General features: G+C 39.7%; 66 protein-coding genes and 1 tRNA gene. 50 read left to right on the plus strand and 17 right to left on the minus strand.

Translation table 11 applies throughout. The annotated features are described in order from the left end of the window. Positions 1–411: 411 nt before the first annotated feature. Entirely contained in the window at positions 412–1,119 is a 708-nt protein-coding gene (locus EZ444_RS22485) for an alpha/beta fold hydrolase (RefSeq protein ID WP_131611583.1), read from the minus strand. Between the two features lie 276 nt (positions 1,120–1,395). Between EZ444_RS22485 and EZ444_RS22490 the strand changes: the two genes are divergently transcribed. Then, the gene (locus EZ444_RS22490; protein ID WP_131611584.1) at positions 1,396–1,953 is read left to right on the plus strand and encodes a rhomboid family intramembrane serine protease; all 558 of its coding nucleotides are present in this window, start codon (positions 1,396–1,398) and stop codon (positions 1,951–1,953) included. 13 nt (positions 1,954–1,966) lie between these two features. Here EZ444_RS22490 and EZ444_RS22495 read toward each other — a convergent pair whose 3' ends face one another. Beyond that, entirely contained in the window at positions 1,967–2,476 is a 510-nt protein-coding gene (locus tag EZ444_RS22495; protein ID WP_131611586.1) for a MepB family protein, read from the minus strand. Positions 2,477–2,696: 220 nt separating this feature from the next. On the opposite strand from EZ444_RS22495, the gene EZ444_RS22500 reads away from it, so the two are divergent. Together EZ444_RS22500 and EZ444_RS22505 are read left to right on the plus strand one after the other, a co-directional pair. Continuing rightward, a complete protein-coding gene (locus tag EZ444_RS22500; RefSeq protein WP_131611588.1) occupies positions 2,697–3,503 on the plus strand; it encodes an RpnC/YadD family protein in 807 nt (268 codons plus the stop codon). A gap of 234 nt (positions 3,504–3,737) precedes the next feature. Beyond that, complete coding sequence (locus EZ444_RS22505; protein WP_131611590.1) at positions 3,738–4,592, plus strand: HEPN domain-containing protein; 855 nt, start codon at positions 3,738–3,740, stop codon at positions 4,590–4,592. Here the strand turns inward: EZ444_RS22505 and EZ444_RS22510 are convergent. Then, the gene (locus EZ444_RS22510) at positions 4,585–5,916 is read right to left on the minus strand and encodes a MutS-related protein (RefSeq protein ID WP_131611592.1); all 1,332 of its coding nucleotides are present in this window, start codon (positions 5,914–5,916) and stop codon (positions 4,585–4,587) included. The genes EZ444_RS22505 and EZ444_RS22510 overlap by 8 nt on opposite strands. Positions 5,917–6,047: 131 nt before the next feature. On the opposite strand from EZ444_RS22510, the gene EZ444_RS22515 reads away from it, so the two are divergent. After that, a complete protein-coding gene (locus EZ444_RS22515) occupies positions 6,048–6,887 on the plus strand; it encodes a DUF6515 family protein (RefSeq protein WP_225874817.1) in 840 nt (279 codons plus the stop codon). Between the two features lie 38 nt (positions 6,888–6,925). On the opposite strand, the gene EZ444_RS22520 is transcribed toward EZ444_RS22515, so the two are convergent. Further along, on the minus strand, positions 6,926–7,285 hold the full coding sequence (locus tag EZ444_RS22520; RefSeq protein ID WP_131611594.1) for a hypothetical protein: 360 nt from the start codon (positions 7,283–7,285) through the stop codon (positions 6,926–6,928). 318 nt (positions 7,286–7,603) lie between these two features. After that, positions 7,604–8,647 (minus strand): hypothetical protein, encoded by a 1,044-nt coding sequence (locus tag EZ444_RS22525; protein ID WP_131611596.1) that lies wholly within the window; start codon positions 8,645–8,647, stop codon positions 7,604–7,606. Between the two features lie 122 nt (positions 8,648–8,769). On the opposite strand from EZ444_RS22525, the gene EZ444_RS22530 reads away from it, so the two are divergent. From EZ444_RS22530 to EZ444_RS22570, 9 genes are all read left to right on the plus strand, one after another. Then, complete coding sequence (locus tag EZ444_RS22530; protein WP_131611598.1) at positions 8,770–9,777, plus strand: LLM class flavin-dependent oxidoreductase; 1,008 nt, start codon at positions 8,770–8,772, stop codon at positions 9,775–9,777. A gap of 203 nt (positions 9,778–9,980) precedes the next feature. Beyond that, on the plus strand, positions 9,981–10,547 hold the full coding sequence (locus tag EZ444_RS22535; protein WP_131611600.1) for an RNA polymerase sigma factor: 567 nt from the start codon (positions 9,981–9,983) through the stop codon (positions 10,545–10,547). A gap of 63 nt (positions 10,548–10,610) precedes the next feature. Then, positions 10,611–11,780, plus strand: a complete 1,170-nt coding sequence (locus EZ444_RS22540; RefSeq protein WP_131611602.1) for a FecR family protein — start codon at positions 10,611–10,613, stop codon at positions 11,778–11,780. A 345-nt stretch (positions 11,781–12,125) separates the two neighbouring features. Then, positions 12,126–15,563: a TonB-dependent receptor gene (locus EZ444_RS22545; RefSeq protein WP_165503699.1), complete on the plus strand. Its 3,438-nt coding sequence runs from the start codon at positions 12,126–12,128 to the stop codon at positions 15,561–15,563. Between the two features lie 8 nt (positions 15,564–15,571). Further along, positions 15,572–17,275: a RagB/SusD family nutrient uptake outer membrane protein gene (locus tag EZ444_RS22550; protein ID WP_131611606.1), complete on the plus strand. Its 1,704-nt coding sequence runs from the start codon at positions 15,572–15,574 to the stop codon at positions 17,273–17,275. A 25-nt stretch (positions 17,276–17,300) separates the two neighbouring features. Further along, positions 17,301–18,983: a DUF5018 domain-containing protein gene (locus EZ444_RS22555; RefSeq protein ID WP_165503700.1), complete on the plus strand. Its 1,683-nt coding sequence runs from the start codon at positions 17,301–17,303 to the stop codon at positions 18,981–18,983. An 82-nt stretch (positions 18,984–19,065) separates the two neighbouring features. After that, the gene (locus EZ444_RS22560) at positions 19,066–20,469 is read left to right on the plus strand and encodes a family 10 glycosylhydrolase (RefSeq protein WP_131611610.1); all 1,404 of its coding nucleotides are present in this window, start codon (positions 19,066–19,068) and stop codon (positions 20,467–20,469) included. 106 nt (positions 20,470–20,575) lie between these two features. Next, complete coding sequence (locus EZ444_RS22565; protein WP_131611612.1) at positions 20,576–21,181, plus strand: phosphatase PAP2 family protein; 606 nt, start codon at positions 20,576–20,578, stop codon at positions 21,179–21,181. A gap of 64 nt (positions 21,182–21,245) precedes the next feature. Then, on the plus strand, positions 21,246–22,292 hold the full coding sequence (locus EZ444_RS22570; RefSeq protein WP_131611614.1) for an NAD(P)-dependent alcohol dehydrogenase: 1,047 nt from the start codon (positions 21,246–21,248) through the stop codon (positions 22,290–22,292). Here EZ444_RS22570 and EZ444_RS22575 read toward each other — a convergent pair. Beyond that, a complete protein-coding gene (locus EZ444_RS22575; RefSeq protein ID WP_131611616.1) occupies positions 22,289–22,882 on the minus strand; it encodes a 2OG-Fe(II) oxygenase in 594 nt (197 codons plus the stop codon). The two genes, EZ444_RS22570 and EZ444_RS22575, sit on opposite strands and share 4 nt — an antisense overlap. Before the next feature lie 84 nt (positions 22,883–22,966). Here EZ444_RS22575 and EZ444_RS22580 point away from each other — a divergent pair, with 84 nt between their 5' ends. The 9 genes from EZ444_RS22580 (at position 22,967) to EZ444_RS22620 (ending at position 32,674) form a co-directional block, all read left to right on the plus strand. Further along, on the plus strand, positions 22,967–24,310 hold the full coding sequence (locus EZ444_RS22580; protein WP_131611618.1) for a deoxyguanosinetriphosphate triphosphohydrolase: 1,344 nt from the start codon (positions 22,967–22,969) through the stop codon (positions 24,308–24,310). 103 nt (positions 24,311–24,413) lie between these two features. Then, on the plus strand, positions 24,414–25,868 hold the full coding sequence (locus EZ444_RS22585) for an aminoacyl-histidine dipeptidase (RefSeq protein ID WP_131611620.1): 1,455 nt from the start codon (positions 24,414–24,416) through the stop codon (positions 25,866–25,868). Positions 25,869–25,924: 56 nt separating this feature from the next. Next, positions 25,925–26,737 (plus strand): serine O-acetyltransferase EpsC, encoded by an 813-nt coding sequence (epsC, locus tag EZ444_RS22590; protein WP_131611622.1) that lies wholly within the window; start codon positions 25,925–25,927, stop codon positions 26,735–26,737. Positions 26,738–26,739: 2 nt separating this feature from the next. Further along, on the plus strand, positions 26,740–27,612 hold the full coding sequence (cysM, locus tag EZ444_RS22595; RefSeq protein WP_131611624.1) for a cysteine synthase CysM: 873 nt from the start codon (positions 26,740–26,742) through the stop codon (positions 27,610–27,612). A gap of 27 nt (positions 27,613–27,639) precedes the next feature. Next, on the plus strand, positions 27,640–28,893 hold the full coding sequence (locus EZ444_RS22600) for a murein hydrolase activator EnvC family protein (protein WP_131611626.1): 1,254 nt from the start codon (positions 27,640–27,642) through the stop codon (positions 28,891–28,893). 34 nt (positions 28,894–28,927) lie between these two features. Beyond that, positions 28,928–29,605, plus strand: coding sequence for a pseudouridine synthase (locus tag EZ444_RS22605; RefSeq protein WP_131611628.1), 678 nt, complete (start codon positions 28,928–28,930; stop codon positions 29,603–29,605). Positions 29,606–29,801: 196 nt separating this feature from the next. Further along, the gene (gene dnaA / locus EZ444_RS22610; protein WP_131611630.1) at positions 29,802–31,235 is read left to right on the plus strand and encodes a chromosomal replication initiator protein DnaA; all 1,434 of its coding nucleotides are present in this window, start codon (positions 29,802–29,804) and stop codon (positions 31,233–31,235) included. Positions 31,236–31,369: 134 nt separating this feature from the next. Beyond that, a tRNA-Glu gene (locus EZ444_RS22615) sits at positions 31,370–31,441 on the plus strand. Between the two features lie 198 nt (positions 31,442–31,639). Further along, entirely contained in the window at positions 31,640–32,674 is a 1,035-nt protein-coding gene (locus EZ444_RS22620; protein WP_131611632.1) for a chemotaxis protein CheB, read from the plus strand. Between the two features lie 182 nt (positions 32,675–32,856). Here the strand turns inward: EZ444_RS22620 and EZ444_RS22625 are convergent, their stop codons facing one another. After that, positions 32,857–33,153 carry a winged helix-turn-helix transcriptional regulator gene (locus EZ444_RS22625; RefSeq protein WP_225874818.1) on the minus strand — a complete coding sequence of 99 codons (297 nt, stop codon included), beginning with the start codon at positions 33,151–33,153 and terminating at the stop codon, positions 32,857–32,859. A gap of 111 nt (positions 33,154–33,264) precedes the next feature. Here EZ444_RS22625 and EZ444_RS27780 point away from each other — a divergent pair, with 111 nt between their 5' ends. After that, positions 33,265–33,468, plus strand: coding sequence for an NAD(P)H-dependent oxidoreductase (locus EZ444_RS27780; protein ID WP_262711273.1), 204 nt, complete (start codon positions 33,265–33,267; stop codon positions 33,466–33,468). Further along, positions 33,434–33,868, plus strand: coding sequence for an FMN-dependent NADH-azoreductase (locus EZ444_RS22630; protein ID WP_262711274.1), 435 nt, complete (start codon positions 33,434–33,436; stop codon positions 33,866–33,868). The genes EZ444_RS27780 and EZ444_RS22630 overlap by 35 nt, the downstream gene beginning before the upstream one ends. A 42-nt stretch (positions 33,869–33,910) precedes the next feature. Here the strand turns inward: EZ444_RS22630 and EZ444_RS22635 are convergent, their stop codons facing one another. Both EZ444_RS22635 and EZ444_RS22640 read right to left on the minus strand, forming a co-directional pair. Continuing rightward, positions 33,911–34,141, minus strand: coding sequence for a hypothetical protein (locus tag EZ444_RS22635; protein WP_131611634.1), 231 nt, complete (start codon positions 34,139–34,141; stop codon positions 33,911–33,913). A gap of 221 nt (positions 34,142–34,362) precedes the next feature. After that, positions 34,363–34,725, minus strand: coding sequence for a nuclear transport factor 2 family protein (locus EZ444_RS22640; RefSeq protein WP_131611637.1), 363 nt, complete (start codon positions 34,723–34,725; stop codon positions 34,363–34,365). 276 nt (positions 34,726–35,001) lie between these two features. Here EZ444_RS22640 and EZ444_RS22645 point away from each other — a divergent pair, with 276 nt between their 5' ends. Then, a complete protein-coding gene (locus tag EZ444_RS22645) occupies positions 35,002–35,898 on the plus strand; it encodes a hypothetical protein (protein WP_131611639.1) in 897 nt (298 codons plus the stop codon). A 167-nt stretch (positions 35,899–36,065) separates the two neighbouring features. On the opposite strand, the gene EZ444_RS22650 is transcribed toward EZ444_RS22645, so the two are convergent. From EZ444_RS22650 to EZ444_RS27690, 4 genes are all read right to left on the minus strand, one after another. Then, positions 36,066–36,935 carry a lysophospholipid acyltransferase family protein gene (locus tag EZ444_RS22650; protein ID WP_225874819.1) on the minus strand — a complete coding sequence of 290 codons (870 nt, stop codon included), beginning with the start codon at positions 36,933–36,935 and terminating at the stop codon, positions 36,066–36,068. Positions 36,936–36,944: 9 nt separating this feature from the next. Further along, positions 36,945–37,865 carry a DUF6268 family outer membrane beta-barrel protein gene (locus EZ444_RS22655; RefSeq protein ID WP_131611643.1) on the minus strand — a complete coding sequence of 307 codons (921 nt, stop codon included), beginning with the start codon at positions 37,863–37,865 and terminating at the stop codon, positions 36,945–36,947. A gap of 137 nt (positions 37,866–38,002) precedes the next feature. Beyond that, positions 38,003–38,761, minus strand: coding sequence for a LytR/AlgR family response regulator transcription factor (locus EZ444_RS22660; RefSeq protein WP_131611645.1), 759 nt, complete (start codon positions 38,759–38,761; stop codon positions 38,003–38,005). Further along, complete coding sequence (locus EZ444_RS27690; protein WP_225874820.1) at positions 38,758–39,411, minus strand: sensor histidine kinase; 654 nt, start codon at positions 39,409–39,411, stop codon at positions 38,758–38,760. Before EZ444_RS27690 ends, EZ444_RS22660 begins: the two co-directional genes overlap by 4 nt. Before the next feature lie 426 nt (positions 39,412–39,837). Here EZ444_RS27690 and EZ444_RS22670 point away from each other — a divergent pair, with 426 nt between their 5' ends. The 7 genes from EZ444_RS22670 to EZ444_RS22700 all read left to right on the plus strand — a co-directional run bounded on the left by EZ444_RS22670 (position 39,838) and on the right by EZ444_RS22700 (position 50,402). Continuing rightward, on the plus strand, positions 39,838–40,551 hold the full coding sequence (locus tag EZ444_RS22670) for an RNA polymerase sigma factor (RefSeq protein WP_131611647.1): 714 nt from the start codon (positions 39,838–39,840) through the stop codon (positions 40,549–40,551). Between the two features lie 102 nt (positions 40,552–40,653). Continuing rightward, positions 40,654–41,808: a FecR family protein gene (locus EZ444_RS22675; RefSeq protein WP_131611649.1), complete on the plus strand. Its 1,155-nt coding sequence runs from the start codon at positions 40,654–40,656 to the stop codon at positions 41,806–41,808. A gap of 173 nt (positions 41,809–41,981) precedes the next feature. Continuing rightward, entirely contained in the window at positions 41,982–45,323 is a 3,342-nt protein-coding gene (locus EZ444_RS22680) for a SusC/RagA family TonB-linked outer membrane protein (protein ID WP_225874821.1), read from the plus strand. Positions 45,324–45,341: 18 nt separating this feature from the next. Beyond that, positions 45,342–46,811, plus strand: a complete 1,470-nt coding sequence (locus EZ444_RS22685; protein WP_131611652.1) for a RagB/SusD family nutrient uptake outer membrane protein — start codon at positions 45,342–45,344, stop codon at positions 46,809–46,811. Between the two features lie 205 nt (positions 46,812–47,016). After that, entirely contained in the window at positions 47,017–47,670 is a 654-nt protein-coding gene (locus EZ444_RS22690) for a DUF4843 domain-containing protein (protein WP_165503702.1), read from the plus strand. A 21-nt stretch (positions 47,671–47,691) separates the two neighbouring features. After that, positions 47,692–49,260 (plus strand): PKD-like family lipoprotein, encoded by a 1,569-nt coding sequence (locus EZ444_RS22695; RefSeq protein ID WP_131611656.1) that lies wholly within the window; start codon positions 47,692–47,694, stop codon positions 49,258–49,260. Positions 49,261–49,286: 26 nt separating this feature from the next. Beyond that, on the plus strand, positions 49,287–50,402 hold the full coding sequence (locus tag EZ444_RS22700) for a TlpA disulfide reductase family protein (RefSeq protein ID WP_165503703.1): 1,116 nt from the start codon (positions 49,287–49,289) through the stop codon (positions 50,400–50,402). A gap of 56 nt (positions 50,403–50,458) precedes the next feature. Here EZ444_RS22700 and EZ444_RS22705 read toward each other — a convergent pair whose 3' ends face one another. After that, positions 50,459–51,064, minus strand: coding sequence for an RNA polymerase sigma-70 factor (locus EZ444_RS22705; RefSeq protein ID WP_131611660.1), 606 nt, complete (start codon positions 51,062–51,064; stop codon positions 50,459–50,461). A 106-nt stretch (positions 51,065–51,170) separates the two neighbouring features. Here EZ444_RS22705 and EZ444_RS22710 point away from each other — a divergent pair, with 106 nt between their 5' ends. The 8 genes from EZ444_RS22710 (at position 51,171) to EZ444_RS22745 (ending at position 65,419) form a co-directional block, all read left to right on the plus strand. Continuing rightward, entirely contained in the window at positions 51,171–52,322 is a 1,152-nt protein-coding gene (locus EZ444_RS22710; protein WP_131611662.1) for a FecR family protein, read from the plus strand. 217 nt (positions 52,323–52,539) lie between these two features. Next, positions 52,540–55,917: a TonB-dependent receptor gene (locus EZ444_RS22715; protein WP_131611664.1), complete on the plus strand. Its 3,378-nt coding sequence runs from the start codon at positions 52,540–52,542 to the stop codon at positions 55,915–55,917. 11 nt (positions 55,918–55,928) lie between these two features. Continuing rightward, a complete protein-coding gene (locus EZ444_RS22720; RefSeq protein WP_131611666.1) occupies positions 55,929–57,482 on the plus strand; it encodes a RagB/SusD family nutrient uptake outer membrane protein in 1,554 nt (517 codons plus the stop codon). 57 nt (positions 57,483–57,539) lie between these two features. After that, a complete protein-coding gene (locus EZ444_RS22725; protein WP_131611668.1) occupies positions 57,540–59,024 on the plus strand; it encodes a hypothetical protein in 1,485 nt (494 codons plus the stop codon). Beyond that, complete coding sequence (locus EZ444_RS22730) at positions 59,024–60,226, plus strand: glycoside hydrolase family 88 protein (protein WP_131611670.1); 1,203 nt, start codon at positions 59,024–59,026, stop codon at positions 60,224–60,226. The genes EZ444_RS22725 and EZ444_RS22730 overlap by 1 nt, the downstream gene beginning before the upstream one ends. 12 nt (positions 60,227–60,238) lie before the next feature. After that, positions 60,239–62,599: a polysaccharide lyase 8 family protein gene (locus EZ444_RS22735; protein ID WP_165503704.1), complete on the plus strand. Its 2,361-nt coding sequence runs from the start codon at positions 60,239–60,241 to the stop codon at positions 62,597–62,599. A 20-nt stretch (positions 62,600–62,619) separates the two neighbouring features. Further along, positions 62,620–63,531: an alpha/beta hydrolase gene (locus tag EZ444_RS22740; protein ID WP_131611675.1), complete on the plus strand. Its 912-nt coding sequence runs from the start codon at positions 62,620–62,622 to the stop codon at positions 63,529–63,531. A 19-nt stretch (positions 63,532–63,550) separates the two neighbouring features. Next, positions 63,551–65,419 carry an FAD-dependent oxidoreductase gene (locus EZ444_RS22745; protein ID WP_131611677.1) on the plus strand — a complete coding sequence of 623 codons (1,869 nt, stop codon included), beginning with the start codon at positions 63,551–63,553 and terminating at the stop codon, positions 65,417–65,419. A 12-nt stretch (positions 65,420–65,431) separates the two neighbouring features. On the opposite strand, the gene EZ444_RS22750 is transcribed toward EZ444_RS22745, so the two are convergent. Further along, positions 65,432–66,262: a helix-turn-helix domain-containing protein gene (locus tag EZ444_RS22750; RefSeq protein WP_131611679.1), complete on the minus strand. Its 831-nt coding sequence runs from the start codon at positions 66,260–66,262 to the stop codon at positions 65,432–65,434. A 78-nt stretch (positions 66,263–66,340) separates the two neighbouring features. On the opposite strand from EZ444_RS22750, the gene EZ444_RS22755 reads away from it, so the two are divergent. The 9 genes from EZ444_RS22755 to EZ444_RS22795 all read left to right on the plus strand — a co-directional run bounded on the left by EZ444_RS22755 (position 66,341) and on the right by EZ444_RS22795 (position 80,293). Continuing rightward, a complete protein-coding gene (locus tag EZ444_RS22755) occupies positions 66,341–67,687 on the plus strand; it encodes a TolC family protein (protein WP_225874822.1) in 1,347 nt (448 codons plus the stop codon). 1 nt (position 67,688) lies between these two features. Then, positions 67,689–68,756, plus strand: coding sequence for an HlyD family secretion protein (locus EZ444_RS22760; protein ID WP_131611681.1), 1,068 nt, complete (start codon positions 67,689–67,691; stop codon positions 68,754–68,756). After that, positions 68,749–70,344: an MFS transporter gene (locus tag EZ444_RS22765; RefSeq protein WP_131611684.1), complete on the plus strand. Its 1,596-nt coding sequence runs from the start codon at positions 68,749–68,751 to the stop codon at positions 70,342–70,344. The genes EZ444_RS22760 and EZ444_RS22765 overlap by 8 nt, the downstream gene beginning before the upstream one ends. An 82-nt stretch (positions 70,345–70,426) precedes the next feature. Next, the gene (locus tag EZ444_RS22770; protein WP_131611686.1) at positions 70,427–70,906 is read left to right on the plus strand and encodes a DinB family protein; all 480 of its coding nucleotides are present in this window, start codon (positions 70,427–70,429) and stop codon (positions 70,904–70,906) included. 94 nt (positions 70,907–71,000) lie between these two features. After that, entirely contained in the window at positions 71,001–72,083 is a 1,083-nt protein-coding gene (locus EZ444_RS22775) for an efflux RND transporter periplasmic adaptor subunit (protein ID WP_131611688.1), read from the plus strand. Positions 72,084–72,104: 21 nt separating this feature from the next. Beyond that, positions 72,105–75,281 (plus strand): efflux RND transporter permease subunit, encoded by a 3,177-nt coding sequence (locus tag EZ444_RS22780; RefSeq protein ID WP_131611690.1) that lies wholly within the window; start codon positions 72,105–72,107, stop codon positions 75,279–75,281. Beyond that, a complete protein-coding gene (locus tag EZ444_RS22785) occupies positions 75,268–76,701 on the plus strand; it encodes a TolC family protein (protein ID WP_131611692.1) in 1,434 nt (477 codons plus the stop codon). The genes EZ444_RS22780 and EZ444_RS22785 overlap by 14 nt, the downstream gene beginning before the upstream one ends. 441 nt (positions 76,702–77,142) lie before the next feature. Then, the gene (locus tag EZ444_RS22790) at positions 77,143–79,830 is read left to right on the plus strand and encodes a non-ribosomal peptide synthetase (protein WP_131611694.1); all 2,688 of its coding nucleotides are present in this window, start codon (positions 77,143–77,145) and stop codon (positions 79,828–79,830) included. A gap of 22 nt (positions 79,831–79,852) precedes the next feature. Then, positions 79,853–80,293, plus strand: coding sequence for a GNAT family N-acetyltransferase (locus EZ444_RS22795; protein WP_131611696.1), 441 nt, complete (start codon positions 79,853–79,855; stop codon positions 80,291–80,293). Here the strand turns inward: EZ444_RS22795 and EZ444_RS22800 are convergent. Both EZ444_RS22800 and EZ444_RS22805 read right to left on the minus strand, forming a co-directional pair. Next, positions 80,257–82,005, minus strand: a complete 1,749-nt coding sequence (locus EZ444_RS22800; protein ID WP_131611698.1) for an amidohydrolase — start codon at positions 82,003–82,005, stop codon at positions 80,257–80,259. The two genes, EZ444_RS22795 and EZ444_RS22800, sit on opposite strands and share 37 nt — an antisense overlap. A 137-nt stretch (positions 82,006–82,142) precedes the next feature. Beyond that, complete coding sequence (locus EZ444_RS22805) at positions 82,143–82,478, minus strand: hypothetical protein (protein WP_131611700.1); 336 nt, start codon at positions 82,476–82,478, stop codon at positions 82,143–82,145. A 357-nt stretch (positions 82,479–82,835) separates the two neighbouring features. Between EZ444_RS22805 and EZ444_RS22810 the strand changes: the two genes are divergently transcribed. Further along, the coding region (locus EZ444_RS22810) for an ISAon1 family transposase N-terminal region protein (RefSeq protein WP_455430285.1) at positions 82,836–83,056 on the plus strand (221 nt) is incomplete at its 3' end.

Raw genomic sequence — 83,056 nt, forward strand, 5'->3', positions numbered from 1 at the left:
TGGCGATCCCAAATTGAGTTGCTGCTTTGTGTGTGTTTTCAGTTTGCTTCTCCTTTGTCAACCTGGATTTGCCTGTAACCAATTGCATATTGCGATACTTCTTAAAAACAGCAGGTCCTATTACACCTGTCAGGAATTTTCCGTCAAATTTTGCCATGATCTATATGTTTTTTATAAATAAACAACTGATCTAAGATAAGGTTTGGATAGCATACTACAAAATTTCAAGTTAAAAAAAATCAAACAGTAATCAAACTCTATGTTTTTTATTGAAAAAGTTGGAGTATAGTTGGAGTATACTTGGACTATACTTGGAGTATTATACTGACCAGGCCGATCGCTGTCTTATCCGTATATGGCTAATATCCGTTAATATGTAGCGAATTAAATTTCCTTAGACTAGAGTCAGATCTAGTACTTATTAATCTCTCTTATAATACAATCCCTTACTTCCTTAGCATTGGAATAAACCATAAAGTGCCCGCCACCCTTAATGGTAATGTCAGGCTTATGGTACCTAATCGGTAAAATAATATCAGCGGTCCCATGTATATGGGTTAGATTTGACGGACGTTCCTTATTCCTCCACTTTAAGATACATGTTAATGCCCATTTTATGAAACTTGGGTCGCTGTCAATGATAAGTTGTTTTAATAATTCCCGTTCATCTTGAGTTTTGGCACCCATAAAATTCAGTCCTATATTATTAATGCGCTTGAATAAGGCAATAGGAATCATTTTTTGTAACCTTATATTCCCGGCTCTTTTATAATACCATGGTAATCCGGAAAAAACAGGTGTACTAGATATGAGGAAGGTATGAACTGGATTTAGCTTCTTTGCTATTTCAGTAGCTAACATACCGCCAAATGATAATCCAATTAAAAAGAATGGGGTAGAGGTATCGATTTTAAGGGCTAGCCGTGCTGCGTAGGCTTCCAAAGATTCACCAAGCTCAGGAGTAATCCAGTTAAGATATACCAGTTCGAAATCTGCAGGAAATACAAGCTTTTTAAAGGCGCGTCTATCCGCACCCAAACCGCTGATTAAATAAATTCGTTTAGCCATGATTTCATCTAAGTTAGCATTAAGATGCCTTGCTATTTTAGAAAACTTCATTATTTTTATAGAATATTAATAGCTTTCAAATTATGGCAATAGGCTTTACCCCCTAAGTACAATGATGCGTTTCCTTTAACTGATTTAACACAACAACAATATATTGCACTCGCTATCGAAGCTGCAAAGTCTCTTGGTTGGGATGTATTTTACGCAAGCAGTGTAGGGTTTAAAGCGTATACAAACAAAAATTCCTTCCTTTCTAAAAATCAGCTTATAAAATTTACAATTGTAGCCGATAATGTAGGCATTGAAAGTTTATCTCTAGGTACCGAAATGGTCGATTTTGGTAAAAATAAGAAGAATGTTAACAAACTAATTTCTGCCATAGAGGAATTAAAACCGGATTTCAATATTGAAGAATTGGAATTGAAATATGAAGCATTAACATTGGTTGCTGATGAAGAAGATGATCTTACATTAGAACCAGCAACAGCGACTGAAAATTTTAAAGGCTTTCTTTCAATTTTCGTCCCAAGAAATGGATACTTCATTACGCCCATTCTACTCAATTTAAATTTACTTATTTTCATCCTAATGGTATTGCTGGGGGTAAATCCTTTTAACCCTGATGGTGAAAGTTTGATTAGATGGGGGGCTAATTTTAAACCGGTAACAACTGCTGGTGAGCCTTGGCGGTTGCTTACCAATTGTTTTTTGCACATAGGAATTCTGCACCTGTTGATGAACATGTATGCTTTGGTCTTTATTGGAGTAATATTAGAGCCTTATTTAGGTAAGACTAGATTTGTTGCTGCATACCTTCTTGCTGGTGTTGGGGCCAGTGTAGCTAGTTTATGGTGGCACGATATGACCATTAGACTAAATAGATAAAAAGAGGTTGTTTTTATTTGAGTAGCATTTTTGCACGTTCTAGATCAATATTGGACTGGTCGATTGGTATAGCTAAAAAATAATCTAATTGCCATTGTTGTGTTTGCCTTGCTTGTTTACTGGTAGGTTCATCCCAGGGAGGATATACTCTTATAGCGCGTTTTCCTTCTCGTTCAGGAGTTGAAAGTACGCCCTTTTTTAGGAGAACCGTTTTAGGAAATATGAATTGTCCTAAAAGATCAGCCTTGCGAGTGCTGACAATTAGAAAGTCGATCTTATCGGAAATAGAATAAGGTTCGATTGGGCCATTATCACTTCTTTTCCATATCGTTACAAACTGCCCAATTTTTGTAGGTGTAATCTTAGCCACTCGAAACCTTATAGCGAGCCCATCAAGCTTAAATTCACAAGCATTATAGTCGGAGCTTTCAATTTCTATACTAGCCGCTGTAAAACTATAACCGCAGGGAATATATACAAGCTGCTGGGCCAAAATAAGGTCAGAGGATAGAGCTTCCACCATAATTCAATTTTAAATTCCCTCAAATATATCATTAAGAATAATACATAATATTTCAATTCTTTTAATGCTGCTGAATAGTCCATTACCCCCATATTCACTTATTTATATTAATTAATGAGAAATTTTATTGTTTATAATTTATTCATCAACTGTAAGATAAGTTAATAAAACTTTTGTAAAGTAAAATTAGATATGTAGGTTTGCTTAGATAATTTGATCTATGGCAAATAGAAATGATAACCATTTGCAGGGGAACATATACGATAAGCTCTTTAAAGAGAATATTCAGCAAAACCTTTCTGGAATTGTTAAGCATGTATTAAGCTTAGATGTAATCACAATAGAAGTATTAAATGAAGATGTACAATATACCAAGAAGAGAAAAACAGATCTATTAACCAAAGTAATTGACAAGAACGGTAATACATACCTACTTCATGTCGAGTACCAGACCAATAATTATCGCAACATGCACTATCGCATGGCCGATTATAGCATCATGTTGCAAAGGAAATATAAGTTGCCCGTTAAACAATTTGTAATTTATATTGGCCCTGGAAAGGCTAATATGCCAACGGTTATTGATACAAAAGATCATAAGTTTAGATATACGATGACAAGCTTATCTGCCGTTGATTATAGATTGTTTTTAAAATCAGATGCTATAGAGGAGAAAATGTTAGCTGTTCTTGGTAATATAGATCCTCAAGACTCGGTGTTTGTATTGGAAGAGATTGTCAAGGCTATTAAATATAATGTTGCCTCTGGCTTATCAACAGATCGTTATTTACAGCAATTACACGTATTAGTTAAATTAAGGAATTTAGGAGATAAATTAGAAGAAGTTATGATAAATGTTGCTGATTTTTTTAAAGAAGAGGAAGACCCATTATTTCGTAGAGGGCATAAAAAAGGAAAAATTGAAGAGCAAATCGAGATTGCTCGTAATTTTAAAAGCATAGGTGTAGCCACAACTGATATCGCTAAGGGGACAGGATTATCTGTAATGGAAGTGGAGGCTTTGTAGGAGGGTATAGTATATCCTTGACTGGCAACCCGTATCTGGAAGATGCCATTGATGAATATAATAAATAAAAACTACAGATTTTCTACAGAATTATTTATTACATTTGTGCTGAGAGCGTTAATTTAATAACTCGCTTCCCGGTATGGGGGCGGGTTATTTCTTTTATACGGTTTACTTCTTTCTTATTCGTTATATTTACGTATACGAACCTTAGAAAAATAAAACCTGATTCTGATGAAAACATCAATAGCTCATTTACCAGAAACTAAACAAAGGGAAATTGCCCATATACTAAAGATTATTAGAGAAGAAGCTAATCCTGAAAAAGTAATCCTATTCGGTAGCCATGCCAGAGGTAACTGGGTCGAAGATGAGTATATCGAAGATGGTGTTCGCTTTAGCTATATCAGTGATTACGATTTCCTGGTCATCATTAAAAAGAACGGGACAAAGGAACAGGAGATCATCAGCAGCATAGAAAATCGATGCAATAGTTTCAAAAATGTGATCAGCCCAATTATTCATGACATTGAGTACGTTAATGAAGGCTTGCGCGTAGGTCAGTATTTCTTTTCCGATATTATTTCCGAAGGCATATTGATACATGATACGGGAATTTTTCAGTTCGAAAAGGCAAAAGAACTGACTCCTAAAGAAGAGAAGGAGCGGGCCCAAAGCTATTTCAACATGTGGTATCCACAAGCTTCGCAATTTTTAATCGATGCTAAAAATGCTGCCGAGCGCGGAAAAGACGGCCGAAGAAATAGCGTATTTTACTTGCATCAGGCAACAGAATGTTTCTACAGCGCGGCCCTATTGGTATTTACTGGCTACAAGCCCAAAACCCATAATCTCGCAAAATTAAGGAACTATGTAAAACATGTATCGATAGATCTGTATATCCTGTTTCGTATGCCTATACTAAATGAGCACGAATTTCACCTCTTTGATCTGCTTAAACGTGGTTATGTAGATGCCCGCTATAAATTAGATTACGACATTACGGATGAAGAATTAAAAGGACTGATTGATAAGGTTACCAATATGCAGGAGATCGTTAAGACAATTTGTGAAGAGAAAATTAAATAGCTTTTGAAGCACTTTTTATCAATTCAATTATACCTTCATTCTGAACTATATACATACCCAGTCGCTCAGTGGATATCCCTTCTTTTAATAAGTAGGTAAATACAGGCTTTTTATCTTCAAAATAAACGTCTAAATATTTGAAAGCAATGTTTTCGAACTTCTTTAGCTCTTCGGCAAGTTCTACAATATGTGTAGATATAAAGAAGGCCGAATTGCGAATTGCGGTTAGTGCCGAAATGATCAGCAGTGATCCATCATAAGCATCTTTTACATTCGTTCCTCTAAACAGCTCGTCGAATATGATGAACATGTTGTTGTGGTTATTTAACAAGGACGCGGCCTGTTTAACGCGCTTTACTTCGCTATAATAATGACTTAAGCCTTGATTGATGTTGTCGGGCAAGTTTATAGTCGTCATCAATCCATTAAAAATGGTAGTCTTCATATATGCACAGGGTACTGGAAAGCCAATGTGTGCGAGATAAATCGATATGCCTATCGACTTTAACAGCGAGGATTTTCCTGCCATGTTCGATCCGGTAAGGAAAAACATGTTGTTTTGATTGTTTACTGTGACATCGTTGCTGATTGGATTTTCAAGAGAGGGATGAAACAGCCCTTTAAGTTCCAGCTTAACGTCGGCAGTAGCTACATAATCCGGAAAGCTGAACCCTCTTCTCCTTGCCACATAGGCTAGTGTCTCAAATGCATCCAATTCGTAAATACATTGTAGAATCTCACAGATGTGCTGTTTGCCGGGTCCTCTAAACACACTGTCGAGTTTACTGATCTGGTAAAAGCTTAATTTATTAGGATTAACTAAAACGGATTCTTTTAAAGGAGGTGATGCCAGCAAAGCCATTATCCTGGCCAACATATTTTGCAAATGTTTTGGAGCATCTGTAGGTATCGTTTCTAAAAAATCACAAACTTTCCTAATCACTTTAATAATGGAGGAAATGCCTACGGAGATGATATAATAATCATTGCTGGGGTTCAATTTATGACTTGCAAAATCATAAAATGAATCAATCATGTTCCGCTTTAAAAACCTTTTATTGTGGTTTAGGTAATGATCAGCTAAATCCAGTTGCTCCCGGCTAAGTTTTAGTGAAATTTCATGATCATAATAATATTTTATAGCCTCTTTTCTGGCGTTTAAAACATTGATGTCGGCTACAGGATTATACATCATTTCATGAATTTTTTCCCGCCCACCAATAGTACTGGTCAGCTTAAAGATATTAAATAATGCATCCGTATCTGAAGAGGATGAGAATACGTTCAGATCTGTATAGGTCTGACTGTCCATATTAAACTTCATAATAGCAAGCTAATGATATGAAGGTCTAATATAGCCTATTTATCATCCATTTGTAAGGTTTGGAAAGATAAATAAAACAGAAATAATCCTTTTTAGGTATTATAGGTCATAATACTAAAATTGAGAGCGTTATGAAAATGGCAAGATTAAAATGGTTATTTACAGTAGGATCTATCGTATTGGTGACTGGCTTTACTACCAATGATGCTTTGGCACAACGTGGTGGTAGTGGTACGCCAAGGCCTTCACGTCCTTCGGGCGGAACAAGACCTCCAAGTGTTGGTACGCGACCGCCTAGTGGGGGAAGACCGCCGAGCGTAAGTAGGCCGCCAAGTGGTGGAAGACCTCCAAGTGTAGGCGTTAGACCTCCTAGCTATAGACCAAATAGACCGCCACAGTATAGACCAAACTATCATTACCATAGACCTGGGGTTTCTTATCACAGACCTTATTATGGTTTTTATAGCTATTATAGACCTTTTTTAGGTATTAGTTTAAGCGTATTGCCTTTTGGATATTATCCATTCTATTACGGCCCTAACCAGTTTTATTATGCAGGCGGCTTTTTTTATCAGCAAGCTGATAATGGATACAAAGTGGTTGTACCTCCGGTAGGAGCACAGGTACCTAGCATACCATCAGAAGCGAAAGCTATCTCTATTAATGGTCAGAATTATTACGAATACAAAGGTGTTTATTACAACAGTACCGTTGATGCGAATGGAAAAACCGTTTATGTAGTTGCAGGTAAGGACGGCGTTTTAGAAACCGATGGTAAGACAGATGCTGGTCCATTAGATGATGTCGGTCCATTGCCTAAAATTGGTGATGTGGTAGATGAACTTCCTGCTGACACCAGAGACGTAGTGATAAAAGGGGTGTTGTACTATGTTTCTCAGGAGGGTGTTTATTACGAAAAGGTAATAGATGGTGACAAGGTTACTTATAAAGTAATTGGCATAGGTAACTAAAAAACGGTTAATTAAAATATAAAGAGCAGCTTGGTGAATTAAAGTTTATCAGGCTGCGCTTTGCTTAACAAAGTAATGATACGCTCTTTATCATTGATCTGATCCTTTAAAGTTGCAACCATTTCCTTACAGCTTTTAAGTGTTGATTTTAAATCCCCGTACTCAACAGCTGGTTCCGATACCATATTCTGGTCAGCGTCTAAACCTTCAGTATTGAAAAAGCAGCACGGTGATACTTCAAGTATTTCCGCCATCAGCAAGATATCTTTGTACTTAATAGATTCATTGATCAGGCCAAGTCTTAAACCATCAAAGGTTTTACCCATACTAATGGCCAGCCAGCTAAGTGATCTGTGTTTATCTCTTATGATTCCGTCAATTATTGCTTTTAAAGACATCAGCTTTCTTTTTTTTATTGCAAAATAAGAATATTGTGTTAAAGAGTGTATATTTTTTGATAAAATCGCATAAAAATATTGTGAAGATGGTTAAATAACTTGTTTGATTAACCATAAAAATTTTGGAGTTTTAACCAAAATTTTAGACAAAGCAGAGGGGCGTTTGAAAAAAAATATTCCTATTCTCTTGACAATCAATATTTTTTTTTTAATTTTACACTCGAGAGCGTTAATTTGCGGGGGCATCGTCTTTAAGACCTGCTTCCGCTTTTTTTTTGCCCCTGTGTCGGGAGGACCAAATCCAAACTCTTTTTCAGATTACAGTTTAACCTGGCGGATGATGTTTTTGAGATTTAATTCAATAATATCAGTCATGCTTCTACATTCCAGATACTGTGGATCTTCGAGGTAATTCGACATAGCTAATTTTAAAGTATTTATGTTTTCAACGGTGGTGAGTACTTCCGTATTGGATACATCCCGCAAATCTGTTAGCCGATGTCGTTCACTGCGGACCCGATGCAGCAAAGACGACTTTTCTTCCTGCTGGTATTGTAAATAGGTTTTTTCGGTCAAGTGATCCATACCCAATTTTACATAAGGGAAGTTCTCCTTAAAAAATTGTGGGAGGTATACTTTTATATTTCCTTCATAAAACTGCTGGTCAAAATCAATAGCCCTAATTCTAAACTGTATATCGTCAAAATCAGGAGTAATCTGAACCACGAAGTTGTAAGCCCTCATGTCACCCAAAAGCATCACCAAACAGCGCTCATTAAACTTCACAAATTCCTTTGCAATACGGGTTGGGTTGTATTCTGAGTTTTGCAGGTAGCTCTTTGCAAACACATCCCCCGGGATTCCGGCAATATGTTCTTCAATCAAGGTTTCACGATCTACCAGGTAATTGACTTGATTGGGAGATAAGATGTGTTCCAATTCTAAGCCATATATTCTTGAGGCATCAGCCTTTTTAACATAGAAGTAATCGTAAACATCATTTAACCTGTTCACAATTCGTACTCTAAAAGGATGTGTATTGCCAAAAGTGCAGTATTCAATCTTATCGATGTATTTATGCTGTACAATCCGCAAATTACCTGAAGCCTTTAAATTGGCATACACTATTTTTAAACCGTTGTGTAGCTCTTCAATCCTGTCGTTCGCATAGATAGGCGATTCCCAAAGTGAATCCTTTCCATTCTTATCCATGATGGGAAAAGCCTCTGTAAACATCCTCAGATCATCATAAGTGATAGGCAGTTTAGACTCCCGCTGATAGATTTTAAGGTATTTCTGCAAGGCCGGGGATACCGGGAATATGGGCTTCTTACGCGAAATTCTTACATCATTGGATTCCATGGCTTGGCAATTTATGCTCAATTTCGGGTATTTCATTTGAATTTCATAATGATGTAGGTTTAAAGTCATATCGGTTCAGACATAGGAAAAATAATATCCCTGGAATGTAGTTTTGCATTACGATGAAAACACTGCTCAAAAACATACCATATTCTGTGCTTGATCTTGCAACAGTTATAGAAGGAAAAACACCTGCCGATACTTTTAGAAACAGTTTAGACCTGGCACAACATGTGGAAGGTTGGGGCTATAACCGTTACTGGCTAGCCGAGCATCACAATATGATCAGTGTAGCCAGTTCTGCTACAGCTGTAGTGATCGGACACATTGCTGGCGGAACAAAATCCATCAGAGTAGGCTCTGGCGGGATCATGTTGCCAAATCACTCACCCTTAATCATTGCCGAGCAATTTGGAACATTGGCATCTTTGTATCCGGGACGTATTGATTTGGGATTAGGGAGGGCACCAGGTACCGATCAGGTTACTGCAGCAGCGATAAGAGGCGACTTGCGTTTTCAGGCCGCGCAGGATTTCCCAAGAGAAGTCATCAAGCTACAAACCTATTTATCTGCCGAGAACAGCACTAGTCACGTAAGGGCAATCCCTGGCGAAGGGCTGGATATTCCAATATGGATTTTAGGTTCGAGTACCGATAGCGCACGTTTGGCAGCTGCCATGGGCTTACCATATGCCTTTGCCAGCCACTTTGCCCCGGCACAATTTATGGCCGCCATAAATATATACAGACAAAATTTTAAACCATCAGCGCACCTTAGTGAGCCCTATGTGTTGGCTTGTGTAAACGTAGTTGCAGCAGATACTGATGCAGAAGCGAACCGACTGGTTACTTCGCTTTATCAGCTATTTCTGGGAATAGTTACCGGAAAGCGCAAACTATTACAACCACCCGTAGATGATATGAATGACGTGTGGGATGTGTATGAAGAAGAGCAGGCCAATCAAATGCTAGCCTGTACATTTGTTGGAAGTAAGGAAACACTTAAGACAGATCTTCAACAGTTTTTAGACCAAACGGGCGTTGATGAGTTGATGGTTACCTCACATATTTTTGATCATCAGGCAAGGTTAAAGTCATACGAGCTTTTAGCAGAAGTGTTTAAAGGCTAGTTATTTCGTTTAAGATTTCTATATACAGGAGTAAAAATACCGCTTAAATAAAGAAACCCTTAGAATCATTGGTTCAATGTAATAGTTATTTGAAAATAATTATTTAATATTGGCTTAATCTTAATAAAATATATTTAAAACTTGGTTTTAAGTTTAGATTAAGAGAGAAATTTTAACCAAATGACATCTGGGTTGCTTAGTTTATGGTGCTGTATATAGAACTTTCTGATACCGAATTAGTAGACTTATTGAAGTCTGGAAACAGAGCTGCGTTTACTGAAATCTTTAATCGATATCAGTCCTTACTTTATATTTTTGCCTATAAGAAGATCGGTGATAGGGAAGAGGCCAAGGATCTGATTCATGAACTTTTCTTAACCTTTTGGGAGAAACGCGAACTATTAAACATTTCTTGTAGCTTGCCTGCTTATCTGTTTACCGTCCTTAAAAACCGGGTATTTGATTTGTATAAACACAAAAAAGTATCCCAACGCTATCTTGAAACCTTTCAAACGTATCTGGATACAGAACAGAATGCGACCGATTATTTGGTACGTCATAATGAATTGTCCTGCCTTATTGAAAAAGAAATAGCCAGCTTACCGTATAAAATGCGTGAAGTATTCGAGCTGAGTCGAAAAACCAACCTTTCTCGTAAGGAAATTGCCACCGAGCTTAACCTATCTGAACAAACCGTTAAAAGTCATATGCACCATGCGCTTAAAATATTAAAAACTAAGTTGGGACCAATGGTGATACTGGTTTTATAGTTTTTTCATTTTTTATTTAACCCCTGTGTTTAGGTAAATCGTTATGTATTAAAATAGCATGAAATGATGCAGCATAAGGACGCAGAAAGTTTAATTAAAAAATATCAATCTGGATTGTGTAGTCCGGAAGAGCAAGCGATTGTAGAGAACTGGCTTACCTTTGGTGAGGCGAGGAAATTTGATTTAACAGAAAGGGAACTCGAAGCTGATTTACAAGACTTGCAAGGCAGGCTAGCTCATGTCCACACAGTAAAGCGGATCAGCTTATGGCCGCGTATTGCTGTGGCTGCTACCATACTATTGGCTTTAAGTATTGGCTTTTACTTTTATCCTAAGCTTAAAAAGAACAATGATACACCCCTAATTGCTGCGGATAAAGATATTGCCGGCGGAAAGAATAAAGCCATTTTAACACTGGCTAATGGTGCTAAGATCTCAATTACTGATGCCCTGAATGGTGAATTGGCAAAAGAATCTGGAATTGTCATCTCTAAAACTTCGAACGGACAGCTGGTTTATAAGGTGACCGACAAAACGGCTGCTTCGGGAGGCAATGCGAAGCGGTACAATACCATCGAAACACCAAGAGGTGGACATTATGAGGTTGTATTGCCTGATGGAACCAAAGTTTGGTTAAATGCATTATCCTCGATTAAATTCTCAGAAAGATTTACAAATGTTCCAGAACGTCGGGTTGAACTTGAAGGTGAAGCTTATTTTGAGGTGGCTAAAGATAAAAAACACCCATTTATTGTAAGGACGGATAAGCAGGAGATTGAAGTACTGGGTACACATTTTAACATCAATAGCTATGCTGATGAACACAAATCGGTAACCACCCTATTGGAAGGCTCTGTTAAAGTTGCACCTGTGGGGATTGAAAAAGGGAAAGCAGACCTGGTGCTCCACAGCCTTTCAAGAGTCATTAGCCCTGGTCAACAGGCAAGCTCGGTACACCATGATATCAAGGTGGAAGTTGCTGATTTGGACTTGGTGATGGACTGGAAAAATGGTGATTTTATATTTAAGAAAGAAAGCCTTGCAGGGATCATGAGAAGGGTATCTCGTTGGTATGATGTAACGGTTGAATACGATAAAGAAATAGATCTGAATCAGACTTTTAGTGGTTCGGTTTCCAGATCTAAGAATATTTCTGAAGTACTAAAGATTATGCAATCAGCCGGTCAGCTCAAGTTCGATATACTGGGAAAAAAGGTTGTGGTAACCAAATAAACAAGATTAAAACTTAACCAAACAAGATGAAAAAAAACTACAAAAACAGTACTTAAACCGTCATCATGGTCAAATTAAAATTACCGGAAGTGCTGAAACACCCCCGGTAATTTTTAATGCTGATCCATTAAACCCCAAAGATTTGGGCATTGTGTAACCAATTATTTAATGAATGATATGAAGTGTTTCCCCTTGTAAAGTAAGCACTGCATATACTTAAACAGAACCAAATGTATGAAATTTTACATTAAAAGCCTATGTCGGCCGCCGGCATGTGCAGCCACCTTTTTGTGGATGATGAAGCCGCTACAGCGGATCGATCCAACAATTAAAAGACAGATTATTATGAGGGTTAAACTAATTGTAGTCCTGCTAACCACCACAATTTTACACCTGAGTGCCAGCACTTATAGTCAAAGTGTAACGTTGAGGTATAGCAATGCTACCTTGGTAAATGTATTTAAAGAGATCAGGATGCAAACTGGCTATGATTTCTTTTATAGCGACAAGCTAATGAGCGATGCAAAGCCGGTTAATTTAAACCTGAGCAATGTAAGTCTGGACAAAGCATTAATGATTTGCTTTAAGGATCAGCCCTTGAGTTACAGGATAGAAAATAAAACCGTTATTGTAAAAGAGAAAGAGATCTCCATCGTGGACAAGGTGCTGGGCTACTTTTCAGTCGCTGATGTACGTGGGCGGGTATTGGATGAGCAAGGATTGCCATTGATCGGTGTCAGCGTAAAAGTGAAAGGAAGTGCTTTAGGGGTGAGTACCAATGCCAATGGCGAATTTAGTCTTAAACTTCCCAAAGGCGATGAAACGTTGGTGTTTAGCTATATCGGTTATCAAAGCAAAGAAGTCGCTGTAAATAACAGTCCGGTCATCAATGTTACGCTATTAGAGGCCAAGAAAGGCTTAGATGAGGTGATTGTAGTAGGATTTGGTACGCAAAAAAAGAGAAATGTGATTGGCGCTGTAGCGCAGATCAACAGTGAAGATTTGAAGCAGATGCCGACCATGAACATTACCAATATGCTATCGGGTAGGTTGCCAGGGATTACTACCTTACAACAATCTGGACGTCCGGGTGCAGATGATGCTACGCTTAGGATCAGGGGAACTTCATCTTATCAGGGCAGTCAGGGACCAATTGCCATCGTTGATGGGGTTGAACGTCCGTTTGCCCAGTTAGATCCAAATGAAATTGAAAGTATCTCGATACTTAAAGATGCGGTAGCACTATCTGTTTACGGTTTACAGGCCGCAAACGGGATTATATTGGTGACTACCAAAAGAGGTAAGGCACAACAGCCAAGCATCAGCTATGATGGTGCGGTGATGGTAAACTCGAACACACGTTTCCCTAAGTTTTTAGATGGCCCGGATTATATGGAATGGTTTTCTAAAGCGGAAGAAATGGACAATGAGTACCGGATCAGTACAGATCAGGACCCTAACCCTTTAACCTATAATAAAACACAAATTAATGCCCTCAGGAATGGGACAAATACCAATCCATTGCTAGGGAATACAGATTGGATAGGTGAATTTTTGGGCAAATCCAGTACTTCTCAAAGCCATGGGGTAACGGTTAGGGGTGGAACAGACAGAATCAAATACTTCTCTAATATAGGTTACCTGGATCAAGATGGAGTAGTGGCAAATACGGGTTTTAAGCGCTTTAACCTGCGGACCAATTTAGATGCCAAGTTGAATGAGATCCTATCTGTTTCATTTGATATCAATGCCAGGATGCAAAAGACAAATACACCTGGAATATCTCCAGACAATGCATCTTACATGAATCCATTTTATCAGGCCGTAAGGACATTGCCAAATATGCCAATGTTTGCGCCTAATGGATTGCCAACCGCTTACAACAGTAATGCTGGTTATGTAAATCCGATAGCATCGGTATTGCAGTCGGGTTATCAACGTGCGGAAACGAACGTATTTCAAAGTACTTTAATTTTTAATGTAAAGGTTCCCTGGGTAAATGGCCTGACGGGTAAAGTGCAAACCTCATTTGATAAGAGTGCAACGGAGAACAAAGGTTGGACTACACCATACAAGTTAATGGGCAAGGGTAGAACGCAAACTACCGGCGATTATACACTGATTGCCAATCCTCCTGGAATCACCGTTAATACACTTCGTCAGAGCTATGTTCAAAATAACAGACTGACTTTTCAACCCAGCTTAAATTACGCTAAAACATTTGGCGATCACACCATTAATGTTTTGGCGCTTTATGAATGGTCTAAGTATAACAACAACCTGTTTTCTGCTGCCGCCAGAAACTTTGCATTAAGCGAGTTACAAGATATTGATTTTGGGAGTACGGCAGCTGCTGATGTGATTAGTCCAACAGGTTCTAGTGGCGCAACAGCAAGACATGGCTATGTAGGAAGGGTAAATTATTCCTATAAAAACAAATACTTGTTTGAAGCAGCCCTTCGTGCCGATGCTTCTATTAACTTTCCTGAAGAAGGACGTTGGGGATATTTCCCGGGAGCGGGCGTAGGCTGGATAGCCAGTGAGGAAAAATTCTTTGAACCCTTAAAAGGCACCGTTAATTTCTTTAAAATCAAGGCTTCGATGGGGATTTTGGGTAAAGAAGAGACCCTAAGTACTTTTGCTTATTTGCCTACTTTTAGTTTTACAGATAATCCAGTAGCGGTTATTGGCGGAGCAAGTGTTTCTGCTTTATATACCGGGGCACCACCAAATAAGGACCTTACCTGGGAAAAACATCGGGTAACCAATGTGGGTTTTGAAGCTGAATTGTGGAATGGCAAATTAGGTGTAGATTTTGATTATTTCTATAAAGTGGTAACTGATATTTTAACCACCCGGTCTGGACTTTATCCAGCCTCAGTAGCGGGTAATTTTCCTTCAACATTTAATGATGGAATTACTGACAACAGGGGTTTTGATCTACAAATCAGGCACCGCAATAAGATTGGTAAATTTAGCTACGGCGTTACCGGTAATTTTAACTGGGCAAGGAATAAAGTTATTTTAATAAACGAAGTTCAAAGTTTGCCATCATGGCAAAAAAGAACCGGCAGACCAATAGGTGAAAAACTGGGTTTTGTGGTTGATGGATTTTACAACAATTGGGAGGAAGCCAGAAACGGTTCTTCGCCGAGCAGTGGGATCATCGCCCCGGGATATTTCAAGTTTAAGGATTTAAATGGCGATGGAAGGGTTACCCGCGATGCGGATATGACCTTTGTGGGCCGAAGTAATATGCCAGAAATTATGTACGGTTTAAACATTGATGCCGCTTATGCTGGTTTTGATTTCTCTATGTTATTTCAGGGGGCAGCCTTATCCAGTATTGCCTTAGCCGGTGTATATGAAGGATCATCAGGTACTTCGGGTGTGGAAGACAATACTCCTTTTACCAAAACCTTTTATGGGTATGGTAACTCTCCATATTATTTAGTGGAACAGGCCTGGAGACCAGATAATCAGAATGCCAGTTATCCAAGGTTAACCTCTGGTGGTGTCGCACTTTCACCGCACAATGCAAACGCCAATTCTGGTTTTATAAAAAACAATGATTACATCAGGTTGAAATCTATTCAGATTGGTTACACGCTACCTAAGCGCTTGTTTAAATCTAAAATAGAGAAAATGCGCTTTTATGTTTCCGGATTTAACCTGTTTACATGGGATAAACTGAAATATCTGGACCCAGAGATGCCTAACGTAAATAATGGATTTTATCCTCAGCAGAAGATGATTTCCGGCGGAGTTAACCTAATATTTTAATTAGAGCTATGAAAGCATATTTAAAAACATTAAAAAAATCATTCCTCATCGCAGGTGCAATTCTTGCCATGAGCGGGTGTAAAATAGATATTGATCCATTAGATAAATATACCGATGTAGCTGTTTACCAGAATCCTGTAAACATCCGTCTTTACATTATAGGGATGTATGCTGAGTTTGGAACCTTTAAATTCGGTACTTTTCCTATCGGTTACGACAATGCCACTGATGCATTAACGGATATCATGAAATATTCATCGGGTGTTTCTGGTAATGGAACGGTTAATATCCTGGCTTCAGATGCTTCGAGAGTGAGTGCAGCCGGGCCGATGTTAAATTATTGGACGAACGGGTATATTAGAATCCGTCGTTTAAATGAGTTTCTGGAAGGATTGGATACCAAAGCACAGGGGCTTGATGAAGCCACTAAGCTGAAGTTTCAGGCCGAAGCACGTTTTATCAGGGGCTATGTTTATTTCTGGTTGGTGAAATTGCATGGCAGTGTGATATTGCTGGATAAATTGACCAGTGAAAAAGACAAGCAGCGTTCTAGTGAAGATGATTGCTGGAATTTTATAGCCGCAGATTTCGCCTTTGCAGCAGAATACCTTCCTAAAACATGGGATAGTGCAAATACGGGCCGGGTGACAAAGGGTGCAGCTTATGGAATGTTGGCCAGAACATGGTTGTATGCAGCATCTATTGCCGAGTACGACCAAAAGCAGTTTAACAGTGATCCATTAACTGGTGTGCCGACTGCAAAAGCCATTCCTTATTATACCAATGCATCTAAAGCGGCGGACGAAGTGAAGAAACTGGCTGGGGAAGGTTTATACGACCTTGAAGCAAATTTCGCTTCTATTTTTACTAATAAAAACACCAAGGAAGCTATCTTTAAAATCGATTTTATTCGCCCACAATTTACCCATCAATATGATCTGGGTTTTGCTCCGCCAAAGGATGCACCTGGGCAAGTGTTGGTTTATGGTGTGCCCACTGCAGAATTGGTAAACGAATTTGAAATGAGTGACGGTTCAACCTTTTCCTGGTCGAACCCTACAATGGCTGCCAATCCTTATGTAAATAGGGAACAACGATTTAATGCGACTATACTGTTTAACGGGTCTAGCTGGAAAGGGCGTACGATAAATACAACGCCGGCCGATGCTGTTGAAGGGATTACAGAATATGGTGCATCCACCGATCCTAAAAAGACAGTGAGCGGTTATTATGCCAAGAAGTTTCTGGATCCATTGAATACCGAGATCGTAGTGAATAAAAGTGATCAAAGCTGGATGGAACTGCGCTATGCAGAAGTGTTGTTGATTGATGCGGAAGCCAAATCTAAGATCAATGACATCACTGGTGCAAAAACATCATTAAATACCCTGAGAAACAAAAGAGGTTTGCCAAATACACCTTCTCAAACCCCTGCAGAGTTAATGCGGGCTGTAGAGCATGAGCGTAAAGTGGAGCTGGCATTTGAGGGGCACCGTTATTGGGATCTTAGAAGATGGCGGAAAGCACACATCGTGTTAAACAATGTAAAGTTTACTGGCCATAAGGGCGCACCAAACGGAGCATCATTTACCTATACTACGGTTTCTGTAGACAACACAGATCGTCAATTTACGCCAGCGCTATATTACATTCCAATTCCGCTAGACGAGATTTTAAGGAACAATGCAATTACCCAGATTAAGGGATGGTAGTATTTTTTATAATATTAAACTTTTAATGATGAAGAGATTATCATTGGTTTTTATAGTTACAGCACTGGCAGGCCTCGTGCTTAACTCCTGTAAAAAGGCAGAAAAGGTGGTTCCTAATACCAAGAACGACCTGATCGATATTTACGGTACTATTGAAGGAATGGGGAGTAGCCGTTTGTTTGAACCCATTTATAGTGCCAATAAGGATAGCATCTATTTTGAGATGCCATATTATTATCCTGTTAATTCGGATAATGAGGTAGACCTTAGCAAAATAATCCTGAGGTCTAATGTACCCTCAGATGCAATGGTAACACCTGCATTGGGTGTTATTCAGGATGTATCGAAACCCTTTAAAATAAACATTACTTCAGGATCGGGTGAAGTCAGGTCATTTGTAGTGGTAGGTAAAAAGGTAGGAGATGTATCCATCACCAAAGCAAAAGTGCTGTATCAGACTGGTTCTTCAACACAAGAAATAGAGGCGGTAATTAAAGGCGACGATGTGTTATTTTATATCTTGCCTGGGGTAGATCTATCTGCTGCCACGTTAAATCTGGAGATCAATAGTCACTCTACAAGTTCTATCGCAAGTGGAGCTAGTATCAATTTGTCGCAGAATTTGCCTTTAACCATTACTGGTGTTGACGGCAAGAAAAAGACTTATACCCTAAAAGCTGCGGAACCAGTTAAATTGGATTATGGTGTAGGTATCAATAGAAGGTTATGGAGTAAAACGGCTGCCGAACTAGGGTTTACAACTAACAATGAGTCGGCAATGGCAGTGTCGGGTGATTATCTGGTTACAGTTGTTCGGACAAATCCAGCGACTTACAGGGTGTTTAACAGGCATACCGGTGTGTACATTAAAAATATGGCATTGCCATTTAGTGCATTGGCCATGCAAATTGTAAATGACTCGGAAGGCAATTTAATAGGTACCACCTTTGCAGGTAAAAATGCCAAGTTTGTTGTTTACAAATGGGCTAATGTTGATGCTACTCCTGTAAAAATCATAGATTGGACCAACAATAACCCTGCTGGAATAACTGGCGATGGTGGAGTAGGACGACGACTGAATATCTATGGAAATGTAGAAACCAATGCGGTGATTATGAGTACTGGCGGACAGTCTTCGATCATTTACAAATGGAGAATTGTAAACGGGGTACTTGTTAACAATACACCTGATGTGATTACTTATAAATCAGTTACAGGTGGGGCGGCCAGTTTTATGGGCTATCAGGCCGATGCACAACCAGTTTCTACAGATGCAAATACAGACTATTTTATCAATTATCAATTTGAGATCGGTTTGGTAAATGGGGTTACACATGAGCGAAGTGTAGGTTTTGCCAATGAGGTGGCTGTATTTGGTATATTCCATTTTGCTACGGATTACATCATATTTAATAACGCCAAATATCTTGCTGTTCAGAAGTTTGTAAAAACAACCAGTTACAACAATGCCATACTTGGCTTGTATGATGTAACGGAGAGCTCAAAGATCAATCTATCTGCTGCTGATCCAAGGTACCGCAGTTTTAACATCTACAATTCTGAAGAGTTTTTAGGGGCTACCGTAAATAGCAACGGGACCGGTGATGTGTGTTTTGGACTTTCGGCTGATAAAGAACGCTTGCAATTGTATATGCTGCTTACCAATGGTGGTATAATCGCACATGAGTTTACAAAATACGCTCCTTAATATCTCAATTAATACCCTGCAGCTTATCGCTTTTGGTTAGTCGGTAAGCTGCTAATTATGATGAACCTAAAAAATAAATCTGATGAAGAAGATTGTTTATAAAATATTCGCATGGTCTGCAGTTTTGATGGTTGGTTTTACCGCCTGTAAAAAATCAAATGTGGCAAAAAATACGCTGCCGGATGAAACGGAGCAGATCAGACCCGATACTATGCGCCGCAATGAGGCCATTGCATGGGTAGATGCGCGTTCTAATGTTTTTGGTACTTATGGTAGATTTAGTGATACCGCAAAGATTCGTAGAACGCTGGATACCCTTAAGGACGTTGGCGTAACTGGTTTGGTACTAGATGTAAAAGGATCAAACGGATATACCATGTATCCAAGTAATTATGCTCCCCAACTCACCAGTATGGATGGTAAAACTTTTACTCCGGGGGTGGATTATGTTGGTTTTATGATTGCCGAAGCAAAGAAAAGAAAATTTAAGATCTATGCTTCGATTGTAACCTTTGTAGAGGGATCTGCAGGTAAAGGTAAAGTATATGAAGATGCGGTATGGAGAGACCAGTACCAGTCTATCGTATGCGATGAAACCGGAAAACGGGTGCCTATCGTATCCACAGGTAAAAACGGGTTTGTAAACCCGGCAATCCCGGCAGTGCAGGAGCGCGCCCTTAACATCGTGAAGGAAATCGTGGCTAAATATGATATTGATGGTTTACTGCTTGATTATGCACGTTATACAGATATCAATGCCGATTTTTCTGACTACAGCAAAAATGATTTCATCAAATTTCTGGAAACGAAATACGATGATAGTCAGGCAAAGCGTATGGATTTTCCATTAGATATTGTTAAAAGCTGGAAAATTGTAAGCGGGGTAGTGACACCAAATGTGACCGGGAAGTACTATAAGCGTTGGTTGTTATATCGTGCTACGGTAATTCATGACTTTTTTGTAAAGGCTAAAGCCGCAGTTAAGAGTGTGAAGCCGAATATGAAGTTTGGTGTTTATGTAGGCGCATGGTACACTACGTATTACTCGGTAGGGGTAAACTGGGCAAGTCAGGACTACGATCCTTTTAATGACAATGAGTTGCGTTTTGATTGGTCTTATCCGGATTACAATAAAACCGGATATGGAGAGCAATTGGATTTGATTATGACAGGTAATTATTTTACCCAGTTGATGTTGGCTGATAACCCGGCAACGGCAGGCTTAGCCTATCATTGGTGGAGTGTGGAAGGCTCTTTAAAAGGCGGTAAATACATTACCCGTAATAAAATGCCGCTATATGGAAGTATAGATATGGGGAATGTTGACTGGCCTAACCAACAGGCGATTAGCAATACCATTAAATACATTAGGGCGAATGCATCAGGTGGGGTGATGCTGTTTGATGTAGTACATGTATATGCGCCACAGTATAATCGATTAAAACAACCACTCTGGGAAGCACTTAGAGAGGGATTGAAGAAATAATGCGTTAGGTTTGGATAGGGGCGGCTCCCACCCGTCCCGTCCTTTATTCATCTAAATGTATATTTGTTATTAAATCTTAGTATTTTGCCGCTAAGCGTTTTTAACTATGAAAAGCCTTTACTTTAGAAATTTACTACTGTTCGTATTTGTCTTCCCGGTAATACTACCGCTCCAACTGCAGGCGCAAAGTAAATTACAGCAATTCGATGATCAAGTATTGATCAACCTGTCGGAAACAAGAACTCCTGAAAAAACGGGCGTTTTCCTTTTTATATCTGATCACAACGATTGGGTAAATGTTGGTGTGCCTGTGGGCCTACTTGCAGCAGGGGTAATCAATGACAATAAATCCATGCGGCAAAATGCATTGTATGTGGCCAGTAGTTCGGCTGTAAATGCGCTCTTTACCCTGCTGATTAAGAAGGTCGTAAAGCGGCCAAGACCATTTTTAGCCAATGTGAAGATTAAAGCGGTGTATCAGCCTGGACAATATTCATTTCCATCAGGACATACTTCTACGGCTTTTACCACAGCAACGGCACTTTCTCAGGCTTACCCCAAATGGTATGTCATAGCGCCATCTTTTTTATGGGCAAGCTCTGTCGGCTTTTCCCGCTTGTATTTAGGGGTACATTATCCTACAGATGTGGCGGCAGGTGCAGTACTTGGTGCTGGCTCAGCTTTCTCGTTGCGGTCATTACGCGGAGAATAATCTGTTAAAAAGCTACAACAATTATCGCCTTATTTTGTTATCATTTCTCGTAATCATAAAAAACATGAATTCAGTAAAATCTTATGCCGCTAAAAGCGCAGAAAAACCACTAGAGCCTTTCCAGATTGATCGTCGCGAACCTCTAGCAGATGATGTAGAAATTAAGATATTGTATTGCGGAGTATGCCACTCTGATATTCACACCGCACGTAATGAATGGGCTGGAACGACGTATCCAATTGTTCCTGGACATGAAATTGTAGGTAAGGTAACCCGTGTCGGGTCAGATGTAAGCCGGTTTAAAGTTGGTGATACCGTAGGTGTTGGCTGCTTTGTAGATTCATGCGGTCATTGTGGCAATTGCAAGGAACACAATGAGCAATATTGTGAGAATGGGGTTTCTCAAACTTATAACTCCCTTTTACAAGATAAGAAAACCATCACTTATGGCGGCTATTCAACACATATCGTAGTCACCCAGAAATTCGTTTTAAACATTTCTGATAAATTGCCATTAGAAAAAGTAGCCCCATTGTTATGTGCAGGAATTACCACTTACTCTCCTCTAAAACATTGGAATGTAAAAGCAGGAGATAAGGTTGCCGTAGTTGGTTTGGGCGGATTGGGCCACATGGCTGTGAAGATTGCAGCATCAATGGGGGCAGATGTAACTGTATTGAGTCGTTCTAAGGACAAAGAGAAGGATGCAGCGAAATTAGGTGCGCATCATTTTGAGCTGACCACAGATCCAGACAATATGAAAAGAATGGGTAGCAGCTTCAATTTTATTATTGACACTGTTTCTGCAGAACATGATTACAATCAATACCTGGCTTTATTAAAAACGAATGGGGTAATGGTGTTATTGGGAGCGCCACCAAAACCATCTGAGGTTTCTGCATTTCAATTGATTGGTGGTCGTCGTAGCCTGGTTGGTTCTCTTGTTGGTGGCATTAAAGAAACTCAGGAAATGCTGGATTACTGTGCCGAACATAACATTACTTCGGATATTGAGCTGATCAATATCGACCAGATCAACGAAGCTTATGAGCGCACGTTAGCCGGGGATGTACATTACCGCTTCGTAATTGATATGGCATCTCTAAACTAATTGATTTTTAACCAGCCGGTAATGCTCATTCTTGACTTATTGGTCATCAATACCTCATGTTCCAGTTCGCTGCTTTTAAAGAAAACGCTTTTCCCGCTCACTGGTGAGATATTTTGCAAATGATTAAGATGGTGGATACAGAGTTCTCCGCCATCTTCTTCTATCCAGTCCTCATTCAAATACATGATCATAGAATACTGCCTTACCTCGTTATTGCGAAATTGATCTACATGTTTTTTATAAAAAGCGCCCTTTTCGTATAAGGTATAATGAAATTCATAACCTGTAATCCCAGTGTAACAGGTACGGTTTAGATGGCTTATAAAAGTATCCATCAAATTAAAAAAGCTATTCTCATGAATATTGTTGTGCTCGCGATCCAGCCAATATATCTTATCGCTGCGGTACATTTTATCGTGCACCACAACAGTGTCATTGCCGGTACCTGCAGAAAGCATCATTTTGTCATTAAACAAGCTTTTAAGGTTGTTGATCAGGTGCTTTGACAAATCTGTACTTAAAAAGTTTTCTGCAATACCTACTTTGTTTTCTATAAAGCTGTCAATAAGCTGGTCAAAGATCTTTTCCAATGGAATATTTAAGCGGGTAAGGTAGCATTAAATACTTACCTTCGCGTTTATTTAACAATAAAGCATTAAAAGGAAATTAAATATATGGTTTGGGAAAAGTTATTGTCGTCTAAACGCTGGGGAAATGAAGATCGATTTATTGGCAACCAGAAAGAATCAAGGTCAGAATTTCAACGCGATTACGACAGAATTATCTTTTCTTCACCCTTTAGAAGACTGCAGAATAAAACGCAGGTTTTTCCTTTACCAGGTAGTGTTTTTGTACACAATAGATTAACGCATAGTTTAGAAGTCGCCAGTGTAGGCCGCTCGCTGGGCACCATCTTTTATAATAAGATGAAAGATCAGGAGCCTTTAATTGATGATACCTGTCCTTTGCTTTGTGAGGTGGGTAACATCATTGCATCAGCTTGTTTAGCACATGATTTGGGTAATCCAGCCTTCGGGCATTCTGGTGAAGCAGCCATTTCTCATTACTTTACCGACGGTGATGGTAAGATTTACAAAGATCAGGTGTCAGCTGAGCAGTGGGAAGACCTGATTCATTTTGAAGGTAACGCAAATGCTTTGCGCATTTTAACCCATCCCTTTGCGGGAAAGGGCACAGGCGGCTTTGCACTTACCTATGCAACATTGGCTTCCATTGCGAAATATCCTTGCGCGTCGGTAGCTGGACACGATAAACAGCATATTTTTACTAAAAAGTATGGTTTCTTCCAATCAGAGCAAAGCGGTTTTGAGAAAATCGCTGTCGAAATGGATTTGATAAAAGTACAGGAATCTCCTTTAATCTATAAAAGACACCCTTTGGTATATTTGGTAGAGGCTGCAGATGATATTTGTTACAACATCATCGACCTTGAGGATGCACATCGTTTAAAAATCCTTTCGTACAAAGAGGTGGAAACGTTATTGTTGCCTTTGTGTAGAGACGAAAAGATGCCTGCCCGATTGGCAGAAATGGAAGACGACGATGCTAAAATCACCTTGATGCGGGCAAAATCTATTAGCACATTGATCGGTTTATGTTCTGAAGTATTCTTTAATCAGCAGCAAACTATTTTGGATGGTGACTTTAACCAAAGTTTGATGGATGCCATTGAAGAGCCATTTCTTTCTGTAATGAAAGAGATCGAAAAAGTCTCAATTAAAAAGATTTACAACTATTCATCTGTAGTGCAAATTGAGGTGGCGGGCTATCAGGTGATGGGTGGTTTATTAGAAGAGTTTATTCCGGCCTACCTTTTAAACGAATCAAAATATCATAAGAAATTAGTTGAACTGATCCCTAAACAGTTTTTAACGCAGCAGACAGATCCTTATACTAAAATTCAAAGCGTGTTGGATTTCGTATCTGGTATGACTGATATTTACGCAGTAGAGTTATTTAGAAAGATTAAGGGGATATCATTTCCATCGATGAGTTAACACACTGTTCTTTTTTGCCATATAAATAACATGTTTAGTTGTGATTAAATCTTAAATTCATTTAACTTTCTAGCTTTGTTTAAATACAGGTATAATTAGAGCGATGAAAGTAGGAAATTTAGAACCACAGGCACTTTGGAGTAATTTTGTAGCATTGAATGCCATTCCCCGGGCTTCAAAAGCAGAGGAGCGTGTCATAGAATTTATGGTATCTTTTGGTAATCAGCTGGGCTTGGAAACCTATAGAGATCATGTAGGCAATGTGGTGATTAAAAAACCGGCAACCGCAGATATGGAGGGCAAACAAACTGTGATTCTTCAATCGCATTTGGATATGGTTCACCAGAAAAATAGCGATAGCGACTTTGATTTTGAAACACAGGGCATCGATATGTATGTAGATGAGGACTGGGTAAAAGCAAGAGGAACTACTTTGGGTGCTGATAATGGGATAGGTGTAGCCACCATTATGGCTATTTTGGCTGCGGATGATCTTGTTCACCCCGCTTTGGAGGCCTTGTTTACTATTGATGAAGAAACAGGTATGACTGGTGCCAAACAGCTTGATCCGACCAATTTATCTGGGACTATCTTATTAAATCTGGATACAGAAGAAGACGATGAGTTAACCATTGGTTGTGCCGGTGGAATAGATACGACAACGGTATATAGATATAAACACCGTTCTGTTGCTCAGGATAGTATCGCTTTTAAAGTTTCGATTAAAGGATTACTGGGGGGACATTCGGGTATGGATATTCACAAAGGAAGAGCAAATGCCAATAAGCTAATGAATCGCTTGCTATATAATGGCAACAAGGTATTAGATCTGCAACTGAGCACTTTTGTAGGTGGTAGTTTAAGAAATGCGATACCACGTGAAGCCAATGCTGTTGTAGCTGTTGCAAGCAATCAGAAAGCGGCATTTCTTTCTTTTATTGCTGATTTCTCTGAACTTATAAAGGCCGAATATCAATCTATCGAGCCAGCTTTAAACATCAGTGCCGCAGAAACTGAAGTTCCAGTAGACGTTTTAGATAAGCAAGATTACCATAAGATCATCAATGCTTTGTATGCAGTGCCAAACGGAGTTTTTAGGATGAGTCCTGATATTCCTGATCTGGTAGAAGCCTCTTCTAATCTGGCCAAAATTATCATTAAAGACGGTGAGTTTATTACCCAATCCTTGCAGCGCAGCAGTGTAGAAAGCACTAAAGAAGATGTAACGATAGCGGTAGGTGCAGCATTGGAGAATATGGGCAGTACAGTAACCACTAGCGGAGATTATCCAGGCTGGAAACCTGATGCGGATTCGGAGATTTTGTCGTTAATGACTAAGCTTTATAAAGTGAGTTTTAATGCCGAACCGAATGTAAATGCTTGTCACGCTGGTTTAGAGTGTGGTATATTGGGTGCACATTTGCCAGGCATGGATATGATTTCTTTTGGGCCAACCATACATGGAGCGCATTCTCCAGATGAGCGGGTACAGATCTCATCGGTTAATAAGTTCTGGCACTTTCTTTTAGATGTACTGGAAGAAATACCGGCTCGTTAAATAACTATTAATTTCATTTCTTTGTAAGATTAAATTAACGCTTTAACCACCATACAATGAACGAGGAATTTTACCTTCACATTTTTAATAAACAGAACAGGATTGAGCCAGTGCCTTCTAATCAGGAGATTGCAGACTGGGCTATAAACCTGATGAATTTGTTATATCCGGAGCGTTTAACCACGCCCGATTATTCAATTAACGAAATCAAACGCTTGTTTTTAAAACAAGAAAAGGAGTTAGTCAGGCTGTTAAATGCGACTAAAGCATGCGAGGACTTTAACAATGAAGGAATCGTTACCGCCTTTTTTGAGGGGCTTCCGGAGTTGTATAGAAAGATGAATACGGATATCGCGGCTATTTTAAGTGGGGATCCGGCCGCAAAGAACGAATTTGAGATCATACGTAGCTATCCAGGCTTTCTGGCCATAGCACTATATAGAATTGCACATGTTTTGTTAAATGCGCATGTGCCACTGGTACCAAGAATATTAACAGAATATGGTCATTCTCTTACCGGGATAGATATCCATCCCGGAGCTTTGATAGGTGAGTATCTATATATTGATCATGGAACGGGATTGGTAATTGGTGAAACAACTGTGATAGGTAACCATGTTAAATTGTATCAAGGAGTAACTTTAGGGGCTTTGAGCGTTGAAAAATATATGGCCGACACCAAAAGACACCCTACAATTCAAGATCATGTGATTATTTATTCGGGGGCGACAATATTAGGTGGAGAAACTGTAGTAGGGGCCAACTCTATTATTGGCGGAAACGTATGGCTAACTAAAAGTGTTCCTGCCGGATCAACAGTATACAACCAATCGTCCATAAAAGTTATAGAAACAAAAGACACCAAATAAAAATGGGAAACATTGTAGAATTTATAGGGAATACCCCTTTGGTAGAGATCACTAAGTTAAATCCGAACCCAAATGTGAAGCTATATGCAAAGCTGGAAGGCAACAATCCGGGTGGAAGTGTAAAAGATAGAGCTGCTTTAAATATGATCAGAAGCGCGATGGAGCGTGGAGAAATTAAAAAGGGAACCCGATTAATCGAAGCAACCAGTGGAAATACTGGTATTGCATTGGCGATGATCGCCGGTATTTATGGTCTCGAGATTGAATTGGTAATGCCTGCAAGTTCTACCAGAGAACGGACTTTAACAATGGAAGCTTTCGGTGCCAAAGTTACCTTATTAGAATCTATAGAAGTTTGTCGTGATTACGCTGAAGAACAGCGGGATAACCATGGGTATTTTTTACTAGATCAATTTGCAAATCCAGATAATTACCTGGCGCATTATAAAACTACAGGTCCAGAAATATGGCGGGATACACAACAGCAGATCACTCATTTTGTGAGCTCTATGGGGACTACTGGTAGCATCATGGGTAACTCTATGTTTTTAAAAGAACAAAATCCTACGATACAGATCGTGGGTTGCCAGCCTACAGAAGAATCTTCAATTCCTGGTATCCGTCGTTGGCCAGCTGCGTACTTACCTAAAATATATGATGCAAGCAGAGTAGATCGTGTTATGGATGTTTCGCAACAGGTGGCAACGGAGAAAGCTCGTGAGTTGGCAAAAGTGGAAGGTATATTTGCTGGAATGAGCAGTGGCGGGGCTTTAGCCTGTGCTTTAGAACTTTGTGAAGAGCTGGAATCTGGTCTGATTGTGTTCATTGCATGTGATAGAGGCGACAGATATTTGAGCAGCAATTTGTTTGGATAGCCTGAATGTGCTATTTTTGATTACACAATGAAGCTACAGAGATTATTTTTATTATTCCTTTTTATATCCGTTGCCACTGCCAGTTTTGCCCAAACCAGTTCTGAACTGAAGCGGAACAAGGAGGCTATCCAGCGTGAAATTGATTTGCTACAGCGAAATCTTAATCAGACTTCGAGTAGCAAGCGGTTGACTATGGGGCAGATCAGGGCCATCAACAGCAAGATTAGGCTGATGCAGAATAAAATTGCTGTTATCAACTCTGAAGTGAAGAATCTGGACAATCAAATCCACGAAAACACTAATGAGGTACATACTTTAAAAAGCCAACTGGGGCAGTTAAAGAATGAATACGCCGGAATGGTACGTTTTGCGCAGAGAAACAAGAATGCATACGATAAAATGATGTTTATTTTCGCTTCTGAGAGCTTTAATCAAGCTTATAAGCGGATTAAGTATTTCCAGCAATTTGGTCAATACCGTAAAAAACAAGCCGACTACATACAGGGAACTCAGAAGAAAATTGAGTATAAGATTGTGGTATTGGATAAGAATCTAAAAGCGAAGAGTAATTTGCTGACAGAGCAAGAACATGAAAAAGTAAAGCTCGGCAAGAATAAAACTGAACAAGCCCAGATGCTGAATCAATTCAGTAGACAGGAAAAGCAGTTTAGACAAGATATTGCTGTGCAGAAACGCAAGCAGGCAGAAATTGACCGCGCAATTAGAAATGCGATTCAACGTGAGATAGAATTGGCTCGTAAAAAAGCAGAAGAGGAAGAGCGTTTGGCTGCGCAGAAGGCGATTGCAGAAGGCAGACCTGTACCGGTGACCAAAGAAAAAACTACTAGTAATTATTTAACGGCTTCGCCAGAGTCGGCCAAGCTCTCTGCGGGCTTCGAAAATAATAGGGGTCGTTTACCTTGGCCTGTGGGTCAGTATTCGATTGTAGAGCGTTTTGGTAACCATACGGAAGGACAAGCACATTACACCAATGATGGGATTAATATTCTTACAGAGCAAGGAGCAGCCGTTAAAGCTGTATTTGAGGGGGATGTATTGTTTGTAAGGGAGCTGTATGGCACTTATATCGTGGCCATACGTCATGGTGATTATTTTACCATCTATCAAAACTTAAAAACTGTTAATGTTGCTAAAGGTAATAAAGTGGAAACGAAACAAACATTAGGGATTGTTGCTTCGAAGGAAGATGGGCCAATATTGCATTTTGAAATTATGAGGGGCCAAACGAAATTGAATCCTGAAGCCTGGATCGCAAAATAGGAGGAAAAGCCTTACCTTCGTGGCAAAAAAATAAATGCTTGAAATTGTATACCAGGACGACCATTTAATTGCGATCAATAAACCTCATGGATTGCTTGTACACCGGTCATCAATTGCCAGTGATGCCAAAGAATTTGCCTTACAGCTATTAAGAGACCAGGTTGGCCGACACGTTAGCCCGGTACATAGACTAGATAGAAAAACAGGAGGCTTACTTTTGTTTGCCTTCGATAAAGATGTAGAGATCGCCATGCATCAACAATTTAAAAATGGGGAGGTGATCAAGAAGTACCTGGCCATACTCCGTGGCTATGCCCCAGATCAATTAGATATCGATTATCCGCTTGTTAAAGAGAACGGCGCAATCCAGGAAGCCTTTACCTCATTTGTTACTTTAAAACGTGCCGAAATTGATGTGGCCTTGGGAAAACACCCAACTTCCCGCTATTCTCTGGTAGAGGCAACACCTACTACAGGTCGTATGCACCAGTTGCGTAAACATTTTGCGCATATCTTTTACCCTATTATAGGAGATAGGAAGCATGGTTGTAATAAACAGAATAAGTTTTTTAAAGAGCAATGGGAGATGACCACCATGTTACTCCATGCTTCTGAGTTGAGCTTTAAACATCCGGTAAGCGGACTGCAAATTGATTTGAAAGCTCCGGTTCAATCCGAGTTTTTAAGGATGATGGAGCTGATGAAATGGTGAAAGTTTTGCACACTCTTCGGAGTTATCAACAGGAGGTTTGTTGGGAGTGATTTCTATTCTTTTGCAGTAGAGCGAGTTATAAAAAAGGTCAGATTTTATAACTTAATGTTAGTAAAATTTATCATCTTCGCACTCCCAAAACGACTGGTCTTTCCATCGTTTTATTATTATAAACCACAAAATATTAAAGAAAAATATGCAATACACTTGTACACAAGTATGGAATAACTGTCTTCAAATTATAAAGGATAATATCCCGGCCCAGAGCTTCAAAACCTGGTTCGAACCGATATCAGCCCTTAAGCTGGAAGATAGGGTTTTAACTGTACAGGTACCTAGTTTGTTCTTCTACGAATGGTTAGAAGAGCATTATGTAGGCTTGCTGCGAAAAACTGTAAAACAACAACTCGGCGATGAAGGTAGGTTAGAGTATAATATCGTTGTAGATAAGTCGACAACAAATGGTGCTTTGCCCTACACAACCAACATGCCGTCAAATGGTAACGGATCTACCAACAGGAAGCAGTCAATGCCGGTTCCTGTAAACATCAATAGGGACATCAAAAATCCTTTTGTAATTCCGGGATTGAAGAAGATGAATGTAGACCCTCAGTTGAACGCAAGTTATACTTTTGAGGCCTATGTAGAGGGAGACTGTAATCGTCTGGCACGTTCGGCCGGACACGCTGTAGCAGCAAAGCCAGGTGCTACATCATTTAACCCGCTGATGATCTACGGAGCATCAGGTTTAGGTAAAACTCACTTGGTTCAGGCCATCGGTAATGAGATCAGAAGAAGCTTACCAGACAAGTTGGTAATTTATGTGTCTTGTGAGAAGTTCTGCCAGCAGTTTGTAGAATCATTGAAAAACAACACGATCAATGATTTTGTGAACTTCTACCAGGCAATGGATGTAATCATCATGGATGATGTACACAACTTTGCAGGAAAAGAAAAGACACAAGATATCTTCTTCCACATTTTTAACCATTTACACCAGTCAGGAAAGCAGATCATCATTACTTCTGATAAAGCACCTAAAGATTTATCAGGATTGGAAGAACGTCTTTTAAGTCGTTTCAAATGGGGCCTTTCAGCTGATCTACAGGTACCAGAATTAGAGACAAGGATCGCTATTCTGAGAAAGAAAATGTATGCTGATGGTATTGATTTACCAGATGAGGTTGTAGAATACGTTGCACATAACATTGACAACAACGTACGTGAGCTAGAAGGAGCGATGGTATCTTTATTGGCACAATCGACCATGAACAAGAAAGAGATAGATTTGCAATTGGCTAAATCTATGCTTAAAAACTTCATCAAGAACACGACTAAAGAGGTTTCTATGGATTACATCCAGAAATTGGTTTGTGACTACTTTGAAGTACCTGTCCACTTGCTTAAAGCGCCTACTCGTAAACGTGAGGTTGTACAGGCTCGTCAGATCTCCATGTACCTTGCTAAAGGAATGACTAAAAGTTCACTAAAAACTATCGGTGCATTTTTTGGAGGAAGAGATCACTCGACTGTAATTTATGCTTGCCAGACTGTAGAGGATTTAATCCAGACAGACAAGAAATTTAGGGCTTACGTAAACGATATTGAAAAGAAACTAAAGATGAGCTAAGGCTCATCTTTAGCCTAAGTGCAAGATGATCAGAATGATCGGAGAAGGTGGTAAGATTTTAGGGAAAAACTTTCAAAAAAAGTTTGGATGATTAGCTGAGAATACTACCTTTGCAGCGCTGAAAGGCAGAAAATGGCCCGCTCGTCTACCGGTTAGGACGCCAGATTTTCATTCTGGAAATAGGGGTTCGATTCCCCTGCGGGCTACAATAATAAATGCTAAAAATATAGCTGTCTAAACAATTAAAACCCATCTTTATGATGGGTTTTGTGTTGGCTTAGCAACCGATTTTCCCTATGTATCGAATACGGATGGCTTCTTAGGCTCTCCATCAACTATGCCTCGCAAACTAGCCAACGACGAATAATATAGATAGTAGAGTTTTATTATCGTAAATTTGTCTTATGTCTGGCGAAAAAACTTCCGGGAAAAAATCAAAGATCAAACATATCGTTGTTATTGGTGCTTCTGCCGGCGGGCTGAAAGCCTTGTCCGGGTTAGTCAGTCAGCTACCGCTGGATTTCCCTGCACCATTGTTGATCGTACAGCATATTTCCGCTGACGCCAGCGGTGACGTACTTTTGAATTCGTTGAAGCAGCATGGAAGACTTCCGTGCCAGCATGCACGAAGCGGTGACAGCATCAAACCGGGCAATATTTACCTTGCTCCTTCTGACCATCATATGTTGGTCGATAAAGGCGACCGTTTGTTAATAACAAAGGGTGCCGCCGAAAACCGTTCCCGGCCAGGCATTGATCCGCTTTTCCGTTCGGCCGCAATCCATTACAGGAACAAAACAATCGGAATTATCCTTACCGGCTATCTTGATGATGGTACATCAGGTCTGAGTGCTGTACAAAGATGCGGTGGGATAACAATAGTACAGGACCCTAAGGATGCAGAGTATCCCGATATGCCTGAGAATGCCCTGAATCAGATGAAGGTAGATTATTGCATTCCATTGGCCGAAATAGGAAGCATACTCGTACGTCTAGCCTCAACAAAGACCGGTGGAAATTTCCCCGTTCCCCAAGACCTGCTTATCGAGGGAAAAATTGCGGAAAGGGTGGTCAGTGACCTGAACGCCGTAAATACTTTAGGTGACCAGGTACCGTTTAACTGTCCTGGCTGTGGTGGTGTTTTGTGGCAAATAGAAACAAAAGGCTCAAAACTAAGGTTCCGTTGCCATGTTGGCCATGCGTATACAGCGGCTTCGCTGCTTGCAGAACAAACCAGTAAGATTGAGGAAACCATGTGGACCGCTTTGCGCATGTTTGAGGAAAAAAGGAACCTGCTGACTACGATGGCTAAAAGCCAGACAGGGGCACCTGCAAAGATGTCAAAGGAACGGACCACCCTGATGCAAGTGCACATTGAAAGGATTAGGACAGTCTTGCTGGCCGACGACAAGGCGACACGAAGTGATACACCTAAATAAAATTTTGATAAGTGCAATCAATTATTAGTTATTGTATTAATAATACCCATTTATGTAATGATCTGAAAGTATATGAAAAATAAATTAACAAATTTTCCTATTCAAGACTGCTTCCGCATGCTTTGTTTAATTTTTTCCCTGTGTTGTTCACCCCAGGCACTAAGTTCAGTCAACACATTTTTTTAAGTCAGGCTATAACTGGTTGCTTCGTAAACAATACTTACCGGTTGGGTAGGATACACGTTACGTTTGATAAAGTCATTCAATTCTAAATCTTTTAATTCTTTAGCTAAGACCTTGGAGGATATCCCAGTGACTTCATTCTGAATCTCATTGAAACGCTGGGACGATTGTACAAGGGAAAGGATCAAAGCCAACTTCCATTTCCCATTAAGCACGTATAATGCATCAAGAATGTTTTTAAGCGATCCTTCGCATTCTGCCTTGCATGGTAATGGCTGATTTTTAATGATTTTCATAACAGCAAAGATAGTCACTTACCCCGATGTAAGCGCTTACCTTTGGGTAACGACTAACTTTTTATCACCTGGTAGCCCTAGTTTTGCTCTTGATAACTAATCAATAAATTTATGAAACATATCCTTCATTTAAAATCAAGTATACAAGGTGCAACATCGTACAGCATTAAACTAGGTCATGCCATCATCGGGGAAATTCAGGAAAAGTATCCAGGTAGCACAGTTGAGGAATTAAATCTGGTCGATATTGAAATACCACATCTTAAACCTGAAGTCCTTCATGCATTCTTATATTCCCAGCGATCAGCTGACTGAAGCGGAAAGGGAATCTATCCGACTTTCTGATCGTTTAGTTAAACAATTATTCGCTGCAGACATCATCGTAATTGGGGCACCACTGATTAACTTTACTATTCATTCGGCACTAAAGGCATGGATTGATCATATTACGAGGGCAGGAATAACTTTTGGGTATGGTGAAAACGGCCCTATAGGAAAGGTTACCGGAAAAAAAGTTTATGTAGCCATGTCATCCGGAGGAGTTTATTCAGAAGGACCCGGGAAAGCCAACGACTTTGTTGCACCTTATTTAAAAGCTTTTCTTGGGTTTTTAGGTATGACAGATCTTACGGTATTTCGTGCTGAGGGACTAAAAGTGCCGGGAATTAAAGATTACGCTTTTGACAAAGCAATTAAAAGTATAAAGATTCATTAAAATAAAATCCCGCTTTACGAAAGTAGAGCGGGATTTATACTTTTATATGAAGTTTACCTCAAAGGCGCCATAACTCAGCATTTCTGCATTGTGCGAAACGAAGAGCTTCAAATCTAACCTTTCGATCAGATCTTTAGCTTGGGTAATGTTTCGGTGCATGTCGTTGATTCCCCTGATCTCAATGCCTTTTGTCATCATTTTAAATTTGCTTGGCTCGAATTTTTCAATGAATTTTTGCAGATCTGTGCTGACCTTTAATTGTGTTTTTTCCATGTTAATATAGTCTTGCAATTTGATGCAAAATAAATCATACTGTTTTAACTTACTGGTAGCTCTATGTTATGGTTTGATTATCCTTAACAGTTCACGATGATTTAACACGGGTTTAATAAAGCATCTTTAAATTTGTCATATAAATATTTGGTTAGTATTTATAAGTTTAGGTTTAGTTGATAATAAAGGGTTCTGGCTGGTTACCGGAACCCTTCTCTTTTTTAACCCATTCTGTAAAAGAATTCGTCTGAGGCGATTTTTCCGTCTTTTACTTCATAGACACAGATCTCGCTCATCGCCATTCTTCCATGCGCTTTATAAGTGGCATCAATATTCATAACGATTGCAAAATGGCTGTCCACAACAATAGGGTCTGAGCAGGAGGCGCTGTGAATTTCTTCTACGCTTTCTTCCCACTTAAGGGTTTTGTTTTTAACGGCTTCTTTACCTTCGGTCAGTTCCATGTCTGACCCTTTGGGCTCTTTACTGATCACATTTTCTGCATAAAGCTCTTCAATGGCCTGATCATTTTTACCTTCACGGCATAGCTGTACCAATTTGTCAGCAACTTCTTGTGTTGTCATACGATTTTAATTAGTTGTGCCCTAAGTTATTCAAAACCTGTGCCTTAATTGTTCAGTACGTTTTATATTTGGGTTAATAAAAAAGTACAAATAATCGCATCATTATTTTCCTACAGGCTACAAGCCCCTGTACAAATGTTCTGTTTAGAAAATAAATCCGTCAATTACGATTGTAAAGACTCAAACCTATTAACCTGAAGCTTTTATTTTTACTGAGAATTTTAAAAAGGTCACTATATTGTAAAGACAATTTTTGAATTGCTAATCTGACTTTATATGCAACGTTCTATTCAAACCAAAGTAAGATGTATAGCGCTTGTTATTTTAATGCATTCTTCTTTAAGTATTTTGGCCAGTCCACAATTACCGGATTATATCATTTATAAAAATGATACTATTGCGACCTATAATTTGCTGGTTGAACAATATCTGCAAAAGTACGAGCATGTTGATCGGGAACAATTATTTGGTTTGAGTTTCCGTGATGGAGGATCGTTTAATTGCTGGAGAGGTTACCAAGCTATTTATAAAATAGAGAATGATAGTCTTTTTCTTGCGGATATTATCGATTGTGGCAGCCTTCGAAAGACGTTATTAGATAAAAGTACTTCAATTAAAAAGATGCAGGCAATTTTTAGAGATAGGCTTACGAATGGCAAAGTATTCATTAGTTGGTTTTCTGGCGATCTAAATTTTCCGTTAACAAATAAAATAGTAAGATGGGATGGCGTTTTTAGTACTATTTATGAGAAGGAGAAAATACTACATATTTCTAACGGGAATGTATCAAATATTGAGAATATAAATAATTATGTTGACGACCCTAAAGCCATCAATCGAGAGTATAAAGTTAAAATCCCTGACATCTTGTTTGAAAAACTCAAAAGGATTAAATGGAAGGCTTCAGATGACTGTGATTGCTCTGAAAAGTATTTGATAACAATCGACGAGTATGGTAAGATTTCGAAAATTAATATGCTTAGGTATGAGTTAGAGGAAAAAATTGACCGGCAGGAAAGAAAAGAATACGATTATTGTACCAGTACCATGCTCAAAGCATTAAAAAGCCTCAGATTTGATATTATTAAAAACAAAGGGAAACCTATATCGGAGGATGTTTATTTAGAAATTTGGATTGAGGAGAGTGGCGAGATCAAAAACTGGACAAATTGACTTTGAGAGAGTTAATCCGTTGTTTGTCTGAAATATTTTGAAAATCTGTTGCATTATTATCTCTAATATATACCTCGTTACCACTGTTCCATAAGAAATCTGCAATATCGTAATGTAATTCCTCCTCTTTTTGTCCTTTGTTTTCTACTACTATATATTTCATAATTTTATCTTTTCCATCGTTTATGTGTCCATAGCCAGCCGTAGGGTTCTTCTTTGATATTTTCTGCCAATAAATCGACATACTTTTTTGTTATTTCCCCTTCATTCACAGATTCAGCTACGGAGCATATAGGTATACAGATTATTTTGTAATTGCCTCTTGAGAGCTGTGTAATATGCAGATAGATAACTGCCGTTCGACCCACGCGAGCCAATTTCTCCATACCTGAAAAAACATATGTTTCCTGATTCAATAAAGTAAATCTGTATTTTTCCTCCTTTATGCGTGGACATTGGTCTGAGAGAAAAAGATAGACGGCAGGGCCTGAATTTTTAGATAAAATATGGCGTATAACTGCCCTATCAGGTATTAATTTCATACCAAAACGTGACCGGAGCTTAATCATCAGTCTGTTCATCACTTCAGACTTGAGCGGCTTGTACACTGCATAGGTTTCGTGGCGCATTTTATATGGTATAAAATTCAGCATTTCCCAATTGCCACAGTGTCCCAAACAGGCAATAACATTTCGCCCTGAGTTTATATATTGGTCTATTAACTCTAAATTCTCAAATATTATTTTCTTATCAAGAGCTTCCGCCGGAGTAGAGATATTTTTTATAATTTCAGCAAAATAGGAAGCAAAGCAAACGTAGAACTTTTTTACAATGGCGTGAATTTCGCCATATTGGTGATCAGGAAAGGAACGTGCAATATTTTGAATGACTACTGTTTTCCTGTATCCAATAATGTAATAAGCAAGGAAAAAAGTAAAAGAAGCCATCGCATACAGAAACGCCATAGGTAGCAGGCTCAGGGCATAGGCAACAGTATAGACACTTCTGTATGCAACAGTTTGTAAGACTTGCTTCATTTTCATAGATTAAAATTTCATTTTTAAACCAACAGACGCATACGGGGAAACAGAAAAATAATAATCATTATCACCTGCAAACACCCCTTTCAAAGTCCTATCGCTGTAAGATGCAGGACGGTATAAGTTTAACCCTGCCATACCAGTCATCGACAATCCTTTTTTACCAAGCTTTATTTCGGGACGGAACCCCGTGACAATATACTGGTGTGAGAATATTACATCTTTTCCATCCTTTTTCAACAGTGCGACCTGTCCGTTCATCTCAAGGGCATATGATAGTTTGAATTTGTCATTGAAATCATAACCTGCCGACACTTCCAAACCATCGACCAATTCAACATTTACGTCAAATTTTCCATTGGTCTTCCACTTAACGTAAACGGCAGGAAATACCATCGGATAACCTAAAGAGCTATTTATAGCCACACCTCCGCCAATATCCAGATTAGGGTTCAGATGGTGGATAAAAATAACGCCTCCGCTTACGAGCACGTTTTTGAAACTGATTTTGGAAAAGTCAGTAGAGGGAGTAAATATCCCCATTCCTACACTTGCCCGCATAGACCATCTGTCGTTCAACGGACGTAGATGATAAACGCCCAATTGTAAATTCATGATTTCTGAAACCATGTCGTCCCTGAAGTCTTTGTTTTTCAACGAAACGTATGCCCCGCCAAGACCAACGCCCCAAGCAGTCGGACGATTGTTCCCATTCATTTTCACAGATAGCGGAATACTGACCGCTCCCTGGTAAACCATGGCGGAGCCATTACCATCACCGATTTTTTCTTTTGGTTTCTCACCCGGTGGCAGATAGTAGTAACCAGAATTTCCAAGGTACTCTGTCTTGAAAGAGATTTGCTGTGCTTTACTTTTCAGACATAACAGCGATACCAACGTTGCTAAGAATAATGATATTAACTTCATGATTTTAAATTTGTATTTGTACTTATTCGTTATATTTTGAGCAAAAAAAAGACGAATGAAGCAAAATAGAAAGCTATAAACTGTAGACTTCAGAACCGACAGGTTGAAATGTAGAATGAAGAGAATGAAATGAATTCTTAGAGGGCCACAATCCCGTCCATCCATTTCAGAAAGTCCGGAACACGTACACGGCTGATCAAAACTTCATGTGGGCATTCTGGTAAAAAGGAAAGTTTCAGACGACTGTTAAAGTATTTGGCAACATTTTCAATGGCTTTTACGTTCCCGATGCAATTACGTGATACACGGAAAAACAGACGGCCATCAAGCTGTTGTTCTAACTGGTCTAAGGTATAATTAATGATATATCGCTTATCGCTGAATGTATGGAGAAAGACAACTCCCTCTTCGCTATAAAAATGGGCAATATCCATGGTTTCTATATAATGAAAGTTTTCCCCCTTCGATATTAGGAAACGGTTTTTGGTTTTGAGCGATAATATCTGCTCGAAATTCTTAGGACTGGTTTGATAAGGATGGTTATGAAATATATTTTCATATTTTGTTAATGCTACCTCTAATTCATTCTCATCAAAAGGTTTTAACAGGTAATCGATACTGTTTAGCTTAAACGCTTTGATAGCATGTTCATCGTAAGCGGTCGTAAATATAACAGGCGTGGCAACCTCTACATGATTAAATATCTCGAAACAGTTACCGTCTGCCAGACGGATATCCATAAGAATTAAATCAACAGAAGATTCTTTTAGGAACCCGATGGTATCTATGACTGTTTTAGTCTGCTTCTCCAACAGATAACCGGGACGCAATTTCGTCATCATACGCTTAAGTTCTTCGTATGCGAACCGTTCATCTTCTACGATTAGGTACTTCATGACTGAATGTAAGGGATTTTTACAATAAACATCTGTTCGGTATGTTCAACGATAACGTCTTTTGCATACAATTTATATTGCTTGGTGATGTATTTCAGTCCGATTCCACCTTTATCCGCATCGTTCGATGGTTGTATATTGTTTTCAACGGTAATATAATCACTATCGATTGTAATTTTTATATCCAACAGTGATTCTTCGGTTGCGATATTGTGTTTAAATGCATTTTCTATAAGTAATTGTAGGGTAAGAGGAATAATCTCATTACTATCACAGTCAGCTATTTTGTTTACTGTGAAAGTAAAGGAATCTTCAAACCTCATGCTCATAAGGAAAAGATACGAATCCAACGCATCCAATTCTTCCGCAACAGAAACTACTGGCTGCCGGGTTAGGGAAAGCACATACCGATAGGTCTTTGAAAGGGCTTTTGTAAACTTATTGGCGTTATCCGGATTTATATATATCAATGAAGACAGTACATTCAGTGAATTAAAAAGGAAATGCGGGTTTATCTGTGACCTTAGCGTTTCGTGTTGGAATAATAGAACTTTCCGTTTCGCTTTTTCGGAATCGGCTATGGCTTTTTGTTCAGACTGGAAATAATGGATTAACTCGAATACCAGTAGAATAGGGATATTGGTTGACATTCCAAATGCAAATTTGACAAGGAAAGGTGGCATTCCCTCATTTGGAATAAGAAACACGTCGTATATCAGAAAATTAAATAGCCATAACAGAATCAAGCTTATTATGGTTATGCCTGCAATGTCTGCCAAAATACGGTAAAATATATTTTTGGAATATGGCAAATATTTATTCAAAAATCGCAATAATCCGTAGTCAGCTATGCACATGGTAAAGATTACGATATAATGGGCTGATAACTGTATATGGAAATTATTCCATAAATCTTCTTTCATTAAAATAATGCTGAAAAGCATTTGACACAAAGCATATATCAGTGTGGAGAAGAAAAAGATAAACAGCCTTTTTATGTTTATTTTTTTTATTTGAGCCATTATTCAAAAGTAAAATTTCCACATAAGATTTATTAAAAATCTCCCGTTTTTCTGATGAACTTCATTTTTCTGGGGATGAATTTAACAGATGATGTTCTTTTTTATGCTATAATCGAAAAAAGAAACCATCCACAAAACGCTGAAAATTATATATTTGCAAGCGGGGGACATCTATTAATGACGCAATATAAACTATATGGAGATCAGGAGCTTGTTCAGCTTATGCAAAATAGTGACGAACGCGTATTAGTGGAGATTTATGATCGTTACTGGGATAAAATGTTGGCAGTTGCCTTTAATCGCTTAGGCAATCAGGAAGAAGCTGAAGAATGCGTTCAAGACGTATTACATAAACTATGGAAGCTGCGCCATGATTTTTCACTCGCAAAAATTATGCTTTCCAATTATTTAGCCCGTGCGATACGCAACCAGTCGTTTAATATGCTGGATCGACGTTACAGGGAACGCATAAAATTCGAAAGTTATGCTCCCCCAGAGGATATCAACTCGTTCTCGCCCGAGCATGAGTTGATGATACGTGAGCTAAAGCAGCAGATAGACAATTCAATAAACGCATTACCGCCTCAATGTCAGCTTGTCTTTAGGCTTAGCCGCCAGGATGGCCTTTCGAATAAAGAGATTGCTGAAAAGTTAAATCTCTCAGAAAACACAATCAAATCACACCTTAAAAAGGCAAACAAAGATATCCAAGGCAATATAGGATTGCTGATGGTACTAATATCTATTCATATGTTTTTGCAGCGATAACGCCCTAAAAACGATATTAAATAAATATTATTAAATAATTAATTAATCGCACTCACCCCTAGCTAATATTATTCTGTCTATAAATATAGAAAAGCAAACAGAATGCCCATAAATACCGAATACATAGAACATTTAGTTTTTAAATTTAATACTGGCAATATCAGTAAAGAGGAATTGCAAGTTTTAACGGATTGGTATAATAGCCATGACGACCAGCAAGTAGTTATTCCCTCAAGGCGAAATGAATCTCAGGAAGAGGTTAAATCGCGTATGCTAGCGAATTTATTAGCTAAAGTGGCTGATGAGCAGCCTAAAACTATCAAGCGTTATCCCATGATTCGATGGATAGCTGCGGCAGCAGCAATATTTGTTGTTGCGCTCGGTACATGGACGACAATCGAATATAAAGAACCAGTTAAAGTTTCGGAAGCGGTAAGTGTGAACATTGAACCCGGTGGGAACAAGGCTACGCTGACCCTTGCCGACGGTAGGACCGTAAAGTTGAGTAACACTCAGACAGGTATTGTAACAGGAAAGGAAATCACCTATACAAATGGTGTTCCAGTTGAAAATGTCGATTTGGACCAAACCTACAATAACCCACGCTTATTAGTCCTACAAACTCCACGCGGAGGTACCTATAAAATCACATTGGAGGACGGTACGCAAATTTGGCTCAACGCTGCTTCTACGATAAAGTATCCCTCGCGTTTCGCTTCGGATGAACGTATTGTAGAACTTGAGGGTGAAGCCTACTTTCAGGTGAAAACAGCCTATCGGAAAAACGGAGAGAAAATACCATTTAAGGTGATCAGCAAGCATCAGGAAGTGGAAGTGCTCGGTACCCAATTTAATATAAATGCGTACCGGGAGCAGTTAGCTATTAAAACGACGCTTGTTGAAGGAAAGGTAGCGGTTAGCGATAAGCAAGACCTCATTACGCTATCACCCAATCAACAGGCTATCGTTTCTGCGGGAAAGATAAAGGTGAAACAGGTTAATGTTAACGATTACATCGCCTGGCGCGATGGCAAATTTGGCTTTGACAGTAAAACGTTTGAAGAGACCATGAACGAAATTGGACGTTGGTATGATTTGGACATTATTTATGAAAACGGGATACCAAAAGAAGAACTCATGGGGGATGCTTTTCGCAACCAAAACATCAGCCTTGTATTGCGTTTATTGGACGTAGCCGAAATTGACTATAAACTCGACGTTAGTCGTCGAAAATTAATTATTAAAGGAAAAAAGTAGAATGTAAAACCTAAACCAAAAACCACATGATGAAAACCTAACTAAACTAACCACCAAAGCTCCTAAAATCAAAAAAAGGAAAGGACCGCCATCCTTCCCTTTAACGAATGATTAGTGCAATCGACCTAAAACGAATAAGCAGATACTGCACCACCCATATCAACGCAAATTTAATGAATAAATATTACTTATCGCGAGTGATGAAAATCATCATGTTATTACTTATAGCTGGATTTACGACAGTAAGTGCCGCCAGCTATTCACAGCAGATTACACTCAAAGGGAAAAACATTCCCTTCTCGTCTGTGATCGACGCCATTAGGAAACAAAGCGGGTATACCGTTTTTGGAACTAAAAAACTGCTTGAATCTACCAGGCCTATCACAATTGATGTAAAGAACATGCCTTTGCAACAATTTCTGGAAAAGGTAACTGAAGGTCAGCCACTGGAATATGCCATAGAAGATAAGACCATATCATTTTCCAGTCCGCATGCGAAGCCGAATACGGGGACAAGCAGCCCTGTTTCCCTTCAGCAAAGTATGCTTATAGGTGTGGTCCGTCATGCAGAGACCAGGCAACCACTAGAACAGGCGACCATCAGGCTTAAAGGCAGTACTATCAGTACAGGTACCAATGCGAAGGGGGAGTACCGCATCAACATTCCCGCCTCAGATAAGAAACAAACATTGGTGTTTACTTATGTCGGGATGAAAACTCAGGAAATCACTTATCATAAGCAAGAAAAGCTGAATGTAGACTTGCAGCCGGATGAAGAGTCTATGAATGAGGTTGTAGTTACTGGAATCTATCAACGGGACCGTAATGCTTTTACGGGTTCCTCTGCCAGGTATTCTGCTAAAGATTTGCAGATTGTGGGTAACCAGAATGTTTTGCAAAGTTTAAAGACACTGGATCCATCATTTGCAATTATTGATAATAACTTATTTGGATCGGATCCGAATCGCTTACCCGATATAGAAATAAGAGGAAAAAGTAGTGTGATCGGGCTTACTGATGAATTTGCTACGAATCCCAACCAACCTTTATTTATATTGGATGGTTTCGAAAGTACTTTAGCGATCATTAGCGACCTGAGTATGGACCGTGTACAGAGCATTACCTTGTTGAAGGATGCGGCGGCCTCTGCCATCTACGGCTCTAAAGCTGCAAACGGTGTAGTGGTAGTGGAAACCAAGCAGCCAACGCCTGGTTCATTACGTATAAATTATAGCCTGAATTCAACTATCGGTTTTGCAGATCTCACGGATTATAACCTGATGAATGCCGAAGAAAAACTACAGTTTGAGTATCTATCCGGGTTTTACAGTCTGTTAACTGATCAAGGCAATTTTGTTATCCCTGGAAATCAGGATTCCCAGACGCTGTATTACAAGCGCCTACAGGAAGTTCGGAGAGGTGTAAACACCTATTGGGCGAACGAACCGCTGCGTACGGCGATTAACCAGCGACACACTTTGTTTGCCGAGGGTGGTGACGCTAACCTGCGGTATAGCGCTTCATTTAACTACGGACTTATAAATGGTGTGATGAAGGGGTCAGATAGACAGACGACTAGCGGGAACATAAGACTGCTCTATAGAAAAGGTAACTTTTCAGTAAACAACTCTTTAAGCATTGATAATGTTCGGGCCAACAGGGAAACCTCAGCATTCGCCGATTTTTCGCGGGCCAATCCTTTTTTTAGGAAATATGACGAGAACGGGAATGTACGAAAAGTTCTGGAAGATTTTAAAACCTACGGTAATCCAGCGCTGCTTCCAGTTTACAGTCCATTGTATGATCAGAGCAACCTGAATGTCAATCAGCAGGAATCACAGGGATTTACAAATAACCTGGAAATGGAGTTGCGATTGACTGAGGCTTTACGTGCACGTGGTCGCCTGGGGATTCGCAATTATGGAACACAAGATCATATATTCCGTTCTCCTTTTAATATTGAATTCGAAAGCACAGATATCCTTGAAAAAGGCCGCTACACGGAAACAAACGGAAGGAAGCTAAATTATGATGGTGAATTTAGTCTAACCTACGGAAAACTATTTGCTGAAAAGCATATGTTGAATGCTGTGGGAGGTATGAGAATGGAGCAAGCGACAACTCAGCAAAGCGCTTATCAGGTGAGGGGATTTGTGGATGATGAATTCGCCAATCCTAATTTTGCATTGGGATATCCTGAGGGGAAACGTGCCGATTACCAGGAATCCAAAAGACGCGGTGCAAGTTTTTATTTTAACACAGGTTATTCATACGATCAAAAATATCTGGTAGATGCTACGCTTAGGCTCGACGGATCATCTGTGTATGGCTCTGACAGACGGTTCTCTAATAACTGGTCGGTTGGTTTGGCCTGGAATATACACAATGAAACATTTCTTCAGGATTGGAAATGGATTAGTCAACTCCGGTTACGTGGATCGATTGGGACTCCAGGGAACCAGAATTTTGATGATTACATTTCAATGCGAATCTATCGTTACAATAATGAAAACCGTAACCCATTTGGTGCCAGCACTATTATCTCCAATATGGGGAACAAAAATCTGAAATGGCAAACCACGTTGGACCGTAATATTGGCCTTGACCTGACTACAGTCGATAACCGGTTGCGTTTTAACCTCGATTATTTTGTTAAAACGACTGATCCCTTGCTGGTATTTGTAACACTCCCTTCCTCTACAGGAGTGGCAAAAGTTGCACAGAACCTGGGCGAACAGATTACACATGGATTTACTTTAACAACGGACTATACACTGATTAGAAAGAGACAGCTAAACTGGCGCGTAAACCTCAATATGAGACAGTTGACAGCCAAATACGGTAAAATGGGGAATCAGCTGGAGAATTCCAATGAAAATAATAAAAGTCGAAATCTAACCCGGTACTATGATGGCGGAAGTCCTTCTGACCTCTGGGCAGTTCGATCAGTTGGTATCGATCCGGCAACTGGACGTGAGATATTCCTGAACAAAAACAATGAACAAACCTTTGTGCATAATTTCCAGGATGAAGTAGTGGTGGGTAACAGTGAGCCAAAGCTGGAAGGTGTAATTGGCTCTAGTTTTTCTTACAAGGGATTCATGGTCTCAGCTAATCTTAGATACCGTTTAGGTGGACAGGCATTTATGCAAACCCTTTATGAGAAAGTTGAAAATATAACCACACAAGAGGTTACGTTAAACCAGGATCGCCGGGCACTGTATGATCGCTGGAAACGTCCGGGAGATAACGCCAGTTTTAAAGCCATATCAACAACTGAGACTACACCAATGTCTTCGCGCTTTGTCGCAAATAATAATGTGCTGATAGGCGAAGCTTTTTCCCTGGGGTATGAAAACACGACCGCAGCCTGGCTAAAAACTGTGCGTGCTTCCTCCATAACACTACGGGCTTACATGAACGACATTTTCAATATTTCAACAATAAAGAATGAAAGGGGTATTGACTACCCATTTGCAAGATCAGTTTCTTTTTCAGCTTCGGTTCGATTTTAATGTATTAACTATAATAAAATGAAAATATTATATAAACTAAGTATCTGCCTGTTATTAAGCTCGTTTTCGCTTTCCTGTAACAAGTGGATCGACGTTAAGCCTACCGACCGGCTGTCGGAGAATGTGCTATTCGCAAATAAAGAGGGATATCTAAAAGCATTGAATGGTGTGTATGTAGAAATGACCAATCAGGCACTTTATGGACAGGAGATGACAAGCGGTGCATTGGATGTGCTGGCGCAGTACTATTTTATAAATTCCTCTACTCACCGTTATTATGAATATACAACTTTTGTATATACGGCTGACAGACCCAAAGCTACCTTTGATGGCGCCTGGCGTAAAGCCTATGAATTAATTGCCAACTGTAATGTAATTCTGGAAAAATGTGGAGATAACGCAAGTGAAACTTTACCAGAGCCCTATTTTGGTATTATTAAAGGAGAAACGCTTGCACTTCGCGCATTTTTACACCTTGACATGCTTCGACTATTTGGCCCTATTTATACAGAAAGCAGCAAAACCAAAGCAGTACTTCCCTACATTTCTAAAAATACATTCAGTGTTGCCCTCTTGATCAGTTCTGAACAGTTTATGTCAAATGTGACAGATGATCTTAAAGCTGCCATTTTACTAATGGAAACTACTGATCCTATACGTACTGCGGGAGTGCGTAATGCCGGTAATCCATCCGGTAACAACGATCTCTATTATCGTCAGTATCGATTAAATTATTATGCGGTAAGGGCGCTACTTGCGCGTGCGTATCTGTGGCAGTCTAAAAAGGCCGAGGCTTTTTCTGAAGCCGTGGGATTACTTAATGAAGTACAATTGCCTGCTAAAAATGTCTTTCCGTATGTTACGAATGCAAATGCAACGAGTGCGCTTAAACCTGACAGGGTTTTCTCTACAGAGGTGATGTTCTCACTCTATGATATCAATCGTGATGAATTATATAAACGACTTTTTGATGTGAATCTGCTGGCAAATGCAAAGCTGTCATTCAATGGTGGAGACAGCAATGAAGGACGAGTTACAAATTTGTACGATGATGCCAATGATTATAGGCGACGGAGCTGGCAAATTTTGTCTTCAGGAACAATTACTGCGCTAACAAATCTGAAGTATCAGGATATACCAGATGGACCAGGTCGTTATATGATTCCGCTGATCCGCCTTAGTGAAGTGCTCCTTATAGCAGCCGAATGTAGTCCTGATCTTTCTGTGGGTATTGGCTATTTTAATAAGGTAAGAACGGCCCGCAATGCGCTGAGTAAAACGCCCGCGAGTGACGCTGCCCTGAAAATAGAGATCTCTAATGAATACAGAAGGGAAATGCTTGGGGAGGGGCAGCAGTTTTTTTATTACAAAAGAAATTCCACGCTAACCGTTCCTAACAATGCTGCCGTAACCGGAACCAAAGCTATGGTTTTAAATAATTATGTAGTTCCATTGCCAGAAAGCGAAACCTCACAAAGAAACAATTAAAAAAAACACAATGAAAAGAAAAATACTGATAGGATGTCTGTCACTGCTTGTTTTTTTATGTAGCTGTGAAAAGGAAATCATGAAATATGAAGGTCGAGAAGGTGTGTATTTTGCTGTGCAACATGGCTCAGAAGCCTTCAGTGAAAGTAACTGGCCATACCAACCTTACAGCCCTGTTCAATTTATTAGAATTAATCAGGATGCAGTGAACTTTAGGGTCAAGGTAATGATTACCGGACCAGTAAAAGATTACGATCGAACCTTCCGTGTCGAAGTAAACCCGGATTCTACAACAGCGGTTTTGGGTGTGCACTATGAAGCCCTAAAGGAGCAATGGACCATTCCAGCCCATGCTGTTTTCATAAATATAGAGGTTCGTTTGAAGCGTACGCCTGATTTGGAAAAGGAAGAGAAGACATTAGGCTTAAGACTGGTGGCCACAAAGGATTTTTCGCTCTCTTTCCCGGAGTGGGATGCAATTCCTTCCCTAAAGCAAGGTGTTATAGTGCCGGAGTTTGATGCAGGCCTGCATACGTTGCGCATCAGCGATATTATGGTGAAACCAGTAGTCTGGCCGGGTGGCTTGGCTACCGGAACAAATCGGGAAACGGGAACGATGGGTTTTTTTACGAAGAAAAAGATGGGTTTCCTGACCGAAAACTTTGGGCTGAAATATGAGGATTTTGCTAGTACTGTAACTATGCCTATGGCCCGTATTAGTCTGATTATGCAAGATGCTTCAGCAATTTTAATCCGACGTTTTAATGAAGGTAATCCTATTCTGGAAGAGGATGGCCGTCTGATGTATATTGGAATTGTTCCCTGGACATCTACCCTCGGTGTGCCTTATGTCAAGTAGTCAATTTAAAAGCAAATTCACATGAAAATATTTCATTATACAATTATTCTTTTAGCGCTTTTAGTCGCCGGTTCCTGCAGTAAGGACCTGGGCAATTACGAATACAAGGATATCAATGAGCTGTCCATCGCTGGTGTAAACAGCACTTACAATATGCGCAAAGGGTATGATACCCTGCGCATCAATCCCAAAATTAACGCTACAATGGATGAAGGGGATACTTCCAGGTACGATTATTACTGGATTTTGTCTAAAGGTGTTAGATTAACAGACACCATAAGCAGAAAGAAACAATTAAATTACCCTGTATTGCTGGATCCTGCCAACTATCCCCTGTTTTACAAAGTAGTCGACAAAAAGACCGGTGTGGTTTGGCGCGCGAATTCAACACTGAATGTCAGCACACCCGTTGCGCGGGGTTTACTGATCATGGGAGAAGACGAACAGGGGTATGCCGAAGCTGAAATGCTAGCTATGTTAAACGACACCTTGCATATCAGACAAATTTTGTCAAAAAGTGGGCTTCCGCGCTTACGCGAGCCTGTCAGCTTTGTTCATACCGGAAACGGCAGTTCCAATGCAGATATTAAGCTATGGGTATTTACGAAAACAGGGTCTTATTTCCTTGATCGTGGTGAATTGACGGGGACACCAGCAAATAACTTTAGCAGGCTATTGTATGTTTCGGAGGTAATCAATCCCGAAACCTTGCATCCGATTTCGTTTGCCCCACAGGTAATTACTGCCGCCGGAGCACCTACAAATCCGTTGTATCGGGCACTAATAACGAAGGGGGGGGATGTTTTTGTATCCTTCCTGTTAATTAATGGTGGTGATTTATACAATAATCCTATCAATCGGGTGAGTACGGCACAACAAGTCCGGATTCCGGCAGCACCCTATTTAATTTATTCTATTGGAAATATGGCTTCTGTGATGTGGTATGATACCATCAACCAACGTTTCATGAATTATTCAAGCTTTGGAAGTGGTACTGCATCTGTTGTTTTGACGGATGATAAAGATAAGGACGGTAACGAACCCATTTTCCCTTGGAACAATGCGGCACTCGGAAGGACGCTGGTATATGCCGAGAACACTCGGAATACTGACCTGGGATCTACAAATGGAAATTCTTTCGCCATCATGAAGGATGCGGACAATGCTCATTATGTTTATAAATTCTATGCCAGCGGAGGTGCCCCGGCCAGACGCGCTGCTTATAAAATCAGTCCCATCGCTGTAGATTTTGATAAAGCTGATTTTTATGCTTTTTCTTCTAATAGAACGGTAATTTTCTATTCAGTAGGCAACAAACTATACGCCTATGATTATAATCCTAATAATGAGCGGTTCTATCAATACGCTGAAACAGGAGGAGATCAGATTACTATGCTCAAGTTCGATACACAAATCGATCACGTAACAAACAGCTTATATATTGCTACTTATAACAGCAATACCAAAGGTACGTTACGTCGCTTTAGAGTAGGTACTAACCCAAACGTGGTTGAATTGTTACCACAGGTAAATAGTACCTGGACCGACCTCGTTAAAGTTAAAAACATCAATTGGCGCGCTGTCAACTAAATAAATTCTAATTATAAATGAAACAGATGAAATTAAAACATGTACTCGTACTGGGCTTGTCAATTATTCCTTTAGCAGGTTTTTCACAGTCCGAAAATTTCACCATCAATGGTAAGGTAAATCGCAAACACGATGGTAGATTTATAAAGTTAGCATACGAAGATGCGCAAATCAAAAAAGCCGACAGTGTATTGGTGCAAAATGGTGCATTTAAGTTTACAGGCAATATCAGTTCAGCTACAGTGGGTAAACTTGGTTTTGGTAATGAACAGACTGGCGATAAAATAGATTTGTTGCTATCTACAGGAACAATTCAACTATCTGCTAAGGATTCCATTCATTATGCCAATATAAAAGGTACAAAGCTGGCCGAAGCACATGAGCTATTGGCAAAGAAACTAAGACCCGCTGAGGACAAACTTAATGGTTTAATCAACCAATTTAGGAATCTGCCTGAAGGTCCGGAGAAGAAGGCTGCTGTGACTAAATTTCTAGCTGGATTGGATGAATATACCCGTTTCAGAAAAGAAACTATTCATTCCTTTGTAAATGAATATCCTTCATCTTATGTTTCCCTTTATTATTTAGACCAGACTGCACAAGGAAGATTGGCTAATTATGAAACGACATATCCTACTTTTTCTAAATTGAGTCCTGAAATAAAGGCTACAAAGCTGGGAAAAGAACTTGAGGAGAGACTTCTTTCCGTAAAGGGCAAGTTGGTGGGAGAGAATTTTATTGATTTTGTTTCAACTACTCCGGAAGGTACTCAACTTAGCTTAAAAGAAGTAATCAGTAAAAATAAATACACATTGGTTGATTTCTGGGCGAGCTGGTGCGGCCCCTGCAGAAAGGAAAATCCTTACGTGGTAAAAACCTTCAACGAATTCAAAGGAAAAGGATTTACTGTATTAAGTGTCTCCCTGGATGAGGATGCTACCAAATGGAAGGCTGCTATTGAAGCCGACGGAATGCCTTGGTACCATGTTTCAAGCTTAAAAGGCTGGAAAGAACCTGCCGCCGCACTTTACAACGTACGTGCCATTCCACAGAATGTATTGGTTAACAGTCAGGGTAAAGTAATAGCAACCAACTTAAGAGCTGAAACACTTTATAATAAAGTAAAGGAAGTTACTCAATAGTCATAACAGGCGCTTTTAAAGGGGGAGCGTAGCTCCCTTTTTTTATGCGCTAAATTTTAATTTACAAAATCGCTGATGCCACCAGCTATAATCAACATTACCGTAACATCCTTTAATGATATACGCAAATGTTTAAGGGCATGGGTAATCTGGTTTTCAACCGACCGCTTCGAGATACCAAGTTTGTCCGCAATCTCATCGTTGCTCATCAATTGGCGCCTGCTCATGAGGAAAATCTCCTGACATCTTTTTGGTAGGTTTTTAAGGTAAGATTCCAATTCCGCTTCCAGGTCATTATACGCGATTCGGTCAAAACCGTTATTTTCAACCGAACTATTCGAAAAAACTTCCAGATCTTCTTTGTAATCGATAGGAATAATTTTGCTGGCATGGATGCTTTTGTAAACCCTATAGCGGCCTGCGGAAGTAAGGTAATTTTTGAAGGAGTCAATTTTTAAAGTCTTTCGGTTGCTCCAGAGCGTTAAAAAAATATCATGCACAATTTGTTCACACACCTCTCTATCCCTCACGTAAGCATAAGAATTACTGTAAATCCGAGAAGAGTAGCGATGAAATAAAGTAGAAAAAGCACGTTCATCATCTAATTTGATGGATTCCCAAAGATCAGCATCGGAGGGAATCTGTGTAATTCTATTTGGCATAAAACGAAATTACATTTTTTAGGATGAAATATAAATAAAAAATATTTTTAAAAGTATGTGTGTGGTACGTATTAATAGGTACTATACATATAACCAATTATAAATTATGACGAGGGAAGAATATATCCTGTTGTATGAAAAGTGCATACAGGGCAAATGCACTGATGAGGATAAAAAGAAGCTTGATGAATATCAGGACGATTTTTCTTTAGATAACATATACTGGGATGAAGACCGTTTGGGCGACGAACACCAAATAACAAGCAGTATATATAGAAAGCTCCAAAAAAGTATAAAACATCAGCGACCTAAAAAATTGCAGTGGTATAAACTACCACTTGCTGCTGCCATTACATTGATGACGGTAGGTGCAGGTATTTACCTCTATTTTAATACATCACCTGATCGCACAAAACAACAGACACAGATTGCTGACAAAATTGTTGCAGGTAGTAATAAGGCAATCCTTACACTATCCGGCGGTAAGCAAATTATTTTAACCGATGTAAGTAATGGTGAATTAGTAAAGCAAGGCAATACCCAGATTACAAAAACAGCCGATGGTAAAATTATTTATCAACCCTCAGCAGCGCATAGTTCTGGTACTTCTGGTATGGCCGTTGTCTTTAACACGGTTAGCACGCCTAAAGGTGGCCAATTTCAAGTTGTGCTGCCTGACGGATCTCATGTATGGTTAAATGCGATATCCAGCATAACCTATCCATCAAACTTTTCAGGAAAGGACCGACGGGTTCAGTTAACAGGGGAAGCATATTTTGAGATCGCTAAAAATCCGGAGAAACCATTTAAAGTAGATGTGATCGGAAAACAACAAATTGAAGTGCTGGGTACTCATTTTAACGTAGAGGCTTACCCTGAAGATCATGAAATTAAGACCACACTTTTAGAGGGATCGGTTAAGCTTATGGCTCAAAATAAACAGGTCAAATTGAAACCGGGCCAAGTTGCGGTTAATGATCTTAAAAGAAATTTAACAATTAAACAGGCTGATGTAGAAGAGGTAATGGCATGGAAAAACGGCTTGTTTGTTTTAAATGATGTGAACCTTAAGGATGTGATGAAAAAAGCATCCAGATGGTATGACGTTGACGTCGAATATCAGGGGAATGTCTCAAATAAAAAATTATGGGGTACAATGTCAAGGTATAAAAATATTACCGAATTGCTGGAGAACATCGCTATTACCAGTTCATTGCGTTACAAAATTGATGGAAGGAGGGTGATTTTGATGAACTAATCTATACCAGATCAAATATCACCTGATAAAAAAAAATTCCAGGAGCGTTGAAGCCGCTCCTGGAAATTGCACAGCTTGAGAACTGCTATCAGGAAAATCTTAACGGTCACATTTTACACAACCAATTTTTTATTAACCTAATTTCCAAATGTATAAAATTTTAACTGTACTCAGATACGGGATGTCCTCTTGTGTCCACCCTAAATTATGGCGAATTATGAAACTGTCCTTTTTTATTTGTCTTATCGCATTTTTGCACGTCAGCGCCGCCTCTATAGCACAAAAAATAAGTTTAGAAAAGAATAACGCAACACTTCGTGAAACACTTAATGATATCCGTAAGCAAAGCGGGTATAGCATAATTTGTGATGTCGAACTTTTGAACGAAGCACAGCGGATTAATCTTCATATTAAAAACGTTTCCTTAGATGAGGCATTAAAGCAATGTTTTATTGATCAGCCCTTGTCTTATGTAATCAATAAAAATACCATTGTAATTACGCCAAGACCGCTGGCGAATTCCACCGTTAAGAAATGGCTAAGTATCTCTGGAAGCATTATAGATGAAAAGAAAATGCCCTTGCCTGGTGTTACCGTTAAGGTTGAAAATAGTCCGACGGCCGTTTCTACCAATGAGAATGGTTTTTATACGATAAATGTACCCGATGAAAAAGCAGTGCTGGTGTTTTCATCAGTCGGTTATCTTACGGAGCGGCGGGTTGTGGCTAAGACGAGGGTGATCAATATCCAAATGACAGAAGAGAACAGCAAATTAAATGAAGTTGTTGTGGTTGGTTATGGTACCGTTTTGAAAAAAGATCTGACTGGTTCGGTGGGCAGTGTGAAAATGGATGAAATGCAGAAAGCACCTGTTCGTTCTTTTGAAGAAGCATTGGCGGGCAGGGTGGCCGGCGTGGCTGTAGCTAGTGGCGATGGACAGCCTGGATCTTCCAGTACGATTACTATTCGAGGGAACAATTCTATCACCCAGAATAACTCACCTTTGTATGTTATAGATGGCTTCCCGCTAGAAAATGCGGATAACAATGCCATTAATCCGGCTGAAATAGAGTCTATAGAAATCTTAAAAGATGCTTCTGCGACAGCTATCTACGGTGCGAGAGGTGCAAATGGAGTGATCATGGTCACTACAAAAAGAGGGAAGACTGGAGAACCTGTTGTTACCTACAACGGTTATTTCGGGCTTCAGCAAAATAGGAATGAAGTGGCCTTAATGGATCCTTATGAGTTTGTGAAGTTACAGCAGGATCTTAATGCGGTAAACGCAGACAAACGATATTTTACCAATGGCCTTACTTTGGATAGTTACCGGACGGAACAGGGGGTAGACTGGCAGGACCGTTTATTTAGAACGGCACCTATGCAAAATCATTATATGGCTGTTAACGGGGGGAATGCCAACACCAAATATTCTCTTTCCGGTTCGATTACAAACCAGGATGGGATTATCCTCAACACCGGATTTAACCGTTATCAGGGACGTTTAATTTTGGATCAAAAGGTTAATGATAGGTTCAAAATAGGTGCCAACATAAATTATTCAAATACCAGTAGTTCGGGTAGTGTCGTGTCTAACAGTTATGGTAGCTTAAGTACATTAAGCTTAATGTATAGTGTTTGGGCTTATAGACCCGTAAACGGAACTGGTAGCAGTGATGATCTGATTGATGAGCTTTATGATCCGGCTATTGATGTGAGTAATGATCTGCGATCGAACCCGGTAATCACTGCGCAAAATACTTACAATAAGCGGATTGTTAATTCTTTAGTCATTAACGCTTATGCTGAATATAATTTTACCAAAAGCTTAAAGCTGAGGGTTACCGGAGGTGCTAATCGTTCTGATCAGGTGGTAAATATCTTTAATAATTCGCAGACACCGCTAGGCAATCCCTTAAGCCCGCAGGGTAAAGGTGGTCCTAATGGCTCTGTTACCAATAATAGAATCAATGATTTATTAAATGAAAACACCCTTACTTATAATGGTGTAATCGGGAAATACCATAAACTGAATGTATTGGGAGGCTTTACTGTGCAACAAACTAACTTTAATAATTTTGGAGCAATTGCATTACAGGTTCCCAATGAGACGTTAGGGATAGGCGGATTGGATGAGGGAACTTCCTCAACAATTACTTCAGTTACCTCATTAAACAGGTTGGTTTCTTTTTTAAGTAGAGTTAACTATAGTTTTAAGGATAAATATTTGGTTACGGCATCCTTCAGATCTGATGGTTCATCTAAATTTGCACCTGGTAATAAATGGAGTTATTTTCCTTCCGGCTCTGTCGCGTGGCGACTTACAAGAGAAGATTTTATGAAAAAAGTACCTGTAATTACGGATGCTAAATTACGGGCAAGTTATGGATTAACCGGAAACAATCGGGTAAGTGATTTTGCTTATTTGGCAACCTTAGTTTTACCAAACTCTGCAGTTTATCCTTTCAATAACGGGATTAACAAAGGAGCGATTAAAACAGCTTTAGGAAATCAGAACCTGAAATGGGAAAACACCTCACAATTGGATTTGGGTATGGATGTTTCGTTGCTGAAAGACAGGGTGTCATTTACGGCAGATTATTATCGAAAAACTACCTATGATTTATTGCTAAATGCCAATCTGCCGCCAACCGCAGGTTTACCAAATGCTTTTAAGAACATTGGAAAGGTTAGAAATGATGGATTCGAATTTACACTCAATACCACTAACATCAGCAATACAAATTTCTCCTGGACCACAAATTTCAATATTGCCTTTAACCGCAACAAGATATTGGCGCTAACAGAAAATCAGGAGAACATTTTAACCAATCTTGCCTGGGATGCTAATTATGTAAATACACCGCTTTATACGGGTAAAATTGGTGAGCCTATTGCTCAGTTCTACGGATATAAATGGGATGGTGTATATCAATACAGTGATTTTGATAAGTCGACAGCAGGAGTTTATACCTTAAAAGCTGATGTGCCCACCAATGGCAATACACGGGGTAGCATTCAACCGGGCGATATTAAGTACGTAGATATAAATGGCGACGGGGTGGTTAACGCTGACGATAGGACCGTAATTGGTAAACCTTACCCCTTATATACTGGAGGGCTGTCTAATACATTCAAATACAAAGGTTTTGATTTGAATGTGTTTTTTCAATGGTCTTCGGGTAATGATTTGTTTAATGCCAACCGCCTGGTTTTTGAGGGCAGTACCCGGCTTGATCAAAACCAATATGCCAGTTTTACAAACAGGTGGACACCAGATAATCAGAATAATAATATGTTCAGGGTTGGTGGCCAGGGACCTTATGCCTATTCATCCAGGGTGATAGAAGATGGCTCGTTTTTACGTCTGAAAACCGTTGCGCTAGGGTACAACTTACCTGCTCCTTTTGTTAAAAAAATTAAATTAAAGACTTTAAGGGTATATACCGCCGCACAAAATATAATAACATGGACTAATTATTCAGGTCCGGATCCAGAGGTGTCTGCCAGGAACTCCGCATTAACGCCTGGATTTGACTATTCAGCTTATCCTCGAGCCAGTACAGTAACATTTGGTTTAAACACAACATTTTAATAACGTAAATCATGAAAAAAATTATTTACATATTAATTATCACAGCTATTTTTCCATTAGCTTCTTGTAAGAAGTTCCTGGATGTGGCACCAACCGATTTTTTAAGTCCGATTAACTATTATAGTACAGAAACGGAAGTCGAAAATGCACTAACAGGGGTTTATGATCCACTGGGAAGAGAGGCGATGTATGGGCGATATTTGTTTACTACGTTGGCGTATGGTAATGACGAGGGATTAAGATCGGCTTCGGCAACCACTACGGGTTTAGAAGTATTTAATTATACACCTTCAGATGGCATTGTTGGGAATTTATGGACATCCTGTTACCAGGGCATTGACCGTGCCAATGATCTATTGGCTAATATAGATAAGCCGAAAATGGACGACACGAAACGAAAGCGGATAAGGGGGGAGGCACTGTTTTTAAGAGCGTACTATTATTTTTTACTAGCCGACAATTGGGGTGATGTACCCTTAAAGCTAAGCCCGACAGTTTCAGCCAGTGATGTAAATATCAAAAGCAACCCTAAAAAGGAAGTCTTTGATCAAATACTGAAAGATATGGAGACTGCCGAACCATTGGTTAGTACCTCGACGGAATTGAAGTTTAGCGGAAGGGTATCTAAAACAACAATTGAGGGGATAATGGCCCGCGTTTGTCTAACGATGGCAGGAAGCCAGGTAAATGATCCCAGCAAGCTTAATGATGCATTGAAGTGGGCTGAGAAAGTCCAGCAGTCAAAAGAACACAGTTTAAATCCTGATTATAAACAAATATTTATTAACCAATCTAAAGATCTCTATGACGTTAAGGAAAGTATGTGGGAAATTGAGTTTTATGGTAACGGTATAGGGAGTTACAATGAAACCTCCTGGGTAGGAGTTTGGGGTGGAATATTGGCATCGGGGCCTGATCTGCAAACACCGGGTTACGGTTATGGCGCATTGTATGCGACTAACAAATTATATAATCTATATACAGATGCGGCTGATGTGAGGCGCGACTGGAATATATCACCTTATTATTTTACCACGACTAAGCCTACCAATTTTACAGCAACACAGTTGTATAACCGCTATCCTGGTAAATGGCGTCGCGAGTATGAGGTGGTAACACCAAAAAGTAAAAATGTTTCGTCTACAAATTTTCCTGTTTTGAGGTATGCGGATGTACTTTTAATGCTGGCCGAGGCGGAAAATGAATTGAATGGCCCGACACAAAAAGCACATGATGCTTTGAATGAGGTAAGGGCAAGAGCGCATGCTTCTGAGTTTAAAGGTGCAACCATTATTACAGATAAAATTATTTTCAGACAGGTTATTCAGGATGAACGGGCGCGGGAGCTTGCTTTTGAAGCTTTGCGTGATCATGACCTGAAACGTTGGGGCATATTTATCAGTACAATGAAAGATTTGTCAAAGAACATTACCGCCAGCTATCCGGCAAACTTGAGGTTCCTGGCATTAGCGGGTAACAACATCGCCGAAAGACATTTGTATTTACCAATACCAAGTTTAGAATTATCACTTAATAAAGCCATCAAACAAAATCCTAACTGGTAGAAATCGTTAAAAATTAACGATTTGGTCCAATTGTATAAAATTATAAATACGACAAAAATGAAACATAATTTATATGTGTTAGGGGTAAAGTGTACCCTGATGGCAGCGCTGTTGATCATTTGTTCTTGCAAAAAAAATGAGGTAATTTCCCAAGGCGAGGAGGAGAAGGCAGTGGTTTTAAAACAATCTAGTTTATCGGTTGTGCCGCTGGCAATGGTTAATGTTTCTCTGGATATTGCCTCCTCAACTATCGGTGCAAATGTACCCACTAATTTTGTTGGTCTGAGTTATGAGAAATCTGATCTCATTAATCCAACCTGGCCTTATTTTAATGAAAACCAAGCCGTGTTCCTGCAGTTAATTAAGAACCTGAAAACTGGAGTGTTGCGCCTGGGAGGTAATTCATCTGATAAAATCTTCTGGCAAGATTCGCTAAGGGGTACATCTACTTCAATTACCAATGTTTACAGGGATGATGTGACTAAACTCAAATTATTTATGGATCAGCTGGGATCGGATTGGAAGCTGATTTATGGATTAAATCTAGCCAATGACACGGTACATACATCTGAGGTTAATTTTGTACAGACTCAGTTTGGAACAAAAGTTTTAAGCTTCGAAATCGGTAATGAGCCAGATTTGTACCCTCAGAATGGTTATAGGGCAACAGGTTATGGTATTGTTCATTACAAACCGGAGTTTGAGGCCAGCTATAATATTTTACATGCAGCGGTTCCAACAGCTCCTTTTTCCGGACCTACGGTGTCCTCTAAAACTGCCTGGATCCAAACATTCGCTACTGATGAGGCCAGCCGAATCAATTTTTTAACTACTCATTATTATAAAATGGGTTCGGCAGGAACGATACCCCAATTGATGCAATACGACTCTACTTTAGTTTCCCGTTCTGGAATAATCGCGGCGGCATCTGCAAGTAGTGGCTTGCCTTACCGCTATGCGGAGTGTAATTCTGTTAACAATGGCGGCAAAGATGGAGTGAGTAATGTATTTGCTTCCGCATTATGGGGCGTAGATATGATGTTTTACCTGGCACGTAAGGGAGCAATGGGCGTAGATTTTCATGGCGGACGTAGGTCTTATTATTCCCCGATTTATTACAATACGAATAATACATTTAGTGTAAAGCCTCTTTATTATGGCCTGATGATGTTTACGTTGGCAGATATGAAGCAGTCTTTAAATCAATTGTTAAACAACAATGGATTAAACATCACCGCATATGCTTTTAAAAATTCGGTCGGTAAAACCTGCGCGTTAGTCGTTAACAAGGATGCAGCTAATACAGCCTTGTTAACAATAACCAGTGCGTCAACCATTACATCCGCCAAATTGCATGAACTGGTTACCAGCGCTGCAACACCTTTATCAGCGACAACTGGTATTACCCTGGATGGGGCAGCCGTAAATGCTACAAATGGAACCTGGAATGGCACGACTACTACCACCGTTGCCGGTACAGGTACTTCAGAAATCACCTTAACAATTAATCCCGCCAGGGCAGTACTTATAGAATTGAATTAATGAATCTAAAGAAATTAAAATGGACAGTAGGATACCTGTGTATGCTGCTATTCTGCGTATCAGTTGGTGTAAAAGCACAGGTTACAAAACCAAATATTAATAAAGTGCTTGATGTGGCCGAACAACAATACAAAAGCTATTTGAAGTTATATCCCAACAATGCGTTGTATCCACGTAGTGTAAATAAAGACGGCTCTATTAGGTTAGTCAAGTCGAAAGACTGGACAAGTGGTTTTTTTGGCGGTAACTTATGGTATATGTTTTATCTAACCCGAAACGGCAAATGGAAAAACGAAGCGATCAGGTATACGGAAACCTTAGAAAACGAAAAATATAACAAAACGACTCACGATCTTGGTTTTGTCCTATACAATACCTTTTATAAAGCTTACCATATCACACACAAGAATAGCTATAAGGAGGTTTTGTTAGAAGCTTCAAGATCATTGTCTTCCAGGTATAATCCAAAGGTTGCTGCGATCAGGTCATGGGATTTTAAGCCTTTCAAATATCCGGTAATAGTGGACAATCTGATGAACCTGGAAATGTTGTTATGGGCATCTAAAATAAGTGGCGATTCGTCTTTTTATCATATTGCAGTCTCGCATGCTGATGTTGACTTAAAGTATCGTTTTAGAACGGATCATAGTACTTACCACGTACTTGATTTTAATCCCGCAAATGGTGAGCTGATTAAAAAGCAAACTTTCCAGGGCTATGCAGACAGTTCATGTTGGGCCCGTGGACAAGCCTGGGCAATTTATGCGTACACTTTTTTATATAGGGAAACGAAAGACCCTAAATATTTAGTGCAAGCTGAAAACGCGGCGGATTATTTTTTGTCACAAACCGATCTTTCTGATGACCCAATTCCTTTTTGGGATTTTAATGATCCAGAAATTCCGAATGTGTCAAAAGATGCTTCGGCAGCAGCTGTAGCGGCATCTGGCTTACTTGAATTAAGTACTTATGTCGGCGCAAAGAAAAAATATTATGAAAGAGCTCAGGCTATACTGAGTGCTTTATGTACAGATGAATATCTGGCCAAGCCTGGAACGAATCAGTATTTTTTGCTAAAACATAGTACAGGGCATCGCCCGCATCAGGATGAGATAGATGCCCCGCTTATTTATGCTGACTACTATTTTTTGGAAGCACTATACCGATATCAGCATTATAAAAATTTAAAAGGGGTCTTATAAATTCATATGGCAATGAGAACAATCAGTGTGTTTTTATATTTATTAGTTTCCTGTTGTCTACCTTTTAAGGTATTCGCACAGGATTCTTTCGCCAGTAAGCAATTTAATTGTGATTCTTTACGGATAAAATGGTGCGATTTTTTAACCGGCGGAAAGTATAATCCAAACGATCCGCTGATCAAAAATAAACTTTCAATTATCAATAGGAATTCACTTTCTTTCTGGAAAAATGGCTTTGTTAATGATACGGTTAACCGAAAAACTTTATGGCTGGATCTGAAGTATAATAAATCCGCGGATATTACTACAAGCTATACCAGGCTATATAGTATGGCAATTGCTTATTGCTCAGCTGGAACTGATGGTTATCATAATGAGCAATTGAGAAGTGACATCTTATCTGCATTGGAATGGCTCTATACCAAGAAATATAACGAAAGAACACTTATCCCCAAAACTGGAGGAAATAATAATTGGTGGGACTACCGTATTGGTAGTTCGGAAAAGCTAAACAACATTATCGTATTACTTTATGATCAGATCAGCCCCGAGTGGCGGGCAGCATACGTACGTGCAATACAACATGCCGCCCCGGCTGTCGACGGGTATACAGGTGCAAATTTGGTCTGGATCAGCCGGGTAATCGCAATCTCCTCGATTATAGCTCAGAATCCGTCAAAAGTATCTTATGCTGTTAATGCTTTAAGCCCGGTATTTAATTATGTTACACAGGGTGATGGTTTTTATACTGACGGATCATTCCTTCAACATAATAAGCACCCTTATTCGGGTGGTTATGGGGTTAACCTTTTATCTTCAGTCGCAGAATTGATATATCTGTTTCCTGAAATACCGCATATGATACCTAATGCGACTAACATCTATAGTTGGGTTTATGATTCTTTTCAACCGATAGTATATCGTGGCGGAATAATGAGCTCAGTTATGGGGCGCGAAATTGCCCGTAATAATATCAGCGAACACAGCAAAGGCAGAGCATTAACTGAAGCTTTAATACTCCTTGCTCATCAGGCGCCTGAAAAAGAGGGTCAGCGATTAAGGTCTATCGTGAAAAGCTATATACAGGAAGATGGGAATAAGAATGGTTTTTCGTCCATTATGCTTACGCAGATGGCAAGCGAGATTATGAGTGATAAAACTATCGTACCTCGAACAACCTATATTACTTATCGGCAACTGGCTAACATGGATAGGGCAGTCCAACAAGCAGACCATTATGCCTTTATGTTAAGTATGCATTCCTCCCGCATTTACAATTTTGAATCCATTAATCAGGAAAACTTAAAGGGCTGGCACCTTTCGGATGGTATGACCTATCTATACAACGCGGATCAAAAGCAGTTTGAAGATAATTTTTGGAGCACTGTAAATTATCAGCATTTGCCTGGAACCACTACCGAGGAGGACTTATCGGCTTTGACTAATAAAATCAGTACTAAAAGTTGGGTGGGCGGTACCGCTATATTAGATAAATATGGAGTAAGTGGAATGGACTTATCTCCCTTCGGAACCACACTTTCGGCAAAAAAATCGTGGTTTATGTTAGCTGATGGTATTGTTTGTTTGGGTGCGGGTATTACCAATCAGGATAACAAAAATGTATTTACTACAATTGAACAGCGTAAGCTCAGTTTGGAAAACAGTAATATATTTACCGTGGATGGCAAAATTATACCAGGTGACTTCGATGTTAGCGACCGCTCTAACGTAAACTGGGCACATCTATCAGGGAGTGTAAAGGGGTCAGATATTGGTTATTACTTTCCGGAGGGGATAAAACTAAGCATGAAACGCATGCCTCAAAGCGGCAAGTGGAGTGAACTCCGAACCGGGACTGACAGCACTCTAAAAACACGGCATTACCTAACTTTATGGAAGGGACACGGTAATCATCCTATTGATGATAATGGTGCTGATCTCAAATATGCTTACCTGTTGTTGCCTGGCTATAGCGCTGAGAAAGTAAAACAGTACGCCAAATCTCCATCCATACAGATATTAGAAAATACGGCAAGGGTTCAAGCTGTAAAGGACATTAAGCTGGGACTAACTGCGGCTAACTTTTGGAAAGATACTTTAAGCTCCGTCGTGGTGGACCATAAAATCTATTTAACCTGCGATAAAAAAGCAGCGGTAATGGTTATGGAAAATCAAGAGGGTATAAATATTTCGTTATCAGATCCTACTATGCTTAACGAAGGGCTTATTCATATACAGATCAACAGACCGGTTTCGGGCCTTGCGACTTCTGCTCCCGAAATAACCATAAAGCAGTTAAAGCCCGTACTTCAGTTTTCTGTAAATGTTAAGGGCTTGAAAGGTAGGTCTGTATCTGCGGTGTTTAAACAATAATTTTTAATTAATTCATAGACATGAAGATTTGTATTATAAATATTTTACTATTCATCACCTGCTTTGAATGTGGATTTGCGCAAAAGCCTGTTTTACTATATCCTGATGGCGTACCAAATTCAAAAAAAACACCATCTGCCTACGTTGAGATCAATGAAAACAATAAGGTAGGCTTTGTAAGTATTCCAACCCTAACACCCTTTTTTCCTGAAAAGGCCAACGCTACTGGCGCCGCGGTTATCATTTGTCCGGGAGGTGGTTATGCTCGTTTAATGATCGACAATGAAGGTTATGATATCGCACGGAAATTTAATGAAATAGGTGTTGCCGCATTTGTGCTGAAGTATCGCCTGCCAAGTGATGAGGTAATGGCCGATAAAACTATTGGACCGTTACAGGATGCTCAACGGGCTATACAACTGGTTCGATTGCGATCAGCAGAATGGGGTATCAATCCGGCTAAGATTGGGATTGTCGGGTTTTCGGCAGGTGGACATCTGGCCTCAACTGCGGGAACTCATTTTGATCATTCTGTTATTGAAAATAGACTAAATGTCAATCTCCGACCCGATTTTATGATGCTGATCTATCCTGTGATCAGTTTTGGAGCAGTAGGACATCAGGGCTCCAAGCACAATCTGCTTGGAGCGGATCCTGATCAGAAATTAGTCGATCTGTATTCGAATGAAAAACAAGTTGGCAGCAATACGCCGATTACCTTCATTGTACAGTCGCAGGATGATAAGACTGTACCCGTTCAAAATAGCCTTTTGTTTTATAGTGCTTTAACAGAAGCCAAAGTAAAGGCCGAAATGGTGTTGTACGCAACTGGCGGACACGGTTTTGGCCTTTATAACAAAGCAACGAAAGATCAATGGTTTGATCATGCTACAAATTGGTTAAATGCCAATGGGTTTTTACAATCGTTTTAAATTTAATAAGTAAAGAAATATGAAGATATTTAAGTGCCTTTTTATCGCATTCCTTTTTCCTGCATCAGCAGCGTTTTCTCAGTATAATCTTGTTATTGTCGGGGGTAATCCCGGGGGTATTATGTGTGCCATTTCTGCCGCTAAGCTGGGCAAAACTTCAGTTATTCTGGAGCGTACCGGCCATATAGGCGGCTTGCCGGCTAACGGGCTAGGTGCTACAGATATTGCTACAAGGGGTGCCACAACGGGCTTGTTTACGGATTTTACCGGGCGTATTAAAAAATACTATATTAAAAAATATGGGGAGAACTCTGAACAGGTGAAAATGTGCAGTGATGGTTATCACTTTGAGCCTTCCGTTGCTGAAATGATATTCGAACAAATGCTTGCGGAACATAGCGACAAAATAAAAGTTTATAAAATGCGCCAGTTTGATGCTGAGGAGAAAAATGTAAGTACACAAAATAACAAGATAACTAAAATTAAGGTTCTCAACCGTTTAACCAAACAAACCGAAGAATATCAAGGGGATGTTTTTATTGACGGAACTTATGAAGGTGATTTGGCTGCCGCGGCTAAAGTTCCTTTCCGTACCGGTCGTGAGGGTAAAGATGAGTTTGCTGAGGATGGTGCTGGCAGGGCTTACAAATATTGGGATGGACCGGTAGGTGAGGGCACTACTTATCAGGCTGATAATGCTGTTCAGGCTTATAATTATCGATTGTGCCTTACGGATAATGCAAGTAACAGGTTAACTGTTAAAAAGCCGCAGAAATATGATAGAGATGAATTTAAATCACTTGTTAATGATGTATGGGATGGGCATCATACGGGTGTTGAAATGTTAAATGTATCGGCGGAAATGATGGCTGCCAATCGTAAAAATATTGCAAGGGGTGATAGCACAGGAATACCAGGCGACAAATGGGGCATTGCCAAAATAACCAACAGGGTATTTTTACCAAACCGGAAAACAGATGCTAATAACCAGCATTTAGCCTTAATATCGACTGATCTTCCAGAAGAAAATTGGCCATGGCCTACATCAGGCTGGGACTGGCGCGATCAGTTTGCGGAACGGCTTAAAAGCTATACGCTTGGTTTGATCTATTTTGCTCAAAATGATCCGGAACTTCCTGTCAGCTTTAAAAAGTCTTCAGGCAAATGGGGTCTGGCTAAAGATGAATATATGGACAATGAAAATTTCCCAAGGCAGGTTTATGTACGGGAAGGGCGACGCATGGAAGGGGCCTATTTTTTCACTGCTCAAGATGCTATTGCTGTAACTCCAGGGGCAAGACCTCCTTTACATTCCAGCAGTATAACGGCAAGCCATTACGCGCTTGACTCTCATGCGGTTCGTAAACGTGAGTCGGGAAAAATACATCTGGATGGTTTTATCAGTTATCTTTCAGATGTTTACACGGTTCCTTTCGGAGTAATGCTACCTAAAGAACTTGATAACCTGTTGTTTCCCGTTCCGGTTTCGGGAAGTCATATTGGTTTCTCAACGCTGAGAATGGAACCTTGCTGGATGGCAATTGGTCAGGCTGCAGGTATTGCCGCTTCACTGGCGATTGATTCGAAGCTTAAATTGAAGAACTTGGATCTAAGTATATTGCAGGATAAATTGATCGATCAAAAAGCAACATTAATTTATTATAAAGATGTGGCGCCTGATGATCAGGATTTTAAAATGGTGCAATATATGGGGTTACGCGGTTACTTGCCTGATTGGGAAGCCCGGTTGTCAGAAGCCATGGATGTTCATACGAGTAAACTCTGGCAGGCGATATCCGGTATTGAAATGAAGGCTGACGCTAAATTGACCAGAAGCCAGGTATTACAAGATATTTACCAGGGATTAATCAATATAGGTGCAAAATGAAGCATAGCATCTTTAATTGGTACCAGGAATCATCGGTTCCAGTGTCGCAATCTTTAGCTCTTTAAAGGTGGAAGGTCTTTGCCCAGTCATCTTGTAAAAGGTATTACTGAAGGAGGAGATGCTGTCATAGCCAACTTCATAAGCAATTTCACTAATGGTCAGGTCAGTTTCCAGCAATTTCTCCATTGCTTTGGTGATTCTTACCAGCTTTAGGTATTGGAAAAAGGAAATTTTGAGCGAAGCCTGAAAGGTTCTCGATAAGGTACGTTCACTAAAGCCAGTGGCGGAAGCGATTATGGAAAGTGTGAGCTCATCCGCCAGATGTGTATGGATATATATTAACGCCGGTCTCAGTCGCGCATTGTCTGTGGTAGGAACCACAATAGGTAAAGGGTGTTTACTGATGACCGGCAAAATGTTTTTTATGGCATTTAAGAAACCATACTCATGGGTTCCGGGGCTGATATTCCCATTCCAGTTCTCCGAAAATTTAATCATTTCCAGTAATAGATTGTTGACGGGATAAATGCCGATATGGTCAAAAAATGGGTGGTTTTCTATATCGGTGGTATTAAAGTAAATATTACGGATAACAGTAGATTTATAACGATGTTCCAGGTGGTGTTCAATACCGGCAGGAATCCATAGATAATGGCGTGCAGGTAAGAAATAAGACTTGTCGTTGGTATATAGAAAGATAACACCGCCTTCTACATAGGTGAGCTGGCCCTTTGTATGCTTATGGTGCCTAAACTTGTCTTCAAACTTACTGTGCCATACAAAAGTTGTTTCCGGTTTCTCGTCAAGTTCAAACAAAATAGTTTCATCAGTAGCTTTTTTCATATGGCCGTTTTGAACAAATATATGTCAGTTTAGATAAAATAAAGAAGTAATTCTTATCCGAAATTTGCAGTAATAATTATGAAAATGAATTTTAGCTCGCATAAAAGAGCATTTTGGATAGGTATGTTCTTTCTTTTACCTTCTCTTTTAGCTCATGCACAAACAGGAATTACCCCTGAAAGTCCATTAACCATTACCCAGGTATGGCAATTAACAGATAGTAATAGTAGAAAGATTCAAATGACGCAGCTGGGGGTACAGGCTGCTGAAGGGAATATTAAAGTTGCACGCTCAGAGCGCTTGCCTGATGTGGCTATGGATGGTGTATTGGCACATATATTTCCTATGCCCATATATGAGAATGGCCTTTTTCATACGCCTAGCCAGTTTCCGGTAGAGCCTAAATACTACAAAGTATCGGCAGATGCCTACATGAATCTATATAACGGTGGAAAAACCAACAGAGAGATTGCTGCATCGAAAACGGAGCGGGAGATTGCCTTGGCGAAAAAGCAATTGAGCAGACAAGAAATCCACTTTACAGCTGCCGTATATTTTTATGACGTATACCGAAATAAATCTTACAAAGAATTACTGGAGCAGGACATTAAAGACCGCGAAAAACAATTGAGCGAGATCAATGCTCTTTATAAAAATGGGACGGTCTTAAAAAGTGATGTCCTTAGGGCAGAACTTAGGTTGTCTAAACAAAGGATGCTGCTTACGGAGATTGAAAATAGCATCAAGATCGCTGCTCAAAAGCTAAACCTTTTAATCGGTAGGCTAGATAATGCCATGCTGAATCCAATTGTCCCTGAATCTGCAGCAGACCCTATATTTTTGAAGGGGATAGCAGATTATATGAATGAGGCCGCATCGAAGTCCTTTAAGCTAGAGATTTCTAAGAAAGAACAGGAGTTAGGCGAGTTGAAACTGAAGCAGGTGAAGTCGAATATTTTGCCTTCTCTGGGATTGTTCGGTGAGTACGCTTATACCTATCCGCAGATCCAGTTTTATCCATATGCACTTTCTCTATATAGCAATGGGATGGTTGGATTAAAGTTAAAGATTCCGATCTCTTCATTTTACCAAAATAAAAATAAAGTGAAGGTTGCTGAAATTCAGCTGCACCGTCAAGAAGTGGAAGATGAGGATGTGAAAGAGAATATCCGTCAGGAGGTTCAGGAAGCTTACATCCGCTATACGGAATCTTTGAAACGTATCGATGTAGCTACCGAAAATATTCAACAAGCTGCAGAAAGCTACAGGATTGTACAAAATACTTATTTCAATCAGCTGGCCCTATTAACAGATCTGCTAGATGTAGAAACACAGTTGTTACAGTCAAAGTTTGAACTGACGACGGCGAAAGTTAATGCCAGAATCCAATATTATCAATTACAAAAAGCAGTCGGAAATCTATAAAATGAGCACTCAAAAACAAAGTAAAACGGATCAGATCATTACACGCGTCACGACCATCATAGCTGCGGTTGTATTCGTGATATTATTGGTATGGGGCATCAGGACGGTGTTCAGTTATTTAAGATATGAAGATACCAATGATGCGCAGATCGACGAGTATATTAACCCGGTAACAGCCAGGGTGAACGGCTACATAAAGTCGGTCCGTTATGTAGAAAATCAGGAGGTAAAGAAGGGAGACACGTTAGTCGTGATAGACGACAGTGATTACCTTACTCAGCAGGATGAAGCATCGGCTTCACTCAGTAATGCAAAAGCACAGATAGCAGTAATGGAAAGTACAATCCAAACATCGGAGACTGCTGCCGAGGCCAGTAAAGCGAAGATTGCAGCTGCTAAAGCAAAATTATGGAAACAGCAGGCGGATTATGATCGTTATAAAAAATTGTTTGATGCAGAGTCGGCCACACGCCAGCAATTGGAAACCATGCAAAGTATGCTGGAAGTGGCGCAGGCAGAATATAAAGCCGCCCAGGAAGATCATGCTGCTGCACTGTCTAAAACGAATGATGTTAAAGCGCAGTCTGGAGTTTTGAAATCTGAGATTCAGAGGAGGGAGGCTGTTTTGAAAAGAAACAATTTGAACACTTCTTATACGGTGATTGTTGCCCCATATAATGGAAAGATGGGGAGAAGGACAATCCAGCCGGGACAATTGGTTCAAAATGGACAAACGATCGCCTATATTGTAGATCGTGATGCGGGAAAATGGGTGACTGCTAATTTCAAAGAAACGCAGATAGGAAAAATGCAGGTTGGGGAATCTGTTGAGGTGGAGGTAGATGCTTTTCCGGAGAAAGCGTTTTCGGGAAAGGTTGAATCCTTCTCTGGAGCTACAGGGTCAAGGTTTTCTCTTTTACCTCCTGATAATGCAACAGGTAACTTCGTGAAGATTGCCCAGCGAATTCCTGTTCGGATTCATTTAGAGGGGCCTGCAGAAGAGCTAGAAAACCTTAGAGCTGGAATGAGTGCTACTGTACGGATTAAAAAGAATAAGGCACATGAATAATTCAACGCCCATATTTAAAACATGGGTTCCTGAATGGCTGATTCGGCTGAGTATCCTGTTCCTCTTACTGGCTTCGGTGTTGCTGTTTGCTTTGTCTACCGCCGATGGCAGTGCTGCGGCTGGCTATTATGGCATGGCACCTGCTGATGTTCAGTTTTCCTTACTGATATTTTATGCGGCAATTGCTAGTTTTGCGGGGGTAGAAAGGCGTTTCTTTGAGCGGATTGTGACCAAGGATTACTTGCTGATTTGTATTTTACTGGAAATATTGATTGCCTATGCTTGCTACCATACACGAGAAATTTGGTTAGTGTTTACCTTTAGGTTTCTGCAGGGACTCGTTAATTGTGGGATCAGTAGTATTTGTCTGAATCTACTGTTCGGGAGACTGAAATCTGAAGATTCCCGAGAGATAGGCTACACCATATTTTATGGAATGATTTTATGTGTATCGCCTGTAACTGCACTTTTTGCAGCCCCATTGGTAGAGAATTTTGAATATAATACACTGTATAAGGCTATTATTTTTTGTTTCTTGCCAAGTGCGGCTCTGTTATTTCTGATTTTAAATAGGGTTAGGGTCCTTAAGAATAAACCGCTGTATCAACTGGACTGGGCTAGCTTCTTTCTTTTTGTGCTCATGTTATTGCTGATTGCTTATGTGTTGGTGTATGGTCAGCAAATGGATTGGCTGGAGGAGCCTATCATTGTTTACAGCATTTTAGGTATCCTGCTTTTATTTATTGCTTCCATACTAAGGCAACGTTCTATGAAGCGCCCAACGGTAAATCTTGAGGTTTTTAAATACCGTAATTTCAGTATTGGCATTTTTTTTTTAGTGATCCTATACTTGATTCGTGGTGCATTTGGTTTAACCACTACTTATTTTATTACGGTGTTGGGGATGGATACATTGCATGCCAATGAGCTGATGATTTATAATATTGTAGGCATTATAGTAGGTTCTTTTGTCGCGATTCGCTTTTTGATAAAGCAAAAGTTACTGCGGGTATTGTGGATTTCCGGATTTGCTTTATTGATGGTGTTTTTCCTGATGATGTGTTTTCTTTTTACCTCAGAAGCAGATGCGGAAACATTTATCGCTCCGCTATTTCTGCAAGGATTAGGTGCAGGAATGGTGATGTCTCCAATTGTTATGTTTATTGTTTCCTCGGTTCCCTTATCTATGGGACAATCTGCAGCTTCTGTTGGCGTTTTTGTCCGCTTTTCGGCCTTCTGTCTGAGTATTGCCCTGGTCAATTTCTTTCAGCTGTATTTTAGAGGTGTGCATACCAATATTATGGGCAGAAGCTTGTCTTTACTGGACATTGAACTACCAGAACGTTTGAGGATGTACCAGTCAGCATTAGCCGGTAGGGGCATGTTGAAGGATGAAGCTGCAAAAGTAGCGACTGGTCTTTTGAGTAAATCGGTACAAAAACAGGCTTTCCTGCAATTTTGTGTCAACTACTATGAGTTGATTGCGTTGCTTTGTCTGGTTACTATGGTACTGATTGCATTGCAGCCTGTGATTAGTAGAACGATTATCAATGTAAAAGATAAGCGCCCAGCGGCAGCTGGATTTTAACTAGATCTTATGATTACAATTTTTAATAACTATTATGTCCTTCTCTTGTTGTACTTACCATTAAACAAAATGGAGGGATAAAATGAAAACCTTAATCGTAGAACTTGAAAAACTATTAACCGGAGGGACTGCTCATGTGGGATTAAAAGAAGCCACGGCAGATATTCCTTTTGACCTGCTTGGTGAAAGACCACATGGCTTGCCATATAGTATCTGGCAGCTTGTTGAACACATCCGAATAGCCCAATGGGATATGCTGGAGTTTAGCATAGACGCAAGTCATAAATCACCCAAATGGCCTGATCAATATTGGCCAGAAGAAACTGCTCCGGAAGATAAAAATATGTGGGATAAAACCTTGAAACAGGTTGATGATGATTTAAAGGCATTCATTGAACTGATTCAGACCAAAGATCTATATGCACCTATTCCTCAGGGTGATGGACAAAGTCTCCTCAGGGAGTCGCTTCAAATTGCAGATCATGCTGCCTACCATATTGCTGAAATCGTAGTTATTCGTCGTTTACTGGGTATTTGGAGTACACCCAAATCTTCATCATAACTTCATAATTCTCTCCTTATTTCGCGTTCAAAATTGAATTAATGGACGATATAAGTTCATTAAAGGATAGAATCTAGTTAAATACATCGAAAACATGAACAGGAATGTTGTATGCTTTAGCTGGTGCGTTTTGTTTTGCGCAGCAGCTTGTACACAAAAAAAAGAAGAGAAACAGGAAGAGGTCACTTATGCTGTTACCAGTCCAATCAGAATGGATACCTCTGTGACTAAAGAGTACGTTTCACAGATCAAATCGGTTAGAAATATTGAGCTCAGGGCTCAGGAGAAAGGTTATTTGCAGAATATTTATGTTGATGAAGGCCAGCATGTGCAGGCGGGTCAACTTTTATTCAGGATTATGCCAAAGATGTTTGAGGCTGAATTATTAAAAGCTCAAGCAGAAACGAAAGCAGCAGAAATAGAGCTTCAGAATACAAAATTACTAACGGATAAAAATGTAGTTTCTAAAAATGAACTCGCAATGGCTAAGGCAAAGTTGCAACAGGCCAACGCAGAGACTGCTTTAGCTAAACTTCATCTTTCATTTACTGAAATCAGGGCTCCCTTTAGTGGTGTGATTGATCGTATTCCACTAAAAGTCGGCAGTCTGGTGGATGAAGGTGCATTGCTTAGTAGCTTGTCGGATAACGCCCAGGTTTTTGCTTACTTTAATGTTTCTGAGCCTGAGTATCTGGATTATCAAACATCGGTAAAAGCCAGTAAGCAGCAACAGGCCGGTTTATTGCTGGCAAATAACGAATTGCTTAAAGCAAAAGGTAAGGTGGAAGTTATTGAAAGTGAATTTAATAACGAGACCGGAAATATTGCTTTTAGAGCTAGGTTTGACAATGGAGATAACTTGCTTAGAAATGGGCAGACTGGTAAAATCCAGATGGTTGTACCCTTAAAAAATGCTTTGATCATTCCGCAAAAAGCAACTTATGACATTCAGGATAAAAGTTACGTCTTTGTAGTAGATAAAAACAGTGTTGTTCATGCTCGTCCTGTAACCATAGCAACTGCGCTGTCAGATTTGTATGTACTTTCCGATGGTATCGCTACTGGCGATAAAATTTTGCTTGAGGGTGTACAGAAAGTAAAGGACGATGACAAGATTACCTATAAGTTCCAGCAGCCGCAGGATGTAATCAAACAATTAAGATTGAAAACAGAATAACCAACCTCCTATATATTTTTTATGTTTGGCAAATTTATACAAAGGCCCGTCCTTTCTATAGTGATATCGCTTATAATTTTGTTTCTGGGTGGATTGGCCATCACTTACCTTCCTGTAACCCAGTTTCCTTCAATTTCTCCGCCTAAAGTAAACATTACCGCAGAATATCCGGGCGCAAACAATGAGTTGCTGATTAAGTCGGTTGTAATTCCGCTTGAGCGCGCACTTAATGGCGTACCGGGAATGAAATACATCGCTTCTGATGCCGGTAATGATGGCGAGGCAACCATTCAAGTGGTATTTAACCTTGGAACGGATCCGAATCAGGCTTCACTCAACGTACAAAACCGGGTAGCTGCCGTAACGAATAAGCTGCCACCTCTGGTGGTTCGAGAGGGCGTTAAGATCAGTCGTGAAGAATCGAATATGTTGATGTACATTAATTTGTATAGCAAGGATCCTAAGATGAATGAAAACTTCCTGTACAACTTTGCCGACATCAATTTACTTTCGGAATTGAAAAGGGTAGATGGGGTTGGTTTTGCTGATATTTTAGGTAACCGTGAATATGCCATGCGTATTTGGTTAAAGCCAGATCGTATGCAAGCTTATAACATTTCTGCTGATGAAGTGATGAAGTCCCTTGATGAGCAGAGCTTGGAAGCGTCGCCGGGAAAAACCGGTGAAAGTTCTGGTAAACGTTCACAATCATTTGAATATGTGTTAAAATATCCGGGGAGGTTTAGTACCAAAGATGGATATGAAAATATCGTACTACGGGCAAATCCCAAAGGTGAATTGCTGCGGTTGAAAGATGTTGCGGATATTGAATTTGGCAGTTCGATGTATGACCTGTACTCAAATTTAAATGGAAAATCTTCTGCTGCAATTGTATTAAAACAATCGTACGGTAGTAATGCAAGTCAGGTTATTAAAGATGTTAAAGCAAAAATGGCTGAAATTAAAGAAAGTTCTTTTCCAAAAGGACTGGATTATGAAATCAGTTATGATGTGTCTAAGTTTCTTGATGCTTCGATTGAAAAGGTAATACATACATTAATAGAAGCCTTTATTCTGGTAGGATTGGTGGTATTTCTGTTCCTTGGCGATTGGCGCTCGACTGTAATTCCGGCTATTGCAGTTCCGGTATCTCTTATAGGAACATTTGTATTTATGCAGTTTTTTGGCATAACACTTAACCTGATTACCTTATTTGCCTTGGTTTTGGCCATTGGAGTTGTGGTAGATGACGCGATTGTAGTGATTGAGGCCGTACACGCGAAAATGGATAGTAAGCCGAAGTTGTCGCCATTAAAGGCTACGCAACAAGCCATGAAAGAGATTAGCGGTGCCATTATTGCGATTACCTTTTTAATGGCCTCCGTTTTTATTCCAGTTACTTTCATGTCTGGACCTGTGGGTATTTTTTACAGACAGTTTTCTATAACCATGGCTACGGCAATTATCCTTTCTGGTGTAGTGGCGCTTACACTTACACCGGCATTGTGTGCTATCATGTTAAAAAACAATCACGGTAAAAAGAAAAAGGAAACGGGGGTAGATAAATTTCTGGGTGGTTTTAACCGTTGGTTTGGTAGGCTGACTGGACAATACAGTAACCTGCTGAGTAAGGTTGTTAGTCGCCGTATACTTACATTTGGCGTTTTGATAGCCTTCTGTTTTGGTATCTGGATTTTAAGCGGAAGCGCGCCAACTGGTTTTATTCCAAATGAAGACCAGGGGATGGTTTACGCTATTATTCAGACTCCTCCGGGTTCTACGTTGGAGCGGTCAAATGAGATTGCAGAAAAGCTGCAAGAAGTTTCGAAACATATTGAAGGTATAAAATCGGTCTCTTCTTTGGCCGGATATGAAATTCTTACAGAAGGTACAGGTGCAAATTCAGGAACCTGTTTGATCAACCTTAAAGAATGGTCTGAGCGTAAAAACTCTGCTCAGGATGTGATAGAGGAATTGGAGAAAGAGGCCAAATCAATTCCAGGCGCCACTATTGAATTTTTTACTCCGCCAGCGGTGCCCGGATATGGAGCTGCAGGAGGTTTTGAGCTGTGCCTTTTGGATAAAGCGGGTAGTGGCGACTATAAAAAGATGGAAACAGTAAGTAGGGATTTCGTAAAAGAATTGAATAAACGGCCTGAACTGGCCTCGGTATTTACCTTTTACAGTGCTAGTTTTCCGCAATATATGTTGCGTATAGACAATGATATTGCCCAGCAAAAAGGGGTAACGATAGATAATGCGATGAGCACACTCTCAACCTTTGTTGGTAGTAATTACGAAACCAGTTTTATCAAATATGACAGGCAGTACAAAGTAATGGTGCAGGCATTGCCGCAGTATCGTGCCTTGCCTAAAGATATTTTGAAGCTGTCTGTTAAAAATAGTCGTGATGAAATGGTTCCATTTTCTGCTTTTATGCGAATGGAAAAGGTTTATGGTTTGTCGGAAATTACTCGACACAATATGTACAATGCTGCCGAAATTAGTGGACAGGCAGCACCAGGGTATAGTTCTGGTGAGGCAATTAAGGCGATCACTGAAGTTGCAAAAGAAAAATTACCTAGAGGATTTGGTATTGATTGGGCTGGGATTTCTAAGGATGAAGTATCGAGAGGTAATGAAGCCATTTATATTTTTATCATCTGTTTGGGTTTCGTTTACCTTGTGCTTGCTGCACAGTATGAGAGTTTTATACTGCCACTTTCGGTAATTCTATCTTTGCCAGCTGGACTTTTCGGTGCATTCCTCTTCCTTCAAGTTCTTGGCTTGGAGAATAACATTTATGCCCAGGTTGCGATGGTTATGCTGATTGGACTGCTTGGAAAAAATGCGGTGCTTATTGTCGAATTTGCAGCACAGCGCCATAGTCAGGGTGTATCGGTATTAGAGGCTGCCCTTGAAGGCGCCAAAGTCCGTTTTCGTCCGATTCTGATGACCTCATTTGCATTTATTGCCGGCCTAATTCCATTGATGATCGCTACGGGACCAGGGAAAATTGGCAATAGAACAATTGGCTCAGCAGCAGCAGGGGGGATGCTATTTGGAACCATTTTCGGAGTGGTAATTATACCTGGTTTATATTTTGTTTTTGGCAAAATAGCAGAAAAACATAAGCTCATAAAAATTGAAGAAGAACGTCCGTTAACTGAAGAAATTGAACACAATGTTAAAAAATAGTATATATAAAAGTATTGGCTTTGTCTTGATCTGCGCTGCTTACACGGCCTGTAAATTGCCAGAGGTAGCTCAGCGTTCGGAAAATAAACAGGTTCCTTTAAATTTTGCCGGATCTGTAGATACATTAAACAGTTCCCATGTTAAATGGTCCGAATTTTTTAAGGATCAATATTTAGTGAATTTGATTGATACTGCCCTAAAGAACAATCAAGAATTGAATATTACTCTTCAGGAAATTGAAATTGCCAGAAATGAAATCAGGATAAAAAAGGGGGAGCTCTTACCTGGTGTAAACTATAAGCTTGGTGCAGGAATTGAAAAAGTTGGCCGTTATACAAGTTCTGGTGCCGGCGATGCTTCAACAGATATTACACCAGGCAGGGAAGTGCCAGATCCACTGGCTGACTACAATTTTGGCTTACAAGCCAGTTGGGAAGCTGACATCTGGCACAAACTACGTAATGGTAAACAGGCGGCTGTAAACCGTTATTTGTCTACTGTAGAAGGTAAGCATTTTGTGATCAGCAACCTGATTGCCGAAATTGCTAATTCTTATTATGAGTTGTTGGCTCAGGACAATGAGTTGGAAATTGTAAGAAAAAATATCGATTTGCAAAACAATGCCTTGGAATTGATGAAGGTGCAAAAGCAAGCTACTCGGGTGACTGAATTGGCTGTACGGAAATTTGAAGCTGAAGTTTTGAACTCCAAAAGTCTAGAATTTGAGATTCAGCAAAAGGTAACTGAAACAGAGAATCGAATCAATTTATTACTTGGGCGCTATCCACAGGAGATTGCAAGGGATAAAGGTAAATTTGCAGACTTGGTTCCTCCTGTAGTTCAGGCTGGAATTCCGGCTCAGTTGTTGTCTAACCGCCCGGATATTAAAAAGGCCGAGTTTGAATTGACGGCTGCTAAGCTTGATGTTAAAATTGCCAAAGCACAATTCTATCCTTCACTAGGTATCTCAGCTAATCTCGGTTTTCAGGCTTTTAATCCTGCTTACCTGATTAGAATACCAGAATCCTTAGCATATTCACTGGCAGGCGATCTGGTAGGACCACTCATCAACAGGAATGGAATCAAGGCTGAGTATCTAAACGCCAATGCCAGGCAGCTGCAGGCTGTTTATAATTATGAACGCAGCATTTTAACTGGTTATCTGGAGGTCGCTAACCAGTTATCCGGGATCAGTAATTTGCAGAAAAGCTATGAGCTAAAAGCTAAACAGGTTCAGGCGCTTACCCAATCTATCGAAATTTCTAACGATCTGTTTAAATCGGCAAGGGCCGACTATTTTGAAGTGTTGATGACACAACGTGATGCGCTTCAATCCAGGTTAGAATTGATTGAAACCAAAAAACAGCAGCTAAATGCTGTTGTAAATATTTACCGTGCACTGGGAGGTGGTTGGAATTAATTTACTTTTACGTTGTTTTGCCATAGTGTAAACAAAAAAGCGACTGATTATTTTAAATAATCAGTCGCTTTTATATTAAGAATAATCGTATCTTACCATAAGAGTTCATGTCAGGAGATCCCCGTAACTTGCGCATCTCCATTTCAAAATTCAAATCTTTTTCGAGTGTTAATTAGACTGGTGGTCCCGCTCTTAATAATGTCGTACCCAAGCCGACTCTCGTACGGACCTGGTTCGGACCTTGTTCGGTAAATTGCAATCCAGAGTAGCCTCCAAGTAATAGTCAAGTAAAGCCATAGAAGCACTTGCATACCAACTCAATTTCGAGTTCGGTAAAAGCTGAAAAAAATATTATTTAAAGAAAACAGTATCTACATTAATATGTTATAATATAAAACTTGTCAATTATTTAGGTTTTAGTCATCTCTAACTATTGAACAAATGTCTGATAAATCGTCTCACGCGCTTCCCATGCTTACGGATGAAGAATTGCAGGAACTGGCAGTATTTAATGATACAGTAACTCCCTATCCTAGGTATAAAACCCTAAATATCATTTTTGAAGAACAAGCGTTGAAAACTCCGGATCATGTAGCCTTGCAGTTGGGGAGTAAATTGTTGACCTATAAAGAGCTAAATGATAAGTCTAATCAACTGGCAAGACACATTGTTGAATTAGGTGTAAAACCTGGTGATAACATAGGCTTACTGACTGCACGGAACTTTGAAATGATTATAGGTATGTATGCGATACTTAAAGCTGGGGGAGCCTATGTACCTGTTGATCCTGAATACCCCATCGAAAGGCAACAATACATCCTTTCGGATGCTGCGGTAGGCTTATTGGTCACAGACACTACCTATCCGATAAATGCGTTGATGCCCGACTTGAGATCTTTAGCTGTCAGCACAGTAGCATTTGAGAAATACAGCGCGAGCAATCTAAATTTATCCATTGATAGTCGACAACTGGCTTATACGATTTATACCTCGGGTTCAACGGGTAAACCTAAGGGGGTAATGATTGAGCATCATTCAGCCGTAAACCTGGTTCTATGGGTAAACAATCGTTTTAACATTGGATCGGATGATCGTCTGCTTTTCATCACCTCTATGTGTTTTGATCTTTCTGTTTATGATGTATTTGGAATTTTAGCTGCCGGTGGGTCATTGGTGATTGCAGCGCAGGCACAGGTAAATGATTTGAATGAATTACTGCACATGCTGCAACATTACCAGATTACCTTTTGGGACTCTGTACCTTCTACACTTGATTATCTGGTTAGAGAATTGGAGTCAACGAACACTGAGTATAGACAGCATCATTTAAGGTTGGTGTTTTTAAGCGGCGACTGGATACCCTTGAGCTTGCCTGATAGAATTAAACAATTTTTTCCTTCAGCTAATGTAATTAGTTTGGGTGGTGCTACAGAAGCTACCGTATGGTCAAATTATTTCCCAGTCGAAAAAGTAGAAGCCAATTGGAAAAGTATTCCCTATGGTAAGCCTATTGCGAATAACTTCTTTTATATCTTGAATGACCAGTTGCAACCTGTGCCTAGTGGTGAGGTAGGCGAATTATTCATTGGTGGCGTAGGTGTAGCCCGTGGCTATGCAAATAATGCTGAAAAAACTGCAGCCGCTTTCTTGGCCGATCCCTTTAATAAGAACGATGGTGGTAGGATGTATCGGACAGGGGACCAGGGGCTGATGTTGCCAGGAATGAACATGGAGTTTATCGGTAGAAAAGATGATCAGGTTAAAATCCACGGATTTAGAGTGGAGCTTGGCGAAATTGAGTATTTATTGAATCAATATGCGTATGTAAAAAGTGCTGTAGTATTGGCAAAAAAGAATAATAATGGCCAGAAGGATTTGATTGGTTTTATAGTTCCTATTGATAAATTCGATAAAGAAGCGGTCATAGCTGATTTAAAACTCAGTTTGCCAGATTATATGATTCCTGCGATATGGATAGCTGTGCAAAAATTCCCCCTCAATATTAATGGTAAAATTGATAGGAAAGCTTTATTGGATATGGAAATTCCAGCCGATGTTTCTCGATTACATACCAAGGCTGTTACCCCACTAGAAAAAACAATGGCTTGCATTTGGGAAGAGGTATTTGACATAGAAAATATTGGTGTTGAAGATAATTTCTTTGAACTTGGCGGCCACTCCCTTATGGCGCTTCAGATTATGTCTCATTTTGAAAGGGATACAGGGCTAAAACTCCCTGCGGTCAGGTTATTTAAATACCCAACTATTTTATCTTTACTGGCCTCTATAAGTGATGCGGATGAGGTGAAGAAATCTGAATCACTTATTCCTATCAAACCTACAGGAAGTAAGATGCCTTTATATATCATACATGGAGATGGCCTCTATGTATTGAGTTTTAAAGATCTGGCAAAATATGTAGATGATGAGCAGCCATTGTATGGCCTACAGCCTGCAGACTTGAATGGTGTGAATCAAAATATTAAAACCATGGCTGATATCGCGGGCCATTACGTGGATGAAATTATAGATCACAATCCGAATGGCCCTTATGCCATAGCTGGTTATTCTTTTGGGGGCTATGTGGCGATCGAAATGGCCAGGCAGTTGGCCGCCCTCGGAAAAGAAGTAAAGATGCTTGGGATTTTTGATACGGATGCAGAAAATGTCTTTTACAATAAGTCATGGCGCGTAAAGCTCGCAAGGAAAATTAAACGTCAAGTCCCTAAGTTGCTCTGGATTTTAAAATCGTTTATTAAAGAACCTTTCAACACCTTAAGTTACCAGTATAATTTGTTCGTAAAAAGGATGCATGAGCTTTTTTATAAGTTGGGTTTAGAAAAGGATCCAAAAAACGAAGGCGTTTACAGCCATATCAATGCGATTAACCAAAAACATCAGGAGGCTTTTAAGGCCTATAATATGGAGTCATTTAACAATAAGATCTACCTTTTTAAAGCTGAAAAACGGGTCTATTTTGTAGATGATTTTAAATACCTAGGTTGGAATAAGTATGCAAAAAATGGAGTGAAAGTTTTTGATGTCCCAGGAGATCATGCCACAATGCTACACCAGCCTAATGTGCGTGAATTTGGGGAAAAACTACAGGAGGCTTTAAATAATTGTTAATTGATTACCTTAAACTGAGGCGATGACTATCCAGGCAGTAACAGAAAAAGATATTGAAAATTGCGCAAAGGTATTTGTTCAGACCTATAATGAGGCGCCCTGGAATTATCATTGGGAATTTAAGGATGCTTTAAAGTATTTAGCTGAATACTATTCTTCGCCTCAATTTAAGGGCTTTCTTTTATATGATAATGATGTTTTTGCAGGTGCGATGTTTGCCCATACGAAAACATGGTGGACGGGCGTACAACTTTATATTGATGAGTTGTTTATTGCCCCGGATTCGCAAAAGAAAGGATACGGCAGAACTTTGATGAGGTATGCGGAGCAGTATGCGCTGGAAAATGGTTTAGGTACGATCACTTTAATGACCCATAAGTTTATGCCCTCAATGAAATTCTATGAAGGTATTGACTTTATGCACGCTCAACCGCTGGTTGTTTTATTTAAGCCCCTTTTGTAAACGGATTTCCCTTCTTTTATGGTTTCCATTACCTTAATCTCTCTTATTTTTTCGGGATTTATAGTTAATGGATCTTGATCCAGAATTACCATGTCGGCAAGCTTGCCAACTTTTAGTGATCCTTTAGAGTCTTCTTCATGATATTGATACGCTGCGTTGATGGTTATCGCTTTAAGCGCTTCTATCGGCTTAATTCTTTCATTTGGACCAAGTATTCTTCCTGAACGTGTTTTTCTGTTTACGGCCGAATATACAGCTGTGAGGAGATCGGGAGGGGTAACTGGTGAGTCATGATGCATGGTGAAAAGTATACCCGCTTTTAGTGCAGAATTTGCAGGACTAATAAAAGCTGCTCTTTCGGGACCAAATACGCTCGAATAATGCCAGTCTCCCCATAAATAAACATGCGTTGAGAAATACGAAGGAATCACACCAATGTCTTTTATTTTTTGGATATGGTCTGGTCGACTATTCTGAACGTGAATTAATGTTGCTCGCAGTTCAGGTTTATAGATGCCTTCATTTTTTAATTTCTTAATTACTCTAATTGCCTGATCTATAGCTGCATCGCCATTCACATGGAGTTGTGCGGTTATGCCGTTTGAAAAAAGTATTTTTAAGTCATTATATAAAACCGAATCCGCAAATATTGGGAATCCTTTGTAATCCGGTCCCTGGCCTGCAGGCGGAACAAGGTATGGTATAGTTAACCATGCTGTTTTGCCCTGAGGTGATCCATCGTCAGAGAACTTGAAACCACCTAGTTTTAAACGGTTATTATACTTCATATATTCCGGTTTAAATTTGTCAAATTCTTTCTTGAAATATTCAAAATCAGGAAAATAAACAAGATCAGCTTTTAACAATTTTCTGTCTGCCGCTTCTTTTAAAAGCGCAACACTTTCGCCCATTGTTCTGCCGTCACACATGGTAGTTTGGCCATAGCTTAGCCATTCGTCCTGGGCTATCATCAGGTTTTTCATGGATTGAGTTAGATTATTCCCTTGGTCTTTACTCATTTTTTTAGTTAGTGTAAGCAACGCTGTAAAACATGCATTCTCCTCTAATTTTCCATTTAATTTTCCTGTTTTCTGGTCGCGGCCGTAATGTCCACCAGCGGGATCTTTAGGATTTTCATCAATGCCAACGAACTTAAGCATGGCTGAATTTGCAACGGCTGCATGCCCTGATGCATGTATTGCAATGATTGGGTTGGTTTCGCTAATGGCATCCAGTTCCTGGCGCGTTGGATGTCTGTGCTCTACCATAATTGCATCATCATAGCCATTGCCAATAAGGGGTATTCCTGCTGGGATTTTATGGTCTTTGGTATACTTCTTTATCGTGTTTTGTAAATCAGGAATAGAGTTTACAGTGCCATATGGGGTTGGAGATAAGTCGATAGCCTGAATCATTCCTGCACGGGAAGTAATGTGACCATGAGCATCTATAAAACCGGGTAAAAGTGTTTCGCCTTTAAGGTCGTATGTTTTTGTTGAATCCCCCTGATATTCGTCGGCTTCGGATTTTTTTCCAGTAAATATGATTTTTCCGTCTTTCACAGCAACAGCTTCCACAGTAGGACTAGCATCTTCCATGGTTATAATTGTTCCCCCAAAATATATGGCATCAGCCTTGTCTTTCTTTGTTTTGTTTTGACAGCCAAAAAGGAAAATGGCAACGATAAGCGGTAGATAGAAGCTTATTCTCATAGCGTTTTTTTAGGATACTAATTAGAATAAGAACAATGCTGGCTGTTAATTGTTTGTTTAGGGTAAGCGCAAGCCACTTAAAGCAAGATCTATCATAAAATAAAAAGGAGGATGATCATACATCCTCCTTTTAGTTTTTAATTCTCGCAGGCAACGATTGTGTCGTAATACTCGTATGTGTAATTCGAGTCATGACCATTGATTACGATTTTGATCTCATCACCCTCGTTCACATAAGTTGAAACATTTCGTGTTGAACCTATGTAGACATTGTTTACGTACCATTTAATTGTATCGTCGGTATGTAAATCCCTGGCTTCAAACTGCTCATCGCAGGAAGTTAGTTCGCCTCCAGAATGCCCACCACTTGTTATGTATGCACAATACCAGCTGTAATCTGGATCATCAGGTGTAAAGCTGGTTAGGAACGTCATAAACATTAATCCGGCAGCTAATAACAATTTAAATTTCATAATTGAATTGTTTAAGGTGTATAAATTGGGTTAATTAGGCAGGTGAGGGGGCTGAGCGTTGTTGTTTGAAGTTTTTCATAATGAGGCGATTAATTGAGTTTAGCGTTTTGTTATCTCAAATATTTAAAATATTTCAGCTGCTTTTATAACTTAAATTACCTATCTGTTAAATCATATTGTCATTGGCTTTTAAAAGCCAAAAAAAGGACCTGTATCATCACTCGTGATCAGGCTCTTTTTATGCATACGTCTTTTTAAAAAAAATGGGTTCTGTATCTTATGGATCAAGCGGAATTCTTGGGGGGAAGGAAATAATTTCTTTCTTTTGCATTTGTAAACCAAACGACAATTTTTATTTTGAGTCAAGCCGAGCAAACCCTGATCAGTTTATTATTACCGGAAGGTATCCTGGATTATTTTGAGTTAACCCAAGTAGATAAAGCAGAAAAGATGCTGAACATCTACCTTGAAGAGAAGAATATAGCCCCCGAGGGTTATGATAAAAAGGATCTTGAATCCAAAGGATTCTTTCCAGAGGTTGGTATCCAAGACTTTCCTATTCGTGGCCAGAAAGTAGC

It is taken from the genome of Pedobacter hiemivivus (genome assembly GCF_004331685.1).
GTDB classification, from domain to species: Bacteria; Bacteroidota; Bacteroidia; order Sphingobacteriales; family Sphingobacteriaceae; genus Pedobacter; species Pedobacter hiemivivus.

What these genes read in the sequence shown, in the direction of transcription:
- EZ444_RS22660 (WP_131611645.1), bottom strand. Translation starts at nt 38,761, where the DNA reads ATGAAGTACCTAATCGTAGAAGATGAACGGTTCGCATACGAAGAACTT.
- EZ444_RS22485 (WP_131611583.1), bottom strand. Translation starts at nt 1,119, where the DNA reads ATGAAGTTTTCTAAAATAGCAAGGCATCTTAATGCTAACTTAGATGAA.
- EZ444_RS22545 (WP_165503699.1), top strand. Translation starts at nt 12,126, where the DNA reads ATGAGGGTTAAACTAATTGTAGTCCTGCTAACCACCACAATTTTACAC.
- EZ444_RS22570 (WP_131611614.1), top strand. Translation starts at nt 21,246, where the DNA reads ATGAATTCAGTAAAATCTTATGCCGCTAAAAGCGCAGAAAAACCACTA.
- EZ444_RS22605 (WP_131611628.1), top strand. Translation starts at nt 28,928, where the DNA reads ATGCTTGAAATTGTATACCAGGACGACCATTTAATTGCGATCAATAAA.
- EZ444_RS22785 (WP_131611692.1), top strand. Translation starts at nt 75,268, where the DNA reads ATGTTAAAAAATAGTATATATAAAAGTATTGGCTTTGTCTTGATCTGC.
- EZ444_RS22700 (WP_165503703.1), top strand. Translation starts at nt 49,287, where the DNA reads ATGAAATTAAAACATGTACTCGTACTGGGCTTGTCAATTATTCCTTTA.
- EZ444_RS22670 (WP_131611647.1), top strand. Translation starts at nt 39,838, where the DNA reads ATGAACTTCATTTTTCTGGGGATGAATTTAACAGATGATGTTCTTTTT.
- epsC (WP_131611622.1), top strand. Translation starts at nt 25,925, where the DNA reads ATGAACGAGGAATTTTACCTTCACATTTTTAATAAACAGAACAGGATT.
- EZ444_RS22630 (WP_262711274.1), top strand. Translation starts at nt 33,434, where the DNA reads ATGCATTCTTATATTCCCAGCGATCAGCTGACTGAAGCGGAAAGGGAA.
- EZ444_RS22725 (WP_131611668.1), top strand. Translation starts at nt 57,540, where the DNA reads ATGAAACATAATTTATATGTGTTAGGGGTAAAGTGTACCCTGATGGCA.
- EZ444_RS22750 (WP_131611679.1), bottom strand. Translation starts at nt 66,262, where the DNA reads ATGAAAAAAGCTACTGATGAAACTATTTTGTTTGAACTTGACGAGAAA.
- EZ444_RS22705 (WP_131611660.1), bottom strand. Translation starts at nt 51,064, where the DNA reads ATGCCAAATAGAATTACACAGATTCCCTCCGATGCTGATCTTTGGGAA.
- EZ444_RS22800 (WP_131611698.1), bottom strand. Translation starts at nt 82,005, where the DNA reads ATGAGAATAAGCTTCTATCTACCGCTTATCGTTGCCATTTTCCTTTTT.
- EZ444_RS22650 (WP_225874819.1), bottom strand. Translation starts at nt 36,935, where the DNA reads ATGAAGCAAGTCTTACAAACTGTTGCATACAGAAGTGTCTATACTGTT.
- EZ444_RS22620 (WP_131611632.1), top strand. Translation starts at nt 31,640, where the DNA reads ATGTCTGGCGAAAAAACTTCCGGGAAAAAATCAAAGATCAAACATATC.
- EZ444_RS22635 (WP_131611634.1), bottom strand. Translation starts at nt 34,141, where the DNA reads ATGGAAAAAACACAATTAAAGGTCAGCACAGATCTGCAAAAATTCATT.
- dnaA (WP_131611630.1), top strand. Translation starts at nt 29,802, where the DNA reads ATGCAATACACTTGTACACAAGTATGGAATAACTGTCTTCAAATTATA.
- EZ444_RS22645 (WP_131611639.1), top strand. Translation starts at nt 35,002, where the DNA reads ATGCAACGTTCTATTCAAACCAAAGTAAGATGTATAGCGCTTGTTATT.
- EZ444_RS22745 (WP_131611677.1), top strand. Translation starts at nt 63,551, where the DNA reads ATGAAGATATTTAAGTGCCTTTTTATCGCATTCCTTTTTCCTGCATCA.
- EZ444_RS22680 (WP_225874821.1), top strand. Translation starts at nt 41,982, where the DNA reads ATGAATAAATATTACTTATCGCGAGTGATGAAAATCATCATGTTATTA.
- EZ444_RS22720 (WP_131611666.1), top strand. Translation starts at nt 55,929, where the DNA reads ATGAAAAAAATTATTTACATATTAATTATCACAGCTATTTTTCCATTA.
- EZ444_RS22685 (WP_131611652.1), top strand. Translation starts at nt 45,342, where the DNA reads ATGAAAATATTATATAAACTAAGTATCTGCCTGTTATTAAGCTCGTTT.
- EZ444_RS22565 (WP_131611612.1), top strand. Translation starts at nt 20,576, where the DNA reads ATGAAAAGCCTTTACTTTAGAAATTTACTACTGTTCGTATTTGTCTTC.
- EZ444_RS22580 (WP_131611618.1), top strand. Translation starts at nt 22,967, where the DNA reads ATGGTTTGGGAAAAGTTATTGTCGTCTAAACGCTGGGGAAATGAAGAT.
- EZ444_RS22730 (WP_131611670.1), top strand. Translation starts at nt 59,024, where the DNA reads ATGAATCTAAAGAAATTAAAATGGACAGTAGGATACCTGTGTATGCTG.
- EZ444_RS22495 (WP_131611586.1), bottom strand. Translation starts at nt 2,476, where the DNA reads ATGGTGGAAGCTCTATCCTCTGACCTTATTTTGGCCCAGCAGCTTGTA.
- EZ444_RS22655 (WP_131611643.1), bottom strand. Translation starts at nt 37,865, where the DNA reads ATGAAGTTAATATCATTATTCTTAGCAACGTTGGTATCGCTGTTATGT.
- EZ444_RS22795 (WP_131611696.1), top strand. Translation starts at nt 79,853, where the DNA reads ATGACTATCCAGGCAGTAACAGAAAAAGATATTGAAAATTGCGCAAAG.
- EZ444_RS22790 (WP_131611694.1), top strand. Translation starts at nt 77,143, where the DNA reads ATGTCTGATAAATCGTCTCACGCGCTTCCCATGCTTACGGATGAAGAA.
- EZ444_RS22765 (WP_131611684.1), top strand. Translation starts at nt 68,749, where the DNA reads ATGAATAATTCAACGCCCATATTTAAAACATGGGTTCCTGAATGGCTG.
- EZ444_RS22600 (WP_131611626.1), top strand. Translation starts at nt 27,640, where the DNA reads ATGAAGCTACAGAGATTATTTTTATTATTCCTTTTTATATCCGTTGCC.
- EZ444_RS22640 (WP_131611637.1), bottom strand. Translation starts at nt 34,725, where the DNA reads ATGACAACACAAGAAGTTGCTGACAAATTGGTACAGCTATGCCGTGAA.
- EZ444_RS22515 (WP_225874817.1), top strand. Translation starts at nt 6,048, where the DNA reads ATGAAAATGGCAAGATTAAAATGGTTATTTACAGTAGGATCTATCGTA.
- EZ444_RS22625 (WP_225874818.1), bottom strand. Translation starts at nt 33,153, where the DNA reads ATGAAAATCATTAAAAATCAGCCATTACCATGCAAGGCAGAATGCGAA.
- EZ444_RS22695 (WP_131611656.1), top strand. Translation starts at nt 47,692, where the DNA reads ATGAAAATATTTCATTATACAATTATTCTTTTAGCGCTTTTAGTCGCC.
- EZ444_RS22535 (WP_131611600.1), top strand. Translation starts at nt 9,981, where the DNA reads ATGGTGCTGTATATAGAACTTTCTGATACCGAATTAGTAGACTTATTG.
- EZ444_RS27780 (WP_262711273.1), top strand. Translation starts at nt 33,265, where the DNA reads ATGAAACATATCCTTCATTTAAAATCAAGTATACAAGGTGCAACATCG.
- EZ444_RS22540 (WP_131611602.1), top strand. Translation starts at nt 10,611, where the DNA reads ATGATGCAGCATAAGGACGCAGAAAGTTTAATTAAAAAATATCAATCT.
- EZ444_RS22740 (WP_131611675.1), top strand. Translation starts at nt 62,620, where the DNA reads ATGAAGATTTGTATTATAAATATTTTACTATTCATCACCTGCTTTGAA.
- EZ444_RS22520 (WP_131611594.1), bottom strand. Translation starts at nt 7,285, where the DNA reads ATGTCTTTAAAAGCAATAATTGACGGAATCATAAGAGATAAACACAGA.
- EZ444_RS22530 (WP_131611598.1), top strand. Translation starts at nt 8,770, where the DNA reads ATGAAAACACTGCTCAAAAACATACCATATTCTGTGCTTGATCTTGCA.
- EZ444_RS22805 (WP_131611700.1), bottom strand. Translation starts at nt 82,478, where the DNA reads ATGAAATTTAAATTGTTATTAGCTGCCGGATTAATGTTTATGACGTTC.
- EZ444_RS22770 (WP_131611686.1), top strand. Translation starts at nt 70,427, where the DNA reads ATGAAAACCTTAATCGTAGAACTTGAAAAACTATTAACCGGAGGGACT.
- EZ444_RS22775 (WP_131611688.1), top strand. Translation starts at nt 71,001, where the DNA reads ATGAACAGGAATGTTGTATGCTTTAGCTGGTGCGTTTTGTTTTGCGCA.
- EZ444_RS22560 (WP_131611610.1), top strand. Translation starts at nt 19,066, where the DNA reads ATGAAGAAGATTGTTTATAAAATATTCGCATGGTCTGCAGTTTTGATG.
- EZ444_RS22585 (WP_131611620.1), top strand. Translation starts at nt 24,414, where the DNA reads ATGAAAGTAGGAAATTTAGAACCACAGGCACTTTGGAGTAATTTTGTA.
- EZ444_RS22555 (WP_165503700.1), top strand. Translation starts at nt 17,301, where the DNA reads ATGATGAAGAGATTATCATTGGTTTTTATAGTTACAGCACTGGCAGGC.
- EZ444_RS22525 (WP_131611596.1), bottom strand. Translation starts at nt 8,647, where the DNA reads ATGGAATCCAATGATGTAAGAATTTCGCGTAAGAAGCCCATATTCCCG.
- EZ444_RS22675 (WP_131611649.1), top strand. Translation starts at nt 40,654, where the DNA reads ATGCCCATAAATACCGAATACATAGAACATTTAGTTTTTAAATTTAAT.
- EZ444_RS22505 (WP_131611590.1), top strand. Translation starts at nt 3,738, where the DNA reads ATGAAAACATCAATAGCTCATTTACCAGAAACTAAACAAAGGGAAATT.
- EZ444_RS22510 (WP_131611592.1), bottom strand. Translation starts at nt 5,916, where the DNA reads ATGAAGTTTAATATGGACAGTCAGACCTATACAGATCTGAACGTATTC.
- EZ444_RS22755 (WP_225874822.1), top strand. Translation starts at nt 66,341, where the DNA reads ATGAAAATGAATTTTAGCTCGCATAAAAGAGCATTTTGGATAGGTATG.
- EZ444_RS22780 (WP_131611690.1), top strand. Translation starts at nt 72,105, where the DNA reads ATGTTTGGCAAATTTATACAAAGGCCCGTCCTTTCTATAGTGATATCG.
- EZ444_RS22710 (WP_131611662.1), top strand. Translation starts at nt 51,171, where the DNA reads ATGACGAGGGAAGAATATATCCTGTTGTATGAAAAGTGCATACAGGGC.
- EZ444_RS22760 (WP_131611681.1), top strand. Translation starts at nt 67,689, where the DNA reads ATGAGCACTCAAAAACAAAGTAAAACGGATCAGATCATTACACGCGTC.
- EZ444_RS22500 (WP_131611588.1), top strand. Translation starts at nt 2,697, where the DNA reads ATGGCAAATAGAAATGATAACCATTTGCAGGGGAACATATACGATAAG.
- EZ444_RS22715 (WP_131611664.1), top strand. Translation starts at nt 52,540, where the DNA reads ATGAAACTGTCCTTTTTTATTTGTCTTATCGCATTTTTGCACGTCAGC.
- EZ444_RS27690 (WP_225874820.1), bottom strand. Translation starts at nt 39,411, where the DNA reads ATGTCAACCAATATCCCTATTCTACTGGTATTCGAGTTAATCCATTAT.
- EZ444_RS22550 (WP_131611606.1), top strand. Translation starts at nt 15,572, where the DNA reads ATGAAAGCATATTTAAAAACATTAAAAAAATCATTCCTCATCGCAGGT.
- EZ444_RS22735 (WP_165503704.1), top strand. Translation starts at nt 60,239, where the DNA reads ATGAGAACAATCAGTGTGTTTTTATATTTATTAGTTTCCTGTTGTCTA.
- cysM (WP_131611624.1), top strand. Translation starts at nt 26,740, where the DNA reads ATGGGAAACATTGTAGAATTTATAGGGAATACCCCTTTGGTAGAGATC.
- EZ444_RS22490 (WP_131611584.1), top strand. Translation starts at nt 1,396, where the DNA reads ATGGTCGATTTTGGTAAAAATAAGAAGAATGTTAACAAACTAATTTCT.